At 31.7% G+C, this 115,343-nt stretch carries 82 protein-coding genes (1 of these 82 cut by a window edge); 53 read left to right on the top strand and 29 right to left on the bottom strand.

All coding sequences use genetic code 11. From position 1 onward, the window contains the following. Nucleotides 1-1,232 carry the beginning of a SusC/RagA family TonB-linked outer membrane protein gene (locus tag BWR22_RS13990; protein WP_076734267.1) on the bottom strand. It extends 1,678 nt beyond the left edge of the window, so only the first 1,232 of its 2,910 coding nucleotides appear in the window; it begins with the start codon at nt 1,230-1,232; its stop codon lies beyond the left edge, outside the window. 270 nt (nt 1,233-1,502) lie between these two features. Between BWR22_RS13990 and BWR22_RS13985 the strand changes: the two genes are divergently transcribed. From BWR22_RS13985 to BWR22_RS13950, 8 genes are all read left to right on the top strand, one after another. Then, nucleotides 1,503-2,543 carry a LacI family DNA-binding transcriptional regulator gene (locus tag BWR22_RS13985; RefSeq protein ID WP_076734266.1) on the top strand — a complete coding sequence of 347 codons (1,041 nt, stop codon included), beginning with the start codon at nt 1,503-1,505 and terminating at the stop codon, nt 2,541-2,543. A 131-nt stretch (nt 2,544-2,674) separates the two neighbouring features. Further along, on the top strand, nt 2,675-4,048 hold the full coding sequence (locus BWR22_RS13980; RefSeq protein ID WP_076734265.1) for an MFS transporter: 1,374 nt from the start codon (nt 2,675-2,677) through the stop codon (nt 4,046-4,048). 3 nt (nt 4,049-4,051) lie between these two features. Next, nucleotides 4,052-4,708, top strand: a complete 657-nt coding sequence (gene pgmB / locus BWR22_RS13975) for a beta-phosphoglucomutase (RefSeq protein WP_076734264.1) — start codon at nt 4,052-4,054, stop codon at nt 4,706-4,708. Between the two features lie 60 nt (nt 4,709-4,768). Then, nucleotides 4,769-7,075: a glycoside hydrolase family 65 protein gene (locus BWR22_RS13970; protein ID WP_076734263.1), complete on the top strand. Its 2,307-nt coding sequence runs from the start codon at nt 4,769-4,771 to the stop codon at nt 7,073-7,075. A gap of 19 nt (nt 7,076-7,094) precedes the next feature. Continuing rightward, nucleotides 7,095-9,014 carry a glycoside hydrolase family 13 protein gene (locus tag BWR22_RS13965; protein ID WP_076734262.1) on the top strand — a complete coding sequence of 640 codons (1,920 nt, stop codon included), beginning with the start codon at nt 7,095-7,097 and terminating at the stop codon, nt 9,012-9,014. Between the two features lie 72 nt (nt 9,015-9,086). After that, complete coding sequence (locus tag BWR22_RS13960; protein WP_076734261.1) at nt 9,087-12,563, top strand: TIM-barrel domain-containing protein; 3,477 nt, start codon at nt 9,087-9,089, stop codon at nt 12,561-12,563. Nucleotides 12,564-12,570: 7 nt separating this feature from the next. Next, nucleotides 12,571-14,244, top strand: coding sequence for an alpha-amylase family glycosyl hydrolase (locus BWR22_RS13955; protein ID WP_076734453.1), 1,674 nt, complete (start codon nt 12,571-12,573; stop codon nt 14,242-14,244). 8 nt (nt 14,245-14,252) lie between these two features. After that, a complete protein-coding gene (locus BWR22_RS13950) occupies nt 14,253-15,674 on the top strand; it encodes an alpha-amylase family glycosyl hydrolase (RefSeq protein WP_076734260.1) in 1,422 nt (473 codons plus the stop codon). Nucleotides 15,675-15,753: 79 nt separating this feature from the next. On the opposite strand, the gene BWR22_RS13945 is transcribed toward BWR22_RS13950, so the two are convergent. Then, the gene (locus BWR22_RS13945; RefSeq protein ID WP_076734259.1) at nt 15,754-17,235 is read right to left on the bottom strand and encodes a sulfatase family protein; all 1,482 of its coding nucleotides are present in this window, start codon (nt 17,233-17,235) and stop codon (nt 15,754-15,756) included. A gap of 21 nt (nt 17,236-17,256) precedes the next feature. Next, nucleotides 17,257-18,012, bottom strand: coding sequence for a DeoR/GlpR family DNA-binding transcription regulator (locus BWR22_RS13940; protein WP_076734258.1), 756 nt, complete (start codon nt 18,010-18,012; stop codon nt 17,257-17,259). 144 nt (nt 18,013-18,156) lie between these two features. Between BWR22_RS13940 and BWR22_RS13935 the strand changes: the two genes are divergently transcribed. From BWR22_RS13935 to BWR22_RS13890, 10 genes are all read left to right on the top strand, one after another. After that, on the top strand, nt 18,157-19,722 hold the full coding sequence (locus BWR22_RS13935) for a glycerol-3-phosphate dehydrogenase/oxidase (RefSeq protein ID WP_241828211.1): 1,566 nt from the start codon (nt 18,157-18,159) through the stop codon (nt 19,720-19,722). A 115-nt stretch (nt 19,723-19,837) separates the two neighbouring features. Further along, entirely contained in the window at nt 19,838-21,340 is a 1,503-nt protein-coding gene (gene glpK, locus BWR22_RS13930) for a glycerol kinase GlpK (RefSeq protein WP_076734256.1), read from the top strand. Nucleotides 21,341-21,346: 6 nt separating this feature from the next. Continuing rightward, nucleotides 21,347-22,075 carry an MIP/aquaporin family protein gene (locus BWR22_RS13925; RefSeq protein ID WP_076734255.1) on the top strand — a complete coding sequence of 243 codons (729 nt, stop codon included), beginning with the start codon at nt 21,347-21,349 and terminating at the stop codon, nt 22,073-22,075. Between the two features lie 93 nt (nt 22,076-22,168). Next, nucleotides 22,169-24,946 carry a helix-turn-helix and ligand-binding sensor domain-containing protein gene (locus BWR22_RS13920; RefSeq protein WP_076734254.1) on the top strand — a complete coding sequence of 926 codons (2,778 nt, stop codon included), beginning with the start codon at nt 22,169-22,171 and terminating at the stop codon, nt 24,944-24,946. Between the two features lie 302 nt (nt 24,947-25,248). Continuing rightward, nucleotides 25,249-28,287, top strand: coding sequence for a SusC/RagA family TonB-linked outer membrane protein (locus tag BWR22_RS13915; protein ID WP_156875601.1), 3,039 nt, complete (start codon nt 25,249-25,251; stop codon nt 28,285-28,287). Nucleotides 28,288-28,305: 18 nt separating this feature from the next. Next, nucleotides 28,306-29,907, top strand: a complete 1,602-nt coding sequence (locus BWR22_RS13910; RefSeq protein WP_076734253.1) for a RagB/SusD family nutrient uptake outer membrane protein — start codon at nt 28,306-28,308, stop codon at nt 29,905-29,907. Nucleotides 29,908-30,054: 147 nt separating this feature from the next. Then, on the top strand, nt 30,055-31,638 hold the full coding sequence (locus tag BWR22_RS13905; protein WP_076734252.1) for a glycerophosphodiester phosphodiesterase family protein: 1,584 nt from the start codon (nt 30,055-30,057) through the stop codon (nt 31,636-31,638). Continuing rightward, the gene (locus BWR22_RS13900; RefSeq protein WP_083678315.1) at nt 31,635-32,522 is read left to right on the top strand and encodes an endonuclease/exonuclease/phosphatase family protein; all 888 of its coding nucleotides are present in this window, start codon (nt 31,635-31,637) and stop codon (nt 32,520-32,522) included. Before BWR22_RS13905 ends, BWR22_RS13900 begins: the two co-directional genes overlap by 4 nt. Nucleotides 32,523-32,535: 13 nt before the next feature. After that, the gene (gene bglX, locus BWR22_RS13895) at nt 32,536-34,857 is read left to right on the top strand and encodes a beta-glucosidase BglX (protein ID WP_076734251.1); all 2,322 of its coding nucleotides are present in this window, start codon (nt 32,536-32,538) and stop codon (nt 34,855-34,857) included. Nucleotides 34,858-34,933: 76 nt separating this feature from the next. Then, nucleotides 34,934-37,318, top strand: coding sequence for a GAF domain-containing protein (locus BWR22_RS13890; RefSeq protein ID WP_076734250.1), 2,385 nt, complete (start codon nt 34,934-34,936; stop codon nt 37,316-37,318). Here the strand turns inward: BWR22_RS13890 and BWR22_RS13885 are convergent. After that, nucleotides 37,315-38,568 (bottom strand): Pycsar system effector family protein, encoded by a 1,254-nt coding sequence (locus BWR22_RS13885; protein ID WP_076734249.1) that lies wholly within the window; start codon nt 38,566-38,568, stop codon nt 37,315-37,317. The genes BWR22_RS13890 and BWR22_RS13885 overlap by 4 nt on opposite strands. Nucleotides 38,569-38,627: 59 nt before the next feature. Here BWR22_RS13885 and BWR22_RS13880 point away from each other — a divergent pair, with 59 nt between their 5' ends. The 4 genes from BWR22_RS13880 (at nt 38,628) to BWR22_RS13865 (ending at nt 44,835) form a co-directional block, all read left to right on the top strand. Next, complete coding sequence (locus BWR22_RS13880) at nt 38,628-42,335, top strand: metallophosphoesterase (protein ID WP_076734450.1); 3,708 nt, start codon at nt 38,628-38,630, stop codon at nt 42,333-42,335. A gap of 72 nt (nt 42,336-42,407) precedes the next feature. Continuing rightward, a complete protein-coding gene (locus BWR22_RS13875) occupies nt 42,408-43,100 on the top strand; it encodes a glycerophosphodiester phosphodiesterase (RefSeq protein ID WP_076734248.1) in 693 nt (230 codons plus the stop codon). Further along, nucleotides 43,097-44,308, top strand: coding sequence for a BaiN/RdsA family NAD(P)/FAD-dependent oxidoreductase (locus tag BWR22_RS13870; protein ID WP_076734247.1), 1,212 nt, complete (start codon nt 43,097-43,099; stop codon nt 44,306-44,308). The genes BWR22_RS13875 and BWR22_RS13870 overlap by 4 nt, the downstream gene beginning before the upstream one ends. Beyond that, nucleotides 44,308-44,835 (top strand): DUF1697 domain-containing protein, encoded by a 528-nt coding sequence (locus tag BWR22_RS13865; protein ID WP_076734246.1) that lies wholly within the window; start codon nt 44,308-44,310, stop codon nt 44,833-44,835. The genes BWR22_RS13870 and BWR22_RS13865 overlap by 1 nt, the downstream gene beginning before the upstream one ends. Here BWR22_RS13865 and BWR22_RS13860 read toward each other — a convergent pair. Then, a complete protein-coding gene (locus tag BWR22_RS13860) occupies nt 44,832-45,398 on the bottom strand; it encodes a TetR/AcrR family transcriptional regulator (RefSeq protein WP_076734245.1) in 567 nt (188 codons plus the stop codon). The two genes, BWR22_RS13865 and BWR22_RS13860, sit on opposite strands and share 4 nt — an antisense overlap. 244 nt (nt 45,399-45,642) lie before the next feature. On the opposite strand from BWR22_RS13860, the gene BWR22_RS13855 reads away from it, so the two are divergent. The 10 genes from BWR22_RS13855 (at nt 45,643) to BWR22_RS13810 (ending at nt 55,724) form a co-directional block, all read left to right on the top strand. After that, the gene (locus BWR22_RS13855; RefSeq protein WP_076734244.1) at nt 45,643-46,725 is read left to right on the top strand and encodes a diphosphomevalonate/mevalonate 3,5-bisphosphate decarboxylase family protein; all 1,083 of its coding nucleotides are present in this window, start codon (nt 45,643-45,645) and stop codon (nt 46,723-46,725) included. 48 nt (nt 46,726-46,773) lie between these two features. Further along, complete coding sequence (locus BWR22_RS13850) at nt 46,774-47,703, top strand: mevalonate kinase family protein (RefSeq protein ID WP_076734243.1); 930 nt, start codon at nt 46,774-46,776, stop codon at nt 47,701-47,703. 58 nt (nt 47,704-47,761) lie between these two features. Further along, nucleotides 47,762-48,667, top strand: a complete 906-nt coding sequence (locus tag BWR22_RS13845; RefSeq protein WP_076734242.1) for a geranylgeranylglycerol-phosphate geranylgeranyltransferase — start codon at nt 47,762-47,764, stop codon at nt 48,665-48,667. 80 nt (nt 48,668-48,747) lie between these two features. Continuing rightward, complete coding sequence (locus tag BWR22_RS13840; RefSeq protein ID WP_076734241.1) at nt 48,748-49,599, top strand: pseudouridine synthase; 852 nt, start codon at nt 48,748-48,750, stop codon at nt 49,597-49,599. A gap of 432 nt (nt 49,600-50,031) precedes the next feature. Further along, nucleotides 50,032-51,429 carry an arginine decarboxylase gene (locus BWR22_RS13835; RefSeq protein ID WP_076734240.1) on the top strand — a complete coding sequence of 466 codons (1,398 nt, stop codon included), beginning with the start codon at nt 50,032-50,034 and terminating at the stop codon, nt 51,427-51,429. After that, nucleotides 51,419-52,357, top strand: coding sequence for an agmatinase (gene speB, locus BWR22_RS13830; protein WP_076734239.1), 939 nt, complete (start codon nt 51,419-51,421; stop codon nt 52,355-52,357). The genes BWR22_RS13835 and speB overlap by 11 nt, the downstream gene beginning before the upstream one ends. Then, a complete protein-coding gene (locus BWR22_RS13825; RefSeq protein ID WP_076734238.1) occupies nt 52,347-53,321 on the top strand; it encodes a deoxyhypusine synthase family protein in 975 nt (324 codons plus the stop codon). Before speB ends, BWR22_RS13825 begins: the two co-directional genes overlap by 11 nt. Continuing rightward, entirely contained in the window at nt 53,321-54,859 is a 1,539-nt protein-coding gene (locus tag BWR22_RS13820; protein WP_076734237.1) for a bifunctional GNAT family N-acetyltransferase/carbon-nitrogen hydrolase family protein, read from the top strand. The genes BWR22_RS13825 and BWR22_RS13820 overlap by 1 nt, the downstream gene beginning before the upstream one ends. 56 nt (nt 54,860-54,915) lie before the next feature. Further along, nucleotides 54,916-55,233, top strand: coding sequence for a hypothetical protein (locus BWR22_RS13815; protein ID WP_076734236.1), 318 nt, complete (start codon nt 54,916-54,918; stop codon nt 55,231-55,233). 143 nt (nt 55,234-55,376) lie between these two features. Beyond that, a complete protein-coding gene (locus tag BWR22_RS13810; protein ID WP_076734235.1) occupies nt 55,377-55,724 on the top strand; it encodes a hypothetical protein in 348 nt (115 codons plus the stop codon). 37 nt (nt 55,725-55,761) lie between these two features. Here BWR22_RS13810 and BWR22_RS13805 read toward each other — a convergent pair whose 3' ends face one another. From BWR22_RS13805 to BWR22_RS13780, 6 genes are all read right to left on the bottom strand, one after another. Then, complete coding sequence (locus tag BWR22_RS13805) at nt 55,762-57,123, bottom strand: mannosyltransferase (RefSeq protein WP_076734234.1); 1,362 nt, start codon at nt 57,121-57,123, stop codon at nt 55,762-55,764. A gap of 110 nt (nt 57,124-57,233) precedes the next feature. Then, the gene (locus tag BWR22_RS13800; protein WP_076734233.1) at nt 57,234-58,667 is read right to left on the bottom strand and encodes a cellulose synthase family protein; all 1,434 of its coding nucleotides are present in this window, start codon (nt 58,665-58,667) and stop codon (nt 57,234-57,236) included. A 56-nt stretch (nt 58,668-58,723) separates the two neighbouring features. Further along, the gene (locus BWR22_RS13795; protein WP_076734232.1) at nt 58,724-59,416 is read right to left on the bottom strand and encodes a glycosyltransferase family 2 protein; all 693 of its coding nucleotides are present in this window, start codon (nt 59,414-59,416) and stop codon (nt 58,724-58,726) included. Further along, entirely contained in the window at nt 59,413-59,889 is a 477-nt protein-coding gene (locus tag BWR22_RS13790) for a toxin-antitoxin system YwqK family antitoxin (protein WP_076734231.1), read from the bottom strand. Before BWR22_RS13790 ends, BWR22_RS13795 begins: the two co-directional genes overlap by 4 nt. A gap of 24 nt (nt 59,890-59,913) precedes the next feature. Further along, nucleotides 59,914-61,506 (bottom strand): 4Fe-4S binding protein, encoded by a 1,593-nt coding sequence (locus BWR22_RS13785; protein WP_076734230.1) that lies wholly within the window; start codon nt 61,504-61,506, stop codon nt 59,914-59,916. Nucleotides 61,507-61,516: 10 nt separating this feature from the next. Continuing rightward, nucleotides 61,517-62,821, bottom strand: coding sequence for an NAD(P)/FAD-dependent oxidoreductase (locus BWR22_RS13780; RefSeq protein WP_076734229.1), 1,305 nt, complete (start codon nt 62,819-62,821; stop codon nt 61,517-61,519). A 181-nt stretch (nt 62,822-63,002) separates the two neighbouring features. Between BWR22_RS13780 and BWR22_RS13775 the strand changes: the two genes are divergently transcribed. From BWR22_RS13775 to BWR22_RS13755, 5 genes are all read left to right on the top strand, one after another. Continuing rightward, nucleotides 63,003-63,719: a DUF547 domain-containing protein gene (locus BWR22_RS13775; RefSeq protein WP_076734228.1), complete on the top strand. Its 717-nt coding sequence runs from the start codon at nt 63,003-63,005 to the stop codon at nt 63,717-63,719. A 56-nt stretch (nt 63,720-63,775) separates the two neighbouring features. Next, complete coding sequence (locus BWR22_RS13770) at nt 63,776-64,687, top strand: hypothetical protein (protein WP_076734227.1); 912 nt, start codon at nt 63,776-63,778, stop codon at nt 64,685-64,687. Between the two features lie 47 nt (nt 64,688-64,734). Next, on the top strand, nt 64,735-65,739 hold the full coding sequence (locus BWR22_RS13765) for a glycoside hydrolase family 113 (protein WP_076734226.1): 1,005 nt from the start codon (nt 64,735-64,737) through the stop codon (nt 65,737-65,739). Next, the gene (locus BWR22_RS13760) at nt 65,736-66,995 is read left to right on the top strand and encodes a BamA/TamA family outer membrane protein (protein ID WP_076734225.1); all 1,260 of its coding nucleotides are present in this window, start codon (nt 65,736-65,738) and stop codon (nt 66,993-66,995) included. The genes BWR22_RS13765 and BWR22_RS13760 overlap by 4 nt, the downstream gene beginning before the upstream one ends. Before the next feature lie 89 nt (nt 66,996-67,084). Next, nucleotides 67,085-67,843: a metallophosphoesterase family protein gene (locus tag BWR22_RS13755; RefSeq protein WP_076734224.1), complete on the top strand. Its 759-nt coding sequence runs from the start codon at nt 67,085-67,087 to the stop codon at nt 67,841-67,843. Between the two features lie 14 nt (nt 67,844-67,857). Here the strand turns inward: BWR22_RS13755 and BWR22_RS13750 are convergent, their stop codons facing one another. The 16 genes from BWR22_RS13750 to BWR22_RS13675 all read right to left on the bottom strand — a co-directional run bounded on the left by BWR22_RS13750 (nt 67,858) and on the right by BWR22_RS13675 (nt 89,216). Continuing rightward, nucleotides 67,858-68,547, bottom strand: coding sequence for a TIGR04283 family arsenosugar biosynthesis glycosyltransferase (locus BWR22_RS13750; RefSeq protein ID WP_076734223.1), 690 nt, complete (start codon nt 68,545-68,547; stop codon nt 67,858-67,860). A gap of 27 nt (nt 68,548-68,574) precedes the next feature. Then, complete coding sequence (locus BWR22_RS13745; RefSeq protein WP_076734222.1) at nt 68,575-69,354, bottom strand: DUF547 domain-containing protein; 780 nt, start codon at nt 69,352-69,354, stop codon at nt 68,575-68,577. Nucleotides 69,355-69,362: 8 nt separating this feature from the next. Beyond that, nucleotides 69,363-70,250, bottom strand: a complete 888-nt coding sequence (locus BWR22_RS13740) for a sterol desaturase family protein (protein ID WP_076734221.1) — start codon at nt 70,248-70,250, stop codon at nt 69,363-69,365. Nucleotides 70,251-70,313: 63 nt separating this feature from the next. Next, complete coding sequence (locus BWR22_RS13735; RefSeq protein WP_076734220.1) at nt 70,314-71,126, bottom strand: purine-nucleoside phosphorylase; 813 nt, start codon at nt 71,124-71,126, stop codon at nt 70,314-70,316. Continuing rightward, the gene (locus BWR22_RS13730; RefSeq protein ID WP_076734219.1) at nt 71,119-71,730 is read right to left on the bottom strand and encodes a TIGR04282 family arsenosugar biosynthesis glycosyltransferase; all 612 of its coding nucleotides are present in this window, start codon (nt 71,728-71,730) and stop codon (nt 71,119-71,121) included. Before BWR22_RS13730 ends, BWR22_RS13735 begins: the two co-directional genes overlap by 8 nt. Nucleotides 71,731-71,742: 12 nt before the next feature. Next, a complete protein-coding gene (locus tag BWR22_RS13725; RefSeq protein WP_076734218.1) occupies nt 71,743-72,270 on the bottom strand; it encodes a rhodanese-like domain-containing protein in 528 nt (175 codons plus the stop codon). Nucleotides 72,271-72,285: 15 nt separating this feature from the next. Then, nucleotides 72,286-73,113 carry a metallophosphoesterase family protein gene (locus BWR22_RS13720; RefSeq protein ID WP_076734217.1) on the bottom strand — a complete coding sequence of 276 codons (828 nt, stop codon included), beginning with the start codon at nt 73,111-73,113 and terminating at the stop codon, nt 72,286-72,288. A 27-nt stretch (nt 73,114-73,140) separates the two neighbouring features. Beyond that, a complete protein-coding gene (locus BWR22_RS13715) occupies nt 73,141-74,478 on the bottom strand; it encodes a sodium:solute symporter family transporter (RefSeq protein ID WP_076734216.1) in 1,338 nt (445 codons plus the stop codon). A 3-nt stretch (nt 74,479-74,481) separates the two neighbouring features. Beyond that, a complete protein-coding gene (locus BWR22_RS13710) occupies nt 74,482-75,927 on the bottom strand; it encodes a SusD/RagB family nutrient-binding outer membrane lipoprotein (protein WP_076734215.1) in 1,446 nt (481 codons plus the stop codon). Nucleotides 75,928-75,967: 40 nt separating this feature from the next. Continuing rightward, on the bottom strand, nt 75,968-79,156 hold the full coding sequence (locus BWR22_RS13705) for a SusC/RagA family TonB-linked outer membrane protein (protein ID WP_076734214.1): 3,189 nt from the start codon (nt 79,154-79,156) through the stop codon (nt 75,968-75,970). Between the two features lie 64 nt (nt 79,157-79,220). Further along, entirely contained in the window at nt 79,221-79,904 is a 684-nt protein-coding gene (locus tag BWR22_RS13700; RefSeq protein WP_076734213.1) for a TIGR04282 family arsenosugar biosynthesis glycosyltransferase, read from the bottom strand. A gap of 2 nt (nt 79,905-79,906) precedes the next feature. Then, a complete protein-coding gene (arsS, locus tag BWR22_RS13695) occupies nt 79,907-80,962 on the bottom strand; it encodes an arsenosugar biosynthesis radical SAM (seleno)protein ArsS (RefSeq protein WP_076734212.1) in 1,056 nt (351 codons plus the stop codon). Nucleotides 80,963-81,014: 52 nt separating this feature from the next. Next, complete coding sequence (locus BWR22_RS13690; protein ID WP_076734211.1) at nt 81,015-81,350, bottom strand: arsenosugar biosynthesis-associated peroxidase-like protein; 336 nt, start codon at nt 81,348-81,350, stop codon at nt 81,015-81,017. Between the two features lie 109 nt (nt 81,351-81,459). After that, on the bottom strand, nt 81,460-81,684 hold the full coding sequence (locus tag BWR22_RS13685; protein WP_076734449.1) for a hypothetical protein: 225 nt from the start codon (nt 81,682-81,684) through the stop codon (nt 81,460-81,462). A gap of 129 nt (nt 81,685-81,813) precedes the next feature. After that, nucleotides 81,814-84,087 carry a translocation and assembly module lipoprotein TamL gene (gene tamL / locus BWR22_RS13680; RefSeq protein ID WP_241828210.1) on the bottom strand — a complete coding sequence of 758 codons (2,274 nt, stop codon included), beginning with the start codon at nt 84,085-84,087 and terminating at the stop codon, nt 81,814-81,816. 35 nt (nt 84,088-84,122) lie between these two features. Further along, nucleotides 84,123-89,216, bottom strand: a complete 5,094-nt coding sequence (locus BWR22_RS13675) for a translocation/assembly module TamB domain-containing protein (protein WP_083678313.1) — start codon at nt 89,214-89,216, stop codon at nt 84,123-84,125. A gap of 141 nt (nt 89,217-89,357) precedes the next feature. Here BWR22_RS13675 and BWR22_RS13670 point away from each other — a divergent pair, with 141 nt between their 5' ends. From BWR22_RS13670 to argH, 16 genes are all read left to right on the top strand, one after another. Further along, nucleotides 89,358-90,515, top strand: coding sequence for a DUF3095 family protein (locus tag BWR22_RS13670; protein WP_076734210.1), 1,158 nt, complete (start codon nt 89,358-89,360; stop codon nt 90,513-90,515). 163 nt (nt 90,516-90,678) lie between these two features. Next, nucleotides 90,679-92,358, top strand: a complete 1,680-nt coding sequence (gene ilvD, locus BWR22_RS13665) for a dihydroxy-acid dehydratase (RefSeq protein ID WP_076734209.1) — start codon at nt 90,679-90,681, stop codon at nt 92,356-92,358. A gap of 146 nt (nt 92,359-92,504) precedes the next feature. Then, entirely contained in the window at nt 92,505-94,238 is a 1,734-nt protein-coding gene (ilvB, locus tag BWR22_RS13660; RefSeq protein ID WP_076734208.1) for a biosynthetic-type acetolactate synthase large subunit, read from the top strand. Nucleotide 94,239: 1 nt separating this feature from the next. Then, on the top strand, nt 94,240-94,770 hold the full coding sequence (ilvN, locus tag BWR22_RS13655) for an acetolactate synthase small subunit (protein ID WP_028288914.1): 531 nt from the start codon (nt 94,240-94,242) through the stop codon (nt 94,768-94,770). Nucleotides 94,771-94,793: 23 nt separating this feature from the next. After that, entirely contained in the window at nt 94,794-96,296 is a 1,503-nt protein-coding gene (gene ilvC / locus BWR22_RS13650; RefSeq protein ID WP_076734207.1) for a ketol-acid reductoisomerase, read from the top strand. A 41-nt stretch (nt 96,297-96,337) separates the two neighbouring features. Next, entirely contained in the window at nt 96,338-97,603 is a 1,266-nt protein-coding gene (gene ilvA / locus BWR22_RS13645) for a threonine ammonia-lyase IlvA (RefSeq protein WP_076734206.1), read from the top strand. Between the two features lie 79 nt (nt 97,604-97,682). Continuing rightward, the gene (locus tag BWR22_RS13640; protein WP_076734205.1) at nt 97,683-99,275 is read left to right on the top strand and encodes an NADP-dependent glyceraldehyde-3-phosphate dehydrogenase; all 1,593 of its coding nucleotides are present in this window, start codon (nt 97,683-97,685) and stop codon (nt 99,273-99,275) included. A gap of 434 nt (nt 99,276-99,709) precedes the next feature. Then, nucleotides 99,710-100,333, top strand: a complete 624-nt coding sequence (locus BWR22_RS13635; protein WP_076734204.1) for a GNAT family N-acetyltransferase — start codon at nt 99,710-99,712, stop codon at nt 100,331-100,333. Further along, nucleotides 100,326-101,507: an argininosuccinate synthase gene (locus tag BWR22_RS13630; protein WP_076734203.1), complete on the top strand. Its 1,182-nt coding sequence runs from the start codon at nt 100,326-100,328 to the stop codon at nt 101,505-101,507. Before BWR22_RS13635 ends, BWR22_RS13630 begins: the two co-directional genes overlap by 8 nt. A 2-nt stretch (nt 101,508-101,509) precedes the next feature. Then, the gene (argC, locus tag BWR22_RS13625) at nt 101,510-102,487 is read left to right on the top strand and encodes an N-acetyl-gamma-glutamyl-phosphate reductase (protein ID WP_076734202.1); all 978 of its coding nucleotides are present in this window, start codon (nt 101,510-101,512) and stop codon (nt 102,485-102,487) included. An 86-nt stretch (nt 102,488-102,573) separates the two neighbouring features. Beyond that, nucleotides 102,574-103,374, top strand: a complete 801-nt coding sequence (gene proC, locus BWR22_RS13620; protein WP_076734201.1) for a pyrroline-5-carboxylate reductase — start codon at nt 102,574-102,576, stop codon at nt 103,372-103,374. 96 nt (nt 103,375-103,470) lie between these two features. Continuing rightward, on the top strand, nt 103,471-104,598 hold the full coding sequence (locus BWR22_RS13615) for an aspartate aminotransferase family protein (RefSeq protein WP_076734200.1): 1,128 nt from the start codon (nt 103,471-103,473) through the stop codon (nt 104,596-104,598). 34 nt (nt 104,599-104,632) lie between these two features. Then, nucleotides 104,633-105,568 (top strand): N-acetylornithine carbamoyltransferase, encoded by a 936-nt coding sequence (locus BWR22_RS13610; RefSeq protein ID WP_076734446.1) that lies wholly within the window; start codon nt 104,633-104,635, stop codon nt 105,566-105,568. 104 nt (nt 105,569-105,672) lie between these two features. Next, nucleotides 105,673-106,449 carry an acetylglutamate kinase gene (gene argB / locus BWR22_RS13605; RefSeq protein ID WP_076734199.1) on the top strand — a complete coding sequence of 259 codons (777 nt, stop codon included), beginning with the start codon at nt 105,673-105,675 and terminating at the stop codon, nt 106,447-106,449. Then, entirely contained in the window at nt 106,446-107,507 is a 1,062-nt protein-coding gene (locus BWR22_RS13600; RefSeq protein ID WP_076734198.1) for a M20 family metallo-hydrolase, read from the top strand. The genes argB and BWR22_RS13600 overlap by 4 nt, the downstream gene beginning before the upstream one ends. Before the next feature lie 86 nt (nt 107,508-107,593). Beyond that, nucleotides 107,594-108,868, top strand: a complete 1,275-nt coding sequence (gene argH / locus BWR22_RS13595; RefSeq protein ID WP_076734445.1) for an argininosuccinate lyase — start codon at nt 107,594-107,596, stop codon at nt 108,866-108,868. Nucleotides 108,869-108,951: 83 nt separating this feature from the next. On the opposite strand, the gene BWR22_RS13590 is transcribed toward argH, so the two are convergent. Next, entirely contained in the window at nt 108,952-110,418 is a 1,467-nt protein-coding gene (locus BWR22_RS13590; protein WP_076734197.1) for a glutamate synthase subunit beta, read from the bottom strand. A 3-nt stretch (nt 110,419-110,421) separates the two neighbouring features. Then, nucleotides 110,422-114,918, bottom strand: a complete 4,497-nt coding sequence (gene gltB / locus BWR22_RS13585) for a glutamate synthase large subunit (RefSeq protein WP_076734196.1) — start codon at nt 114,916-114,918, stop codon at nt 110,422-110,424. Between the last annotated feature and the right edge of the window lie 425 nt (nt 114,919-115,343).

Raw genomic sequence — 115,343 nt, 5'->3', positions numbered from 1 at the left:
GGTGCTAAGCTGTTTTGGTTACCTGTTCCAGCATCTAACCAAGCAAAATATCCTGCATATTGCGAGCTAGAATCGAAGATTGATTGTGTTGGGTCAAAACTTATAGCACTACCAATAGCTCCTCTATCTGCAAAAGTATTTTCGGTATACATTGCTCTTGCATTTAACTCAATATTTAAGTGGTCATCTAATAAGCTAGGTGTTAAGTTTAAAGAAGCAGTAGTACGTTGTAAATTATCAGTTTTTAATATTCCTTCATGTTCAGAATAACCAATTGAAGCTCTCATAGGTATACCAAAAGCGCTACCTAATGCACTAAAATTATGATCTTGACCAAATGCTGTTCTATATATTTCGTCTTGCCAGTTTGTATCTGCATTTCCTAATAATGCAATTTCCGATGGTGATCCTATGTCATTTATTAACGTTCTAAATTGGTTAGAAGATAATACATCAATATCGTCTACAGGACTATAAACTGTAGTTTGAGAACTAATATTAAATTTAAAATCGTTGTTTTTTCCTTTTTTGGTTGTAATTAAAATTACACCGTTTGCTCCTCTAGACCCATAAATAGCTGTAGAAGATGCGTCTTTTAAAACTACAAACGTTTCAATATCGTTTGGATTAATAAAGTTTAATGGGTTTCTAGATCCGCCAACACCTCCATTATCTAATGGGATTCCATCGACTACAAATAGTGGTTGAGTAGTTAAAGATAAAGAACCGGCTCCACGAATATTAATGCTTTGCCCATCTCCAGGAGCTCCACTACCAGTTGTTACATTTACACCTGCCACTTTACCACTAATAAGAGCTTGAGCAGATACTATAGGTCCTTTGTTAAAATCTTCACTGGTTAACAAATCTGTTGTTCCAGTTAAGTCTTCTTTTTTTACACCTCCATATCCAATTAAAACGACTTCGTCTAGCTGAGAAGCGTCTTCAGCTAAAGCAACGTTTAAATTAGTTTGGCCAGAATATGTAATTTCTTGAGCGGTATAGCCTACGTAAGAGAATTCTAAAACATCTCCATTTTTAACAGATATTTCATATTTACCATCAAAATCTGTTGACGTACCACTATTTGTACCTTTAACAATTACATTCACGCCAGGTAGAGGAAGTGATGATGATTGTTCTGTAACTGTTCCCGTTATTGTAGTTTGTGCTAATGCGATTGCAGGTAACACACATAAAATGAACAGTATACTTTTAAAAATTGTTTTCATACAATATTATTAAGTTAGTTATTTTAAATTTTAACTTATATTTTTACTTCTCGAGGTTAAATCTATGTAAATATTATGTTAATATTACGAGAGCCTTATATTTTATGGGCTACGCAAACGTTTTCGTGTTGACAACTTTTTTTTTAAGATGATAAATTGGCAAAAAAACAGCCCTTTTTTCTTTTTTTTGTGTATTTATCCAAACAATTTTAATAAATGAACAATTAATCCTCGTATTTTTGAGATTATTGAAATGACTTAACTATAATTATGAAACGAAAAGTAACCTTAAAACAAATAGCAAAGGAATTAGATGTGTCTATTTCTACAGTATCTAAAGCACTTAGAAATAGTGTGGAAATTAGTGAAGATACACGCTTAAAAGTTCAGGCTTTTGCTAAGCTATATAATTATAGACCTAATAATATTGCACTGAGTTTAAAAAATAGAAAGACAAAAACTATTGGAATTATTATTCCAGAAATTGTACACCATTTTTTCTCTAAAGTAATTAGTGGTATAGAATCTGTAGCTAATAAAAGAGGTTACAATGTTATTGTAGGATTATCAAACGAGTCTTTTGCAAAAGAGGTTATAAATATGGAAATGCTTGCAAATGGAAGTATCGACGGATTTATTTTATCTATAGCTAAAGAAACATTACAGCAACAAGATTATCATCATTTTACAGAGACTATAAATCAAGGTATGCCTATTGTTATGTTTGATCGTGTTGTTAATGATATAAAATGTGATAAAGTAATAGTTGATGATTCTCAAGGTGCAAAACTTGCGGTTAATAAGCTAATTGAAAACGGCTGTAAAAACATAGCAATTGTAACAACCAAGGATTATGTAAGTGTTGGTAAATTAAGAACACAAGGCTATTTAGAAGCGTTAGAAGATCATAAAATTGATCCAAAAGCTAGTTTAATTTTAAAGGTGCATGACCAATTATTATCTGAAGATCATCTCGATTCTTTAGAAATAGAAATTGATAATTTGTTTAAAAATAATAAAAATATTGATGGCGTTTTTGCTGTAAACGAGCTGTATGCAATTACTGCAATGAAGGTTGCTAGAAAGCTTGGGTTAAAAATTCCTGAAGACTTACAAATTGTTGGTTTTACAGATGGAGTATTGTCTAAACATGCTGTTCCTGCTTTAACTACAGTAAGTCAGCATGGTAAGAAAATAGGCGAAAAAGCAGCCGAATTATTAATAAATAATTTAGAAAGGGAAGATGAAGAAGACTATGCAGAAACTGTTGTAATTGAAACAGAATTAATAGAACGTAAGTCGACAAAATAAAAAAAAATCTTTGCTCAATTAAAATCTTTTATATCTTTACAGCATTCAAAACATATATTTTTACTTCTCAGGTAATATAGTTTTGATGAGTAAATGCTTGTCAAAATAGTAATAATTTAAACTTACTATTTATGAAAAAGCGTACCCTTGGTTTTTGGGAAATCTGGAACATGAGTTTTGGTTTCTTAGGAATTCAATTTGGTTTTGCACTGCAAGGAGGCTTCATGTCTCGAATATTTCAAACATTAGGAGCAAGTAAAGACGAAATCCCATTACTATGGATTGCAGCACCTTTAACAGGTTTGCTAGTTCAACCCATTATTGGTTACATGAGTGATCGTACTTGGAGTAACAAATGGGGAAGACGACGTCCTTATTTTTTAATAGGAGCTATCTTAAGTTCCTTAGCACTATTTTTTGTGCCTTATTCTCCAGCACTTTGGGTTGCAGCTGGTTTTTTATGGATTTTAGATGCTTCCATTAATGTGTCAATGGAGCCGTTTAGAGCACTTGTTGCAGATAAACTTCCCGAATCTCAACGCTCATATGGCTTTGTAGTTCAAACGTTAATTATTGGTATTGGTACTTGGGTTGCAAGTAATTTACCTTGGATGGTATCAAAATTTGGAGTTAGTGATGCAGCAGATTTAGGTGTTATTCCAGACTCTGTAAAAATTGCATTCGCAATTGGTGCATTCGTGTTTTTGCTAAGTATTCTCTACACTGTGTTTACTACAACAGAATATCCTCCAGAAGACATGGAAGAGTTCGAACGTGAAAAAGCTAAAAAGAATAACTTCATTCCAGACATTTTAAATAATATTGGTAACATGCCATTAACCATGAAAAAATTAGGAGTCATCCAATTCTTTTCTTGGTTTGCATTTTTTACTATGTGGAGTATGGCTAATCCAGCACTAACTGAGCATGTATTTAATACACCAGCTCCAATAGAAAGTGCTTTTGATATGGCAGATACAGTACAAAAAGCAGCGTTTGATACGCAAAACACAGCGTTTCAAAAATCATCAAATTTAGTAGGTTCTGCAATGGGAATTTACGGTTTATCATCAATGGCTTTTGCATTACTATTAGTAGTATATACTTCAAAAAGGCGCATCAACCGTAAGCTAGTGCATATGGGATCTCTAATTTTAGGAGGTATTGGTTTCCTTGCTATGTATTACGCTTCGCCAGAACAACTAAAATATTGCTTTGTGTTAATAGGTTTTGCTTGGGGAAGTATTTTATCTATGCCTTACGCCATGCTATCAAGTTCTGTAGACCCTAAAAAAATGGGAGTGATTATGGGAATTTTCAACATGTTTATAGTAATCCCACAAATTATTGCTGCCTTAGGTGGAATCAACTTTGTCTCTAGTTTATTAGGAGAAGAAGCTATTAATGCAATGACAGTTGCAGGAATAAGTTTAATAATTGCAGGACTTTGCAACTTATTAATCACAAACAAAAACGCAATTACGTATCAAGCTGAAGAAATATAAATAATGAATAAAAAAGGATTCATATTCGATTTAGATGGTGTTATTGTAGACACTGCAAAATATCACTTTTTAGCATGGCAAAACCTTGCAAAGAGTATTGATATAGATTTTACACACGAGCAAAACGAACAACTTAAAGGTGTTAGCCGAGTAAAATCATTAGAAAAAATACTGAATTGGGGAAATAAAACCATTTCAGAAGAACTGTTTACATCATTAATGGGTAAAAAAAATGAAGAGTATCTAAGCTTCATTGCAAAAATGACTGATGAAGAAATTTTACCAGATGTACCAAGAGTATTAGATTATTTAATAGAAAAGGCACAGCCAATATCTTTAGGTTCTGCTAGTAAAAATGCACGACCAATTTTAGAAAAAGTCAACTTGCTTTCAAAGTTTGATGCTATTGTTGATGGTAACGATGTTAGTAAAGCAAAACCAGATCCAGAAGTGTTTTTAATTGCAGCAAAGCATTTAAACATGAAACCAGAAGATTGTATTGTTTTTGAAGATTCTGTAGCTGGTGTTCAAGCTGCAAATACTGCAAATATGATTTCTATTGGTATAGGCGAAAAAGACGTATTACATGAAGCAGATTACATTTTTTCAGATTTTACTGAAATTGAAAATAGCTTTATAGAAGAATTAATAAATAGATAAAAAATGTTGAAAGTCACGCTTATTTTATCCGAAGTGATTTTCATCAAAAAAATATAAAAAATGAATCAAGATTATATACAACCAGACAATTGGTCTATAATTGAAGAAGGCTTTGATAAAGAAAGAGTAAAGTCGTCAGAAAGTTTATTTAGCATCGGAAATGGTGCAATGGGTCAACGTGCTAATTTTGAAGAACAATACACAGGTCCAACCTTTCAAGGAAGCTACATTGCTGGTGTTTACTATCCAGATAAAACCAGAGTTGGTTGGTGGAAAAATGGCTATCCAGAGTATTTTGCTAAGGTATTAAATGCACCAAATTGGATAGGTATTAATATTGAAATTAATGGCGAACAATTAGATTTAAACACCTGCGTTTCTGTATCTAATTTTAGACGAGAACTTAACATGCAAGAAGGTTGGTTGTCAAGGTCGTTTACTGCAACGCTTCAAAATAAATTAGAAATTGAAGTGAAAGTCCTTCGTTTTTTAAGTTTAGATTTAGATGAGGTTGGAGCTATAAATTACCAAGTAAAACCTTTAAATGGAGAAGCGACTATTAAGTTTCAGCCATATTTAGATTCAGGTATTACCAATGAAGATACCAATTGGGACGACCAATTCTGGGATACTTTAAATGTAAGTACAGAAAACGAGCAAGCGTTTATTGAAGCAAGAACCATGAAAACAGCTTTTCATACTTGCACTTTTATGCAGTCTTCGGTTTTTGTAAATAATACAAAACAAGAACAAACACCAGAAATAGATAAACAAGAACACACTGTTTCATTTACGTATACAGTTTCTGTAAATGCAGGAGAAACAGCAAGCATTCAAAAGTTTGGTGGTTACACAGTAGATAGAAATCACGATAAGAATCAGTTAGTTTCAGCAGCTAAAAAAGCATTAGATACTGCTTCCAATTTAGGATTCAATGCACTTTTAAATAATCAAAAAGAAGCTTGGTCAAAAATCTGGGAAATGTCAGACATTACAATCGATGGAGACGTAAAAGCACAACAAGGTATTCGTTTTAATATTTTCCAATTAAATCAAACCTATTCAGGAAAAGATTCTACATTAAACATTGGACCAAAAGGATTTACAGGTGAAAAGTATGGTGGAAGTACCTATTGGGATACCGAAGCCTATTGCATTCCTTTTTATATGGCTACCAAAGATCAAAAAGTAGCACGAAACTTATTGCAATACCGTTATAATCACTTAGAAAAAGCGATTGAAAATGCCGGAAAATTAGGCTTTAATAATGGAGCAGCATTGTATCCAATGGTAACCATGAATGGTGAAGAATGCCATAACGAATGGGAAATTACCTTTGAAGAAATCCACAGAAATGGAGCCATCGCATTTGCCATTTTTAACTACTATCGTTATACAGGAGATTATAGCTATATTCCAGAAATGGGATTAGAAGTGCTTATTGGTATTGCTAGATTCTGGCAACAACGTGCTACTTTTTCTACAGATAAAAATAAGTATGTTATTTTAGGTGTTACTGGTCCTAATGAGTACGAAAACAACATCAATAATAACTGGTATACCAACTATTTAGCTAAATGGTGTATTGATTATGCTTTAGAGCAAATCGAAAAAGTAAAAGAAGGTTATAACGACGATTATTTACGTATTGCTGGAAAAACAAAAATTACAGATAACGAATTAGAAGCTTGGAAAAAAGTAGCAGATAATATGTTTTTTCCTTATTCTGAAAAACACCAAGTTTACTTACAACAAGATGGCTTTTTAGATAAAGAATTAATTACGGTTTCAGATTTACCAAACGAAGATAGACCAATAAACCAAAAGTGGAGTTGGGACAGAATCTTACGTTCGCCTTATATCAAACAAGCAGATACTTTACAAGGTTTTTACTTCTTTGAAGATCAATTTTCAACCGAAGAATTAAAACGTCATTTCGATTTTTACGAACCTTTTACAGTACATGAAAGCTCGCTTTCACCATGTGTACACAGTATTCAAGCTGCTAAATTAGACCAAATGGAGCAAGCGTATACGTTCTATTTACGTACCTCTCGTTTAGATTTAGACGATTATAATAAAGAGGTAGAAGAAGGCTTGCACATTACCAGTATGGCTGGAACTTGGATGAGTATTGTAGAAGGTTTTGGAGGTATGCGTGTTAAAAACGATACGCTACATTTTGAACCTCGTATTCCTAAAGAATGGGAAGCATATTCGTTTAAAGTAAACTTTAGAGATCAAATTTTAAAAGTGAATGTATCGCAAGCGGAAACAACTTTCGAGTTAGAAGGAAATACAGATTTAAACATAATAATAAATAGTAATCCCTTAACTATTTCACCAAATAACTTGGTGAAAGTTTAAACTAAATACACTAATTAAAATGAAAAAATTAATACACCTAGCATTAATAATTTTAATTAGTGTTAGTTTTTCTTGTCAGAAGGAAACTGAAAAAACTCAAACTTCTGAAGTTGTAACCAAAGTTAAAAATGACATTGAGCGTATTGAACCTCCACACTGGTGGACTGGTTTTAAAAATACTCAAGTGCAATTATTGGTGAAACATCCAAACATTATGGAAGCAACACCTAGTATAAATTATGCAGGAGTTTCTATTGAAAAAGTGCATAAAGCAGATAGTCCTAATTATCTGTTTTTAGATTTAAATATTTCAGAAAGTACAAAAGCAGGACTATTTAATATTCATTTTAAATTTAATGAAGAAAAAGAACTCGTTCAAACTTATGAAATTAAAAATCGATTAAAAGATGCTTCCGATTATCAAGGATTTGATAGTAAAGATGCTATTTATTTAATCACTCCAGATCGTTTTGCAAATGGAGATACTTCTAATGATATAAATGAAAGTTTAAAGGAAAAAACCATCGATAGAAAAAATGATTATGCACGTCATGGTGGTGATTTACGAGGTATTATTCAGCATTTAGATTATATAGAGGAGATGGGTTTTACCCAAATTTGGTCGTGTCCTTTATTAACCAATGACATGGAAAGGTCTTCGTATCATGGCTATGCAATGACCGATTTTTACCAAGTAGATCCACGTTACGGAAACTTAGAAGAATACCAAGAATTAGCTACAAAAGCGAAAGAAAAAGGTATCGGTTTAATCATGGACCAAGTGGCTAATCATTGCGGAAGTGCACATTGGTGGATGCAAGATTTACCGTTTAAAGATTGGGTAAACCAACAAGAGAGCTTTGAGAATAATAAACCATTAAATAACTCCAATCACAGACGTACGAGTAACCAAGATTCGTACGCTTCTAAACGCGATAAAAAAGAAATGGCCGAAGGTTGGTTTGTACCAACAATGCCAGATTTAAATCAGCGTAATCCGTTTATGGCAAACTATATTATTCAGAATAGTATTTGGTGGGTAGAAACCTTAAATCTTAGCGGAATTCGTCAAGATACCTATCCATATCCTGATAAAACATTTATGTCTAATTGGGCAGGAGCAATCATGAATGAGTATCCTAACTTTAGTATTGTTGGTGAAGAATGGAGTACCAATCCGTTATTAATTGCCTATTGGCAAGAAGGTCATGACAATAAAGATGGTTACGATTCTAATTTAAGATCGACTATGGATTTTGCTATGCAAAAAAATATGGTCGATGCTTTAAATGAAGACGAAAAATGGGATACTGGATTAGTGAAAATATATGAAGGGTTGGCTAACGATTTTGCGTATGCATCACCAAAAGATATTATGGTATTTCCAGACAATCATGATATGAGTCGCATTTTTACACAGCTAAAAGGAGATGTGCCAAATACCAAAATGGCATTGAGTTATTTACTGACTTTACCTAGAATTCCGCAAATATATTATGGTACAGAAATACTAATGCATGACTTTGAAAAACCTGGCGATCATGGTTTAATTCGTACCGATTTTCCAGGAGGTTGGCAAGGTGATATTGTAAATGCATTCTCAGGTGAAGGCTTAACAGATGCACAAAAAGACATGCAGTTATTCCTTAAAAAAGTATTGAATTATAGAAAATCTAGTGATGCCATCCACAATGGACAAACCATCCATTTTGCTCCATTTATGGGAACATATTTCTTGTTTAGAGTGATTGAAGGTGAAACGTTTGTTCATATCATAAATAAAAATGAAGAACCAATTACTATCGATTTAAATCGTTACGAAGAAGTTGGTCTAAACGGAAAAACATTAATAAATATCATAACTGGTGAAACTTTCAAGTGGCAAGATAAAATTATCTTAAGCGAAAGAGGAAGTCTATTATTAACCACAAAAATATAATTGGTTGTCATTCCGCACTTGATGCGAAAATCAAAGATTCAGTATATGCTAATCTGCTCTTAAAGATTAAATATGAAAAAAATATTATACATATTATCCTTTTTACTATTTCAAGTAACAGTTGCACAAGTCACAATAATTATTGATGAACTTCCAAAAGACACACCAAAAGACGCATCCCTATTTATTTCAGGAGATTTTGAAGGTTGGTCTGGTGGACATAAAGATTACCAATTGCAGCAAGTAAATGGACAGTACCAAATCACACTTCCTAAAACAGAACAACGCATTTTATATAAGTTTACCTTAGGGAATTGGGAGGCTTCAGAGAGCACCAATACAGGTGAAAAAATAGATAATCGTATCTATAAGTTTACAGAGCCTAACGACACAATACATGTAAAAATCGAAGGTTGGAGTCATTTGTTTGATGCTAAGGAAGCATCAACAGCTTCAAAAAATGTTTCCATTATTTCAGAAACTTTCAATATACCACAACTTAACAGAAAACGTCGTGTTTGGATCTATTTACCTCCAGATTATAACACATCAAAACAAGATTATCCTGTAGTGTATATGCATGATGGTCAAAATATTTTTGATGCTAAAACCTCTGGTTATGGTGAGTGGAATGTAGACGAAACTTTAGATAAATTATTTAAAGACAACCTAAAACTTATTGTGGTTGGTGTAGATAATGGTACTTCTAAACGTTTAGATGAATATTCTCCATGGGTAAACAACAAATATGGTGGAGGCGAAGGTGAAGCCTATGTCAATTTTATTGTAAACACATTAAAACCTTACATTGATACTAATTATAACACCAAAAAGGATAGAACTAATACAGCTATTTTTGGAAGTTCTATGGGAGGTTTAATTTCGCATTATGCTGCTTTAAAACACCCAACAGTTTTTGGTAAAGTTGGAGTGTATTCTCCTGCATTTTGGTTTGCTCCAGAAGTACATCCTTTTACAAAATCTCATGCTAATCTTCAAAATACAAAAATGTACTTTTTAGCAGGAGGAAAAGAAGGTGAAAAAGCGGGCTATGACGAGATTAGTCAAACCGTTACAGACATGAATAGTATTACTTCTATTTTAAAAAATAATGGTTTTCCTGAAAAAAATATACAATCTAAAGTCGTTCCGGAAGGAAAGCATAATGAAGCACTTTGGAGTACTAATTTTGCTGAAGCTATTACTTGGTTGTTTGAAGATGCAATGCAAAAAAGAGAGTTCAAGACAGCAAGCTTTCAAGACAATCAATTACATATTCAGGTTTCAGATGGAAATTATAAAATGCATTTTTACCATCCTGAAATTATCGAAACTACATTTTTACCAACAGGAGAAACATTTAATGAAAAGTCACACGCAGTTACTTTAGACAAAGTGTTTTCTGATGTAAAATTTAATGAAACAGAAAATGAAATTACTTTTCAATCTGAAAAATTAACAGTAAAAATCACAAAAACACCTTTTCATATTTCGTATTGGAAAGATGGAGAAGAATTGACTTCGGTAAAAAATGGCTATCAAAAAACAGACGAGTTTGAAACCATTAGTTTCAATTTAAAACCAGAGGAAGTATTGTATGGTGGAGGCGCAAGAGCGTTAGGCATGAACCGAAGAGGAAACCGTTTAGAGTTATACAACAAAGCACATTATGGTTATGAAGATAGAAGTGAATTAATGAATTACACGATGCCAGTGGTAGTATCTTCTAACAAGTATTTAATTCATTTTGATAATGCACCAATTGGCTTTTTAGATTTAGATAGCAAAGCAGAGAACACACTAACTTACGAAACTATTTCAGGTAGAAAAACCTATCAAGTAGTAGTTGGTGACTCTTGGTTAGATCTTACTAAAAACTATGCTAAACTTACAGGAACACAACCTATGCCACCACGTTGGGCTTTAGGTAATTTTTCTAGCCGATTTGGTTACCATTCACAAAAAGAAGTAGAAGCAACAGTTCAAAAATTTAGAGATGAGGAAATTCCGTTAGATGCCATAATTATTGATATTTTTTGGTTCGGAAAAACCATTCAAGGTACCATGGGAAATCTAGCGTTTGATCGCGATTCTTTTCCAAATCCAAAACAAATGATTAAAGGGTTAAAAGACAATAATGTCAAAACCGTTTTGGTAACAGAACCGTTTGTATTAACCACGTCTAATCGTTGGGACGAAGCGGTAAAAGCAGATGTTTTAGCTAAAGATTCTATTGGAAACCCGTTTACTTTCGATTTCTATTTTGGTAATACAGGTTTGATTGATATTTATAATCCGAAAGGAAAAAAATGGTTTCAAAATATTTACAAAGACTTAGCCAATTTAGGAGTCTCAGGTGTTTGGGGAGATTTAGGAGAACCAGAAGTACATCCTAAAGGATTACTGCACGCAACAGGAACAGCAGACGAAGTACATAATATTTATGGTCATAATTGGGCAGAATCTGTACAAGAGATGTACTCACAAAACTTTCCAAACACAAGACCGTTTATTTTAATGCGTGCAGGTAGTTCTGGATCGCAACGTTTTGGTATGATTCCTTGGTCTGGTGATGTCAATAGAACTTGGGGAGGATTACAATCTCAGCCAGAAATTGCACTGCAAATGGGACTACAAGGCTTGGCTTTTATGCACAGTGATTTGGGTGGTTTTGCTGGTAATAATTTAGACGATGAGTTGTATGCACGATGGTTGCAATATGGCGTTTTTCAACCTATTTATAGACCACATGCACAAGAAGAAGTGCCTGCAGAACCTGTTTTTAGAAGCGCTAAAGCAAAAGGCTTAGCAAAACAAGCAATCGAATTACGTTACCAATTACTACCATATAACTACAATTTAGTTTTCGAGAATAACCAAACAGGAGCACCTTTAATGCGAGCCTTATTTTTTGAAGAAGAAGACAATGCGAAGTTGCAAACTATGGCTTCAACATACCTTTGGGGAAATGACTTTTTAGTGACACCAATTGTAAATCCAGAACAAAAAGAAGCTGAGGTTTACTTTCCGAAAAACAGTAATTGGTTTGATTTTTATACAGATGAAAAAGTGAAAGGTGGACAATCACTTTTAGTTAAAACGGAAGAAAATCAGATTCCAACGTACGTTCGTGGTGGTGCATTTATTCCAACTGCAAAAGCCATGCAAAGTACTGCAGAATATAACGGAAACACTTTCGACTTACATTTTTATTTTGATGCATCAGTTATTGAAAGCGAGCGAACTCTTTATAATGACGATGGTGAAACCAAAAATGCTTTTGAAAAAAGAAACTATGAAATTCTTCAATTTAAATCAGAAACAACAAATACATCTTTAGAATTCGATTTTCAAGCTGAAATAGGTGTAAATTTTACAGCTTCAACCAAAACAATAGATGTGATAATTCACAATTTTCCAAAAGCACCAAAAAGCATAAAATTCAATAGAAAAAAAATAGAATTTAACTATAATGAAGTTTCAAAAACATTGACTTTTCATGTGAATTGGAATACTTCAAAAGAGGTTGAAGCACAAATTAAATATTAAGTATAACATGAAAAAGAGCATACTTTTAATCGCATTATCTATTCTTGTTTTCAGTTGTAAAACGGATAAAAAAGCAAATCAAGATATCGCAGATAATCAACAAAAAGAAGTAGTCAAAACACCTTTTGTTTGGGAAGCTGCAAACGTCTATTTTTTATTAACCGATCGTTTTAATAATGGTGACAAAACTAACGATGTTAATTATAACCGAACCAAAGAAACTGCTGTGTTACGTGGTTTTGAAGGTGGCGATTTACAAGGAATTACGCAAAAAATAGAATCTGGTTATTTCACCAATTTAGGTATCAATGCCATTTGGATGTCGCCAATTGTCGAGCAAATTCATGGCGCAACCGATGAAGGTACTGGGAACACCTATGGTTTTCATGGCTATTGGACTAAAGATTGGACCAATATTGACGCCAATTTAGGAACCAAAAAAGATTTACAAAACCTGGTGGATGCTGCACATAAAAAAGGCATTCGTGTGTTGCTAGATGCAGTAATTAATCACACAGGTCCTGTTACAGATCAAGATCCTGTTTGGCCAAGTGATTGGGTGAGAACAGAGCCACAATGTAAATACGATAATTATGAAAACACGGTTACTTGTACTTTAGTTGAAAACCTTCCAGACATTAAAACCGAAAGCAACGAAGCTGTAGAATTACCACCACAATTAGTAGAAAAATGGAAAGCCGAAGGTCGTTATGATGAAGAAATAGCAGAATTAGATGCCTTTTTTAAAGCTACAGGTCATCCTCGTGCACCTCGTTTTTATATTATGAAGTGGTTGAGCGACTACATTACAGATTTTGGTATTGATGGTTACAGAGTAGACACTGTTAAACACACCGAAGCTTTTGTTTGGCAAGAGTTTAAAGACGTTTGTGATAACGCTTTCGCGGAATTTAAGCAGCAAAACCCAAACAAGGTTTTAGACGATAATGCATTTTACTTGGTTGGAGAAGTGTATAACTACGGAATTTCAGCAGGAAAAGCTTTCGATTTTGGCGATAAAAAAGTCAACTATTTTGAAGATGCTTTTAATAGCTTAATCAATTTTGAATTTAAATGGAATGCAGCACAACAAACCTACGAAGAGCAATTCAAAAAATACGATAGTCTATTACACACTAGCCTTAAAGGTTATGGAGTGTTAAACTATTTAACCTCGCATGATGACGGACAACCTTTTGATAAAAAAAGAGAGAAAACCTACGAAACTGCAACACGATTATTACTATCTCCTGGAGCGTCACAAGTATATTATGGAGACGAATCTGCAAGAGATTTAACTATAGAAGGTACGGTTGGAGATGCTACTTTAAGAAGCTTTATGAATTGGAATGAAATAGCACAGCAACAAGATTTGCTAATCCACTGGCAAAAATTAGGACAATTTAGACGTAATCATCCTTCAGTTGGAGCAGGAAAACATACCATGCTAAGTAATTCACCTTACCTTTTTAGTAGAAGGTATACCAAAGGCGATTTTAAAGATGACATCATTATTGGTATCAATGTTCCTAAAGGAAAACATACTATTGATGTGTCTTCAGTATTTAACGAAGCCTCTCAAATTAAAGACTTCTATTCTGGAGAAATTCTAGAAGTTACAAACGGAAACATTACAATAGAAACAGAATCTAACATCCTATTATTAGAAAATATTAAATAAAAATTCACATGAAAAAACTAATCTTATCCCTTGCACTACTTGCTGTTTTTGCTTGTAAAGAAGAAAAGAAACAAGAAGAAACTAAAGTTGTTACTGAGGAAAAAGTAGCAATACAACCTATTTCGGCTTCCGATTTAGAAACTGCTGTTATCTATGAAGCAAACATCAGACAATATTCACCAGAAGGAACATTTGAAGCTTTCACCAAAGACATTCCGCAGTTAAAACAATTAGGTGTAAAAGTTATTTGGTTAATGCCTGTGTTTCCTATTTCAGAAACCAAACGTAAAGCTACAGGAGGAGAAGATAGTAAGTTTGCAACCGATTTTCCAGAAGCAGAACAAGACAAGTACTTAGGAAGTTATTATGCGGTGTCCGATTTTACTAAAATCAATCCAGAATTTGGTACAATTGAAAATTTTAGAGACCTAGTAAATACAGCGCATGACAACGGAATTTATGTAATTTTAGATTGGGTACCAAATCATACAGGTTGGGATCATACTTGGTTAAAAACCAATCCAGAATATTACACACAAAACGATAAAGGCGAAGTTGTACATCCTGAAGGTACCGATTGGACAGATGTTGCCGATTTAAATTACGACAACCAAGAGATGCGTAAAGCAATGATTGCAGACATGACGTATTGGTTAACAAAGGAAGGTGTTGATGGTTTTAGATGTGATGTTGCAGGATCTGTACCTACTAACTTTTGGGAACAAGCCATACCAGAATTACGTGCTAAAAAAGACATTTTTATGTTAGCTGAAGCTTGGGAACCAGAATTATTAAAAGACGGTTTATTTGATATGGCTTATGCTTGGGATAGACATCATGCTATGAATCATATTGCAAAAGGCGAAAAAGATGCAGCGGAATTTACAACAGCTTTACAAACCGATTTTGAGCGTTACGAAGCAGACGATATTTTAATGAATTTTGTAACCAATCATGATGAAAACTCTTGGAATGGTACTATTAAAGAACGTATGGGTGAAGCTGGTGAAATGATGACTGCTTTAGCTTATATAACTCCTGGAATGCCATTAATTTATTCTGGTCAAGAATACGATTTAGACCATAGGTTATTGTTTTTTGAAAAAGATAGTTTCCCGCATACTAAAGGAAAAACATGGAAAGTATTAGAAAAATTAGCAACATTAAAACAGAATAATGCTGCTTTGCATGGTGGAAAAGCTTCAGCTAAATACAATGCAATTGATAATGGAAAAGATGTGATTTCTTTTTCAAGATCAAAAGGAAATGACGAAGTTGTATTTGTTGCAAACGTTTCAGATGAAAACGTAAAAGCTAATGTACCTCAAAAAGGAAATTATTTAGATTTTATGACTAATGAAACTATGGAATTAAAAGGAGATGCAATTCCTTTAGCTAAAAATGAATATAAGATTTTAGTTAAAAAATAATTGTTATTTTTTTGATGAAAAGCCCTTATTTCAATAGAAAATAAGGGCTTTTTTATGTTAAAATTGTTAAAAACAAAATTTATTTTTTAATGTTTTTTTCACACCAATTTTTATAATCAGTTTCCAATTCTTTAACTTTTTCAGGATACTCACTTGCTAAATCTATTCTTTCTCCTGGATCTTTTTCAATATTAAATAATTTTAAAGTTAAATCATTTCTAATGGGAGCAATGTATTGTGCAGATGGCTCACTTTTCCAGTGGTTTTCTTTTGCATTGGTTATTTTCCAGTTTCCTTTTCGTGCGGCCCAAGTTTTCTGCCATTTCCATACTAAAAGCCTGTCTTTTTTTGTGTTTTCAAGTAAGTTTAAACCATCAATTTCATTATCTGTAATAGTTACTCCTCCAGCTTTAGCTAAGGTTGGAAGTATATCGGTAGCCGATACATATTGAGTTTCTATTTTTCCAGCATCTACTTTATTTGGCCAACTAATTGCCATTGGAACTCTAATACCACCTTCCCATAATGAATATTTGCCACCTGTTAAAGGTGAGTTGTTAGAGCCAGTTAATGGAGAGCCTCCATTGTCTGATATAAATACAATTAATGTGTTTTTGTCTAATTTTTCATCTTTTAAGGTATTTAAAACACGTCCAATATTATCGTCTAAACAGTTTAAGTTTGCTAAATAATATTTTCTAAGGTCTTCATGCTGTATGGCACCAACTCTAGAGTATTTATCGTAATAAGCAGAATAGGTTCCGGCTTTATGTTTGCCATAAGCCAATAGGCTATCTGGGTCATAATTTGGAATTTCTTTTACGTTATATTTATCTAAATACTTTTTAGGAACCTCATGTATTAAATGGTGTACAGCATTGTAGGATAGTGTTAAAAAGAAAGGTTTATTATGTTTGCGCTTTAAAAATGCAATTGATTCATCTGTAAAAATATCTGTTAAGTAACCTTCATCATAACTTTTTTCGCCCATATTATGCATTAATGGTCCTAATAAAGCACTAGTTCCATAAGGATCGGGAGTTCTGTCTTTAATATTTTGTGAGTTTAACCAATAATCATGAGCGTGAGCTGAAAAACCTAAAAACTCATCATATCCGTGATTTAATGGGTATTCTCTAACATTGTTTTTATGAAAATTTCTACCCAAATCATTCTTTCCTATTCTGGCTGTTGTATAGCCAGCTTCTTTAAGGTATTCGGCAATGGTTTTTACGCTGTCTGGTAATCCTGGTCCCCAACTAGCAGGTTTGTCCCAACGAAATTGATTTTTACCAGTAATTATTCCAGCTCTAGAAGGACTACAAACAGGTGCGGTTACATAGGCTTGAGTATATACGGTTCCTGTTTGGCCTAGTCGTGTAATATTTGGAGTAGAAACAGTTGTGTCATGAGCTTTAAACGGTGAAAAATCCGCATAACCTTGATCGTCAACAACAATTAAAAGGATATTAGGTTTTTCTATGGTTTGGGTAATTTCTTTTTTCTTAGAATTGCAAGCTAGTATTGTAATTAAAAGAATTAATAGCAAATTTTTATTCATTTTAAAATTTTGTTTATGATGTTAGTTTACTATGGTTACTTTAATGTCTTTTTCTTCAAGTTTTTTTCTAACAGAGCTCGAAATACCTTTGTCTGTAATAATTTCATTAACTTGAGATAAGTTGCAAATTCTTGCAAAGCTTTTTTTTCCAAATTTTGATGAATCAGCTAGAATAATTACTTTTTGAGCAGCACTTAACATTTTTTTATTAAGTTCTGCTTCTTCTAAATTTGTTGTTGATAAACCGTAATCTAAATCAATACCATCTACACCTAGAAATAACTTACTGCACGATACGTTTTTTAAAATATATTCTGCGTAATTACCAATAACAGATGCCGAACTGTGTCTTATATAGCCACCTAATTGTAAAATTTCAATATTTTTATCGTTAATTAAGTTTAATACAACATTTAAAGATGATGTAATTACTGTGAGTTTATTTTTGGGTTTAATAAATTTTGAAAGTGCTTGAACTGTGGTTCCGGAAGCAATCATTATAGTATCGTTTTCTACAATTTTTGAAGCTGCTAATTGCGCAATTCCATTTTTTTCTTCTACCGAAATTTTTTCTTTATCAAGAACGGTACGTTCATTAATGTAAGGATTTTCTAAAGATGCTCCTCCATGAGTTCTATATAATAATCCTTTTTGTTCTAGAAATTTTAAGTCTTTTCTAATAGTTACAGCAGAGACATCAAGGATTTCACATAATTCTAAAACCTCTAAGTGCTTCTCTTTTGCTAGTCTTTCTAAAATGTCTTTATGTCTTTTCATATAAAACAAATATAATAAAACGAAATAAAACGAAAATTTTATTACTATTAATTATTACAATTTAGTTAAATAAAGTTTCGTTTTGTTTCGTTTTAAATTTAATTTAATATATTTGAAGCTAAATGTAACAAAATAAAAAAAAGCGTGTTTAAAAGAGAAACCTTAATAAATCAGTTAAAAGCTACTAAAAATTGGGATGTTATTGTCATTGGAGGTGGAGCTACAGGATTAGGTGTTGCCTTAGATTGTACAACAAGAGGATATAAAACATTGCTTTTGGAGCAAGTGGATTTTGCAAAAGGAACTTCTAGTAGAAGTACTAAATTAGTACATGGAGGTGTTAGGTATTTGGCTCAAGGTAATATAGACTTGGTTAGAGAGGCTTTGTACGAAAGAGGTTTAATGTTAAAAAATGCTTCACATTTAGTAAATGATCAATCGTTTATTATACCAAATTATAGTTATTGGGATAATTTATTTTATACTATTGGTTTAAAAGTTTACGATTTTCTTTCCGGAAAATTAAGCTTTGGAAAATCTTTAAGAATAAAAAAATCTGAAACTATTTCTAGGTTATCAACATTAAAAATAGATAATTTAAAGGGAGGAGTAGTTTATCATGATGGGCAATTTGACGATTCTAGATTGGCAGTAAACATTGCGCAAACTTGTATTGAGAATGGTGCCACAGTAATTAACCATTGTAAAGTTAAAAACCTTTTAAAAAATGAGAAAGGTATAGTTAATGGTGTTGTGGCGGTTGATGTAGAAACAAATGAAGAATATGCTTTAAATGCTAAAACTGTAATTAACGCAACTGGAGTATTTACAGATGAGGTTTTAAAAATGGATGATGCTGCATTAAAAAATACAATTCGTCCAAGTCAAGGTATTCATCTGGTTTTTGATAAATCGTTTCTACCAGGAAATGATGCGATTATGATTCCAAAAACAGATGACGGTCGTGTACTGTTTTTAGTTCCATGGCATGATAAAGTTGTAGTTGGTACAACAGATACTTTATTAGATAGCCATAGTTTAGAGCCAAAACCATTAGATAAAGAGATTGATTTTATTTTAAATACTGCAAATAGATATTTAAACAAGAATGTTACTAAAGATGATGTATTAAGCATATTTGCGGGTTTAAGACCTTTAGCTGCACCTAAGGATAAGTCTGAAAAAACAAAGGAGATTTCAAGAAGCCATAAAATTATAGTTTCGGAGTCCGAGTTGGTTACCATAACTGGAGGTAAATGGACTACTTATAGGCGCATGGCTCAAGACACAGTTAATAAAATAATAGAATTAAATAAATTACCAGATGCTAAGTGTAAAACAAAACAATTATTAATTCATGGAGCAAATGGTACTGTAGATCGATCAAATCACATGTATATATATGGAACAGATAAAGTAAAAGTAGAGCAGCTAATAGAGGAGGATGCTACTTTATCTGAAAGGTTGCATCCAGATTTGCAATTTACTAAAGCAGAAGTTGTTTTTGCAGTAAGACACGAAATGGCTAGAACTATTGAAGATGTTTTAGCAAGAAGAGTACGAATTCTGTTTTTAAATGCTAAAGCAGCAATAGAAATAGCTCCAATTGTTGGAGAATTAATTAGAAAAGAATTAGACCAAACAACAGATTGGAGAAGTCAACAAATTTCAAATTTTATAAAAGTTGCAGACCAATATGTCTTAAAATAATATAAACTAACTAATATTAAGTGTAGTTAAACTCTAATAATTTTATTCTACTTGATATACACTATTCTTAAGTTAATATCTTCTGATGAAGTTTAACTAATATAAACTAACAATTATGGGAAAATATATTCTGTCATTAGACCAAGGTACAACAAGCTCAAGAGCTATTGTATTTGATAAAAAAGGAAATGTAGTGTCTTTGGCACAAAAAGAATTTACTCAATATTTTCCCAAACCAGGTTGGGTAGAACATGATCCTACAGAGATTTGGTCAACTCAAGCAGGTGTTGCTACAGAAGCAATAGCAAACAAAAATTTAAATGCAGAAAACATTGCAGCTATTGGTATTACAAACCAAAGAGAAACTGTTGTTGTCTGGGATAAAAACACAGGTAAACCTGTTTATAACGCTATAGTTTGGCAAGATAAAAGAACTTCTAATTATTGCGATGAATTAAAAAAAGCTGGTAAAAATGATTTAATTCGACAAAAAACAGGATTGGTTATAGATTCTTATTTTTCAGGAACAAAAGTAAAATGGATTTTAGATAACGTTGAAGGAGCGAGGTCAAAAGCAGAGGCTGGCGATTTAATTTTAGGAACCATAGACACATGGTTAATTTGGAATTTTACAAAAGGAGCGCAGCACATTACAGATGTTACAAACGCTTCAAGAACCATGATGTTTAATATAAACACAATGGAATGGGATGACGAGTTGTTAGAGCTTTTAACCATTCCAAAAACCATGCTTCCAAAAGTAAAACAATCGAGTGAAGTTTATGGGCAAACAACATCAAGTTTTTTTGATACTAAAATACCAATTTCAGGTATTGCAGGAGATCAACAAGCAGCATTGTTTGGACAAATGTGTACTAAGCCAGGAATGGTAAAAAACACATATGGAACAGGTTGTTTTATGTTAATGAATATTGGCGAAAAACCTATTGTGTCTGAAAATAATCTTTTAACTACAGTTGCTTGGAAAGTAGGAGGAAAAACTACTTATGCGCTTGAAGGAAGTATATTTATAGCAGGAGCTGTAGTGCAATGGTTAAGAGATGGTTTAAAAATTATTAGAAACTCTTCAGAAATAGAAAAACTAGCGGGCTCCGTAGAAAGTTCCGATGGAGTTTATTTTGTGCCAGCCTTTGCTGGTCTTGGAGCTCCACATTGGAATCAACATGCAAAAGGGACTATATTTGGTTTAACAAGAGGAACAACAGATGCGCACATAGCTAGAGCTGCTTTAGATTCTATTGCTTTTCAAACTATGGATATTTTAAAAGCTATGGAGGCCGATGCAGATATTTCTATAAAAGAACTACGAGTAGATGGTGGAGCTACAATAAATAATATGTTAATGCAATTTCAGTCAGATGTTTTAAATACAATAACTGTAAGGCCAAAAATTGTAGAAACAACAGCAATGGGAGCAGCTTTTTTAGCAGGTTTAGCTGTTGGTTATTGGGAAAATGCTGAAGAAATTCAAGATATATGGCAAACAGATAAAACTTTTAATCCAATAGAGGATAGAACAGAAACTGAAGAAAATATTAAAGGATGGTATAAAGCTATTGAGGCATTAGAATATTGGACAAAAAATAACTTAAAATAAGAAAAGATGACACCATTTATAGCAGAAATAATAGGTACAGCAATTTTAATTTTATTAGGTGGAGGTGTTGTGGCTAATGTTGCACTCAATAAAACAATTGGTAATAGTAGTGGTTGGATAGTAATTACAACAGGATGGGCTTTAGCTGTTTACGTTGCAGTAGTTGTTGCGGGACCACATAGTGGAGCACATATTAATCCGGCAGTTACTGTAGCCTTAGCAGTTGCTGGTAAATTTCCTTGGGCAAATGTACCTTTATTTGTTTTTGCGCAATTTATTGGTGCAATGTTAGGATCTTTAACTGTTTGGTTAATGTATAAAAGTCATTTTGAAGCAACAGAAGATGCAGGTGCAAAAAAAGCAGTCTTTTGTACATCTCCAGCAATTAGAAATACGTTTACAAATTTTTTTAGTGAGGCAGTAGGTACATTTGTTTTACTTTTTACCATATTCTATTTTACAGATGCAACTATTAGCGAAACAGAAACAGTTGTAGGTTTAGGTTCTTTAGGAGCTGTTCCTGTTGCGTTTTTGGTTTGGTCAATTGGTTTGTCTCTTGGAGGTACAACAGGATATGCTATTAATCCTGCAAGAGATTTAGGACCTAGAATAATGCATGCTATTTTGCCTATTAAAAATAAAGCAAAAAGCGATTGGTCTTATGCTTGGATTCCTGTAGTGGCACCTTTAATTGGCGGTACATTGGCGGCTTTATTAATGATTGCGCTGTCATAAAATTTTATTTTTATAAAAAAAAATTAGAAATGCCAATTCAATTAGAATTGGCATTTTGTTTGTTCGCTATCTAAAAGTATCTTTACAACACAGATGAAACATATTTTTATTACATTTTTATTGTTAATTATCTTGCCATTATATGCGCAAGAGTTGCCTCCAATAGAGAATTATACGCCTTCAAATTATGGTGGAGACAACCAAAACTGGATGATATCTCAGTCTAAAAATAAATTTATTTATGTTGCTAACAACAAAGGGCTTTTAGAGTTTAATGGCTCCATATGGACTAGTTATCCTTCTCCTAATAACTCTGTAATGCGAGCTGTTAAAGTTATTGGCGATAGAATTTACACAGGCTGTTACGAGGAGTTTGGCTATTGGGAGAAAGACACTTTAGGAGAGTTAATATATAAATCTTTAAGCAAAAATTTAGAAAAAAATAGTTTTATAGATAATCAAATTTGGAATATTATAGACTATAATGAGTGGGTGTTGTTTCAATCTGGGCATGCACTTTATTTCTATAATAAAACGAATGAAACCTTTAAAATTATTAGTTCAAAAAGTATAATTTATAAAGTGTTTTTAGTTGGCAATCATATATACTATCATGTTGCAAATAAAGGTATTTATAGAATTGTAGATGGTGTTCCAAAATTAATATGTAATGATGCTGTAGTCTTAAATGATCGTGTTATTAATATTTTCGAGCATGAAAATCGTCTTTTATTATTAACAAGAAGTTCAGGTTTTTATTTTTTAGACAATGAAAAATTAATGTCTTGGGATATAAAAAACCAAAATGTATTAAAGAGTTATAACGTGTTTAGTAGTATTCAATTAAAAGACGGAAGTTTTTTAATTGGCACCATTTCTAATGGTGTTTTTAAAATGGATACTAAAGGTGAAATTGAATATTCAATAAATCAAAAAAAAGGACTTGGTAATAATACCGTTTTAACGCTTTTTGAAGATAATAATTATAATGTTTGGGCTGGCTTAGATAATGGAATTAATTGTATTAATATTACTTCGCCTATAAAAACATTTATTGATTATGAAGGTGTTTTAGGAACTGTTTATAGTACAGTTATTTTTAATAATCATCTATATGTTGGTACAAATCAAGGTCTTTTTTATAAAAAATTAACATCTAAAAATGAGACTTTTACTTTTATTAATGGCACCGCAGGACAAGTTTGGAGTCTTTATAACCACAATAATAAAAATTTAATTTGCGGTCATCATTTAGGGACTTTTTTAATAAAAGATAATAATGCAATTAAAATAAGCTCTGTTTTAGGAGCTTGGAATTTTAAAAAAATTCCTAATCAAGATAATGTTTTATTGCAAGGTAATTACAGTGGTTTGTATCTTTTGAAAAAAGAAAACAATACTTGGAAACTAAGCCATAAAATTTCAGGTTTTAGTAACTCAGCTCGTTTTTTTGAAATAAATCAAAGTAATCAAATTTTTGTAAATCATGAATATAAAGGTTTGTATAGTATGGATCTTAACAACTTGCATGATAAAGTTACTAACGTGAAATTGCATGAAGAAGTTCCGGCAGGCAAGAGTACTAGCTTAATATCTTATAGAAGCAAAATTTTGTATGAAGCTAATGAAGGTGTCTATAGTTTTAATAAAAACAGCAACCTTTTTACAAAGGATACTTTAATTAGTAATTTATTAATTCCTTCAGATTATTCATCTGGAAAAATGGAAATAGATAATACAGGTAAGCTTTGGTTGTTTTCAAAAAGCAATATTAGTTTTATTAAAAATAACGATTTAACAAATACACCAGAAATAACCAACATTCCTATTCCTTCTCATTTAAGAGCTGGTGTTTTAGGTTTCGAAAATATTCAACATATTCAAAACGATATTTATGTTTTAGGTACATCGAATGGTTACTTAACGCTAGACTTACCAGAGTTTGAAACAGAAAAAAACAAGAAATATTATATTTATTTTAATACTATTTCAATTAAAAACTTAGATGAATCTTTCGAGTTTTTATCTCCGTCAAAAAATGGTGTTTTTGAACATAAAAACAGCACATTATCTTTTAATTATGCTGTACCACAATATGATAAATATTTAGATGTAAAATATCAATATCGTTTAAATGGGCAAGTAGATAAGTGGAGTAAATGGACCGATAAAAGCTCAATGCAGTTTGAAAATTTATCTTTTGGTGATTATGTTTTTGAAGTAAAGGCTAAAGTAGGTAATCAAGAAACTCAAAATATAATTTCTTATGCTTTTAAAATAAACAGGCCTTGGTATATTTCTAATCTTGCAATTTTAAGTTATTTAATATTATTAATCTTTATTGGTTTTTTAGTACATAAAGCCTATAAATTTTATTATGCTAAAATATTAAAGCATGAGCAAATAAATAATGAAAAAACAATTATACAAATTCAAAACGAAAAATTAAACCAAGATATAGAAAGTAAGAACAGAGAATTAGTAATCTCTACAATGAGTATAATTAAAAAGAATGAGCTGTTAAGTAAAATAAAGAAGGAATTAAAGAAAAGTAAAACAAAAAAAGATTTAGGTGACGCTATAAATTTAATAGACGATAATTTAAATAATAATAAAGACTGGAAATTTTTTAAGCAAGCATTTAATAATGCAGATAAAGATTTCCTTGATAAAATTAAAGCATCACATCCAGACTTAACACCAAACGATTTAAAATTTTGTGCATACTTAAGGCTTAACTTATCTTCTAAAGAGATTGCTCCACTACTTAATATCTCTACTAAAAGTGTCGAAACAAAACGTTATAGATTGCGTAAAAGATTAAATTTAAGCCATAATGAGAGCTTAGTTAATTATATCTTAAAATTTTAATACCACGACAGCCCTGTTTTTTACCACTACTTTACCACTACAAAGCAATTATTAAGCACTACATTTTCATTATTAATGCTAATTTAACATAGGCAAAGAATGCGTAGTGTTTATAGTTAGTTTAAGCTGCCCAAAAATTCAATTTTCACGCAAAAAAGTGTCATGTTCGTTTTTTATCGAGGTATAAATTATCATTTTAACAAAACTTAGCCCTTAAATTTACAAATGCATAATTTGATGATTAGAATCAGGTATTGCTAAAAAATAATTTTGATATAAATTTTAACAAACCTAACAACCAAATGAATTTAAAATTACGACAATCAAAAATTAAAACGCTGTTTAGCTTTTTGCTATTATTCAGTTCTTTTACTGTAATGGCACAAACTATTGTTACAGGAAAAGTATTCTCTGCAGAAGATAATATGCCTTTAGTAGGAGCTTCAGTTATAGAGAAAGGTACAAATAATGGAGTTTCTGTTGATTTTGATGGAAACTTTACTTTACAATTACAAAACGATGAGGCACAATTAGAAGTTTCTTATTTAGGATTTAAAACTAAAGAGGTAACAACTACAGGTGGAGAAATAACTATTCTTTTAGAAGAAGACGCAAACTCTTTAGACGAAGTAGTAGTTGTAGGTTATGGTACACAACGTAAAAGCGACTTAGTAAATGCAGTAGCAACTACAGATTTAGAAAAAGCAACATTATCACCAACATCCGATGTTAACGAAATGCTTAGAGGTAGAATTGCTGGTTTACAAGTAAACGTAGGTGGTGGTACATTAAGACCAGGTGGAACATCAGATATTATTTTTAGAGGACAAGGTTCTATTGAAGGTAATTTAAGCGCTATTTATGTAGTAGATGGTATTATTAGAGATGGTGGTATCGAGGATATAGACCAAGACGATATTAAATCTATCGAGTTCTTAAAAGATGCATCTGCACAAGCAATTTATGGATCTCGTGGAGCTAACGGTGTAGTTTTAATTACAACAAAACGTGGTAAAAATAAGAAGATGCAAGTAAGCTACCATGGATTTTTAACGTCTAAAACGCTTGAAAAAAACTTCGATGTTTATAGTGGTCAAGAATTTGCACAATTAAAAAGAGAGGCAGTTAGAGCTACTAATGCCGATGATTCATATTCAGATGATGAGGTTGTATTCTCTGAAATTGAATTAGAATCTATTGCAAATAACGATTTTGTAGATTGGGAAGAAGAATTAGTTAAAAGTGGTATTGTTAATAGCCAAGCTATTAGTATTAGTGGTGGTACAGAGAATACTAAAGTTTTTGGTAGTATAAACTATTTTAAAGAAGAAGGAATAATACCAACTTCTAATTATACTCGAAAAACATTACGTTTAAATGTAGATCAAAAAATAAGCGATAAAGTATCTGTAAATTTCGATTTAAACTTATTAAACGACGATACAGAAAGAGCAGCAAATGTAAATGTAATTACATTTTCTCCTTTAGGTAGAGCTTATGATGAGTTTGGTAATTTAACACAATTCCCAAGTGGAGAAGAGCTTTCTGCTGTTAATCCATTATGGAATCTTAGAGAACAAAATAATGAAGAAAAAGGAAACGACTTCGTTATAAATGTTACACCTCAATGGCAAATAACAGATAATTTAAAATACCAATTAAAAACAAACTTTACTAGAAGAACTTCAGAAAGAGGACAATATCAGTCATCTTTAAGTTCAGCAGGAGATGACGATAGAGGTATTGCTAGAATAGACAATAATTTAAGAGAAGCGTATTTAGTAGAAAACATTTTAACTTATAATAAAAGAATAAACCAAAATAATAAGTTTGATGTTACTTTAGTGCAATCTGTTCAAGAAGACGAGTTAACTAGAACATTAACAGAAGGAAAAGGTTATGCTTTCGACGATTTAGGGTATAACGGTATTAGTGATGCTATTGGAAGTGTAAATGTGTTTAGAGAAAACAACACTATTAGATATGTTGGTTTTTTAGCTAGAGCAAGATATAATTTAATGGATAAATATTTATTTGAATTTGCAGCAAGAAGAGATGGTGCATCTTTAAATTCAGAAGATAATAAATGGAGTAATAACTTCGGTGGTTCTTTAGCTTGGAAGTTAAATAATGAAAGCTTCTTAAAAAATGTAGAGTCTATAAGAGAATTAAAACTTAGAGCAAGTTATGGTTCTTTAGTTAACGATTTAGGTCTTGCAGGAAAGTCTCTATTTACTGTAGATGCCCAGCCATATGTTTTTGATGGCGACACAGGAGCAGGTTATTCACCATCACAAGTATTACCAAATAACAACCTTAAATTTGAAACGATAACAACTTTAAATTTAGGGCTTGATTTCGCTGTATTCAATAATATCTTAACAGGTAATTTTAACTATTACGACCAGAGAACTAAAGATTTATTATTAAGAAGAGGTGTACCACCAGTAACAGGTTATTCTTTTACATATTTTAACGCAGGAGAATTACAAAATACAGGTGTAGAATTAGCTTTAACAGCTAATATCATTAATAAAGAAGATTTAAAATGGTCTGTATCTACAAACTGGTCTAACAATAAAAATAAATTATTAAAACTTTATAACGATGGAGATGGTACACCACTTACAGAAGATACTACATATGGATATTACGAAGGTCATCCGGTAGGCGTAATTAGACAGTATCAATTTCAAGGTATCTGGCAAGAAGGTGAAGATTTTGCAAATTCGCCACAAGCAAATGAGGAGTCTTCTTTTCCACAACCAGATTTAAGAGCGGGAGATATAAAAGTTGCCGATATAAACGGAGATGGGAAAATAACAGAAGACGATCGTGTGTTTACAGATCCTAATCCAGATTGGTTTGGTTCTTTCTCAACAAATTTAGAGTATAAAGGTTTCGATTTATTTGTAGACTTTTATGTAGTAGAAGGAGCTACAAAAGTAAATCCATTTTTATCAGATTTTAATAACGGAGGAACATTACAAGGAAAAGTAAATGGTGTAAAAGTAGATTATTACACGCCAGAAAATCCTTCAAACTCGTACCCAAGACCTAATTTTGATGCAACACCATTATACTTAAATGCTTTAGCTGTTAAAGATGCGTCTTATGTAAGATTAAGAACAGTAAGTTTAGGATATACGCTAAACGAGGTTGCAACATCTCAAATAGGTTTAGATCAAGTTCGTTTCTATGTTACAGGAACAAACTTATTTACAGATACAGATTATATTGGGTATAGTCCAGAAGTGAACATTAGAAGCACATTCTCTAATGCAGACACAGGATATCCAGACGCAACAAGTTTCACTTTTGGAGTACGTTTAAAATTTTAATTAAAAAAAAAGAATATTATGAAAACAACACTTTTTTATAAGAATACAAAGTATAGTTTATTGTCAATATTAGCACTACTATTAACTTTTTCTTCATGCGAAAAATATCTTGAAGAGCAGCCTACTACTGTAATCGATGCAGATTTTGTTTACACTACAGAAGCAGGATTAAAAACAGGAGTAATAAGTTTATATAAATTTGAAAGAGATCGTTACGATAATAGTACAGAAGATTTTATGGGTTCTGTTTTAATGTCTTCTAGAAGCGATTTAGCTTTTAGTAGAAGTGGTTATACAGGACTTATGGGAAGATACCAACGTGCTATTTCTCCTGTAGATTTAGGAGCAACTTTTGCATCTACATTATTTTGGAGACATTATTATAACATTGCTAATAAGGCAACTGCAATTATTAATGCAGCAGAAGTTATTGAGGATATCGACGAAGATGTTAGAAAACAAGTAATTGCTGAAGCTAGTTTTTTTAGAGCACACTCTTATTTCTATTTATATAGAATGTATAATAATATATATGTAACAACAGAAACTATAACAGTAGATAATGCTTTTAATGTAATTAACGATAGATCTACTGATGAAGAAATATTCGCAATAATAAATAACGATTTAACTTACGCTATAGAAAATTTAGACTGGACAGGTACTTTTGGTCGTATTACAAAAGGTACAGCTAAACATGTTAAAGCAAAAGTGGCAATGTGGCAAGGCGACTGGGAAGAAGCAAAAACTCAAGCTTTAGATGTTATTGAGGGCCCAGATACTCCACATAGTTTAGTAAGTTCTACTGCCGATGTTTTTACAGGAGATAGAAATACTTCAGAATCTTTATTTGTTATCCAATCTCCTATAGACGAAGTACTTGGAGGAGGAAATGAAACAATGATGAATGCAAACTACGTAACACAATATTTTCAAATTTCTGGAATAGAGTCTAATAACGAGCAAGGTGGTAGAGGTTTTTCTCGTATTTTACCAAACAATTATCTTTTAGATCTTATAGCAGAAGATCCTAACGACACAAGAGACGATAATACATATTTTAGATTAAAATGGTATTACACTTCTGGAGATAATATAGGGCAAGAAGTAAATGACTATGCACCTTTTCCATCAAGTAACTATACTCAATATTACCAAAGAATGCATCCATCTTGTATAAAGTTTGCTCAAGAAGATGGTAATGAGGATTCTTACACTATAAGAGGTAATGTTTTGGTATATAGATTAGCCGAAACTTACTTAATAGCAGCAGAAGCAATTATGAGATCTTCGGGAGATCCACTTCCATACATTAATGCAATTAGAGAAAGAGCAAATGCTTCATTATTAACAAGTGTAGATGAGCAAGCTATATTAGACGAAAGAGCAAGAGAATTAGCTTTCGAAGGTCAGCGTTGGTTTACTTTAAAACGTATGGGACAAAATGTAATAGATACTCAAATTACTAGTTTTGCTGGAGATGGAGAAGATTTTCCTGCAAATTTAGGAGTAAAAGACCCAAGAACAAACTGGATGTCTCATTATATAAATTGGCCTATTGCCCAAAGAGATTTAGATTTGTTAGGGCCAGATTATCCTCAAAACGATGGATATAACTAATATTCAAAATTGAATTTTTTTAAAAAAAATAACAAGCTCACCATCAACTATTATTAAGTAATAGTTAGTGGTGAGTTTTTATAATTATTTAATAGCAGCTATAATTTCTGCATTACAAAATCATCATTAGTTTAAAAAGTCAAAATTATGCGTCTAGTTTTTATTGTTTTAGTTTTCATTTGTTTCCATTCTTGCGACTCTGCCTCAGCTAAAAAAGATTTTGTTCCTGCAAAAAACCAAATTATAGCACATCGTGGTGCATGGAAGACTCAAGGACTTCCAGAAAACTCTATTGCTTCCCTTGAACATGCAATAGAGTTAGGCTGCGTTGGTTCAGAATTTGATGTAAGAATGACTGCAGATAATGTACTTGTTGTATATCACGATGCTGTAAATAATAATTTAAATATTGAAGAGTCTACATATGCACAATTAGCAAAATTTAAATTGTCTAATGGTGAAGAGTTACCAACATTAAGATCTTACTTATTGGCTGGTATGCAAAACAATAATGGCACAGGTTTAATTTGCGAAATTAAACCTTCAAAAATAGAAGGGAGAAATATAAAAATAGCCAATCAGGTTTTAGAATTAGTAAAAGAGCTTAAAGCAGAATCTTATATTTCATATTACATTAGTTTTAGTGCAACAATTCTAAAGCATATTAAAAAAGTAAATCCTAATTCAAAAACAATGTATTTGGATGGTTCTAAATCTCCAGAAGCATTAAAAGAAACAAATATAGATGGATTAGATTATTTAGTTTATAAATTAAAAAAGCGTCCTCAATGGATTAAAGAAGCTAAAGAAAAAGGACTAGTACTAAATGCATGGACAGCAAACAAAGTAGAAGATATAGATTGGTTATTAGCAAATAATTTTAATTATATAACTACAGATGAACCAGAATTGGCTTTAGAAAGAGCAAAATTAAGTCCTGCAAATAATGATTACGAATTAGTATGGAGTGACGAATTTAACTATTCTGGAAAGCCAGATCCTACAAAATGGACATACGATTATGGTTTTTTAGCAAATCAAGAAAAGCAATATTATGTAGACAGTTTAAAAAATGCTAGAGTAGAAGGTGGTCGTTTAATAATTGAGGCTCATAAAGAGAAGGTAAATAATAAAGATTTTAAAAACCCAGAAATTAAAGGATGGGCTAAATATAAAACAGAAATAGATTCTGCAAATTATAGCTCGGCAAGAATAAAAACCGAAGGTATTGCATCTTGGCAATATGGGCGTTTTGAAATAAGTGCAAAATTACCAAAAGGTAAAGGTATGTGGCCTGCAATATGGATGTTAAGTGAAGATAGAAAAGCTATTGGCTGGCCAGAAAGCGGAGAGATAGACATTATGGAACATGTTGGGTACGATAATGATACAATACATGGAACAATACATACTAAGGCATATAACCACTTAAAAGGAACTCAAAAAGGAAAAACAATTTTTATTGAAAATCCAAACGATACATTTCATGTTTTTGCGTTAGAATGGACTCCAGAAAAAATGGATTTTATATTAGATGGTGTTGTTTACAATCATATAGAGAATGAACATAAAACAACTGCCGAGTGGCCTTTCGATAAAGACTTTTATCTTATATTAAATGTCGCAGTAGGCGGTATGTGGGGAGGTAGACAAGGTATAGATAATTCTATTTTTCCTCAAAAAATGGAGGTGGATTATGTTAGAGTTTTTCAAAAAAAAATAATTAAATGAAACGTTTTTTAATAATAATATTTGTTTTAGCTACAATTGTTTTAGCGTGTAAAACCGAAACAGAAACTAAAGTTGAAAAAAATAAAGAATTAGCAGCTAAACAAACAAACGAGAATTTAAAAGTAATGACGTATAACATCCGTTTGGATGTTGCTGTAGATGGCGAAAATGCATGGCCAAATAGAAAAAACTTTTTAAACTCTCAAGTCTTATTTCATGCACCAGATATTTTAGGTGTTCAAGAAGCAAGACCTAATCAAATGGCAGATTTAAAATCAGCTTTAAAAGGTTATAAATCTTCTGGAACAGGAAGAGATGGAGAGAATAAAGGAGAGTTTTCTGCATTGTTTTATAATACGAGTAAATTAAAAGTAGAACAGGAAAATACGTTTTGGTTGTCAGAAACTCCAACAGAAATTTCTAAAGGTTGGGATGCTGCTTATCCAAGAATCTGCTCGTATGCATTATTTACTGTTTTAAATACCAATAAAAAAATGTGGGTTGTTAATACACATTTAGACCATGTTGGTAAAGAAGCTCAATTAAATGGAATGGATTTAATACAGAGTAAAATAGCAGAAATTAATACTAATAATTATCCTGTAATTATTATGGGAGATTTTAATGTAGAGCCAGATAGCCAGTTAATTACCAATCTTACTAAAACCATGAACGATTCTAAGGCAATTGCTTCAATAAAATTTGGGCCTAATGGTACATTTAATGGCTTTAAATACAATGAGCCTGTAAGTAGAAGAATAGATTATATTATGCTCTCTAAAAACATTATTGATGTTAAAAAATATGGAGTATTGTCAAGCACAATCGACTTTAAATTTCCTTCCGATCACTTTCCAGTTTTAGTAGAATTAAAACTGAATTAAACTAACTATAATTATGAAATTTCTAACCATCTCAATTAAATATATTATTCCTTTATGCATAGCTGTAGCGCTATTTAATTATCAAAATAAAGAATCGGTTGTCAACAATTCGCCTAAAAAAGAAAAAAACATCGAAGCTAAAGTAGATTCTGTTTTAGCTTTAATGAGGGTTAATGAAAAAATAGGGCAATTAGTACAATATAGCGGAGGTTGGGATGCAACAGGACCATCATCATCAAAAGGCGATCAACACAAATTAGATAAATTAAAAAAAGGAGAAGTTGGTTCTATGTTAAACGTTTCGTCTGTAGCCACAATAAAAGAAACGCAACGTTTGGTTATGGAGCATTCTAGATTAAAAATTCCTTTAATTTTTGCTTTCGATGTTATACATGGTTATAAAACAATTTTTCCAATTCCATTAGGTGAAAGCGCAAGTTGGGATTTAGATATTATAAAACAATCTGCAGCAGTAGCAGCAAAAGAATCTGCTGCATCCGGATTAAATTGGACGTTTGCTCCAATGATAGATGTTTCTAGAGACGCACGTTGGGGAAGAGTAATGGAAGGTGCTGGAGAAGACACATATTTAAATGCTCAAATTGGAGTGGCTAGAATTAAAGGTTTTCAAGGAGAAGATTTGTCTAGTGTTAATACCATTGCTGCTTGTGCTAAGCATTTTGCAGGTTATGGTTTTGGTGAAGCTGGAAGAGATTATAATACGGTAAGTATTGGAGAATACGAATTACATAATACTATATTGCCACCATTTAAAGCAGCAGCAGATGCAGGTGTTGCAACATTTATGAATTCTTTTAACGATGTCGATGGAATTCCTGCAACAGGACATAAAGGTTTGCAAAGAGACCTTTTAAAAGAGCAATGGAACTGGAATGGTTTTGTAGTTTCAGATTGGGGAAGTATAGGAGAGATGATTGCTCATGGTTATGCTAAAGATAAAAAACATGCTGCTCAAATTGCATTAAATGCGGGTAGCGATATGGATATGGAATCTTATGCTTACGAAGCTTATTTAGAAGATTTGCTAAATGAAGGTAAAGTTACAATGTCTCAATTAGATGATGCTGTAAAGCGCATTTTACGTATTAAATTTGAATTAGGATTGTTTGATGATCCTTATAAATACTGTAATGAAGATCGCGAGAAAACAGAAGTATACTCAAAAGAAAATTTAGATATAGCGCGTGATGTAGCTAAAAAATCTATTGTGCTTCTTAAAAACAATAATAACGTTCTGCCTTTATCTAAAAATATAAAAAGTATTGCTGTTATTGGTCCAATGGCAGACGATAAAAATTCACCTTTAGGCAATTGGAGAGGAAAAGGAGAATATAATAGTGCAGTCTCTTTGTTAGAAGGTATAAAAGCTGCGGCAAATAAAAACACTAAAATATATTACGAAAAAGGTATTGATTTAACAATACCAACAGTTGAAGCTGGAAAAAACCAGTTTTTGCATCCTTTAAAATTTAATACCGAAGATAATGCCGGAATTAAAAAAGCTGTAGAAGCAGCAAAAAAGGCAGAGGTTGTTTTATTAGCAATTGGAGAAGATGCATACCAAACAGGAGAAGGTAGAAGCCAAACAAATATTGGTTTCTTTGGACTTCAAAATGAACTGTTAGATGCAATTTATAAAGTAAATAAAAACATTGTTATAGTATTGTCTAATGGGCGTCCAATGGATTTAAGCCGTGTGTCTAAAATGGTACCTTCGATATTAGAGTGTTGGCATTTAGGATCTCAATCTGGAAACGCTATAGCAGATGTTGTTTTTGGAGATTATAACCCATCTGGTAAATTACCTATTTCTTTTCCTCACAGCGTAGGTCAAGAGCCATTATATTATAATCAAAAAAATACAGGAAGACCTTGGAACGACAAACATGTAACATATTCAGGTTATCAAGATGCGCCTAAAACAGCTTTGTACCCATTTGGTTTTGGGTTAAGTTATACTAATTTTTCTTATTCAAATTTAAAACTTAGCGCTTCAGAAATTAATTTAAACCAAGAAATACAAGCATCTGTAACAGTCACAAACACAGGAAAAGTAGTTGGGGAAGAGGTTGTGCAACTTTATATTAGAGACCTTGTTGCTAGTATAGTTAGACCAATAAAAGAACTTAAAGGTTTCAAAAAAGTTGTATTAGAGCCTGGAGAGTCTAAAACCATTAGTTTTACTATAAATAATAAAACACTTCAGTTTTATAGTGTTAATAAAAAATGGGAAGTAGAACCAGGAGATTTTAACCTTTGGATTGGTGGAGATTCTACAACTAAATTAAAAAAGTCATTTAAAGTTGTGGAATAGTATGTGTTAAAATGTCATTTTGTTAAATAAAGTACGACTAAACGTTAAATTTCGTATTTTTGCATTATTTAACACAATGATTTTAGACCTAAACGACAATATTAATTTACCCTTTACGTTAGAGATAAGTTTCAACAAGCTTATTGAGCGTTACGAGGAGTTGGCAAACAGCGATGATGAGTTTATTGCTGCTAAAGCACGTCGTATACTTAAAACTCAAGAACCATATCCTATCCTAAGGGATGGTTTTAGTAAAACTTCTGTGTTAAAAAAGCATGAGAAGGAAATTCAAATTTTATTACAAGATTCTTTTAGCGAAGTATTAAGTTTAAACGAAATTAAAACAGCAAGTGTTCCTTATCATAATTTCATTTTTAATGCATCAAAACGTTTTAAAAAAATAATTAAAACAGCTGGTCCAGATTTTGAGTTAGTAATTAAAAATATGCCAGAAGACGACTGGTATATTTTAAGTTGCACAATTATAATGGCTTTCTATTATAAATATGAAATTAATTTTAAGCGTCCACTGTATTACGAAATTCCAGATGAAAACGGTATAATTAGAATTTATAAAATACTTTACAATGCCGATTTTATGGAGGTTTTACCAACAGAAAATGCTCCAAAATTAACACAAGACGATTTTGATGAACTGTTAGATAATTTTGAAAATATAGAGCTTTGGAAAGAAAAGTTTCCGCCGCAGAGTTATATTACTAAAGGATTTGTAATCTCTAATATTTTTGATGTTACAGATGATCAATCTATTTCAAACATAAAAACTACTTTAATAGGAAGTAACAAGCGTAAAACAGAAGGTTTTATGGTTGACTTTCAAAAGATTTTTAGATCGCTTCTAGGAATTCAAGATTTAGAAGTTGGTTTTTCTGTGTTTAATAAAGAAGAAAACACCTTAATGAAGTTGCACGACTCTAGTGTAAGTAGTTTTCTATTAAGAGCAAAAGAGGAGTTTAAATGCGAAAATTTATTTTGTCATTATAGTTATGATAAGATTTTAAAAAACAAAACTAATTTCACAATCTCTAATGTTGATAAAAGTTTTGAAAATGCAAAAAACAAATCGCCTCAAGTAAAAGTTTTAAAAGATCAAGGTTTTAAAAGTGCCATTTTTGCTCCAATTGCAGAAAATGGAGAGCTTTTAGCAGTGTTAGAATTAGTATCTAAAACTCCAAGAGCTTTAAATAGTATTAACTCTAACAAGCTTGCAGATGTAATGCCCTTTTTATTATCTGCTATAAAGCGTTCTAAATTAGACGAGGAAAACCTTATTCAAGCAATAATACAACGCGAATGCACATCTATACATCCAAGTGTAAAATGGAAATTTGAAAGTGCAGCTAGACAGTTTATTAAAGAGGAGTATAATGGAAATGAAAATCCGGCTTTTAAAAGAATAAGTTTTGATAATGTTTACCCATTATTTGGGCAAATAGATGTTAAAGGCTCGTCGGAGGCAAGAAATAATGCTACTAAAAAAGATTTAGCGCTTCAATTAAAAATGGTAGAAAAAATAATTAAAACCATTTTTGAGAAAGAGCGTTTACCAATTTTCGAACAGTTAATATTTCAAATTAAAACCTTTGAGAAAGATTTAAAAAGTAATTTTAAAGTAGATAGCGAGCAAAAGATAACTCAGTTTTTTTTATATGAAATAGCTCCTCTATTTAAATATCAACTTAAAACAAAGCCATATTTAAAAGAAGATATAGAAGATTATTTTAGTAAAATAGATTCTAGCTTAAATGTAATTTATTACTACCGTAAAAATTATGATGACACCATTAGTTTAATTAATAAAAACATGTCATCGTTATTAGATAGAAAGCAGGTGGAAGCACAGGCAATGTATCCACATTTTTTCGAACGTTTTAAAACAGATGGTGTAGAGCATAATATGTACATAGGCGAAGCAATAACTAAAGAAGATTCATTTAATGAACTCTATCTTTATAACTTACGCTTATGGCAAATGCAGGTTATGATTGAGATGGAAACAGCCTTTTATAATAGGCAATTTAAATATCCAATTGCATTAGATGTCGCATCTATGATTTTGGTTTTTAACCAGCCATTATCTATAAGATTTAGAACAGACGAAAAGCATTTTGATGTAGATGGAACTTACAATGCAAGATACGAAGTAGTAAAAAAACGTGTCGATAAGGCAAATATAAAAGGAACAGACGAGCGTATTACATCAAAAGGGAAACTAACTATTGTTTACTCGCAGCAAGAGGATGAGTTCGAATATTTAAAATATGTAAATTTCTTACAGTCTAAAAACAAATTAGGAAAAGACGTAGAAATTTTAGAGTTAGAAGATTTACAAGGTGTAACGGGCTTAAAAGCTATTAGAGTAAATATTCTATATCAAAAACAAGCAGATAAAAAAGAGTTTTATACTTATGATGATTTAATGAAAACAATTAAATCTTAACTCAATAAGGAGTTTTTAGTATAATTTTTTGTTGTGTTTTCTACATTAATAACATCATTAAAGTCTGCATTAGGGTTATTTTTAATGGCTATGGCAAATGATATTACAGAAACTATAATTCCAACCATAAAAACGGTATAAGTAATTCTTAGAATTCGGTATTTACGTTCTAATACTTTTCCTAAATAATATAAATCTTTAGTTAAAGAAGAATACACATAGTTTTTATCTTTTAAAAGTTCATTAATTGCCCAATCAAATTCCTTTAATTCCATTTTATGAAAATTCCCAAAAAATGTTAAGTTAACATTTTTGTTTATAACATCTTCCTTAGTAAACTCTCCACTTGTTACGTTTGGTCTAGTTGCTATTATAGACATAACCATAGAAATAACACAAAAAAGAGTAAAAATTACAGTTGGGTAAATAAGGTATGCGTTATTGTCTAGTTTAGAAATTAAATTAGCCAAAACTACAGATATAATAATTGCGTTTACAGATAATAAAATATTGGCTTTAGTATCGGCAATATCACTTAACTTAATATGGTTTCTTAAGGCAACTCTATAAAAGGTTTGAATACCTCTTTCTGGGCTTTCGTTTTTATATTGTGCTTTGTATTTAGCCTTTATTTTTTCTTTATCAATTTTAGCTTTACTTTTTTTCTTTTTTTTCATCAACTTAACCAGATTCTTGTCTTTTTCTGGTTGCCAATTTTTTATAGCGTAAGGCGAATAATATCTATGGTTTTCACTTAAAACCTTAATGTTTTCTTTTCGCCATTCTTTAGCTGTGTAGGTTTTAATGCCTTGTAGTTCGTATTCTTTTCTTAAGAACTCGCTTGCTTCATTAAAATATTTTTTTGCAAAATGAGAAGAGTCTGCATCACGAATAATTTCTTCTAATTTACCATTTGGGGAATCTTTAAATTTTGTCGCCATAATACATTTGTTAACTGCTTCTATGGTCTCTTTGTCAACATCATTATCATTTAAAAATTTTGTTGCAATTTTTACACTTTCTTCCTCGTGTCCTTCTCTTGTTTTAATATAGCCAGTATCGTGAAATAAGGCTGCTAACAATAATATTTTTTCTTCATTAACATTTATTTCGGAGTTTTCAATTAATTCTTTTGTACTTTTAAACACACGCTTGGTGTGCGTAAAATCATGATATATAAAAGTATTTGGAAGATGTTCTTTAAAGAGTTCTAGAACATAATTTTCCGAAATTTCAACAATTGAAGACATATTTTATAAATGGTTTTAAGAAATCTAAATTACTAAAAATTAAACCAGAAAGTTACTTTATGAATAAAAATAACATTATTCTAACAGTTTTATTATTAACCTTATCAAGTTGCGCTACTTATAAAGTACAGTATAAAAATAAAGAAGAGAGTGTTAATAAACTACCAGAAAAAGAGATAGATAGAACTTTTTTTCTAATTGGTGATGCTGGAAAATCTCCCATTGGCGGTATGTCTTTAGGCTTACAAGCTTTTAATAAACACATTCTTAATAAAGATACAAATAAAGATTACGCAATATTTTTGGGCGATAATATTTATCCAGATGGTTTAATTAAAGAAGGAGAAGAAGGCCATGAAAATGCTATAAACGCATTAGATGCCCAAATAAAGTCTGTTGAAACTTTTAAAGGTAGCTCTATAATGATACCTGGAAACCACGATTGGTATGCAGATGGAGTTCCGGGTGTAAAAAGAGAAGAAAAGTATATTGAAAAAGCTTTAGGGAAAAATACATATCAACCAGAAAATGGTTGCCCATTAGAAAGTATAAATGTAAGCGATGAGATAGAGTTAATTGTTATAGATACACAGTGGTATCTTGAAGATTGGAATAAAAATCCTACTATAAACGATAATTGCGAAATAAAAACACGTAATCGATTTTTAGAAGAATTAGAAGGAGATTTAAAAAAAGCACAAAATAAACGTGTAATCTTAGCAATGCATCATCCAATGTATACAAATGGTACACATGGAGGTTTTTTTAGCGCAAATAAGCATCTATATCCAACACAAAGTAAATTACCATTACCAATTTTAGCTTCACTAGTAGCACAGGTAAGAACACAAGGAGGTGTTTCTATTCAAGATAGATTTAACGAAAGATATAATGAGTTAATGAAACGAATAGAAACTTTAACTTTAGAGTATGATAATATAGTAATTGCATCTGGTCACGAACACTCTTTACAATACATAGAAAACAATGGTATTAAACAAATAGTTTCTGGTGCTGGAGCTAAAACATCTGCAGCAGCCTTAAGTAAAGACGGCTTATTTTCCATAGGGCAACAAGGTTTTGCAGAATTAACAGTGTTTAAAGATGGAAGTACATGGGTAAGTATATACGTGTCAGAAAATGGAGAGCCAAAATTAATGTTTACAAAAGAAGTACTGCCAAAAACAAGAGATGTATTTGATGTAGAAATATTACCAGATACTTTTCCGCAAACCGTACAAGCGTCAGTTTACACTAAAGAAGAAACCGAAAAATCTGGAACTCACGAACTGTTGTTAGGCGAAAGATATCGTGATTTATATAGTACTAAAATTACTGCAAAAGTTGCTACTCTAGATACGCTTCATGGCGGATTAGAAATAGTAAGAGCTGGTGGTGGGCACCAAACAAAATCATTAAGATTAAGAACAAAAGATGGGAGAGAATTAAATATGAGAGCGCTTAGAAAAAGTGCTACACAATACTTGCAAACAGTATTATTTAAAGAAACTTATATCGAAGATGAATTTGATAAAACTCAAGTAGAAAGTTTTGTACTAGATTTTTATACAGCTGCACATCCATATGCCTTTTTTGTTGTGCCAGATTTAGCAGATGCAGGAGAAGTTTATCATACCAATCCAGAATTATATTTTATTCCAAAACACAAATATCTTGGTGATTACAATACAGATTATGGTGGAGAATTATATATGATTGAAGAACGACCGGAAGAAAATTATTCTAACGAGAGAAATTTTGGATATGCAGACGATATAGAAAGCACTCACGATATTATTGAGAAAATTCGTGAAGACGAAAAATATAAAATCGATGAGAACTCATTTATTAGAGCTAGACTTTTCGATATGTTAATTGGCGATTGGGATAGGCACCAAGACCAATGGCGTTGGGCACAATTTGACCAAGAAAACGGAGACAAATTATTTAAACCAATCCCAAGAGATAGAGACCAAGTATTTTCAAATTTTGATGGAGCTGTATTAGATGTCTTAAAAGTATTATCTGGTTCAACAAAACAGCTTCAAGTTTATGATGCCGAATTAAAAGATATAAAGTGGATGAATAGTGCAGGAATAAAACTTGATAAAGTTTTAATCCAGAATTCAGGAAAAGAAGCATGGCTTAAACAAGCCAAATTTTTAATGGATAATATTACCGATGAGGTAATTGCCAAAGCGTTTTCAAAAGTTCCAGAAGAAACTAAAAACGAATCTCTTATAGAAATACAAGAGTTACTTAAAGGAAGACGAGCTAATATGCTTGATATAGCAGAGCGTTATTATAATTATTTAAACGAATTGGTAATTGTAACAGGAACAGATAAAGACGATTATTTCGAAATTAACCGAATTGGAGATAATGAAACTAATGTTAAAATATCAAGAATTATAGATGGTGAAAAAGGAGAGGTTATAGTAGATAGAACTTTCAATAAAGATATTACAAAAGAGCTTTGGATATACGGTTTAGATGATGACGATGTTTTTGAAGTAACAGGAAAAGCTAACAATTTAATTTTTACAAGAATTATTGGTGGTCAAAATAATGATACTTACATTATAAAAAACGGTAGACGTGTTCGTGTTTACGATCACAAATCAAAACCCAATACAATTAAAGAAAATAATGGAGCAAAAATTAATTTTACAGATATCTACAATAACAATCTTTTCGATTTTAATAAAAATATAAAACGATTATCTACCATTACGCCTGCAATAGCATATAATCCAGACGATGGCTTTAGTTTAGGTCTTTCTTTTATAAAAACTACTAAAGGATTTCAGCGTAATCCATATTCTCAACAACACCGTTTTAAAGGAGGTTATTTTTTTGCAACCGATGGATTTAGTATTGAATACGATGGAGAATTTGCAAATTTATTTGGAGATTGGAACTTACATGTTGCAGGTAAATTAACAAGTGAAAACTTCTCTAATAACTTTTTTGGTTACGGAAACGAAACAATAAATAATGACGACGTTTTAGACTTAAATTACAATAGAGTTAAAACAAGTATTTATATGGCTAGTGTTGGAATTCTTAAAAAAGGAAACTTTGGTAGTGATTATGGTTTTAAATTACTTGCAGAAGGCATAGAAATAGGTAAAACACCAAACCGTTATATAGAAAATTTCGCACCTTCAACATTAAACACCGAGTTTTATTCTAGAAGGTATTTTACAGCCTTAGAAGCTAATTATAACTACGCCAGTTTCGATAATAAAATTGTACCAACAAGAGGGATGACTTTTAATATTGAAACAGGAATTAAAACAGAACCAGAAGAAACAAAAAATACTTATGGTTACCTTAACTCCAGTTTAGGATTCTACAATGCTTTAATAACAAATAGAAGACTAGTATTAAAAACAGATTTAAGAGGACAGGTTAGAGTAGGAGACGATTTGCTTTTTTATCAAGCAGCAAGTATTGGAGGAATAAATGGGTTAAGAGGTTATAGAAACGAAAGATTTACAGGAAAAAACTCTTTAGTTGGTAGTGCAGACATACGTTATAGTTTTAAATCTTTTAAAACAGCAATATTACCACTTCAAATAGGTGTTTTTGCAGGAGGAGATGTGGGTAGAGTATGGCTGAAAAACGATTTTTCAGAAAAATGGCATAACGATTATGGTGGTGGTTTTTGGGTATCTGCTGCAGATTCTGTTCAAGGAACATTTAATTTCTTTAATAGCGAAGAGGGTTTAAGGTTTACTTTTGGATTTGGAATCGCATTCTAAATAAAATCACCATATTAAAACCATCAATTTTATTACATTGCTAATATTATTGGTGGTTTTCTAATTTTTAAAATGAAACAAAACAAAATACTAAAATTCGGGCATAGAGGTGCTAAAGCATATGTTGCCGAAAACACATTAGAATCTGTCTTAAAAGCATTAGAGCTAGGTGTTGATGGTGTAGAGATAGATGTGCATAAGTGTAAATCTGAAGAGTTAGTGGTTTTTCATGATTTTACTTTAGATAGATTAACAAATGCAGAAGGAGAAATATCAAACTTCAATTTAACAGATTTAAAACAATTACAAATATCTAATACTTATAAAATTCCTACTTTAATCCAAGTGTTAGATTTAGTTAATAATAGCTGCATTGTAAATATAGAACTAAAAGGAAAAAACACTGCTTTTAAAACTGTTACTATAATAGAAGATTATATAAAAAATAAAAATTGGAATTATAATAACATTATTATATCAAGTTTTAATTTTGAAGAGTTGTTATCAGTTTATAAAATTAATAAAAAAATACCTTTAGGTGTCTTAATAGAATCTAACTTAGAGTCTGCCATAACTTTTGCAAAATCTATAAATGCAGTTGCAATACATCCAGATTATAATATGCTAACAAAATCTAATGTAAAAAAAATACAAAACAATGGTTTTAAAGTAAATACTTGGACGGTTAATACTGTTAAAGACATAGAGAAAATAAAATCTTATAATGTAAACGCTATAATTAGCGATTTTCCAGATAGATTATGATAGAAAAAGATGTAATAATAGTTGGAGGAGGTGCTTCTGGTTTCTTTGCAGCAATAAATATAGCTCAACAAAATCCACATATAAAAGTCACAATTTTAGAACGTGGTAAAGATGTTTTAACAAAAGTAAAAGTTTCTGGCGGAGGTAGATGTAATGTAACACATGCAGAATTTATTCCGCAAGAATTAGTGCTTAATTATCCACGAGGAGAAAAAGAACTTTTAGGTCCATTTCATACTTTTATGACAGGAGATACTATTGCTTGGTTCGAAGAACGAGGAGTAGAATTAAAAATTGAAGAAGATGGACGCATGTTTCCTATATCTAATAGCTCTCAAACTATTATAGATTGTTTTTTAGAAGAAGCAAAAAAATATAATGTAGAGGTCTTAAAAAATCAACCAGTAATTAATTTAGAAAATCAAGATAACAATTGGATTGTTAATACTAAAACAAATAAATTAACTTGTAAAAAGTTAATAATTGCTACAGGAAGTAACCCTAAAATATGGAAAGTGATAGAAAATTTAGGGCATTCAGTAACTTCACCTGTTCCATCTTTATTTACCTTTAATATAAAAGATAAGCGTATAGAAGATATTCCGGGCGTAGTTGCAAAAAACGTAACAATAAAAGTAATCGATTCAGATTTAGAATCCTACGGTCCATTATTAATTACGCATTGGGGAATGAGTGCGCCTTCAATATTAAAATTATCTGCTTTTGGAGCATTAGAATTAGCTAAAAGAGATTATAAGTTTAAAATAGAAGTTAATTTTATAAACTTAAATTTTGATATTGCAATATCACGATTAAAGTCTATTAAAAAAGAATTTAATAAGAAAAAGGTAATTAATTATTCACAGTTTAATTTACCAAAAAGGCTATGGTATCAATTAGTAATAGCATCTAAAATTAATAAAGAAACTAATTGGGCAGATTGTACAAAAGTTCAAATAGAAAATTTAGCAAATCAATTAACAAAAGCTGTATTTAATGTAGATGGTAAAAGTACTTTTAAAGAAGAATTTGTTACGGCAGGAGGAGTAGATTTAAAAGAAGTAAATTTTAAAAATTTTGAAAGTAAACTACACAAAAACCTTTATTTTGTTGGAGAAGTCTTAAATATAGATGCAATTACAGGCGGATTTAATTTTCAAAACGCTTGGACAGGAGCTTATATACTATCGCAAAGTATTTTTAAATAATGAATACATATATCACGTTATTAAGAGGAATAAATGTTGGTGGACATAAAAAAGTTCCAATGGCTATATTAAGGGAATTGTTAAGTAAAGCTGGGTTTATTAACGTAAAAACATACATTCAAAGTGGAAATATTGTTTTTCAATCATTAGAAAATCAAACAAAAAAAATAGAAAAAGAAATCCAGCAACTTATAGACGTTCATTTTGGTTTTAGTGTTTCAATAATAGTTAAAACAAAACTAGAGTTGCAAACTATTTTTGATAACTGTGTTTTTTCAAACGAAAAAAAAATAAAAAGCTATTTCATTTTATTAGATAGTATTCCTAATGCAGAATATGTTAAAGAAGTGGAGGCTATTAGTTTTGAAAACGAAGAATTTTCTATAATAAATAACTGCCTTTATTTTTATTCATCAACTGGATATGGGCGAACAAAATTTAATATGGCTACGTTCGAAAAAAAATTAAAAGTAAATGCTACTTCAAGAAACTATAATACAATAAATAAATTACTACAGTTAGCTTAATGCTTTTTAGGGTTTTTAATACAATCCCAAGACATGTTTATAGCATCACTTAATTCTTTACTATTCATTTCTAATTCATTCTTAAATTTTAATCTTGCAGCAGAAATTACATTACCAAAACTTACTTGCATAATAAGTCTTAAGTGTACATCTCTAAGGTCTTTACTTAAAATTGCGTTTAAAAAGAAATCTCTAATATTTATAAAGTGAGGAATGCTTTTAGATCTTATTTCCGAATTAATAATTGGAGGAACACCTACAAACTCTATAAACTTAAAAGCTAAAGGGTTGCCAATAAAATAATTGTACAAATTTAGCCACATAATTTCAAACTGTTTCTTTACATTTTTTTCAGGTACATTAGCCATCATTACAACTCCAAAATCTTGACAAATCATTATATATATTTCTTCAATAATTTGTTCTTTGTTTTTAAAGTAATGGTATATTGTACCAACAGCAACACCTGCTTCCTTGGCAACTTGAGACATTGGAGTAGCGTGCACTCCTTGTTCTACCACAAGCTCTAGCATGGTAAGAATAATTCTCTTTTTTTTGTCCATTTTATATTGTGTCTAAAATAGGTATAGACTTTTAATATTCTGAAGAAGAGGGATTTATGGGGTCTTCGTATAAAAGCTAAAGTTAGTTTTGTTTTATTAATAGTTAATATTAAAGCGCTTTAAGAGTATTGTAAATAAACTCTGGCGGTAAACATCATTAAACGAAATATACGTTTTAATATTTGACGAAAATAGAAATATTTAAATAGAATTAAAAACTATATTTGTGTAAATTAATTTTTTGATGCTTGAAAATAAGTTTATTCCTACAAATATATTAGAGAAAAATATTAGCGGTAAAATTACTTGGTCATCACCAAGCAATATTGCTTTAGTAAAATATTGGGGAAAAAAAGAAAATCAAATCCCAGAGAATCAGTCTATTAGTTTTACGCTAGAAGCATGTAAAACAATAACTAATTTATATTATTCTAAAAACGAATCTTCAAGTAAAGATTTTTCGTTTAAAGTATTTTTAGATAATGTTCCTAAGCCAGATTTCGAACCTAAAATCGAAACATTTTTTAAACGCATTGAAGTTTACATGCCTTTTTTAAAAGATTTTCATTTTAAAATTGAAACAGAAAACACATTCCCACATAGTTCTGGTATTGCTTCTTCAGCTTCAGGTATGAGTGCTTTAGCACTGTGTTTAATGAGTGTTGAAAAAGAATTAAATCCTGAAATTAGTGAAGAGTATTTTAATAAAAAAGCTTCCTTTTTAGCAAGACTAGGATCAGGAAGTGCATGCAGAAGTATTGAAGGAGATTTAGTGGTTTGGGGAAAACACAATAATATTGATGGAAGCAGCGATTTGTTTGGTATTAAATACCCATACCAAGTACATGATAATTTTAAAAACTATCAAGATACTATATTGCTAGTAGATAAAGGTGAAAAGCAAGTAAGCAGTACAGTTGGACATAACTTAATGCATGGTCATCCATTTGCGCAAGAACGTTTTAAACAAGCAGAAGAAAATATTACTAAAATTAAAGGTATTTTAGAATCTGGAGATTTAAAAGCATTTATAGCACTTGTGGAAAGCGAAGCATTAACATTGCATGCTATGATGATGACAAGTATGCCATACTTTATTTTAATGAAACCTAATACATTAGAGATTATAAATAAAATATGGAATTTTAGAAAACAAACAGGATTACATATTTGCTTTACTTTAGATGCAGGAGCTAATGTTCATATTCTATATCCTGAGAAAGAAGCTAAAACAATTCTAGAATTCATTAAGACAGAGTTAGTTGCATATTGCCAAAATGGTCACTATATTTGTGATAGAATTGGATTTGGTGCAAAAAAACTCTAATTTCATTAAGTAATTATAAATAGCGCTAAATACTCAACACTGTAATAAATGAAAGGTCCACTCTTCTATTCAAAAATCCTACTTTTCGGAGAATATGGAATTATTAAAGATTCTAAAGGATTATCTATTCCATATAATTTTTATAATGGAGCATTAAAAACAGATAAAAACCTTTCTGAAGAAGCTAAAAAATCTAATGCAAGTTTAGTAAAATATGCATCATACTTAAGTAACATAAGCGAAGATTTAGTAGTTTTTGAAATTAATAAACTAAAAGCAGATGTAGCCAATGGGATGTATTTTGATTCGTCTATACCACAAGGCTATGGAGTAGGAAGTAGTGGAGCATTAGTTGCTGCTATTTATGATAAATACGCACTAAATAAAATTACTGTTTTAGAGAACTTAACAAGAGAAAAATTACTTCAGCTTAAAGCTATTTTTGCTGAGATGGAATCTTTTTTTCATGGTAAATCTTCAGGTTTAGACCCACTTAATAGCTATTTAAGTTTACCAATCCTTATTAACTCTAAAGATAATATTGAAGCAACGGGAATACCAACTCAAAGCACTTCTGGAAAAGGAGCAGTATTTTTGTTAGATAGTGGCGTTACCGGTGAAACAGCACCAATGGTTAGTATCTTTATGGAGAGTATGAAACAGGAAGGGTTTCGTAAAATGTTAAAAAATCAATTTATAAAACACACAGATGCTTGTGTAGAAGATTTTTTAAAAGGAGATATAAAATCATTATTTAGCAATACAAAACAATTATCTAAAGTTGTACTTAATAACTTTAAACCAATGATACCTAAGCAGTTTCATGAACTTTGGAAAAAAGGAATAGAAACTAACGAATATTACCTAAAGCTTTGTGGTTCTGGAGGTGGTGGTTATATTTTAGGCTTTACACAAGACATCGCTAAAGCAGAAAAATCTCTTAAAGACTTTAAATTAGAAATAGTTTATAATTTCTAGATTGGCAACACTCTTATAATATTATTTTCAAGCTCTCAATAAAAATGTAACAATCTTTATGTTTACCAGAAAACAGAAACACATTCTAATTAAATTTTTTAGTTTGTTCTCTGTTGTTCGAGGTTACAACATTCTTATAATTGTATTGGCTCAATATTTAACCTCGGTTTATATTTTTGCGCACGATATGCCAGCAAAAAAAGTATTGTTAGATATTAACTTATTAATGTTGGTAATGGCATCGGCAGCTGTTATTGCTGCTGGTTATATAATAAACAACTTTTACGACTCTGAGAAAGATTTAATTAATAGGCCAAATAAATCTATGCTAGATAAGTTGGTAAGCCAAAACACAAAACTATCATTTTATTTTGTGTTAAATTTCTCGGCAATTATAATGGCAAGTTATGTGTCTTTTAATCCTGTTTTATTTTTTTCGGCTTATATTTTTGCTATTTGGTTTTATTCTCACAAATTAAAAAAGCTACCAATAATAGGAAATATAGTGTCAGCTCTATTAACAATAGCACCTTTTTTCGCAATATTTATTTATTATAAAAATTTTGATAGTGTAATTTTTGCACATGCATCATTTTTATTTTTAATAATAGCAATTCGAGAACTCACTAAAGATTTAGAGAACATGAAAGGAGATTTAGCTTTAAATTATAGAACAATTCCTGTAGTTTATGGAGACAAAACTTCAAAAAAAATGATTACATTATTAATCCTTTTAACTAGTATTCCTCTGTATCTTTTAATTTATAAGTTTGAAATTGGTTACATGACTTATTACTTTTTTCTAGCCATATTTCTTTTAATAACGTTTTTAATATTTCTATGGAAATCCTCAACAAAAATACATTATGTAATTTTGCATAACATATTAAAAGTTATAATAGTAGCAGGAATTTTTAGTATCTTATTAATAGATATAGACTTAGTGTTAAATAGAATTTTATAATATAGTAATTCATTTAAACAAAAAAATGAAAGTAAATTTTCTAATCGAAATTATACTATATCTTTGCAAAAAAATATACCATGAGTAAACAAAGCGGAAAAAGACAAGGAAAATCTGCTCCAGATGGAGGCAGAAAAGCTTACAAAAACAATGTTGTAAAGAGTAATGGTGGAGGAAAAAACTCAGGTTCTAAAGCAAAAGGAACAAAACCTAAGAAATCAACCAATTCAAGCGAAATACGTTTAAATAAATATATAGCAAATTCTGGAGTATGTTCTCGTAGAGATGCAGATGTACATATTGCAACAGGTTTAGTAAGTGTAAACGGAAAAATAGTTACAGAAATGGGCTATAAAGTTAAACTAGAAGACGAAGTACGTTACGACGGTGCACGAATAAATCCAGAAAAGAAAGCATACGTATTATTAAACAAACCTAAAGGTTTTGCAACAACTACTAGCGAGCACAAAGGTAAAACTGTAATGGATTTGGTAGCTAATGCAACATCGTCACGTATAAAACCAATTGGTCGTTTAGGTCGTAACTCTACAGGTTTATTACTATTTACCAACGATGAAAAAATTGTATCTCGTTTTACAAGTTCTAATAAAGGAGTAGAACGTTTATTTCATTTAGAATTAGATAGAAATCTAAAAATAGAAGACTTAAGGAAAATTAGAGAAGGTTTACGTATTGAAGGTAAACAAATTAACGTTGAAGAAATAGATTACGTAAACGATAAAAAGAACGAAGTAGGAATAAAAATTAAAAATACAGGTAACACTATTTTACACACTATTTTCGATTATTTTAAGCACGAGTTAATAAAAATAGATTGTGTGCAAATAGCACATTTAACTAAAAAAGACATTCCAAGAGGAAATTGGAAAATATTAACAGAACAAGAAGTGCAAACATTAATGATGATGTAATTTAAAACAAAATATAGATTAAAAAATCGAGCAAACGCTCGATTTTTTTTGTTTAAAACACTGAGGTTTAAAATTTTAAAAAAAATAACACAAAATATATTTGCAATTCAAAAAAAAGTATTTCATTTGCAGCATTATAATATTATTACTTTTATAAGTACATAATATAGCTGAACAAATTGAACCGTGTTTATACGTTCGGGCTTTTGGACATCAGGAAGTCATTTTCAAAAGCAGCTTTTAGATTAAGCAACCGAATTTTAGAGCTAACTTCCGCTTTTACTACAATCTATGCAAGCCAGCATCAATATGGCTTTGTGCCTACATGTGAGTTGAAAATTCAAATCTGAATATCTTTACAATTTCTTAAACTGAATTAAATTTCAGTCCTATTTTATTGTTTTAATTTTCAAATTCACTATTTTCAAATAAATGAATACAAAATATATTGATTTAATAAATCAAACTTTCGATTTTCCACAAGATGAATTCAAACTGGAAAAAAACCAATTACAGTTTCATGGTATAGATTTAATGAAACTAAAAGAAGAATATGGTGCACCTTTAAAGTTTACCTATTTGCCACAAATTTCTAACAATATACAGCGTGCAAAACAATGGTTTGCAAACGCTATAGAAAAACACGACTATAAAGGAAAATATAACTATTGTTATTGTACTAAAAGCTCACACTTTAAACATGTTTTAAACGAAGCTTTAAAAAATGATATACATATAGAAACATCTTCTGCTTTCGATATTGATATTGTAGAAAGTTTAAAAGCCGAAGGTAAAATAACAAACGAAACTTATGTAATTAGCAACGGTTTTAAACGTGCGCAATACATTACCAACATTGCTCGATTAATTAATAACGGCCAAAAAAACGCCATTCCAATTATTGATAATTATGAGGAAATAGATTTACTATCTCAAGAAGTAAAAGGTAAATTTAATATTGGTATTCGTATCGCTTCAGAAGAAGAACCAAAATTTGAGTTTTATACCTCTCGACTAGGTATTGGTTACAAGAATATTGTTCCTTTTTATAAAAATCAAATACAAGGCAATAAAAAAGTGAACCTTAAAATGTTACACTTCTTTATAAATACGGGTATTCGTGATAATGCATATTATTGGAACGAGTTACAAAAATGTTTAAAAGTATATACTAGTTTAAAAAAAATATGTCCAAGCTTAGACAGCTTGAATATTGGTGGCGGATTTCCTATTAAAAACTCATTAGCATTCGATTTCGATTATGAGTATTTGGTAGACGAGATTGTAAACCAAATTAAACTTACTTGTGAAGAAGAAGGTGTAGATGTGCCAAACATTTTTACAGAATTTGGAAGCTTTACAGTAGGAGAAAGTGGTGGAGCTATTTACGAGATCTTATACCAAAAACAACAAAACGATCGTGAGAAATGGAATATGATTAATTCATCATTTATCACAACATTACCAGATACTTGGGCAATTAACAAGCGTTTTATAATGTTGCCACTTAACCGTTGGGAGTCTACTTACGAGCGTGTTTTACTAGGAGGTTTAACATGCGATAGTGACGATTACTATAACAGTGAGCAACACATGAATGCTATTTATTTACCAAAATATAATAAAGATAAACCTTTATATATAGGGTTTTTTAACACAGGTGCATACCAAGAAACTATAGGTGGTTTTGGAGGTCTGCAACACTGCTTAATACCGTCTCCAAAACACGTTTTAATTAATAAAGATGAAGACGGAAACATAACAACAAAACTATTTAGTGAACAACAAAAAAGTGAAGACTTACTTAAAATTTTAGGCTATGCAAACTAAAACTTATGCAGGTATTGGAGAAGAATTCTCTAAACTTGAAACATCAAAAATTGTATTAATTCCTGTACCTTACGATGGTACAAGTACTTGGCAAAAAGGAGCAGATAAAGGTCCAGAAGCATTTTTAAATGCTTCAGAAAATATGGAGCTTTACGATATTGAAACAGAAACCGAAGTTTACAGACAAGGTGTTTATTTAGCAGATCCTGTAACCGAAAATAGCTCGCCAGAAGCAATGGTAGATGCTGTACATAAAGAAACTAAAAAGTATATTAAAAAAAATAAGTTTGTTACAATATTTGGAGGCGAACACTCAATCTCTATAGGTACTATTCGTGCCTTTAACGAAATGTATCCAAGCTTAACAGTTTTACAACTTGATGCGCATGCAGATTTGCGTAAAGAATACGAAGGCTCAACTTGTAACCATGCTTGTGCAGTGTACGAAGCTAGCCAAACAACAAATTTAATTCAAGTTGGTATTCGCTCTATGGACGTTATAGAAACTACAGTAATGGACAAAGACAAAACATACTTTGCTCATGAAATGGCTTTAGATGATACTTGGATGGATAGCGCTGTAGATCAAATGACAGAAAATGTATTTATTACAATAGATTTAGACGCTTTCGATCCTTCAATAATGCCAAGTACAGGAACTCCAGAACCTGGCGGATTATTATGGTACGAAACACTAGAATTCCTAAAGCAAGTATTTGCAGAGAAAAACGTGGTAGGTTTTGATATAGTAGAATTATGCCCAAATAAAATTGATAAATCTTCAGATTTTTTAGCAGCAAAATTATACTACAAAATGCTAAGCTATAAATTTGAAAATGATGATGTAGAGGCAGATTACGACAATGCTTACGAGAATGTAAAACAAAAAAACAACAGTGCTAAATACAACGAAGACGATGAATACTAAAGGACCAATTTCTCAATTTATAGAAAAACACTATCTGCATTTTAATGCAGCAGCCTTAGTTGATGCAGCAAAAGGTTACGAAGCACAATTAGAAAGTGGCGCTAAAATGTTAGTGTCATTAGCAGGAGCAATGAGTACTGCAGAACTTGGAAAAAGTTTTGCCGAAATGATAAGACAAGACAAAGTTCAAATAATTTCTTGTACAGGTGCAAACCTTGAAGAAGATATCATGAATTTAGTAGCACATTCTCATTATAAACGTGTGCCTAACTATCGCGATTTAACACCGCAAGACGAGTGGGATTTACTAGAAAAAGGTTTAAACCGTGTTACAGATACTTGTATTCCAGAAGAAGAAGCCTTTAGAAGATTACAACAACACATTGTAAAAATCTGGAAAGATGCCGAAGCAAAAGGAGAACGTTATTTACCGCATGAATACATGTATAAAATGTTATTATCTGGAGTTTTAGAGCAATATTACGAAATAGATTTAAAAGACTCTTGGATGTATGCAGCTGCCGAAAAAAACCTGCCAATAGTTTGCCCAGGTTGGGAAGACAGTACAATGGGAAACATTTTTGCAAGCTACGTGCTTAAAGGAGAACTTAAAGCAAGCACAATGAAATCTGGTATCGAGTACATGACCTTTTTAGCAGATTGGTACACAGATAATTCTGAAAATGGAATAGGCTTTTTTCAAATTGGAGGTGGAATAGCAGGAGATTTTCCTATATGCGTAGTACCGATGTTATATCAAGATATGGAAAGACCAGAAACACCGTTTTGGAGTTATTTCTGTCAAATTAGTGACTCGACAACAAGTTATGGATCGTATTCTGGTGCCGTACCAAACGAGAAAATTACTTGGGGAAAACTAGATATAGATACACCAAAATTTATTATAGAAAGCGATGCTACAATTGTAGCTCCATTAATTTTTGCTTATCTGTTAGACCAATAATGGACGACAAGAAAATTGAAAATATCGAATTAAAATACTTAACCGTAGAAGATTATGCAGAATTAAAATCTGCAACATTAGAATCTTACGGCGGTGTGTTAGATTCGTATTGGAAAAAAAGCCACATACAACAATTAACAACCATTTTTCCTAAAGGTCAAGTGGTTATTAAAATTGATGGCAATATTGCTGGTTGTGCATTATCTCTTGTTGTAGATTACGATAAAATTGAAGATAATCACACCTATGCAGATATTATTAAAGGCGATAAGTTTAAAAATCACGATCCAAATGGAGATGTATTATACGGTATCGATGTTTTTATAAAACCAGAATATCGAGGCTTGCGTTTAGGAAGACGTTTATACGACTATCGTAAAGAATTATGCGAAGAGCTTAATTTAAAAGGAATTGTTTTTGGAGGTAGAATGCCAAATTATCATAAGCATCAAAGCGATTTAACACCAAAAGAGTATATTGAAAAAGTAAAACGAAAAGAGATTCATGATCCTGTTTTAAATTTTCAAATCTCTAACGATTTTCATCCACTTAGAATAATAAAAGGCTATTTAGAAGGTGATACCGCATCAAACGAGTATGCAGTATTAATGGAATGGGATAATATTTATTATACCAAAAAAAGCCGAAAAGCAAGTTCTGTAAAAACAGTTGTTAGGTTAGGATTAATACAATGGCAAATGCGTACTTATAACTCTTTAGAAGAGTTAATGCAGCAAGTAGAATATTTTGTAGATAGCGTTGCAGCATATAGGTCGGATTTTGCTTTGTTTCCAGAGTTTTTTAATGCACCATTAATGGCTAAATACAATCATTTGCATGAGCCAGATGCTATTAGGGAATTAGCAAAATACACTAAAGTAATTGTAGATAAAATGAAACAATTATCTATTTCTTACAACATTAATATTATAACTGGAAGTATGCCAGAATTAATAGAAGACAAGTTGTATAATGTAGGTTACTTGTGTAGAAGAGATGGAAGTATAGAGCGTTACGAAAAAATACACGTTACACCAGATGAAGCTAAAGTTTGGGGTATGCAGTGTGGTAATAAATTACAAACGTTTGAAACCGATGCAGGAAAAATAGGAATTTTAATTTGTTACGATTCAGAGTTTCCAGAATTATCAAGATTATTGTCTGATGAAGGAATGGATATATTATTTGTACCTTTTTTAACAGATACTCAAAATGGATATTCTCGAGTGCGCTTATGTGCACAAGCAAGAGCAATAGAAAATGAATGTTATGTTGCAATTGCTGGATCTGTTGGAAATTTACCAAATGTTAATAACATGGACATCCAATATGCACAATCTGCCGTATTTACACCATGCGACTTTTCATTTCCTAGTAATGGTATTAAAGCTGAAGCAACCACTAATACAGAGATGATTTTAGTTGCAGATGTAGATTTAAGTTTACTTAGAGAACTACATTCTTTTGGAGCTGTCAAAAATTTAAAAGACAGACGAAAAGATTTTTACGATGTTATAAGAATTAATAATACAAAATAGTATTTTTGAACTAACAAGGTGTCCATAATGCATCTTCAGAAATAAAATATAATGCAATGAAAAATAGGCAAGACAACTTAAAAAGAGTAATTGTTGACTTCAAAAAATTAACACCAGAAATACTGGCAATGTTAGTCGAAAAATTTCCTGATGGATACGATGATCGTAATATCGTTTCTTTTAAGAATGCAAAAAACGAATTAATTGAAGCAGTAGAGCTTATTACTGAAGATACTAAGTATTTAGTAAAAGTAAGTACAAAGCTAGAGGTTACAATGGAAAATTACGACGAAGACGATTACGAAGATTTCGATAGTGATGATCCAGATGCAATACAAGCTCCAGAACTGGATGAAAATGATGATGATTTTTAATTAAATTTTTCTAACTTAAAACTTACATAAAGCAAGCATATTATAACTATTATTTTCGGCAAGAGATTGTTGTGTTTTATTTAGAATAAAATATAGCCTTCGAACATTTTCTAAAATAAATTCACATTAATAAATTATTCAAAATGAAGTCAAAAAATATAATACAAATAGTAATGGTAGCTTTTTTTATGTTAACGCTATCAAGTTTTAAAAATATCCAAAATGCTAAAACAATCACTGCCGTTTTTGATGGTGCAGAAGATTATGGGTATAATTTTATTTTTACAAACGATGATGAAGATGAAAGAACAATAACGTTTCAAAATATAAATAATGACGTTTTAAAATCTTTCGATTTAAATTCTGATGCGTTAATTGGAACAAAAATGAAAGTAACTTATACAACAGAAATTTTAGTAGAAGAAGACGAAGATGGTTTTGAAATTGAAACAGAAGCGTCTACTATTACAAAGTTAGAAAAGGTTAAATAAGATTTTTTTACAATATTTTAAAAAAAAATCACATGTCTTAAGCATGTGATTTTTTTGTTTTTTGAAGGATAGTTTCCCAAATAAACACGCCAAACACAAATAAATATTCTAAAGCAATTACCCAAAGGTTTTCGGTATTATCTGCATTTGCATACGCGAGATAACTTATTATTATAATAAAACTCCATACTAACGGAAATTTATAATTTGTAAAAATACTTAGCATAAGTATGGTTGCTATATACCAAGGATGCACCGTTGTACTTAAAAACAAATAGATTGTAAAACTAAAAAGCATAGCGGTTATTAGTTTTTGTAAACTAGTGTTTTTCTTTAAAAAAGATAAATAGAGAATAAATAGTATTGTAATAATTGGAAGAATTTTACCAATTACAGCAATTTCATTATAGCCTCTAAACCAATAGCCAATAGCTCTTGCTATATAGTAAATGCTTGCATTAAACTCAAAATTGCTAAACCAGAGTCCAACAGTTTTGGCATAATTATCTATAAATTGTGATGAAAAAAATGGAGCAAATAGTAATAGTATTGTAACTAAAACAATAGCATAAAATGAAATGAGTTTTATAAAATTTTTGGTTGTTTGTTCTTTTAAAAACCACCAGAAAAACAGTGGTAAAAACATTAATGGTACTAATTTAGTGGCTATAGATAAGGCAAAAACAACTGCTGCCCATTTCCATTTTCCAGAATGCAAAAGGTATAAACTCCAAATTAAAAAGAAAATCATTACGCCTTCAAAATGAAGGTTTCCTGTAAGTTCAATTATTATAAACGGATTGAGTATGTACCAAAATATATTATGTGCTGGTAGTTTTAATTGTATTAAAAGCTTTTTACCATAATATAGAATTCCAAAATCTGCAGCAATAATTAATAGTCTTAAAACCATAGCAGAACCAACAATACTTTTACCTGCAAATACGCCTGCTATTATAAAGCACAATTGATTTATTGGTGGATAGTTTGTAAAATGACTAGCATTAAGTTGCCTCATACCATTATACAATTCTTGTGCTTGTGCTACTGGATATTGTGCTTGCGAGATATAAGATTCTGGTGTGTGTAAATATGGATTTATACCTTGTAGTATTAAGCGTCCGTCCCAAATAAAACGATAAAAATCTTGCGATAAATTAGGTATAGATAGTATAAATATTGCTCGAAATAAAAAGGCTATTGCGGTAAGAAAATTGATGTTTTCTTTATTGTTTTTTATTAAAAAGTAAAAGCTTGTAAATAATAAAACATAGATAGAAACAAGTTTAAAATGTGCTGTTCTCTCTAAGTTATAGGCAAATGTAAAATATAAAACAGCACTAATAATAGTAAGTAAAATAGGAAGTTTATTAGCTTTAAAAACTGCAGAATTAAACATGGCTATGCGTTAGCGATTGAACGGTTTGTTTAAGCTCCTTTTTGTTGTTTTTACAAAAAGAGCGAGTAGTGAAAGCGCGACCTTTAGGTAACGCCCAAAATATTTTTATACTATGCTTTTGAGGTTAACGATTTAAAAAATACAAAACCAAAACCTAAAAATAACATTAAGTGAAACGGAAACAACCCAAAATCACCACCTTGATCTCCCACTATAAATGCGCTGTACATACCAAAGGCAAAATATAGCATTAATAGACCTTCGAATATTACGTTTGTAGAGATGTTTTTCTTTAAATATTTGTTGCCTTTCCAGCTGTCTTTTATACTACTTATATTAAATTTTGGTGTGCGTACAAATTCGCTTCGCTTTCCAAAATGACCTTCTAAAACGGCTATAGAATTGTGTAAACTAAAGCCCATTGCTATTGAGAAAAAGGTAAAAAACATACCTATGTAGCGAATAAAGTTTTTAAGTCCGCCGCCATAAGATTTTTTATACATAAACCAATAGCATACAAAGAATATAATGGTACTTAACACAAAAAAGCTCATAACATAAAAGTATGGTTTTAGGTGTGCATATTCGTTTTTAATATACAGCATCGGTATGCTTAAAATACCTACAACTAATACGTTTAAAAACATAGTACTATTAAGTAAATGTAATAAGCCGTGCAGTTTTGTTTTTGGCGAGATGTTTTTGCTTTTTAAAACTCTAGTCATCATTTTTCTAAAGTTTTCTGCGCCACCTTTATTCCAACGAAATTGTTGTGAGCGTGCTGCACTAATTACAACTGGTAATTCGGCTGGAGTTACCACATCTTCAAGGTACTCGAATTTCCAGTTTTTTAATTGGGCACGGTAACTTAAGTCTAAATCTTCGGTTAATGTATCGCCTTCCCAATTTCCAGCGTCTATAATACATTGTCTTCGCCAAACGCCTGCGGTACCATTAAAATTAATAAAATGTCCTTTAGAGTTTCGGCCTACTTGCTCTAATGTAAAATGCGCATCTAGAGCGAATGCTTGTATTTTTGTAAGGGTAGAATAGTTTCTGTTTATGTGTCCCCAACGTGTTTGTACTACGCCTATGTTACGGTCGATAAAATGGGGGATGGTTTTTTTTAGCCAGTCTTTTTTGGGTAGAAAATCGGCATCAAAAATGGCAATAAATTCTCCTTTTGCAACTTTTAAACCTTCTTTTAATGCACCTGCTTTAAAACCTTCGCGATTTGTACGACAAATATGTACAATGTCTAAACCTTGGTCTTTTAGCATTTGTATTCTTATGGCTGTAGATGCTACAGTCTCGTCTGTAGAGTCGTCTAGTACCTGAATTTCTAATTTGTTTTTTGGGTAGTCTATTAAAGCAATATTTTTTAATAAACGTTCCATGACATACTGTTCATTAAAAACAGGAAGTTGTATGGTTACGTATGGTACTTGCTCTGGATTATTAAAATCTAAATAAGGTGTTTTTACTTTTTTCTTTTGTGCAGAAATGTAGTTGAACAATAAATTTAATTGAGCCAGTGCGTACATAAAAATAAGCACCAATGCTATAGAGTAAATAATTATAATAAATGTATTTAAATAAATCACTTTTTTAAACTGTATTTAAAAATCCAACCTAATATCTTAAAACCTGCAAATATAGTACCTTTTACGGTTCCAGACACTTTAGACACGCCTATTCTTTGTTTGTAACGTACAGGAACTTCTACATAAGTTAGTTTCTGCTTTAAAGCTTTTAATTGCATTTCTACAGTCCAGCCATAGGTTTTATCTTCCATATTTAATGCTACAAGCTTGTTATATTTTATAGCTCTAAATGGACCTAAATCGGTAAATTTAGCGCCAAAAAACAAGCGCATTAAAAAGGTTGCTAACCAATTGCCAAATACTTGTTGTGGCGTCATAGAGTTACCTTCTCTAAGTCGTTTAACTCTTGATCCTATTACAAAATCGATGTTATCATTTAGTATTGGTGCAACAACTTTGGTTAACTCTTCTGGGTAATCGCTATAATCACCATCTAGAAATACTATAATATCTGGCTTAACTTGAAGTTTTGCTATATAATGCATGCCTTTTAAACAGGCATAACCATAACCACGATTATTCTCTGTAAGTACTGTTGCTCCTGCTTTTTTTGCATTTGCTGCTGTTTGGTCTGTAGAATTATTGTTTACAACAATAACTTCATTTACTGTATTTGGGATGTCGTTTATTACGTTTGTAATAGAATCTTGCTCATTATAAGCAGGAATGATGACTTTTATATTGGTCATTTAAGATCGCTCAATTTATTTTCTTTTTTAAAGGATGAAAAATCTCTCCATTCTTTTATTTTTTTTCCTTCGGAAAACTTTGCAGCAGCAATAAGTTTATTGTTTTTATACATTAAACAATAGCCGTTTTTTACATTGTTTTTTAATTGGCATTTATGGTTAATGTTTTCGTTTTTATCGTAAAACAACCACCAATTAACTTTTATGCCTTTTAAATAATGTCCTTCGCTTTTTTTCTTTCCGTTAAAAGTGTAAAAGTACCAATATTTAACGGGTTTATTGTTTTTAAAATGACCTTCGCTTTCTACGTTACCATTACTGTGGTAAAATTTCCAGTAATCTACTTTTAAATTTTTTTCTATCCAACCTTCTGCCTTAATGTTTCCGTTATCGTAAAAGGTTTTGCTGTATATTTTTTCTGCGGAAGCATTAAAACTTAATAAAAAAACAAAGATGTAAAAAGGGAGTTTCATTTTATAAAGTCATTTTTAGAAATACTATTTATTGTTTAATAAATCCATTAAATTAACATCGTTCCCTAATAGTATTTCTTTAGGGTTTATTCTACCATCCATGCTATCATTTTCTAATTTTAATACACCACGTGGACAAACAGCGCTACAAACACCACAGCCTACACAGCTAGAACGTACAATGTTTTCGCCTTTTTGTGCGTATGCACGAACATCTATTCCCATTTCGCAATAGGTAGAGCAGTTACCGCAAGAGATACATTGTCCGCCATTGGTAGTAATTCTAAACTTTGAAAATAAACGTTGCTGAAATCCTAAAATTGCTGCCATTGGACATCCAAAACGACACCACACACGATTTCCAAAAATAGGGTAGAAGCCTGTGCCAATTACTCCAGAAAATATAGCGCCAATTAAAAAGCCGTATGTACTACGAAGCGTTTCGGCTTCAAATAAAAATACATTACCATTACCACTAAAAAAGTGCATGCCAATTAATGCCATAATTATTGCAAAGTAACCTATCGCTCCAAGTTTTGCATCTTTACCAAGTTCTTGACGTTTAAAAATCATGGTTAATGCAAATACTAAAGTTAGTATTCCTGCAACACTAAATAAAAACACGTTTTTTGTAAGCCAATATTTGCTAGAATCGTCACCTAAATAAGAGTAAACAACAGCTGTAGTCATTAAAACGACAAATACTAAAACACTATGTATTACCCAACGTTCTACTTTCCAAGCATACTGTTTTTTGTTACTTAGCTGCCTAAAAGCATCTCCAGCTGTTTCGGCTAAACCACCACAACCACAAACCCATGAACAGTACCAACGTTTACCATATTTAAAGGTTAAAATAGGAGTGATAACAAATATAGAAACCAAACCAAAAATTAATAATGCGGTACCAATAGTTCCTGCGCTAATAAACTCGTCTACTCGATATTGCTCAAAATTATAGTAATTAAGTGGCCAAATATTTTTAAGGTCGTAGTAAGGCAATTTAAAGCTATCTGAATTTAATCTCGCCATAAATTCTGGAATTAAAAAAGCGAATGCAAGCTGAAAAAACATTACAGATCCTGTTCTAATTTGCTCGTAACGGTTGTGGCGGTATTTCATTATAAATTTATACCCAAATACTAAAATGGCAACCGTATAAAGTGTACCATAAACAAACCATTGGCTCGCAGGATTACCACTTAATATTTTACTTAAAGGATCGAAAAGTGCAACCAAACCAGTATTTGGAGCGCCATCTGTACCAAGACCTAGCCAGGTAGCTTTAAAATAAAGTACAATGTAAAAAGCCGTCATTACTACACCTGTAATCCAACCTATAATGCCTCGAGATGATATAGATTTAAACCAAACACCATCATTTTTTATACCTTTACTTTTACCTAAATAAGCAAGGTTTGTAAACCAAATAGTACCAGCAGTTATAAGTCCAAGAGCCAATGTAAGCCATAGTACTTTGTTTGTAAAACCTACATTAAAAAGGGCTAAAGCCAATATAAAAAGACCAATAATGCCTATTCCAGAAGCTAATTTTTGTTTTGTAGATAAGTCTTTTGCATTTGCTAAAGACATATTATGATTTAATTTATTACTCATTTTGTTTCGTTTAGGCAGTTTGTAATTGTTGGTTGTAGGCTTGAATGATGTCTTTTTCGAAATGACTAAAAAACTCTGGATCGAAATTAGCAGTTGCTAGATTTTTAATCACATAGTCCACATCTCTTTCTTCGGTGAGCCAACGGTTAAAAACTTCATGGCGCATTCTAATTCCAAAAGTATTTATACCTAAAAAAGTATTAGTGGTATTATTATAAGCTACAGTAATACATTTTGTGTCGTCTTCGTGTTTCCAATGGAAATGAGACTCGTTTTCTTTTTTGTTTCTTTCGCTAAAAACCCAACCGTAAGTTTGGTATTCTATATCTAAAAACTTTGCAGAATTAAACCAGTGTCCTGGATTATACATCATTTTATTACCACAAATTGTTTGTGCTAAAACTTCACCCATCATGCGTCCTGTGTACCAAACGGCTTCAATTGGTCTACGTTGGCCAATACCTTCGTGCTGTTGTGCGCAATCGCCAATAGCATAAACATCTGGCACATTGGTTTCTAAATATCTATTAACTAAAATACCTCTATCGGTTTCAATATTAGAAGCTTTTAAAAAATCTATATTTGGTGTTACACCTGCTGTTAAACCAACAACATTGCAGGCTATTTCTTCGCCAGTTTCTTCTATAATTATAGACTTTACACGACCATTTTCGTCGGCTTTAATTTCTTTTAAATTTGTAGATAAACGTAAATCTATGTGGTGACTTTTAATATGTCTATTAATCATAGCGCTTTCACCTTTAGGTAAAACACCGTTCCAGAAACTGCTTTCACGAACTAAAAACGTAACAGGAATATTTCTAGTCATTAGCATTTCGGCTAACTCAATACCAATTAATCCACCACCAACAATTACAGCTCTTTTACATACTTGATTATTTGGCGCGTTTGCTTCTAAAGTTTCTAAATCTTGTTTGCTGTATAAACCTTGTACGCCATCTAAATCTTGTCCTGGCCAACCAAACTTATTAGGTTTACTTCCGGTAGCAAGAACCAATTTGTCATATTGTAAGGTGTCACCATTATTAAAATGGAGCGTTTTAGCAGCAGTATCTACATTTTTAACATAGCCATTTTTAAGTTCGATTCTGTTTTTTTTCCAAAACCAATCTTCGTAAGGCTTAGTATTCTCGTAAGTCATGTGGCCCATATAAATATACATTAGTGCAGTACGAGAGAAAAAATAATCGGACTCTGCAGAAACAATTGTAATTTTTTTATCAGAGTTTTTTCGAATATGTCTTGCAGTAGTGACGCCAGAAATTCCGTTGCCAATTATAACAATATGCTCCATGTTTTAAGTTTTGTTTTTTGTTAGGTCGTGACTAAAGATAAAAACTTAATCGCGAAGTGGTATTTAGAATAAATATAAATTGTGAGTAGTGTTTAAAAAGAATTTTTTTTTCAGTTTTTGAAAGTTTTTAAAAATGTTTCAGACTTAGTTTTCAACTGTAAACATTTTAACATTTCGTTTTATGAAAAAAATAATAGTAATAATATTAGTGTGTTTGGGAGGTTTTTCTGCGGAAGCGCAAACGCTAGAAACCTTTTTTACACAAGCAGATTCCTTTTTTAAAACCTACGTAAAAAATGGAAGAGTTGCTTATTCTGAAATTAAAAAAGAACCTTCTACATTAAATGAAGTTTTAAAAACAGCTGAAGGAATTTCGGTTTCTAAAACCGATGCTAAAAACTATAAAGCCTTTTGGATTAATGCTTACAATCTTTCGGTTATTAAAGGTTTAGTAGATAATTACCCAACAAATTCGCCTTTAAATGATAAGGGTTTTTTTGATAAAACAAAATACAATCTAGCAGGTAAAAAAATAACCTTAAATAGCATAGAGAACGATTTGTTAAGAGCCCAGTTTAAAGATGCGCGCTTTCATTTTGTATTAGTATGTGGTGCAGTTGGTTGTCCGCCATTAATTAATAAAGCTTACTTGCCAAGTACATTAGAAGCACAGTTGCAAAAGCAAGCCACATTAGCCATAAATGGAGACTATTTTATTAAAGTAAACAACAAAAAGAAACAAGTAAAAGGCTCTAAAATTTTAGAATGGTATAAAGAAGATTTTGTTGCAAACGGCCAAACAGAAATAGACTATTTAAACAGGTTTAGAACCATTAAAATTCCAACAGATTTTAAGCTGTCTTATTTTGAATATAACTGGAATATTAATAAGCAATAACAGCATATTGCTAGTACATAAATACATTTCCTAACTAATTAAAAAATTAAATTTAAATGAAAAAAACTGCCTTACTATTTATAGCTTTAGCTATAGGATTTTTGAGCTTTTCTCAAGAAACAGAAGAACAAACAGAAAGTAATATACAAACGTATACACCATCAAAATTATTAAATAAAGGACAATGGGATATTAAGTTTTTTAATAGCCTATACACGCAAACCAAGCAAACAGATGCTGGGAGTAGCTCTCAAGATATTCTTAGAGAAAACTTTTTTACAAACACGACCGAGATTTATACAGGAGTAAGTAAAAATTCAAGAATAAATGTGGGTTTAATATTTCAAGTTAGAGCTAATACCTTTAACGGTCAAGATGCGTTTAGTGTATTTAGTTTCGAGAATAATGGTGTAGATTCTAGAAGTGGTTTAACTACAATTGCACCATCAATTAGAGTGCAGCCTTTTGCAAATGTTCCTAATTTTTCGTTTACAAGTTCTGTGTATTTACCAGTTTTTAAAGACGAGCCTGGTGCTAGATATTTAGATAAGCGTAGTGTGTTTTGGGAAACAAAGTTTTTTTACGATAAAACCTTTGGTGGTGGCGACTGGCAAATATTTACAGAAGCCGATTTTGGTTTTAATTTTGGTGAAAAAGCAAGTGAAGCCAATGCAGACGAAGTGAATATTGGAGAGCGTTTTGCTAATAACAGTATGTTTTTACCTGTAAGTGCTTTTTTAAGTTACTTCCCGTCGGGAAAATCTACAGTATTTGTAAATGCACAACAGGCTTTTTTAATAGATTTAGGCAACGATTTTTCTCAAAACTACACGCAATTAGGTTTTGGTGGTAAATACCAACTTACACAAACATTAAACATTGAAGCGTCTTACGGTAAAATTGTAAGAGGTCATAGTTTTCAAGGTTTAGGTAATACTTACAGTTTAGGTTTAAGAGCATTATTTTAAAATTAATTAATAGTAGTAAATTAGGAGTTTAATTGTAAGTATAAATAATGAAATATATTAAACTCCTTTTTTTATCATTAATCGTACTGTTACAATCATGTAACGGTCAAGAGAAAATTAATGGTGTAAGTTTTGTAGCCTCAGGTATACCGGTAACAGACGAGCATACCAATCCTGTTGTAGCCGTACATGCAAATTATGCGGCAATTATGCCATTTGGTTTTACACAAAGTTTAGACAATCCAGAATTAAGGCACAATTCTAGCAGGCAATGGTTTGGAGAAACTAGAGCTGGTGTTAAGCAATATGCTGAAAGTCTTCAGGCTAAAGGCATAAAAATTATGGTAAAACCGCAGATTTGGATTAGAAATGGTGAGTTTACCGGCTATTTAAAAATGAAAACTGAAGCTGATTGGAAAACACTTGAAACCTCTTATTCTAATTTTATTTTAGAATACGCTGAAGCTGCCCAAGAAATTAATGCCGAAATACTATGTATTGGTACAGAATTAGAACAATTTGTAGCTAATAGACCAGAGTATTGGAGCAACTTAATTATTGAAATTAAAAAAGTATATAAAGGCAAATTAACCTATGCTGCAAATTGGGATGAGTATAAACGTACACCGTTTTGGAAACAATTAGACTATATTGGTATTGATGCTTATTTTCCTGTAAGCGACAGTAAAACACCAACAGTAGAAGAATGTTTAGAAGGCTGGAAAGCACATAAAAAAACAATAAAAACGTTTTCAGACACTTATAAAAAACAAATTCTATTTACAGAATATGGTTATAGAAGTGTAGATTATGCAGGTAAAGAACCTTGGGTGTCAGACCGTAGTATGACCAACGTAAACCTAGAAGCACAAAACAATACCACTAAAGCTTTGTTTGAAACCTTTTGGAAAGAAAATTGGTTCGCAGGTGGTTTTATATGGAAATGGTTTCATGCACATAATGAGGTTGGAGGAGAAAATGACAGCCAATTTACACCACAAAATAAACCTGTAGAAGCAATAATAAAAAATCACTTTAAATCACACAAATGAAAACCTTTGCACTAACATTATCTATTATATTATTTAGTTTGACATTTGTACAAAGTCAAACCATTTTAGACCTTAAAGTGCAAGGCAATAAAAAAATAAAAAGCACATTTGTTGTAAAAATTTCTAGAGCCAAAGCAGGAACAGTTTTAGACTCAACAGTACTTGAAGAAGATATTAAACGCTTAAAAAGGCTCCCAGCAGTAGCGCACGCTTATTACCAAGTATTTAAAAGTCATGATGAAAAGTATAATGTGTTTTATAATATTGAAGAAAATTTTACAATAATACCATCGGTAAATTTTTATACAACTAATGATGATGAGTTTGCTTACAGAGCAGGTTTATACGAATTTAATTTATTAGGCAGAAACATGATATTTGGTGGTTTTTATCAAAAAGATATTTATAGTTCTTATGGTATAAATTTTAGAGCACCATATTTATTTAGTAGGCAATTAGGACTAGCAATAAATCATCAAGATTTAACCACTCAAGAACCTGTTTTTTTCGATAATACTACAGCCGATTATAAATACCGTAATAAAGCTTTTGAAATTTTAGGATTATATGAGATTAATTTTAATAACAGAATAGAGCTTGGTATAAATTATTTTACCGAAGATTATGAGTATAAATTTGGTGCAACAAATCCTGATGTGCCATTAAATTTAAATGTAAAAAAGTTACTTTATAAAGCTATTTACGAGTTTAATAATTTAGACTATGACTATCAATATGTAGAAGGTTTTAAAAGCATATTAAACCTTCAATATGTAACTTCAAGAAGTGAAGATTTACCAGAATTTGTAATAGGCTGGAACGATTTTAATTACTACAAAAAAGTGCTAAATAAAGGTAATTGGGCAACGCGTTTACGTATAGGTTTTGCAACTAATAGCGAGACACCATTTGCGCCATTTTCTGTAGATAATAATATTAATATTCGTGGTGTTGGTAATACTATAGATAGAGGTACAGGAGCAATAGTTTTAAATACCGAATATCGACATACTTTATACGAGAAAAACTGGTTTGCCTTACAAGGTAATGCTTTTTTTGATGCTGGTTCTTGGCGAAATCCTGGAGGTGATTTAGGCGATTTTGGACAAGCAGATAATATTAGAGTATATCCAGGAATAGGTTTACGATTTATACATAAACGTATTTTTAATGCCATTTTTAGAATAGATTACGGTTATGGCGTAACTAAAGGCGATACACAAGGTCTCGTTTTTGGTATTGGGCAATATTTTTAATTAAACATTTCTACAACTTTTCTTAACCTTTCATTTTTTATTTTTAGGAATAGATTCATAATATTTATAACTTGTTTCAAATTATAAATATGGCAGTAAATAGAACATTTGCAGTAGGAGATATTCATGGAGGTTTAAAAGCTTTAAAACAAGTATTAGAGCGTATTGAAAAACAAGACAACGATTGCTTTATTTTTCTTGGCGATTATGTAGATGGTTGGAGCGAATCGGCTCAAGTCATTCAATATTTAATTCATTTTTCAGAAAAGTATGATTGTGTATTTATAAAAGGAAATCATGATGTATGGTGTGAAAAGTGGTTAGAGTCCGAAACAACTAACGAAGCTTGGTTAATACACGGCGGAAAAGAAACCGTTGAGAGTTACAATGCTTTTTCAGAAGAAGAAAAACAGAAGCATCTTAAGTTTTTTCAAAATATGAAGCTTTATTATTTAGATGACGACAACCGCTTATTTCTTCATGCTGGTTTTACATCTATGCATGGTGTAGAAAAAGAAGTTTTTAAAAAAAGTTTTTACACAGATCGTACACTTTGGGAAATGTCATTAGCTATGGATAAACGTATAAAGGAAGATTCTGAGTTATATCCAAACCGTTTAAAACATTACAACGAAATTTATATTGGCCATACACCAACAACACGATTTAGTTCTACTTTACCAATGCAAGCTATAAATGTATGGAATGTAGATACAGGCGCTGCGTTTACAGGAAAAATATCTGCCATAGATTTAGATACAAAAGCAGTAGTGCAAAGTGATGAGGTACAACAATTGTATGCTAACGAAAAAGGAAGAAACCCAAAATCGTATAACGAAACAAAGTAGCGTCAACTATTAATTTAAGCAATATGCTTTTTATAATATGCGCATAATTCTTCAGCACTAGCGCCAAACCATTTTTTTACATAAATAGCCCAAAAATGGTATTGTAATTTCCAAATGCCGTGACGTTTGTATAGCCTATCCGAAGTTGTAATTTTCTTATTAATAACAACAAACTCATTACGTTTATAGAGTTCGTTAATTAAGATATTATCTTCATAAATAACATAGTTTTCATCAAAACCACCGATATTTTCAAATAAAGCTTTGGTGATAAATTGGCTTTGGTCACCACCACGACAAGCACGCCATTTAAATTGCGTAAGCCAACTTGCCAAACGCAACCACCAATGGTTGTTGTTAAACGTTAAACGAAAACAACCAGCTTGGTTATTCTGTTTTACTTCTTCTATAATATATTTATCGTAATGTGTTGGCGGAAAAGAATCGGCATGCAAAAAGTATAAAATCTCACCAGAAGCTATTTTTGCTCCAGTATTCATTTGTTTGGCTCTTCCTTTTTCAGAATTTATAAGCTTTACCTTTAAATCAAGGTTTCTTACAATATCTTGAGAGCCATCTGTACTGCCGCCATCAACAACAATTATTTCTCGAATGTTTTGTAATGAAGCATTATCTATTAAATGAAAAAGTAAATTTTCAATATTCTCGGCTTCGTTTAAAATGGGAATTATTATGCTAATCATAAAAGCATTTACGAAATAATTAGCAATTTAGTTTTGTTCATTTAAACTCCAATCGTAATCTAAATAATCTAGGTTAGTATTGGCGTTTATTTGGGTATCACTGTATTTATTGATATAGTCTATAACAGAACCATTTGTAGTAAAATCTCCTTTGTACCATTTAAAAATTTCAGAAATTTTAATTTTATCTGAAGCTATTTCGTTTTTAGAATTGTTGTTTATAAATTCTTTTGTGGCACGCTCCATTAATTGCATAACATTAGCTTCAGTATAAGCAACATCTAATAATTTTGGGCATGAAGCCGAGGCACAATTAATAGCAAAATGTATTCTAGGTTCATTCATTTTGCGTAAAATACCATTTTCTAAACCAGCTAAAGAAAAGTCTTTGTCTCCAATTTTAAATCTATTTTTTAACCAAGGACTATCTAAATCCTTGATGCTTTTTGTAGGGTAATTGTCTATTATAAGTTTAATGGTATTAGCATTGTAAACATTAATAAAATAAGCCAATTGCGTTTCTACACTCCAATTTTTAGAAGGCGTTTGCTGTTCTAAATAACTAACGTAGCTATTTAGTTTTTCGCTATCGTTTTTAAAACCTTTATAATCTACATCTCCATTTTTAGCTACATATTTTTTTAGCAAAGCATCAAACTGACTGTGATCTATAGTTTCTGTAGTAGTTGTGTTTTCTGTTTGAGTCGTTTTGGCAGTATTATCAACTGTTTTTACAGGTAAACCTTTAGCCGAAAAACAACTGTTTAAGGTTAAAGCAACACAGGCTAAAAAAAGTAACTTTTTCATAAATAGATTTATTTTTTAAGTTTTATAGGATAGATTTCTTGACCTACAAAATCTTTTGGGAAGTTTTCATCACCATGAAATCCTAGTTCAATATCCTTACCATTATAAGGTACATAATCTGTTTTAAATAAGTAGTCCCAAATACTTAAAGTTAAGCCAAAGTTTACACCGTAACTTCCTTTTTTAGGCAGTTCTCTTGCGTGATGCCAAATGTGCATTTTTGGGTTGTTAAATATGTATTTTAAAACGCCATAATCCCAGCCTAAATTGGCATGATTTAAATGGCCAATGGTGATACTAAAAAAGTGAACAATGGCAACATGTTTAGCATCAAAACCACCAATTATTGCAATAGGTATATATAGTAACGATTTGTAAACTATGGGCTCCATCCAGTGGTAGCGTAAATGTGCGGCAAAGCCCATTTCTTTTACGCTATGGTGAACTTTATGAAAGTTCCATAAAAACGGAATACGATGTAATAATCTATGCGTGTTCCATTGTGTGAAATCGCTAACTATAAAAAAGATGAGTAAGCCTAACCATAATGGCAATTCGTCTACATCAAACAATTGAAAGTTAGCAATAGAGAGTCCAACTAAGCCTAGAATATCATCAAAAAAAATAGCAGCGGTATCTGTTAATGCGATAAGTACTATTAAATTTAAAAGGAAAAAATTAAAGAACATATAAAACGTATCTAACCAAAAATCTTTTCTAAAAATAGATTGGTCTTTACGCCAAGGAAATGCAATTTCTAGTATCCAAACTAAAATTGAAATGACAATTAGCCCATAAAAAAAGTTATCCCAATGGTTAATGGTTATAATCTCGTTTTTAAGATAATTCCAATATCCAGAATAGGCGTTTTTTATAATGTCTAAATATTTCCCCATAAATTCTTAAATAAAATCAGAATGTTAAATCATATTTATTTCGACGCAATTAAAATGCTGTACTTACAGGTTCTTAATTAATTCTTTAAATAAAGTTATCATATTAGGTTCTGCTTTAGTTGCCATAGCAATAATCTCTTCAATATCTACTGGTTTTAAATTATCTGGATCGCACTCATCTGTTAAAACAGAAACGGCTGCAACTTTTAAATTTAAATGGTTGGCAACAATAATTTCTGGAACAGTACTCATACCAACAGCGTCTGCACCAATTATTTTAAGCATTCTATATTCTGCTCTTGTTTCAAGTTGAGGTCCAACAACACTTGCGTAAACACCTTTGTGGAGTTTTATGTTATTGGCTTTTGCAATAGCTTCAAATTTTGAATTTATTTCTGCATCGTAAGGCGCGCTCATATCTGCAAAACGTTCTCCTAATTTTCCAACACCTTTAAATGCTAAAGGCGAACTGCCTTGCAAATTAATATGGTCGTCAATTAACATTAATTCGCCTTTTTTAAAGTCTAAATTTATGGCGCCAGATGCGTTTGAAACTAATAGCGTTTTTATACCTAGTTTTTCCATTATACGCACAGGATATGTTACATCTTGTAGCGTGTAGCCTTCGTATAAATGAAAACGGCCTTGCATAACAATTACCGTTTTACCTTCTAATTTACCGTAAATAAGTTTTCCTTTATGAAACTCTACAGTCGCAGTTGGAAAATGTGGTATGTGGTTGTAGCTTACTTCTTCTATAATTTCAAGTTCTTCAGTAATTTTACCTAAACCAGTACCTAAAATAATACCAACTTCAGGATTTTTAAAACCTTTTTCTTTTAAGTATTCTACTGTTTTTTTTATGTATTTAATCATTGTTTTTTATAATGTTTTGTAGTGGTTGAATGTGTTCTAAATCTTCGTATAAATCGATGTCATTTAAGGTTTCTAATAAATGCGTTTTTTGGTCTGTTAAGTTAGAAATTGTATCGGTAAAAACCGTTTCGGTTCCCCAATTTTTATTTTTAAAAACAGAATCGTGCATTGTTTTCATGCCTAATAAATAATAACCGCCATCTTCTGCAGGACCAATAACAACATCGTTATTATCTAACGCTTTAAAAGCATCTTCAATATGTTGAGGATGTAAATGAAATAAATCGCTACCAACAATTACTATTTTTTGGTAGTTGTTATCAAAACCATTTTTAAATGCATTTTGCATTCTTATACCTAAATCGGCTCCAATTTGTTGGTGTTTTTGAAAAACGGAAGCATCCCACAAATCATTTTCTCTAATTTTTACAGAATAATATACTGCTTTATCTGCATCAACTTGTTTAATAACTTGTTCTGTATGTTTTAAAAGGTATTTGTACACTCGTAAAGCAGCTTCGTCTCCAATAGTTTTTGCTAAACGTGTTTTACATTTTCCTAATTCAGGATTACGAGTAAAGGTTATAATAAGATTGTTGTGCATTTTTATACTGAATTACTTTTTGGTTTTTTTTGAAAGTTTTTCTTCTTTTTCATATACTTTTTCACCTTTTTTTAGCCATTTACTCCATGTTTTATTGAAAGTATGGATTTTTTCGGTTTCATTGTTCTGAATATCTACAACGCTAAAATCTTTGTTTTTCCATTCAAAAATACCACCGTATAAATTATAAACATTTGTATATCCTGCTTTTTTTAGTTTTTCGCCAATAGTTTCAGAGCGTATACCAAGTGAGCAATAAACCACAATTTTTTCGTTTTTATTCGGGTAATTTTTTTCAATTGAAGCTAAATCAAAATCATCGTAACCAACGCAAACGGCATTTTTTAAATGGCTAACTTTATATTCTTTAGGTTCGCGCGTATCAAAAATAATAGCTTTTGTTTTAGGCATGGCTAATTCTTCAACACTAATATAAGGCACACCTTTATCGTTATACTGTTTTAATAAATCGTCTATAGTTTTTTGTGCAGATAATTCTACAGAAAATAAGGCAATTAGTATAAGTATAAAGTGTTTCATGATAGTGTAATTTAATTAAAGCGTGATTCCAAAACCTTGCAAGCCACTTTCTACTGCTGGTAAAATTTCGGTGTTATCCCAAATTCCTGTAACAATAGTTCGGGCATATTCTTCTGGTAATAAACCATTTTGCATAAGCTTATTAGTAAGCTTGTAATTATAGTCGAGGTTATGGTGTTTAAATTTCAAATCTTCGTTAGTATCATCTAAAATAGCATACCAAACTTGAGGCGAACCATCGTTAGCAGGCATACCAATAACACCAGGATTTAGCCATAATTTGTTGTTTTTTTGATGATAAAAAGGAAGGCCGCAGTGTCCTGCAACTATCACATCGCTTTGCGTTGCATTAAAGGTTTCTTCTTTTTTTTGCCAATTTGTAGATTTAAATATAAACTCCGACACATTAAAATAATCACCATGTATAACAGTAACTTTTTTACCGGCATACTCAAAAACAATATGATCTGGTAATGTTTCAAGGTGGTTTATAGAACTTTTAGAAAGTAAACTTTGTGCGTAAGGATACCATAACTTTGAAAAACCATCGCATCGGGAACCTTCGGTAAAATCGCAACCGCAATCTTCGGCATTATCAATTAATTGTATTTCTACATTACCTAGAATACTTTTTGCTTTCCAAAGTTTAAATAGTTGCACGGTTTCTTCAGGTTGTGCACAATAGCCAACAATATCTCCTGTACAAATACAATTTTCTGCAGGAATACTTTCTTTTTCGGCAATAGCTTTTAAGGCTTCAAGTGCTTGAAGATTACTGTAAACACCACCAAAGAGCAATACTTTGCCTTTTAGTGTTCCTATATTATTTATTTTTTTATTCATATTTAATTCTGCTATAGTACAGAAAATTTAATTTTTTAAAAGTGCTTTTGGCAAAAAGTATAATGCGATACAAGTTAAAATACCCCAAATATTTACCCACAATAACTGTGCATACTTACCTGTAGTAAAAACTAAATTCTCTGGAAATACATTAAAAACTAATAAAAAGCCAAAAACGAGACCGCAAACTACACTTAAATAGAAGCTTAGTTTTGGGACTTTTACATTCCAAAACAGGAATATTGGCGTTAAACCAATAACCATTGTTCCAGATATTGTAGTTGCTGAAAGTATTTCGGCGTTAAAAAATATTGGAATAGTACCTAAAATTGCAATTACAACCATGGCTAATCTTCCAAAAGAAATATTTTTTCCGAAGCCTAAATCTACTGCTAATAATTTTGAAAAGGATGAAAATGTAGAGTCTAATGTTGATGCAGCAGAAGTTATCATTATAAAATTAATAACTAATAAAATAACAACACCAAACGCTTTGCCAACTTCTACAGCAGCTTGACCTTTAAAACCTTGTGTTTGTGCATAAATACCAATGATGCTAAATAACACTATGCATAAACCGCCTAAAACACTTGCCCAAAGAAAACTTTTTAATGTCACTTTTGGCGTGCTTATAAAGGCACGATCTGTTAAAACAGGATCATGAAAAGGATAGCTAAACGATTGGATAATTGCTGCAAAAAAGAGATTTAAACCTAACTCAAAACTCCAAGTTCCTGATGATACTACTTGATTTGCAGAAAAATTTTCTACCGAAAATATACTATACAATATGATAATTAGTAAAATTGAAAATAGCACCATTTGTATAACATCTGTAAAAATAGAACTGCTTAAACCACCTTTTATAGCGTAAGCTAATGTTAGTAAAGTAAACACTATAATTGCTGCGAAGTAAGGTGTTGAACCTTGCGCACCAAAGTATGAGCCAATAACCATAGTATTACTCCAAACCTCATTAAACAAACGAATGATTATTAATATTGAAAATAATGCTACTGCAGGACGACCATATTTACTGGTTAAAAACTGGTGAATACTATTAAAACCACCTTTAGTTCTTAGCTTATAAATTAAAACGCCAGCCACAGCAAAACTTAAATAATAACCAGCGTAGGCAACACCACCAACTAAGCCAAAATCTAGTCCTAAATTTGCAGCATTAGTAATACTTTTGGCAAAAATCCATGAGATAATTAAACTTCCAGTAAGTACTAAAACATTTGGTGATTTTTTATTGTGGTTTGCTTTAAAAAAAGAGTCACTAGTTTTTGCCAATGGCGAAAGTAGGAACAAGATTAAACTTGAACCTACTACTAAAATCCATTGCCATAATTCTGTACTCATATTTTAATTTTCGTCCCACCAAACTGGTGAATTAATACTGTTGCCATTTGTTGCACTAGCTGCGGCTTGATAATTTTCTGCATTTAAAGCTTCTTCCTCTGCAGGATAAGGCATTCTAACAGGAATTAAATTGTTATTTAAACTTGCCGAAATAGGATTAAGTTCTGGAAATCCTGTACGGCGGTATTCTATCCAACCTTCATACCCATTTATTAAATTAGCAATCCATTTTTGAGTAATAATTTGTTGCAATGGTGTTGTGCCTGGCGCATTAAAAGCGGCATTTCCTGTTAGGTAATCTGTTGGCATTGTAGTTTGCCAATACTCAAAAGCTAAGGTTACTCCGTTATTATATAATTCTTCTGCGTTGGCAGTAATTAATCCTTTTTGGGCAGCTTCGGCAAGCGCAAACTGTACTTCCCAAGCGGTAATAAAATTGGCGTCTAAAACCGAAGTGTCTTCTCTAAAAGCAGTTCCTGCTAAAGAATAATCTGCTAAAGCAATAGATGTTGAAGAGGCATCAATACCGTTAATTAAGCCATTAAATTCTTGTGAATTTGAATTTGCAAATGGTCTAAAAAACACTTCAATTCTAGAATCGCTATAATCTAAAAGAATGTTTTCCATGGTTTCAGATAGTACAAAATTGTTAAAATCTCCAATTCGTAATTGCGCTAAACGGAAACTATTAGGATCTGAATTTGTAAAGTTAAATACAGCATTTTCGGCATTAGTTGTAATATAATCTCCTTGCGATACAATGGTTTGTAATTGTGTAGCAACATCTATTTTATCTGAAATTCTAAGTAAAGCTTTAATTTTTAATGCATTTGCAAATTTTATCCATGCATTTAAATCGCCATTAAACAATATATCACCTTCTAGAGCAATATTTTGCGAGTAGCTTTGTATTGCTTCAATGCCTTTGTCTAAGTTTTCTAAAATGCCATTTTCACCTGTGTAAATAGATTCTTGACTATCGTAAACCGGTGTTACTGTGCCATTAATACCGTTAAATGCTTCAAAATATGGTACATCTCCAAACAAATCTGTTAAACCGGCAGTCATGTATGCTTTTAAAATTAAGGCAGGACCTTCGTAAACTTGAAATGTAGAAATGCTTCTAGATTGGTTTATAATAATCTCATTATCTCTTAAATTAGTGTAAAAAATTGGCCAAGGATTACCACCTAATTGAGGTGATTTTAAGGCATGACGATCAAATAAATTAAAATCTAAAGCAGTTCTATGTTGTGATAATAAATCTCCAGCTACGAAGCCTTCATAACTCATTTCATCTCCAAAATTATAAATTACTTGGCGCAATAATAAGCTAGGTTGTACTGTGTTTGGAGCGTTGGGATTGGTATTTATGTCTTCGAAATCTTTTGTGCAGCTTGTTGTAAAAGCAAGCATAATAAGACTGATTATATATAATGTATTTTTCATTATTATGAATTTTAGTTTTTCGTTTTACCCGAAAATTATTTTAAAAATTTAAACTTGCTTTTAATCCAAAACTACGTGAAGTTGCATAGCTCATATCTTCAACACCGCTTACAAAACCAGTGCCTTGTACTGCAAGTTGTTCTGGGTCAAAATGTGGGTTTTCTGTAATTACAAAAAGGTTTCTTCCTATTAGAGATAAATCGATAGTGCCGCCTTCCTTTAAACCCAAAAAGCCATCTTTTAATTTAAAACCATAACCAATTGAGAATTGACGCAGTTTTAAATAAGAAGCATCGTAAACGTTGTTTTCTTCGTGGTTTCTATCGTAAAATTGTCTATAATAACTTTCGGCAGAAATGGCTACAGTATTAGGTGCTCCAGTTTGTGTAACACCTTGTGCAATAATACCTTCTTCGGGTCTGTATTCCGTTTCTGCTAATTGGCCACCAACATTACCTAAAGCACTTGTTCTAGATACTAATTCGCCGCCTTGTCTCCAATCAAATAAAAAGCTAGCAGTCCAGTTTTTATATTTAAAATCGTTATTCCATCCTAAGGTAAAATCTGGATTATAATTGCCTAGTTTTTGTAAGTTGTTATCTGCGATATAGTTTCCGTTATCATCTATTATAAAATCACCATTTTCATTTTTTAAATAACCTGTACCATAAAAATCACCAATGCGTCCGCCTTCTTCAACTTGAAACCAAACGGTTTGGTTTTGAGAGTCGTAAATACGGCTATAAGCTAAAGTTAAACGACCATCTGCTTGAGGTAACTGTGTAATAGTAGCTGTATTTGTTGCGAAATTAAAGGTCGTATTCCAAGTAAAATTACTATTAGTAATTGGCGTTAAACCAGCAATAATTTCTAAACCTTTAGAGGTTACTTTGCCACCATTAACCACTTGTTGACTATAGCCAGAAGAAATAGGAATTGGTAATGAAATAATTTGGTCTTTAGTAATAGCATTATAGTAAGTGAAATCTAGTCTAAACCTATCGTTTAAAAAGCGTAAGTCTGCACCAAACTCGTATGATGTTGTACTTTCTGGTTTTAAATTGTTATTAGGTATAAAATTTTGATCGCTAAATGTAGGTTCGCTATTAAATGGTGTTTGAGATACAAAAGCACCAGAGGTTTGGTAGGCTCCAGTATCGTTACCAACTTGTGCAACACTAGCTCTTATTTTTGCAAATGAAACACTTTCTGGTAACGCAATAACATTTGAAAGAATGAAACTAGCTGAAGCTGATGGATAGAAAAATGATGTGCCATCTACAGAAAAAGGTGTTGCTAGTGCACTAGACCAATCGTTACGGCCAGTAACATCTAAAAATAAATAGTCTTTGTAGCCAAATTTAGCAATACCGTAAAACGAATTTATACGTTTTTTAGATTTGTATTGAAACGCTTCTATTGGTGATGCTGCATTATTTAAACTAAAAATACCAGGTTGTGCTAAATTAACTGTTTGCACTTGTTTGGTAGATGCTGTTTGGTCTAAACGATTACCACCTAAAGATACATCAACTTTAAAATCACCAAAAAGCGTATTGTAGTTTAGTAAAAAATCGGTGTTTATTTCTCTATAAGTAACATCATGCTCTGCGTAAGCACCATTTTTAAAGCGGTTACTAGAAAAAGCACGATGTAGTTCTCTGGTTTCGCTAGAGTAATCCATACCAGTTCTAACTTGTAAACTTAAATTGCTGGTAAAATTATGTTTTAAAGCTAAGTTGCCAAATACACGATCGCGTTCAAAAGCGTTTCTGTTTTCGTATAAAATAAAATATGGGTTATCGAAAAAAGTATAATTAAAGGAGTATTGTTGAACATTTTCTAGTCCAGGTTGCCAATAATTTTTTAAATTATTAATGTTTAAACTTCTTGGTCCCCAAGCAACAAGTGAGTAGTTTACGTTTTCACTACCATAACCGTTTGATGGTCTATTATCACTACTTGAATTTGTGTAAGCAATAGATGAAGAAAATGTTGTTTTTTCTGTAGGTTCAAAATTTAATTTTACAGCAACAGTTTGTTTGTCTAAATTTACGCCAGGAATTATAGATTCGCTTCTTAAATCTGTAAACGATAATCTATAATCACCATTATCAAAACCATTTGAAATTGCAATATTATTTATGGTAGTTATACCAGTTTCGTAAAAATCTTTAAGATTATCCGGATTAGATTTTAATTCTGTTGGTGTAATTGTATTTCCAGAGTAAAGAGAAGTATCACCACCGCGAACAATGCTGCCGTTTTCTAAAAACACAGGACTATCAAACTGAGGAGCAAAAATTCCTGCATCTAATCTTGGTCCCCAAGAATAACTAATATTATCATTTGTACCACCACCAAGACCGTCTACAAAATCAAACATTCCCGAATTTCCTTGACCGTATGAATTTTGAAAATCTGGTAACCTAAATGCTGTGTCTATAAATAGAGAAGAATTTATGCTTATGCCTAAACCTTTTGTTCTTTTTCCATCTTTAGTTGTTATAACAATTACACCGTTAGAAGCTCTTGTACCATAAAGTGCCGCGGCACTTGGTCCTTTTAATACAGAAACTTCCTTAATATCATCTGCATTAACTTCCATGGCTCCGTTTCCAAAATCTATTTCTTGAAAACCTGCAGCCGCTTCGTTAGTGAAATTAAAAACAGTATTGTTGTTTATTGGTATTCCATCTACAACAAATAATGGATTGTTGTTAGAAAATGAGGCTTCACCACGAATTGTAATTTTAGAAGAAGAACCAACACCTGTTGCTCCTTGAGATACAGTTACACCAGCTAATTTGCCGGATAAATTATCTAAAAAATTTACAGATTTTACTTCGCTTAAACCTTTAGATTTTAAAGATTGTACAACGTAGCCTAATTCTTTTCTTTCGCGCTCTAGACCTAATGCTGTAATAACAACTTCGTCTAAAGTTGAGGTGTCTTCGGTTAATTCAATATTAATAATTGTTTTGTTTCCAACGGTTATTGTTTGTGTTTTGTAACCTAAAAAAGAGAATTGTAATTGGTTGTCTTTAGACGGTATTTCAATAAGATATTCTCCATTTTGGTTAGTAGTAGTTCCATTCTTTCCTGATGTAATATTTACAAATGGTAGTGTTTCGCCATCTGTAGCATTAGTAACAGTTCCTGTAATTGTAATTTGTGCAAAGCTAAAACTTGATACAAGTAGCATTACACATAAGTAAATGTGTTTCATTTAAGAAAATATTTTCAAAAAAGTTAGTTAGGGTTTTGATGTGCAATAGCACATCTCTTTGGCTTTATATTGAAAATACAATTGGGGAACCTTTATTGCGGCTTGTGGAGACTGTATTCAGCTTTAAAAACTGTAATATATGTTTACTTTTCGCTTTCGCTGAAGTGATAATTTTTAATAATATCTTTCTAATATTTATTGAAAGATTTTTAAAACTATTTATAACCTTTTTAATGTCTAAAACATTGTCTATGTCTATAAGTGTTTCTAAACAAGCAATGTCAACTTTTTTAAGTGAAAAAAGATTAAAAATATGTTGATTTAAAATAGAAGATTGCCATGGTAAATTAACAAATAGCTTTGCGTTAAAGACAGATTTGTTGATTCCCATAAGATAAAAACCACCATCTTGTGAAGGACCTAAAACTAAAGAATTGGTTTCAAGTTTTTTTTGAGCTTCTAATATGTGGCTAGTGTTTAAATGTGGAGTATCGTTACCAACAGTTATAATATTGTCGAAACCTTTTTTGAAAATTGATTCAATGGCATTTGTAAAGCGTTCACCAAAAGTATTACCAAATTGTTGGGTTTCTGAAATTATATAATAAGGGAGATTTGTTTTTTTTGTTTTTTCTTGAATTCCGGTATTTAGAGCTTTAAATAAATGAGCAGATTGTGAGAAAGGTTTGTTTAAACCTTCTCTTTCTGCAGAATTTGCAAAAATTAATATTGCTGTGCTTTTTTTCATATTTATGCTACAACACCTTGACAGCTACTTCCTGCGCCTGCAGTACAGCCATAGCAATGTTGAGATATAACAATATTTCTACCTTCTAATAACTCTTCTTTGTATTCGCTAATGTGTTTCGACTTACTGTTTACTGGTAATTCTAACATTTGGTTAAAATCACAATCAAATAAATAACCATCCCAACTTACAGATAGTGTGTTGGTACACATAACGTTTTCTACAGCTGCAGGATTATAAGCTTCTACTAAAGCATACATATAATCTTCGTAGTTTTCACTAGCAATTAGATAATCTAAAAAACGAGCAATAGGTAGGTTGGTAATAGCAAATAAATTGTGAAAACTAATGCCAAAATCTTCCATTAAAGCTTTTTTAAAATCTTTTTCCATTGTAGCTTGATCTCCTGGTAAAAAAGCTCCACTTGGATTGTAAACTAAATCTAATTTTAAATTGCTTTCTGGCATGCCATAACCACGATCGTTTAACTCTTGTAAGGCTTTTATAGACATGTCAAAAACACCTTCACCACGTTGTTTGTCGGTTTTTCCTCTAGTCCAATGTGGCATAGAAGAAACAACATGTATGTTGTGTTTTTTAAAGAAGTCTGGTAAATCGTAATATTTTTTATTGGCTCTAATTATGGTTAAATTGGAGCGTACAATAAAATCTTTAATACCTACTTTTGAAGCTTCTTCAACAAACCATCTAAAATTAGGGTTCATTTCTGGTGCACCACCAGTTAAGTCTAGTGTATGAGCGCCGGTAGTTTTAATAACATCAATTATTTGCTGCATGGTTTCACGCGTCATTATTTCTTTTCTATCTGGACCGGCATCTACATGGCAATGTTCGCAAACTTGATTACACATGTAACCTACATTTACTTGTAAAATTTCTAGTTTTTTTGCTTTTAAGGGAAATTGGTTAGTTTCAGAAATTTTATTTTTAAAAGTTGGTAATTCTCCACTTTTAAAAATTCCGTTAGATAAGATTTCTAGTTGTCTATTACTATTAGCTATTTCTTTACCTTGTTTTTTAAGGGACTTTGTTGCCATTAATGTTTTTCTGTTTATAAATTCTTACGTAGTAAATTATAAAGTGGTTTTATTAGCCATCTAATTTATTTACTTTATTCATCATTTGAACACCATGTACTAATGTTGCTCCACTTTTTATGGCAGCTCCAACATGTAATGCTTCCATCATTTCTTCTTTGGTAATACCACGTTGTAAACCATCTTTAGTATAGGCGTCTATGCAATATGGACACTGTTCTGTATGCGCTACAGCTAAAGCTATAAGTGATTTTTCACGGGCAGATAAATGTCCTTCTTCAAAAACTTTACCATAGTAATCAAAAAATTTATCGCCTAATTCTTGATTCCATTCGCTAATTTTTCCAAATTTTTTTAAGTCTGCTGGGTCGTAGTATGTTTTATTCATTTTTGATATATTAATTTATATTGTCGAAGTTAAGTAAAGTTCCTAACAAAAAAAATGGATTCTACTTTGTTTCAAAATAGAATCCATTATTATGATTTTAAAAGTTTTATTAAGCAGATGGTCTTCCTTTAAGACGCTTTTCAATTTTTTGTTTTTTTTCTGTTATTCTTTTCATAACATCCATGATTTTAACGTCTTTACTTTCTTTATAAAATTCGTTTAAACCTAAGATTATAGCTTTTGCTTTTCTAGAAGCTTCAACACGATCACTAGTAGACATATTGCTCATTTTCATATCTTCAAATTCCTGAGCTTCAATCAGTAGGGTTTCCATATTATTCATTCATTTTGTATTAATCGGTCTAAAATATAAAAATGTTATTAATTAATTCCTAAAGAAATCATAAAAAATATTGATTGTACTATTAACTTCTTAAATTTAGAGGTTAAAAATTAGAAATAATTAAAAAGGATAACCGATTGCAAAATTTAAAATAGGTTCGTCTAATTTAAAATCTAAACGTTCTCCTTTTTCTTCTCCAGGATCATGAAAAGGTGCAGCTAAATCTAAACGAATTACAAAACCTTGTACATCTACACGTAAACCAAATCCTGCACCCATTCCTAATTCGCTTAAAAAATCGCTTGAGAATTCTCCTCCTGGTAATGATGGGTTTTCTTTTGAGTTCCATACGTTTCCTGCATCGGCAAAAACGGCTCCTTTAAAGAAACCAAATATTGGAAAACGATATTCTATATTTGCTTCTAATCTAATATTACCAGTTTGGTCAAAAAAAGTTTCGTCTTCTGTCCCAGAGTTGGAATATGTACCTGGACCAAGTGAGCGAATTCTAAAGGCTCGAACACTATATGGTCCACCAGAAAAGTACTGTTTTGTGTATGGTAATATTTCTGAATTCCCGTAGGCTAGACCATAACCGGCAAAAAGACGAGTTGCTATTTTTTGATCTTTACCAAAATTAAAATGATAATGTAAATCTATATCTGCTTTTGCATATTGTGCGTATTCAAGTCCAAAAATTTGTTTTGGTTCTCCAGCCTCCTTTTCTTTACCTAATAGGCTAATTGTATTTCCTGCGACATCAAAATTAAAATTTGCGTAAAATTGATGCGTTTTACTAGAGTTAGCTAATTCGTTGTATGTAAAAGAGTAGGTTAGCCCAGAAATAAATTCTTGATCGAAACTGCTTTTTAAAAATGGATTGTCGTCTAAAATGGCTTGAAACTCTTCTGTTGTATTGGATAATCTTGTGTAATTTGTAGAAATAGGATTTATAGTATGTGTTACATAACGACTTGCATCCCAAACATAACCAAACCTTGCATTTGCAGATAGCAATGTGTAAAGTTCACTTCTGTTTAAATAATCGAAACCTATAGATGTTTTTGTTTTTGGAATGGCATATTTAAAATAATTATCACTTATTTTAATTGGAAATAATACACGTGGGAAAATAAGTTCTGCTTCTGCTCCTAACTCTAAACTACTTAAACCTGCTTGGTTTTTTCCTGCAATTTGAGTTTCGTATGCCGCTTTTGTACTTATGTTTAATGTTTCTCCGCCTTTAAATAAATTACGGTTACTGTAGGTTAATACTAATGCAGGACCTGCAAAATTATTAGACTTTGTAACTGCTTGTATTTCTGCTCTAACAGCGCGTTTGTTTAATGGAGATAAATAAATATTAGTATCTAAAAGTCCTAAGCCATCATTTGCAATAGAATCTGTCTCTTTATATTGAATATTAACAAATTTATAGGCTCCAATTGTAGATAAACGTCTTGCGGTGTTTTTTGAGTTTAAAGGGTTGTATAATTCTCCTTCATTTAAAGTAATAAAAGGATCTAAGCGATCTGGACGGAAAAATTTAGGGTCTTGAACATATGTTTTTTCGTTGTAGCGCTCGCTATCAAAAACTTTAGAATCTTTAGGTAGCTCGTAATCAGGATAGATATTTACTTTTCCTAAACGATATGGGACAATTGCTTTTTCGGGAACTTCACTTTTTAATTTTAAATATAAATCTACGCTTTTGTTATCGTATTGGTTACTGTCTGCTTCAAAAATTAAAAAGTCTGAATTAAAATTATAATAGCCTTTGTTTTTTAAATGTGCATCAATACGCTGGCGCTCGGTTTTCATTCCTTCTAAATCAAATCGAGTTCCTTTTTTAAAATTTAATTTTTCTACTGCATATTTAATATCCTCATAAATAGGAGAAGGTAAAGAGTCTACTTGATAGGTCTCAATTTTATACGGTGTAGGAACTGTAATTGAATATACTACAGATGCTTCTTTTGTGTTTTTGTTTTCAATAAAATCTGAAGTGGCGCGACTGTAAAAGAACCCATTGTTTTCTAATTTATTAACTAAAACATCTTCTACTTCGTAGGCTTCAACATCGCTTTGGTAAACAGGTTCTTCTCCAAATTGTTTAAATAACCATCTGTTTATAAATCCAGGTTTTTCTTTTTGAACTTTGTAGTAAAAATGTAAACCTGGTCGCATACCTAAAAACTTAGAGTTTGGCTCTGGAGTTATTACAGCTTCTAAAATAGGTTCTAAGCTTTTAGGGTTTTCTACAAGACTGTCTGCTTTTATTTCTATTTCTGCACCAGTATATAATAACTCTCCTTCTGGAATGTATTTTTTTACAGCACATGATTGTGTTATTACAATAATAATGCTTAGAATTATTTGTGTTTTTGTTTTCAAATTTAAGATAGTTGTATGTGCTATTTTTTTTACCACTAATTCTCTTTTAAGCTTTCTTTTTCAGGATCAATTTTTTCTTCGTCTTTAAGCTCTTGTTCTTTTTCTAAACGATCTCTTTCCTGCTTTTCTGCTTTAGTTTCGTTGTAGAGTATAGCGTCCCAAAGTTCACTAAATTTATTAAATTCTTGAGTGAAAATAAGTCCTATACCGCTAACTATGGTTTGTCCATCTATAATATTTTCGAATTCATTTCTTCTAAATCCTTTAAGTTTATAACGCCCATTTTTAGTTAATAAGTATTCTAGGCTTACATTACCAATTAATGGTGAGGATTCGCCTGTAGAACTACTTCCTTGTAAATCCACTTCGCTACCAACTCTTACTACTAAACGGTCATCAAACAATCTTTTTTGTGCTGCCACATTTAATTGTGTTCTGTCTTGTGGTGCCGTACCTTGATAATCCGTATAACTGTCTAAACCAAAATCGAGTTCGAAACCAGAATTGCCTAATAGTTTATTTGAAAATACATTTAATTGATCTGAAACAGCATCGTTAAGGTTGTCTCTAGCAACCGTTGCAAAACCACCTGTACTACCATCGCTGCCAGATTCTGGATAAAAACGGTTTAAAACTAGTAATGAAAATACCTGCCTGTTTAATTCGCCTTCTTGTTGGTTTACCTGTTGTACGCGGCCATAAACTTGACCGCTAATAGCGCCTTGCTCGTCTTCTGGCATATCTAATTTAAAAGATATTTTAGGTTGAAGCAATTCGCCATCAATATTTAAATAAACATAAAAAGGAAGAACTTGTCTATACTTACTTTTTACTGCAGGATCTGCTCCAGAAAGTTGTGATGCCATTAATGGTGACGCCGATGCTTTTAAATCGTAAATAGCACGAACGTCTAACTTAGCATCAAAAGGATCTCCAGACCAAGAGACTTTACTGCCAGAAGCTAGTTCGAATTTTCGATTAACAATGTTGTATAAATTCATTTCGTATAAACCGGTATCTACATTGTATGTTCCTACCAAATTCATACGTCCGTTTGGTTTCATTGTAAAATCAAAATCACCATGACCAGACACTTTAAAATAATCTCCTGTATCTTCATCTATAATTATTGTAACTGTTGCTTTGTCTCCAACTTTTAAAAAGGTTTTAATATCGAATCCTTTTATAGTTGCAGTTTGTTCTTCGCTTTGCGTTAAAATAGCATCTGGATTTTCTCGATTAACAAATACTACAACACCATCGCGTTGCTCTATATTTACGGTTGCGGAAGGCATGACATATGTTACATCTGTGCTAGAACCAATAGTTGCATTAGCATTAAGTTTTGGAATTTGTAAATCTCCAGTTAATTTTCCATTGGCATCAAAACTTGCTTTTCCGTAGAGGAAATCGTTATCCTCTTTTGTGGCATTTAAAAACTGAAAATCTTTTGCTTTTAAATTTAAATTAAAAGTAGGATTGATAAAGGATTTTGTACCAATGTCTCCAGAAACGACAAGGCTATTACTGTCTTTATCTTTTATAGTAAAATTAGATAAGTTTAAACCTTCGTTATTAACACTTATTGCTTCGTTTTCTAATGTAAATGCTGCATTAAACATGGCGATATTAAAATCGGCATTATTAAAATTTAATTTTCCTTGGTATTTAGGTTCTGCTGTTGTGCCACTTAATTTAAATGTCCCAGAAAAGTTTCCATCTGTTTCTTTTAAGTAGCCTTGAGAGAATTTTTCTAGAGCTATCATTTTAAACTCATTAATATCTAAATCCAAATCTAAATTTGCGCCAGTTTCATTTGCAGTATAATCACCCACTAAATCTAAGTCTACATCACCTCCTTTTAGTGTTGAGTTAAAAGCGTAGCTGTTTCCGCCAAGTGATCTTCCTGTTATGGCTAGTTTGCCTAGATTAGCTTTTAAAACTTCAAGTTTGTTAACCTCTAAATCTGCAAGAATACCTGTGTCTTTAAAAGGTTCTTCTAAAATAAAATCTCCATTTATTATACCAGAAGCTAAGGTTTTTTCGGTATTAAAATAACTTAAAAAATCTGCTAGATTAAAATTTTTAAAATCTATCGCAACGTGTTCTTTTGCTATATTTTGTAAGTTATCTGTAATCTCTACAGCTTGGTTGCCGTTACTAATTTTAAAGTTGTTAAATTCTAAATGATTTTCGGTATAAATCATTTCATTATTTAATGGAATATTCCAAGGTTCTTGATTAAACGTTAAATTGTCTTGAAGTACTTTTAGTGTTAATTTTTCTTGATGTCCTGTAATTTGAGAAATTACATTTATTAATTTTTCTTCCTCATTAAATGCTGTGATTGTTAACAGCATTTCGTTGTTTTTTTGATCGGCAGAAATTTTAGTTTTTTGAATATCTATTGCTCCTGCTTTGAGTGCTTTAAAACCAAAATCAAAATTTAAATCGGTTTTATTGGTATTCATTTTAAACGCTAAGCTATCTAATTCGTAACCGGCATAATTTATATGTGGTGCAGTAATATCTGCTATTAATTTTCGCTCTTCTTGTTCAAAATCTACAGCTATAGAAATAGTGTCTAAGTCTTTAACATTAACTAAAAGCACATCGTTTAATAATGGAGATTGTGTAATGTATCCATTTAATTTTAAACGAACAGGTTTTGCTACAGAATCGGAAATTTTTACATCGCGATAGAAATAACTGTTTACATGTTTTTGTAAAGCCGTAGCAAAAGATTGTGGATCTGTATTAGATTGTAAGTTTAAATCGATTAATTTATTTTTAAATGTAACGGAGGTTGTATCACTTTTTACAAAACCAGTAGCGTCTATATTGCCCAATAGGTAAGTTTTATTATCGTAAACTATTACACCGTCTTCAATATTTGCTTCAAAATTATAAGTTTCAGCATTTCCTTTAAAATCACCTTTTAATTTAAGGCCTGTTCTTATGTCTCGGTTCATTAAACCTAATCCTTGTAGGTTTGCACCAATAATATTTAAATTAATTTTAGCTTCTGGAGCGATAGAGTCTAAGGTTACTAATGCGTCTAAATCTAAATTAAGATTATCATCTTTATAATTAGATAATATTTTTCCTTTTCCGTCTTTAATATTTCCGTTTAAATTAAGGTCTTTAATTACATATTGATTATAACCAAAATTTGAAATTACCGCATTTACTTTAGCATCTAAAGTGTTTATAGTTTTTCCGCTACCATTAGCCTTTAGTGTTAAACTTAAATTGCCTAAAGTTTCGTTTTGAAGTAGCTCGCTTAATTTATAATCATTAATTTTTACATTAGCATCAAAAGCAATAGTCTCCGCGTTTTTAAACGAACCGTCTATAGTTGCTATGCCTTGTGATGTTGTAATTTTAGAATTTGTAGAAATGTTATTTAGTCCACCTTTTAAATTTCCGGTAATTTTAATGTTTTCTGGTAACGCAACACCAAGTTCCGTTTCGTTTACAAATTTGGCTAAATCTGTTTTAGTAGTTTCTGCAGAAAAATTAGGAATATTTAAATTTAACTCATCTGGATTTGTAGCATTTAAAATGTTTCCATTAGCAGAAACTCTTGTAGTATTTCCCCAATTAATAAAAGCATTTTGTAAGTTAATATTTGCTAAATAGCCATTAGCTTTAATTGTGCCTTTTAAAGGTTTCTTGCTAAGTGTGTTTAAATAATTATTAGATTTTAAATCAGGTTGAAATTTAATAATTTCATTTAAATCTACATTAAAATTGGGTAAGTTTAGATTGATTTTAGAATCTTCTGGTTTTTCGATTAATGATGCTAATGTGTTGTAATTTAGTATTAGGTTTCCATTAATGGTATTATTGTTTAACTTGAAATTTAAATTGTCAATCATTAATTTTTCATCAGAAACATTAAACTCAAGTGCTAAATCTTTTAAGTTTAATCCAGAGGTCTCATTAAAATTAAACGTCTCAATGGTTAAGCCTCCTTTTTTATTTTCTAAAAAGATGGTGTGTCCTATTAAATTTAAGTTGTTAAAAACTAATGCGTTTGGATTAAATGTAGTTTTGCTGGCTTTAGCATTGCCAATGAAATAGCTAATATTATCATTTTCTAAATTTAAATTATCGACCGAAACTCTTAAATCTGGCCACTGAAAATTCTTAATATCTTGTTTTATATCTTCACTAACTTCTTCAACTTTTTGAGTAATTGCATTGTCTTCCGTTTCGGTATAAATAGCAATTGTAGAATCCTTTAAATCGAGAGTATTAATGTTGATAGCGTTATTTGCTAAATCGGCATTTGGTATTTCTGCATAAAAATCTGTAATATCTACATTGGCAGCTATTCTATCGGCTTGCGATTTATAATTTGCTGTAACGTTTTTTAGTGTTATTTCGTCTGTAGAAAGCTTAGGTAATGGTGTTGGTTCTGCGTTTGGATTAGCAGGAACGTAAGTTTGGAAGAATTTTATATTAGCTTGATCTAGTTCAATACTTGACGCGTTAAACTCCATAGAATCCACATTTACTTCATCCATATTTATATTAAGTTTGCTAATATCGAATCGGCTTTCTATTCCAGAGATAGCATCGTTGTAAACAACATCAATATCTCTAAAATTAAGATTTCCTAATATAATATTTAGAGGCTGCGCTGTTGTTGTAGTATCAACAGGAGTTGTGGTTTGTGTAGCGAAAGCATCAATTAGAAACTGAAAATTAAAACCGTTTATAGAATCTTTTCTTATAATATTAGCACGTAATCCTTCCCAGTCTAATGCTTCGACACCTACACTTTCTCCACGAATCATAGACCATAAAGGAACATTTGCTTCTAAAGATTTAGAATATACTAACGTATCGCCTGTTTTGTCTTCAAGGTAAAGGCCATCAAGCTGAATATCTCCATCAAAAGTTATAAATAGCTTTTCAATAGCAACTTTAGTATTTGTTTTATTAGAAACATAAGAAGTGGCTTTGTTTACAATAATGTCTTGGCCAAAAGGACTTCTTATAAATAATATAATTAACAGGGATAATATTAAAAAGAACAGAATTGTTTTACCGATAATTTTTAAGAATCGGTATTTCTTCTTTTTAGCTTTAAATTCTTTATTATTTGTTTCTTCTTTCAATGTGAGATTGAATTAATATACAATATTATAATATTATAATTATAGATGTGTGCTTTAAAAGAATATTTAAGATAAAGTTATATAAATTAGTGATACTTTAGTGTTTAATTAACTAAATCATGTTAATTTATAATGCATAATATGAAAGTTAATAATGCTTTTTACCATAAGTTAATTAAGCACAATATAACACTTCAACGTTTATTAGAAGACGAAAGACTGTTTACTCAAGTGCCAGAAAATTGGTATGTTGTAGTTGCAGATGTGGAAAATTCTACTATTGCTGTAGAAAACGGTCTTCATAACGAAGTTAATTTAGCAGCAACAGGAAGTATTGTAGCTGTGTTAAACGAGTTTAAACTTAAGGAAAGATATTTTAAAATCCCTTATTTTTTTGGAGGTGATGGAGCAACATTTATTGTTCCTGCTACTGTGCGAAAAAATGTTATGGATATTTTAGAAGTCCATCGTGTCCATGTGCAAAACAATTTATCTCTTAATTTAAGAATAGGAACAATGTCTGTAAAAGACATTCTAAGCGCAGGTTTTAAATTAAAAATAGCTAAACTTAAATTAAATCCTTTATTAACAATACCTGTAATTCTTGGTAACGGATTAAAATATGCTGAAGACGAAATAAAAGCCTCATGGTTGCCAAGTAAAAAAAGCTTCCCTAAAAAAGAAGTGAATTTAGAAGGCATGGAATGTCGATGGGACGAAATTGTTCCAGAGAATGAAGGTAAAAAAGTAGTTTGCCTTTTGGTATTTTGTGAAAACGAAATACAACAAGCTAAGGTTTATGCAGAAGTAATTACCAAAATCAATTCTATTTTTGGGAACTTAGATAAAAGGCAACCAATTTCTACAATTAGCTTAAAATTAAACTCTAGTATAGCAAAAATAAGAAAAGAAATGTACGCCAAAATAGGTAAGTATAGTATCGGTTATTTAGCAAAGAATTGGTTTCTTACAGTTTTAGGGAAAGTATATTTTAAATTTTTTAAAAAAGGCAAAAAATATCTTGAAGAACTTAGTCAACTCTCAGATACAATTATGATGGATGGAACTATAAATACAGTTATGGTTGGAAAGGAAAAAGATATTGACAAATTAAAAACTTATTTAACGCATCGAGAAAATAAAGGAGAATTAACTTTTGGCATACATACAACTTATGCTTCGGTAATGTCTTGTTATGTTCAAGATCGAAAAGAAAAACATATTCATTTTGTTGATGCAACCGAAGGAGGTTATACTACAGCAGCAATTTCATTTAAGAAAAAATTAAATAATAAATAATTTAAAAAAAATAAAAGCTTTTGAACATCATATCGTTTGATGTTTAAAATGCTGATTTACAACACTATACATATTTGTTAATTGCATTGAGTTTAGCTTAATTTTAATTATAGTAATACTCAAAATAAACGAAACAATTAATTTAGTTTCAGCAAAAATAAATATGAGTCAATTAAATAAATACAGTAAAACAGTTACGCAAGACCCAACACAACCAGCAGCACAAGCCATGTTGCATGCTATTGGTTTAACTAAAGAAGATTTTTTAAAACCCATTATCGGTATTGCAAGTACAGGATACGAAGGTAACCCATGTAATATGCATCTTAATGATTTAGCTAAATTGGCTAAAAAAGGTACTAAAAATGAAGATGTTGTAGGTCTTATTTTCAATACAATAGGTGTTAGTGATGGTATTTCTATGGGAACGCCAGGAATGCGTTACTCACTACCATCTCGAGATATTATTGCAGATTCTATGGAAACCGTAGTGCAAGCCATGAGTTACGATGGTCTAATAACAGTGGTAGGTTGCGATAAAAATATGCCAGGAGCCTTAATGGCAATGATTAGGTTAAATCGTCCATCCATTTTGGTGTATGGAGGTACCATTGATTCTGGTTGCCATAACGGAAAAAAACTAGACGTGGTTTCTGCTTTTGAAGCTTGGGGAAGCAAAGTTGCTGGAACCATGGAAGAAACAGAATATCAAAATATAGTTGAAAAAGCATGTCCAGGAGCAGGAGCTTGTGGTGGTATGTATACAGCAAATACTATGGCTTCAGCTATTGAAGCTTTAGGGATGACTTTACCTTTTAACTCATCAAATCCAGCATTAAGTGATGCTAAAAAAGAAGAGTCTGTTAAAGCTGGTGAAGCCATGCGTGTTTTATTAGAAAAAGATATTAAACCTTCAGATATTATTACGCGTAAATCTCTAGAAAACGCTGTAAGATTAGTTACTATTTTAGGTGGTTCTACAAATGCAGTACTTCACTTTTTAGCAATTGCAAGAGCAGCAGATATCGATTTTACTTTAAAAGATTTTCAAGATATAAGCGATAACACACCATTTTTAGCCGACTTAAAACCTAGCGGAAAATACCTAATGGAAGATGTTCACGCTGTTGGCGGAATTCCTGCGGTTCTAAAATATCTATTGAAAAAAGGATTAATTCATGGCGATTGTTTAACCGTTACAGGAAAAACAATTGCAGAGAATTTATTGGATGTTGAAGATTTAACTGAAGGTCAAGATGTAATAAAGCCAATTGAAGAGCCAATAAAAATATCAGGTCATTTAAGAATGCTTTATGGTAATCTCGCTACCGAAGGTTCTGTTGCTAAAATTACAGGAAAAGAAGGTTTAAAGTTTATTGGTAAAGCAAAAGTCTTTGAAGGCGAATATGCTGCCAATGATGGTATTCGTGATGGATTAGTAGAAAAAGGAGATGTTGTCGTAATTCGTTACGAAGGACCAAAAGGTGGACCAGGAATGCCAGAAATGCTAAAGCCAACTGCTGCAATTATGGGAGCAGGTTTAGGTAAAGATGTAGCATTAATTACAGATGGACGTTTCTCTGGAGGAACGCATGGTTTTGTAGTTGGGCACATTACTCCAGAAGCTCAAGAAGGTGGTAATATAGCGTTAGTGAAAGATGGAGATATAATAACCATTGATGCAGAAACAAACTCCATTGTTTTAGAGGTTTCAGAAGAAGAATTGCAAAAAAGAAGACAAGACTGGAAAGCACCAGATTTAAAATTTAAACGAGGTGTGTTGTACAAATATGCTAAAACCGTATCGTCTGCCTCAAAAGGATGTGTAACGGACGAGTTTTAAAAATTCCTTTGTAAAAAAGGAATCTCATAATCGTAGCAGTAATAGCTATGAATTTTAAATAAAAGAAAAAGAATCTCAAGCAAAGCGCGAGAACAATATGTAAAATATATAAAGGTAGGATGAGATTCCTGCCTGCGCAGGAATTTATGGATACAAAAACTATAAAAAAAGAAACAAACACAACGCAAACTACAGAGCGTATTTCTGGTAGCGAAGCTATAATAAAATGTTTGTTAGCAGAAGGTGTAGATACACTTTATGGTTATCCTGGTGGAGCAATCATGCCAGTGTATGATGAGCTTTATAAATACCAAGATAAAATTCATCACGTGTTAACACGTCATGAGCAAGGCGCAACCCATTCTGCTCAAGGATATGCACGTATTTCGGGTAAAGTTGGTGTTGCAATTGCAACCTCTGGACCAGGAGCAACTAACTTGATTACAGGTATTGCAGATGCGCAAATAGATAGCACACCAATGGTTTGTATTACTGGTCAAGTAGCGTCGCATTTATTGGGTAGTGATGCTTTTCAGGAAACAGATATTGTAGGTATTTCTACACCAGTTACAAAATGGAATTGCCAAATTACTAAAGCTTCAGATATTCCTGAAGTTATAGCTAAAGCTTTTTATATTGCTAAAAGTGGTCGTCCAGGTCCTGTTTTAATTGATATAACAAAAGATGCTCAGTTTGAAGAATTCGATTTTAATTACGAAAAATGTAAAGGTGTAAGAAGTTATATTCCGATTCCAAAATTAAATCATAATCAGGTTGAAGCTGCTGCAAAACTTATTAATTCAGCAAAAAAACCAATGATTGTTTGGGGACAAGGTGTGGCGTTAGGTCAGGCTGAAGCCGAATTTAAAGCGGTTGTTGAAAAAGCTGGAATTCCATCTGCTTGGACTATTTTAGGTGCAGGAGCAATTCCAACATCTCATCCTTTAAATATTGGTATGGTTGGTATGCATGGTAATTATGCGCCAAATGTTTTAACTAATGAGTGCGACCTTTTAATTGCAATTGGTATGCGTTTCGACGATCGTGTTACTGGTAATCTAGCAACGTATGCTAAGCAAGCAAAAGTGATTCATTTTGAAATTGATCCAGCCGAAATAGATAAAAATGTAAAAACAGATGTGGCAGTTTTAGGTGATGCAAAACAAAGTTTAGCTGCCTTACTTCCGCTTTTAGAAGAAAAAACACATCCAGAATGGTATCAAAAGTTTAAAGATTTATATGCTATTGAATATGAAAAAGTAATAAAAAACGACATCCATCCTACAAAAGAAGGTTTAACAATGGGTGAAGTTTTACAAGAAATTAACTCACAAACTAAAGGTGATGCAGCAATTGTAACAGATGTTGGCCAGCATCAAATGATAGCTTGTCGTTATGCCAATTTCAACAAAACAAGAAGCAATATTACTTCTGGTGGATTAGGTACTATGGGCTTTGGTTTACCTGCTGCAATAGGAGCAAAAATGGCAGCTCCAGAACGTGAAGTAATTTCAATTTCTGGAGATGGTGGTTACCAAATGACTATTCAAGAATTGGGTACCATTTTTCAGCAAAAAGTACCTGTAAAAATTGTGGTTTTAAATAATGAATTTTTAGGTATGGTTCGCCAATGGCAACAGTTGTTTTTCGATAAACGTTATGCGTCTACAGAAATGACAAATCCAGATTTTGTAGCTATTGCTAAAGGTTATTTTATTGAAGCTGAAAAAGTAACAAAGCGTGAAGATTTAAAGGATGCAGTGGCTAAAATGATAAATACAGATGGACCATACTTTTTAGAAGTTTGTGTAGAAAAGGAAGACAATGTTTTTCCAATGATACCTACAGGAGCATCAGTTTCAGACGTAAGATTAGAATAATATGGAAGCAGAAAACAACATATATACTGTTTCGGTTTACACCGAAAATAATATAGGATTATTAAATCGTATTTCGGCAATATTTCAGCGCAGACATATAAATATTGAAAGCATAAACTCTTCGGTTTCAGAAATTGAAGGTGTTTCAAAATTTACCATTGTTGTAAATATTACCGAAGACCAAATGAAAAAAATAATTGGTCAAATTGAAAAACAAGTCGAAGTTATTAAGGCTTATTTTCATACAGATGAAGACACCATCTATCAAGAATCTTGCATCTTTAAAATGAAGTCTGATTTATTGTTTGAAGAGCGACAAATTCAGAATATAATTAAAGAAAGCAACGCTAGAATTGTAACTGTAAATCGTGATTTTTTTGTTATTGAAAAATCAGGACGTAAAGAAGAAATAGAATTATTATATAGAGAATTAAGTGCTTTTGGAATCATGCAATTTACACGTTCAGGACGTATTGCTGTTACAAAAGACGAAATGAAAATATCAACAATGCTGGAAGCTTTTCAAGCATAACCAATAATTAAAATAAAAAGACAATGTCAAATTATTTCAACACATTATCATTAAGAAACCAATTAGATCAATTAGGTAAATGTAGATTCATGGATGCTTCAGAGTTTGAAGATGGTGTTAACGCATTAAAAGGAAAAAAAATTGTAATTATTGGTTGTGGCGCACAAGGTTTAAATCAAGGATTAAATATGCGTGATTCAGGTTTAGATATTTCGTATGCATTAAGGCAACAAGCTATTGATGAGAAGCGTGCTTCTTATAAAAATGCTACCGACAACGAATTTAATGTTGGGACTTATGAGGAGCTAATTCCTACTGCAGATTTAGTATTAAACTTAACACCAGACAAACAACACACAAATGTTGTAGAAGCAGTAATGCCTTTAATGAAAAAAGGCGCTACGCTAAGTTATTCTCACGGATTTAATATTGTAGAAGAAGGCACTAAAGTGAGAGAAGATATAACTGTAATTATGGTTGCTCCAAAATGTCCAGGAACCGAAGTTAGAGAAGAATATAAACGAGGTTTTGGTGTGCCAACACTAATTGCTGTGCACCCAGAGAACGATCCAGAAAATAAAGGTTGGGCTCAAGCAAAAGCTTATGCAGCTGCAACTGGAGGTCATCGTGCTGGTGTTTTAGAATCGTCTTTTGTGGCTGAGGTAAAAAGTGATTTAATGGGTGAGCAAACCATTTTATGTGGTTTGTTACAAACAGGAGCAATTTTATCGTTCGATAAAATGGTCGCAGAAGGTATTGAGCCTGGTTATGCAGCAAAATTAATTCAGTTTGGTTGGGAAACCATTACTGAAGCTTTAAAACATGGTGGAATTACAAACATGATGGACCGTTTATCGAATCCTGCAAAAATTAAAGCATACCAATTGTCTGAAGAATTAAAAGACATCATGCGTCCTTTATTCGAAAAACATATGGACGATATTATTTCGGGTCATTTTTCAAAAACCATGATGGAAGATTGGGCAAATGATGATGTAAATCTTTTAAAATGGAGAGCAGAAACAGGTGAAACGGCTTTTGAAAAAACGACGTTAACAACAGAGCATATTTCTGAACAAGAATATTTTGACCATGGAACGTTATTAGTAGCATTTGTTAAATCTGGTGTTGAATTAGCTTACGAAACTATGGTAAGTGCAGGAATAATTGAAGACTCAGCATACTACGAATCACTTCACGAATTACCATTAATTGCCAATACAATCGCTAGAAAGAAATTATTTGAAATGAATAGAGTCATTTCAGATACTGCAGAATATGGTTGCTATTTATTTGATCATGCTTGCAAACCATTATTAACAGATTTCATGAAAACAGTGGAAACAGATATTATTGGTAAAGCATTTGCAACTACAAATGGAGTTGATAATGTGGAATTAATAGCTGTAAACGATGCGATTAGAAATCACCCAATAGAAACAGTTGGTAAGCGATTAAGAGCAGCAATGACTGCAATGAAAATTATAAAATCTGATGTTAAAACTGAAGATTCAGTATTAGCTTAAATCAATTGTCATCCTGAATTAATTTCAGGATCTCATAAAACATGGAAAACACCACAACAATATACAAGCCTACATTAGCATCTGTTGAAGCTGCTGCAGAAAAATTAAAAGGAGTTGCATCTGTAACTCCTTTAATTTCTAACAGAAATTATTCTAAGCAATTCGATGCTAATATCATGTTTAAACGTGAAGATTTGCAGCAAGTTCGCTCCTATAAAATAAGAGGAGCTTACAACAAAATGTCGTCTTTAAGTCAAACAGAAATCGAGAACGGAATTGTATGTGCAAGTGCAGGAAATCACGCGCAAGGTGTAGCTATTTCATGTAAATTGTTAAAAATAAAAGGCACTATTTTCATGCCTTCTCCAACACCAAATCAAAAGGTAGAACAGGTAAAAATGTTTGGCGAAGAGTATATTGACGTTGTATTAGTTGGTGACACTTTTGATGATGCTTATCATGCCGCAATGCAGCAAAGTGAAGCGTTAAACAAAACATTTATTCATCCTTTTAATGATGAAAAAGTTATTGAAGGTCAAGCAACCGTTGGACTAGAAATTATAGATCAAGCACAACATCCAATCCATTATGTATTTGTTCCTGTTGGAGGTGGAGGATTATCTGCAGGATTATCTTCCGTGTTTAAACTATTATCTCCAAATACAAAAATAATTGGAGTGGAGCCTACAGGAGCGCCTTCAATGTCAACGTCTTTAAGACGAAAACAAAACACCGAATTAAAAAATATCGAAAACTTTGTTGATGGAGCAGCAGTAAAACGTGTTGGTGATTTAAACTTTGCAATTTGTCAGCAAAATTTAAGTGATATGATTACGGTAGACGAAGGTAAAGTTTGTCAAACCATATTAGAATTATACAATAAAGATGCTGTAGTTGTAGAACCAGCTGGAGCATTAAGCATAGCAGCTTTAGAGCAATATAAAGAAGAAATAAAAGGTAAAAATGTTGTGTGTGTTGTTAGCGGAAGCAATAACGACATCACACGTACTCCAGAGATTAAAGAGCGTGCATTGTTACATGCTAATTTAAAACATTATTTTATTGTCAAGTTTCCGCAACGCGCTGGTGCTTTGCGCGAATTTGTGGTAGATATTTTAGGTCCAACAGATGATATTACACACTTTGAATATACTAAAAAAGTAAACCGCGAAAATGATGTTGCTGTGGTCGGTTTAGAATTAAAATCTCCAAGCGATTTAGAACCTTTAATAACTAAAATGAAGTTGAACAATTTTTTTGGAGATTATCTAAATGATAAACCGGATTTATTTCAATTTTTGGTTTAACAATAACAGTTACTTAACAATAATCTGTTTAAGTAATGTTATTTTTAATAATTGAAAATTTTAGTATAAAATATTAATTATGAAAGTATCTTTTTCTAACATTCCTGAAGCATTTAAAATAACAAAACCTATAAACCAAGATTCTTATTTGGTTGGTGGAGAATTAAAATCTTGGAAAGGAGAAACATCGCAAGTGTTTTCTACTATTTCTTCGACAGAAGATTACAAACCTACTTTATTAGGGAGTATCCCAACTTTAGGAGAAAAGGAAGCTTTAGAGGCTTTAGACGCGGCATGTTCAGCATATAATAAAGGGCAAGGTTTATGGCCTACCATGAAAGTAATAGATCGTATTGCTTGCATGGAAAGATTTGTTGCACAAATGAAAACTAAACGAGATGAAATCGTTAAGCTTTTAATGTGGGAAATTGGTAAAAATCTTCCAGATTCTGAAAAAGAATTTGATAGAACAGTTGAATATATTTACGATACAATTGAGGATTATAAACAAATGGATCGTGATAGTGCTAAATTTGAAAAGCATGCAGGTGTAAATGCGCATATTCGTCGTGGACCTTTAGGTGTTGTTCTTTGTTTAGGTCCTTATAATTATCCTCTAAACGAAACATTTGCGCTTTTAATTCCTGCTTTAATTATGGGAAACACAGCTGTTTTTAAACCAGCTAAACATGGTGTTTTATTAATTTCACCTTTGTTAGAAGCATTTCAAACTAGCTTTCCTAAAGGTGTTGTAAATATTATTTATGGAAGAGGAAGAACAGTAGCTGCACCAATTATGCAATCTGGTAAAGTAGATGTTTTGGCGTTAATAGGAAATAGTAAATCTGCAAATGCTTTACAAAATCAACATCCAAAAAGTAATAGATTGCGTTTGGTATTAGGTTTAGAAGCTAAAAATCCAGCAATAGTTTTAAAAGATGCCGATTTAGATTTAGCAATAGAAGAATGTATTGCAGGTACAACGTCCTTTAATGGGCAACGTTGTACAGCATTAAAAATTTTATATGTACACGAGGATATTATAAAAGAATTCAATAAGCGTTTTACAGCAAAAGTAGATGCGCTTAAATTTGGTAATCCTTGGGAAGATGGTGTAAAATTAACACCGCTGCCAGAACCAGATAAGCCAGCATATATTCAAGGATTAATTGACGATGCTACGGCAAAAGGAGCAAAAATTATTAATAGTAAAGGAGGAGAAACTACTAATAATTATATTTTTCCTGCCGTATTGTATCCAGTTTCAAAAGAGATGCGTGTATTTCAAGAAGAGCAATTCGGGCCAGTGATTCCCGTAGTTCCTTTTAATGATATTGAAGAGCCTTTAGACGATATGGCTGCTTCTAATTACGGACAACAAGTAAGTTTGTTTGGTCAAGATATAAAAACATTGGCGCCATTAATAGATACCTTAGTAAACTTAGTTTGTAGAGTGAATTTAAATAGCTCATGTCAACGTGGACCAGACGTATATCCTTTTACAGGACGTAAAGATTCTGCAGTTGCAACCTTAAGTGTACATGATGCGTTGCGTTCTTTTTCAATTAGAACGTTTGTTGCTTCAAAAGATAACGATTATAATAATGCTATTTTAAAGGAATTGTTAGATTCTAAGGCTTCAAATTTTGTGAGTACAGATTATATTTTATAGTTTTTTTAAAAACTAAAAAGCCTAATAATGAGATTTATATAATTATTAAGCTTTAAAATCAATATTCCATAAAAATTTATTCGATTTCATAGTTTTATTAGTTTATATCAAATTAATTTATAATTTTACAACATGTTAAAATCACAAAACAAAAACGAAAGACCCACAAGTTTGCCAGCGCGCAGACGACGTCGCTAATGCTAATACTTCAAAAGCACTTTAGTTAACCGTTTTTTTATTTTTTAACATTGAATCACACATCACAAATATTTACTTTTTTAAATACAGTTATTATAAATAATAACAGAATTGTTGTGCGTCCAATTTTACGTCGACGCCCTTAAGGGTGTGCTTCTATTTTAGAACTTAGGTGAGTCCGGTTCTGCTTAAAAAAAAACAAAATCAATATTTTCTAATTATATAAATCAATTACAATGGAAATTGTTATTGCTAATAAATCACATAGTATTTACGCAGATATTATTTGCCAAACCATTGCAGATGCTGCTCAAGTTAGAGGCACAGGTATTGCAAAACGTAAACCAGAATACATTATTACCAAAATGGAAAATGGTAATGCTGTTATCGCTTTAGAAGGCGATAAGTTTGCAGGATTTTGCTATATCGAACAATGGAGTCATGGTAAATTTGTGGCTAATTCTGGTTTAATTGTGCATCCAGATTTTAGAAACTTAGGACTTGCTAAAAAGATTAAGAAGGTCATCTTCGACCATTCTAGAACCAAGTATCCAAATGCTAAAGTATTTAGTATTACTACAGGATTGGCTGTTATGAAAATGAATAGCGAATTAGGTTATAAACCAGTAACATTTTCCGAATTAACTAAAGATCAAACGTTCTGGAACGGTTGTCAAACTTGTAAAAATTACGATGTTTTACAACGTACAGAGCAAGTAATGTGTCTTTGTACAGGTATGTTATACGACCCTGATAAAGAAGTGAAACCAGTTGAAAAACATAAATACGATAAAAAAGTTTGGACCAGATTAAAAAGCATTAAGCAAACAAGATTTCTAAAAAAAGATAAAAATGAATAATAAAAAATTAGTTATAGCATATAGTGGTGGATTAGATACATCATATTGCGCAGTAAGTTTATCTAAAACGTACGATGTACACGCAGTTAGTGTAAATACAGGAGGTTTTACCAAAGAAGAGATTAATCAGATAGAAAGTAATGCTTATAAAATGGGAGTTTCTACTTATAAAAACATTGATGCAGTTGCTACTTTTTATAATAAAGTAGTTAAGTATTTAATCTTCGGGAATGTATTAAAAAATAGCACGTATCCTTTATCAGTAAGTGCAGAACGTATTATTCAGGCTATCGAAATTATTGAGTACGCTAAAAGTATTGATGCAGAATATATTGCACATGGAAGTACTGGTGCTGGAAATGATCAAGTGCGTTTTGATATGATTTTTCAAACCTTGGCTCCTAATATTAAAATTATAACACCCATTAGAGATCAAAAATTAACAAGAGAAGAAGAAATAGCATATTTAAAATCGGAAGGCGTAGATATGTCTTGGGAAAAATCTAAATATTCCGTAAACAAAGGACTTTGGGGAACTAGTGTTGGTGGTGTGGAGACTTTAAAATCAGAAAAGCCTTTACCTAGTGAAGCCTATCCGTCACAATTAGAAAAAGAAGGCGAAGAAAAAGTAACATTAACCTTTAAAAATGGCGAGTTTGTTGCTTTAAATGGAAAAGAAAATGCGCCAGAAATAAATATTGAAAACTTAAATACTATAGCTTCTGGCTATGCAATTGGTAGAGATATTCATGTTGGAGATACTATTGTAGGTGCCAAAGGACGTGTAGGTTTTGAAGCTGCTGCTGCTTTAATTACTATAAAAGCGCACCATTTATTAGAGAAACATACCCTTACAAAATGGCAGTTACAGCATAAAGAATATTTATCTAGTTTTTACGGCATGCATTTACATGAAGGGCAATACCTAGATCCTGTAATGCGTGATACAGAAGCTTTTTTACAAAGCTCACAAAAAATGGTGTCTGGAGATGTTGTAGTAACTTTAAAACCGTATCATTTTTCTTTAGATGGAATTGTTTCTAATCACGATTTAATGTCTAGTGCATTTAGTACTTATGGTGAAGAAAATAAGGCATGGACAGCAGAGGACGCGAAAGGGTTTATTAAGATTATTGGAAATCAGAACAAAATCTATCAACAAGTAAATTCTTAATTATGTTAGAAATAGGAATCATTGGAGGTGCAGGATATACTGCAGGAGAGTTAATTAGACTGTTGTTAAATCATCCTAAAGCCAAGCTTAATTTTGTATACAGCACATCTAACGCTGGAAATAAAATTTATAAAGTACACCAAGATGTAATAGGAAGTACTGAAATGACATTTTCTGGCAAAATAAATGCTAATGTAGATGTGGTGTTTTTATGTCTAGGTCACGGAAATTCTAAAGCATTTTTAGAGAAAAATACTTTTTCAGATGCAACTAAAATTATTGATTTAAGTAACGATTTTAGATTACTAGCTAATAAGAATTTTGAAGGAAAAGAATTTGTTTACGGTTTACCAGAACTAAATATAGAAGCCATAAAAAAAGCAAAATACATTGCAAATCCTGGTTGTTTTGCTACAGCATTACAATTAGCTATTTTGCCTTTAGCTGCAAATGGTTTGCTAACTAATGATGTGCATATAAATGCAGTTACTGGAGCAACAGGAGCAGGAACTTCTTTATCTGCAACAACACATTTTACTTGGAGAGATAATAATTTTTCGCATTACAAAGCATTTAACCATCAGCATTTAGGTGAAATTAACCAATCGGTAAAATTATTGCAATCTAATTTTAATGCTGAAATCAATTTTATGCCCAATAGAGGCGATTTTTCTAGAGGAATTTTTGCTACAACATACACAAAGTTTGAAGGTTCTTTAGAAGCTGCAAAAGCGCTTTACAAAACCTATTATAAAGACGCAGCATTTACTATGGTTTCAGACGAAAGTATTTTTTTAAAGCAAGTAGTAAATACCAACAAATGTATTATTAGTCTAGAAAAACATGGCGATAAATTACTAATAACGAGTACCATTGATAATTTATTAAAAGGTGCTTCTGGCGCAGCAGTACAAAACATGAATTTAATGTATGGTTTTGAAGAAACCGAAGGATTACAATTGAAAGCAAATTATTTTTAACACACTGTCATTGCGAGGAACGAAGCAATCTGTTTAATAAGATTACTTCAGTCATTCTTCCTTCGTAATGACAAAAAAGATAGAACATGAAAATAGCAATAATAGGAACAGGAAACTTAGGAAAATCCATCGCAAAAGGATTGATAACCAACAACGCCATTACTAGTCTGTATTTAACCAAAAGAAATTTAGATGGAATTCAGGAATTTGATGGTTATAAAAATGTGTTTTTAACTACAGATAATACCGAAGCTGTAAAGCAATCGGATATTATAATTTTTGCTGTACAACCAGCACATTTTGAGCAAATATTGAATGATATTATGCCAGAATTAACAGAAAAACACGTGTTAATTTCAACCATAACTGGTTTTCTAATTCCTAAGATTGAAGACATAGTTGGAGCAGATAAATTTATCATTCGCGCCATGCCAAATACAGCGATTGCAGTTGGTAAATCAATGACTTGTTTGTGTAGTAATGAGCAAGGTGCAAAACGTATTAAAATTGCTGAGGCTATTTTTAACCGTTTAGGACATTCGTTGAGTATTCCAGAAAGTCAAATGCAAGCAGCAACTGTGGTTTGTGCAAGTGGTGTTGCCTTTTGGATGCGTTTAATTAGAGCGACCACGCAAGCAGCAATTCAGTTAGGTTTTGATGCCAAAGAAGCACAAGAATTAGCCATGTACACGAGTGAAGGAGCTGCGAGTTTATTGATTACTAATGGAAATCATCCAGAAGAAGAAATCGACAGAGTGACTACGCCAAAAGGTTGTACGATTGAAGGTTTAAATGAAATGGAACACAAAGGGTTAAGCTCTTCTTTGATACAAGGTATGATTGCTTCGTTTAATAAAATTAGCAACATTAAAAAAGAGCAGATATAAAGTAAAATGTCATTCAGAAGGAAGCATGACTGAAGAATCTGTTTAAATGAAGAGATTCTTCGCTTCGCTCTGAAAGACAAAAAAAAAGTAACAAATATGAGTTTATTTAACGTCTATCCATTATTCGATATCACTCCTGTAAAAGCAGAAGATGTTTTTGTTTACGATGAAAACAACACCAAATATTTAGATTTATATGGTGGTCATGCTGTGATTTCTATTGGGCATTCGCATCCAAAATATGTGAAAAACATTAGTGAGCAAGTTGCCAAATTAGGGTTTTATAGTAACTCGATTCAGAATCCGTTGCAAGCACAATTAGCAGACCAATTAGAACGATTATCTGGTTGTAAAGATTATGAATTGTTTTTATGTAATTCTGGTGCAGAAGCCAATGAGAATGCTTTAAAATTAGCATCTTTTCATAACGGAAAGAAAAAGCTGGTTGCTTTTAAAAATGGCTTTCATGGTCGCACATCAGCAGCTGTTGCAGCAACAGATAATGCGAAGATAATTGCGCCAATAAATGCTCAACAAGAGGTAGAGATTTTAGCTTTAGGAGATTTAGAGTCGTTAGAAAAAGCCTTAGCAAAAAACGATGTTTGCGCAGTAATTATTGAGTGTATTCAAGGTGTTGGTGGATTGGACGAAAGTACTGCTGTATTCTACGAAGGTGTAGATGCATTATGTAAAAAATACAATACGTGTTTTATAGCAGATGAGGTTCAATCTGGTTTTGGAAGAACTGGTGATTTCTTCGCATTTCAAAAATATAATGTGACTCCAGATATTATTTCTATTGCTAAAGGAATGGGAAATGGTTTTCCAATTGGTGGTATTTTAATTCACCCAAATATTAAAGCCTCTTTTGGTTTGTTGGGAACCACTTTTGGTGGAAATCACTTGGCATGTGTTGCTTCACTAGCAGTTTTAGAAGTCATTGAAGAAGAGAATTTGATGCAAAATGCAAAAGACATCTCAGCTTATTTTATTGAGAAAGCAAAAGAAATTTCAGCAATTAAAAACATTAAAGGACGTGGTTTAATGCTCGGATTAGAATTTGATTTTCCAATTACAGAGCTACGTAAAAAGCTAATTTTTGAGCATAAGATATTTACGGGAAGCGCAAAGAATCCTAATTTATTACGAATTCTTCCGCCTTTAACCATCAAAAAAGAACATGTCGATTTATTTTTTAAGGCTTTGAAAAAGGAATTAGATTAATTAAAAGAGATTCCCACTTCTGTGGGAAATGAATATGAAAAAATACACAAACATAAAAGACATTTCTAATCTTCAGGAAACGATAAAGGAAGCCATTTTATTAAAAATGAATCCTTTTGAATTTTCAGATTTAGGAAAGCACAAAACCCTAGTCATGTTGTTTTTTAATGCTAGTTTGCGTACACGATTAAGTACTGAAAAAGCAGCAAAAAACCTAGGTATGAATGTTATGATTTTAAACGTAAATGATGCGTGGAATTTAGAGTTTGAAGACGGAACCATCATGAATGCAAACACGTCTGAACATATTAAAGAAGCAGCACAAGTAATTTCGCAATATGCCGATGTAATTGCTGTAAGAGCATTCCCAAGTTTAACTGATAAGCAAAAAGACGAAAGTGAATTTGTAATGAACAGCTTTGTGAAACACGCAACAGTTCCAATAATAAATATGGAAAGCGCAACAGCGCATCCTTTACAAGCATTGGCAGATGCAATTACCATTACCGAATTAACAGAAAAGCCAAAGCCTAAAGTCGTATTGTCTTGGGCACCTCATCCCAAAGCGTTGCCACAAGCAGTTGCAAATTCGTTTGTAGAAATGATGCAAAATATGGATGTAGATTTAACCATTACACATCCTGAAGGTTATGAGTTAAGCGAAGCAATCACCAAAAACACAACAATAAATCACAATCAAGAAGACGCTTTAAAAGATGCCGATTTTGTCTATGTGAAAAACTGGAGTAATTATAAAGACTACGGAAAAGTTTTAAATCAGGATGAAAATTGGATGATGACCAAATCTAAATTAGGAAAGGCAAAATTTATGCATTGTTTACCAGTTAGAAGAAACGTTGTTGTAGAAGATGCGGTTTTAGATAGCGAACAATCTGTTGTAATGCAGCAAGCAAATAATAGAACATTTTCAGCGCAGATTGTGTTGAAGCAGATTTTGGAGGATTTATAACTCTGTCTGGTCGAGCGCAGTCGAGACCTATTAAAATTAAAGACCTCTCGACTGCGCTCGAGGTGACGGTAAAACTAAAAGATACTCGCTTTCGCGAGCGCAAGATGAAAACACTAAAAATCATAAAAATTGGAGGAAACATCATCGATGATGATAACGCTTTACAGCAATTTCTAAAAGCATTCGCGACTATAGATGCACCTAAAATCCTAGTGCATGGTGGCGGAAAATTAGCAACCAAAATGGCTGAGCAAATGCAGGTGGAAGTTAAAATGATTGATGGAAGACGAGTTACAGATTTAGAGACTTTAGATATTATTACTATGGTCTATGCAGGTAAAATAAACAAAAATATAGTCGCGCAATTACAAGCAAATCATTGTAATGCTATTGGTTTTTCTGGAGCAGATGGTAATACAATAGTATCTAATAAACGACCTGTAAATGCTATAGATTATGGTTTTGTTGGTGATGTTAAACAGGTCAATACCGAAACGTTAGAGATTCTTTTAAATAATAATATTACTCCTGTTTTTTGTGCCATTTCTCATGATAAAAACGGACAATTATTAAATACAAATGCAGATACGATTGCTTCAGAATTAGCAATAGGTTTTGCAACAAAATGGAATACAGAATTATATTATTGTTTTGAAAAAAATGGGGTTTTAGAACATGTAGATGATGACAATTCTGTTATTGAAAACATTAACACAGCAACCTATAAAACATTAGTAGATAATAAAGTAATTTTTGAAGGCATGCTTCCTAAATTAAATAACTGTTTTCATGCCATAAATCATAACGTACAAAAAGTTTGTATAGGTAAAGCACAAATGCTTTTTCAAAAAGACAATAAACACACAACCATTACAAAATGATAGAAAAACTAACTACTAGGGCAATTGCATTGTTAAAGCAATTAATAGAAACGCAGTCGTTTTCTTCAGAAGAAGGGCCTACTGCAGCGCATATTGAGCAATGGTTTAAGCAACAAGATATTCCGTTTCATCGTACACAACATAATGTTTGGTCTACTAACAAGCATTTTGATGAAAGTAAACCAACCTTATTATTAAATTCACATCACGACACGGTAAAACCAAATAATGGTTATACCAAAGATCCTTTTAAAGCCATTGTAGAAGATGGTAAATTATATGGTTTAGGTAGTAATGATGCAGGAGGTTGTTTGGTGAGTTTATTAGCAACCTACGCGTATTTTTACAATAGAGAAGATTTAAATTTTAATTTGGTTATTGTCGCTTCCGCGGAAGAAGAGAGTAGTGGTCCAAACGGATTGAATAGTATGTTACCTGTTATTCCAAAAGTAGACGTCGCTATTGTTGGAGAGCCAACTTTAATGAATTTGGCTGTTGCCGAAAAAGGCTTAGTCGTGTTTGATGCAATTGTAAAAGGAATGCCAAGTCATGCTGCGCATCCAAACCTTGATAATGCTATTTATAATACCATTCCAGTTTTAGAATGGTTTAAAAATTACACGTTTAGTAAAACATCGGAAGCTTTAGGTGAAGTAAAATTAACCGTTACACAAATCAACGCAGGAAAGCAGCATAATGCGGTTCCTGCAGATGTAAAGTTAGTGGTTGATGTTAGAGTAAACGATAAATATTCCAATCAAGATATTGTGGATATTTTACAAAAGGAAGCACCTTGTGATAGTATTATTCCAAGAAGTATAAAATTAAATTCGTCTTCTATTCCAATCGATCATCCTTTGGTAATTGCAGGAATAGAAATTGGTAGAAGCACTTATGGTTCGCCAACTTTATCAGATCAAGCAGTATTAAGTTGTCCTTCGTTAAAACTAGGACCAGGAGATAGTACACGATCGCATTCCGCTGACGAGTTTATTTACGTGAATGAGATTGAAGAAGGGATTAAAATATATATTGAATTATTAGAAAAAGTATTGTAGCAAACGTCATAACGAGGAAGAATGACGAAGTTATCTCATCATGAGATTGCTTCATTTCATTCGCAATGACAATAAAAAATCAAATTATGAAACTCTGGGATAAAGGAATTAGTATCGATAAAAAAATAGAACAATTTACCGTTGGAAACGACAGAGAAATTGATTTGCATATTGCAAAATACGATGTGCAAGCATCTGTAGCTCATGCAATAATGTTGGAGTCTATTGGAATTATTTCTTCGGAAGAATTAGAACAATTAAAAAGCGGATTACAAGCTATTGCTGAAACCATTGAAAACGGAACGTTTGTTATTGAGGATTCCTTTGAAGATGTACATTCTAAAATTGAATACGAACTAACAAAAACTTTAGGCGATGTTGGAAAAAAAATTCACACAGCACGTTCAAGAAACGATCAAGTATTAGTTGCTCTTCAGTTATATTATAAAGAAAATTTAAAAGAAATTAACGAAAAAACAAATACGCTTTTTGAAACGCTTTTAGGCTTAGCCGAAACACATAAAGATGCTTTGCTTCCTGGTTATACACATTTACAAGTGGCTATGCCTTCATCGTTTGGATTATGGTTTTCTGCTTATGCAGAGGTTTTAATTGATGATGTATACTTGCTAAATGCTGCATTAAAAACTGTAGATCAAAACCCTTTAGGTTCTGCAGCTGGTTACGGAAGTTCTTTTCCTATTGATAGAGATTTAACTACTAAAGAATTAAAGTTTTCTACTTTAAAATATAACGTCGTTGCTGCACAAATGAGTAGAGGGAAAAGTGAACGCACCATTGCTTTAGCTTTAGGAAGTGTGTGTAATACCTTAGCGCGTTTTGCCATGGATATTTGTGTGTATAATAGTCAGAATTTTGGCTTTATTGCCTTTCCAGATGCATTAACTACAGGAAGTAGCATTATGCCACATAAAAAGAATCCGGATGTGTTTGAATTGATTAGAGGGAAAGCAAATAAAATTCAAGCCTTACATCATGAAATGGTGTTAATTACCAATAATTTACCAAGTGGTTATCATAGAGATTATCAGTTGTTAAAAGAAAATATAATTGCAGCCATTGAAGATGTAAAGGATTTATTAGATATTTTTAATTATGCTATTCAGCAAGTTATTGTAAAAGAAATAGATTTGAATGATACAAAATACCAATACTTATTTACAGTAGATAATATTAATACTTTAGTAGTAGAAGGTATGCCTTTTAGAGAAGCATATCAGAAAATTGGAGGTGAAGTAGAAAACGGAACTTACAAACCTGACACTTCAAAGAAGCATTCGCATGTTGGTAGTATTGGTAATTTGTGTTTGGAAGAAATACGAGCTAAGTTTCCAAAATAAACATTTAGTTTAGAAATATAAAAAAAGCACCTTTCTCAAGGTGCTTTTTTATTTTATAAGATGCCTGCTTGCACAGGAATTTGTTATACTCTAGGTAAATCGCTATCATCTTTTAGTGGCAAGCAAGATTCTCCCATTAAATAAGTGTCAATGTGATAAGCAGCTTGTCTTCCTTCAGAAATTGCCCAAACAATTAAAGATTGTCCTCTTCGCATATCTCCAGCAGCAAAAACACCAGGAATGTTCGTTTTGTAATCTTTGGTAGAGGCTTCAATATTGGTTCTAAAATCCATGTTTAATCCAAATTGTTCTGCTAGCGTTTTTTCAGCTCCTGTAAAACCAAGTGCTAATAATGCTAAGTTACACTCCCAAGTTTTTTCTGTATTTGGTAATTCATTTAATTGAGGTCTTTCACCTGGTTTAAAAATCCATTCAACTTCAACCGTTTTTAGGCCAATTAAATTTCCGTCCTTGTCTCCTAAAAACTCTTTTGTAGAAATACTAAAAAAACGTTCTACACCTTCTTGGTGTGATGAGGTTGTTTTTAGCTTCATTGGCCAATATGGCCAAGGTTGATGAGCAGGACGACCTTCAGTAGGTTTGTTTAAAATTTCAAAATTTGTAACCGAAGTTGCGCCATGACGGTTAGAAGTACCAATACAATCGCTTCCAGTATCTCCACCTCCAATAACAATGACGTCTTTTCCTTTTGCAGAAATAATGTCTTTAAAGTCTACTAAACCATCTACATATTGATTGTTTAGCTTTAAGAAATCCATTGCTTGAGTAACGCCTTTTAGGTCTGCTCCAGGAATTGGAATGTTTCGTCTAACTGTTGCACCACCACATAAAACTACAGCGTCAAAATCGTTTTTAAGTTGATTTGCATCTACATTTACACCAACATGTGCATTGGTTTTAAAGGTGATTCCTTCCTCTTCTAAAATGGCAACACGTCTATCTATTACATTTTTTTCCATTTTAAAATCTGGAATACCGTAGCGTAATAAACCACCAACTTTTGCATCGCGTTCAAAAACAGTAACGGTATGTCCTGCGCGATTTAATTGTTGTGCAGCAGCTAATCCAGCAGGTCCAGAACCAATAACAGCAACCGTTTTGTCGGTTCTAACTTTTGGAGGTTGTGCCGTAATCCAGCCTTCGTTAAAAGCGGTTTCTACTATGTTTTTTTCAATGTTTTCAATAGTTACTGGATCTTCGTTTATACCTAAAACACATGCTTCTTCGCAAGGAGCAGGACATAAACGACCAGTGAACTCTGGAAAGTTATTTGTTTTGTGTAAAATTTCGGCAGCTTCTTTCCATTTTCCTTTGTAGACTTTGTCATTAAAATCTGGAATTAAATTACCTAGTGGACAACCACTATGGCAAAACGGAATTCCGCAATCCATACAACGTGCACCTTGGTCTTTTAACTTATCCTCTTTAAGTGGAACTGTAAATTCTTTATAGTTTTCAATTCGTTTTTTTGGCTCAATATAACTTTCGTTTTGGCGCTTAAACTCTAAAAATCCTGTTGTCTTTCCCATAATCTACGCTAATTCTAATTGTTCTTGTTCTAATCTTAATAAGGCCTGTCTATATTCTTCTGGTAATACTTTTTTAAATTTAGGAAGGTAATTATTCCAATCTTTTAAAATACGTTCGGCTAATGGGCTTTCTGTAGTTTCTAGATGATTTTCAATTAATTGTTTTAATTGTAGTTTGTCGTCTACACTTTCAATAGGATCGATGTTTAAATCAGTTGAATTACAGTTTTGCTTAAACGTTCCGTCTTCGTCTAAAACATAAGCAACACCACCACTCATTCCTGCTCCAAAGTTTCTACCAACAGCACCAAGGATTACAGCAACACCACCTGTCATGTATTCACAACCGTGATCTCCAATACCTTCTACAACCGCTTTTGCACCTGAGTTTCTAACGCAAAAACGTTCTCCAGCTTTTCCGTTAATATAAACTTCACCAGACGTTGCGCCATATAGTGTTACATTTCCTGTAATAATATTGTCTTCTGGAGTGATAGTACATTTTTCTGGCACTTTTATAATTAGTTTAGCTCCAGATAGTCCTTTTCCTAAGTAATCGTTTGTATTTCCATGAACAGTAAATTTTAAACCTTTGGTCGCAAAAGCACCAAAACTTTGTCCTGCAGAACCATGAAAATCTATGTCAATGGTGTCTTCTGGTAAACCATCTGCACCATAAATTTTAGAAATCTCGTTACTAACAATAGCACCAACTGCACGATCTATATTTGTTATAGGAGACTCGAAGTGTGTTTTTTGTCTTCTAAATAAGGCTTGGTGAGCTTGTTTTATAATTTTAAAATCTAAATGCACATTTAAATTGTGATCTTGACAATAGGTATTAAATAATTGTACGTCTTCATTAACTTCTACTTTGTGCAGAATTGGTGTTAAGTCAATTCCTGAAGATTTATAATGATCTATAGCTTTATTTCTATTTAGTTTTTGAGATTGGCCAACCATTTCATTGATGGTTCTAAATCCCAATTTAGCCATAATTTCACGTAATTCTTGTGCTACAAAATACATGTAGTTTACTACGTGTTCTGGTTTACCTTTAAACTTTTTACGTAGTTCTGGATTTTGAGTTGCAATTCCAACAGGACAGGTGTTTAAATGACAAACACGCATCATGATACAGCCAGAAGCGACTAAAGGTGCAGTAGCAAAACCAAATTCTTCTGCTCCTAATAAACAAGCAATAGCGACATCACGACCTGTTTTTAGTTGTCCATCACATTCTAAAACGACACGATTTCTAAGGTCGTTCATTACTAAGGTTTGTTGCGCTTCAGCAATACCAAGTTCCCAAGGTAATCCTGCATGACGTAAGGATGTTAAAGGTGATGCACCTGTACCACCATCAAAACCAGACACTAAAATTACATCTGCTTTAGCTTTGGCTACACCAGCAGCAACAGTACCAACACCAACCTCAGATACTAGTTTTACATTAATTCTAGCTTCTCGATTTGCGCATTTTACATCGTAGATTAATTGCGATAAATCTTCAATGGAATAAATATCGTGATGTGGTGGAGGTGAAATTAATCCTACATAAGGAGTAGAGTTTCTAGTTTTTGCAATTTCAGGATTAACTTTTGGACCAGGTAATTGTCCTCCTTCTCCAGGTTTAGCACCTTGTGCTATTTTTATTTGAATTTCGTTCGCGCTTGTTAGGTAGTTAGATGTAACTCCAAAACGTCCAGAAGCAACCTGTTTAATTGCTGAGTTTTTCCAATCACCTTGAGAGGTTTTGTAAAAACGTTCTTGATCTTCACCACCTTCACCAGAATTAGATTTTCCTCCAATTCTATTCATGGCAACTGCTAAATTTTCATGAGCTTCTTTACTAATAGAACCATAAGACATTGCTCCGGTTTTAAATCGCTTAACAATTTCTGTCCAAGGTTCTACTTCTTCTAAAGGAATTGGGTCAAATTGATCGAATTCAAATAAACCTCTAATAGTCATTAAACTTTTAGATTGGTTATTAACTAGTTCTGAATATTCTTTAAAAGTAGAGGCTTTATTGGTTCTTACCGATTCTTGAAGTTTAGCAACTGTTAGCGGATTAAACATGTGCTTTTCTTGTCCACGTCTCCATCTATAATCTCCTCCAACTTCAATGGTAGGTTCTGTGTTTTTATGAAATGCTTTCTTGTGTCTTTTTACAATTTCTTGTTCTATTTCTCTTAAACCAATTCCTTGAATACGTGTGGTTGTGTTTGGGAAGTATTTTTCGACTGTGGTCGAATTAATTCCAATACATTCAAACAATTGAGAACCTCTGTAAGAATTTAATGTTGAGATGCCAATTTTATTCATGACCTTAAGAATACCTTTTCCTACTGCTTTGTTGTAGTTTTTAATAGCGGTTAGGTATTCTAAATCTGTAACATCTTGATTTTCTATTTGTTTATGAACAATTTCATTAACAATATAAGGGTTTACAGCACTTGCTCCATAACCAAAAAGTAAAGCGAAATGATGTACTTCTCGTGGTTCTGCAGATTCAATAATTAAACTGATTTTTGAGCGTTTTTTTAATTTATGAAGCGCATGATTAACATAAGAGCACGCTAATAAAGCTGGTATTGGCGCATGATTTTCGTCTACAAATCTGTCAGAAAGAATTATAATATTTGCGCCATCATCTATTGCTTTTGAAGCTTTGTTTACTAGGTTTTCAAGTGCTACTTCGAGTTCGTTTAATCCTCTGTTTACTTCATACAACATAGAAATAGATTCTACTTTAAAATCTGGATTAGAGTCGTAATCTCTAATTTTGTCTAAATCGTGTTTTGAAATGACGGGATTTTGGATTTTTAACTTCTTGCAATGATCTGCATTAATTTCGAAAATATTAACATCTCTTCCTAAAGTTAAACTTATATCTGTAATTAGTTCCTCACGAATTCCATCTAAAGGAGGATTTGTAACTTGAGCAAAAATTTGCTTAAAATAGTTGTAAATTAATTGCGGTTTTTCTGATAAGATAGCAATAGGAGTGTCACTTCCCATGGATCCAATTGGCTCTTTTGCTAATTGTGCCATAGGACGAATAATAGTATTGAAATCTTCTTGTGTGTATCCAAAAATAACTTCACGTTTTTTTAGTTCTATTTCATCGTATTTAATAGGTCCTTTTTTAGCTTCAATATCTTTTAAATGAATCATGTTTTCATTTAGCCATTTTCTATAAGGATGTTTTGCAGCAATTTCTTCTTTTATTTCTTCATCGTTAATAATTCTGCCCTCGTTCATGTTTACCAAAAACATTTTTCCAGGTTCTAAACGACCATGATACTCTACGTTTTCAGGTTTTATGTCTACAACTCCAGTTTCTGAAGACATAATAACATTTCCTAATTTGGTTACCGTATAACGCGATGGGCGTAAACCGTTTCTATCTAAAACGGCACCAATAAAATTACCATCTGTAAACGGTATAGAAGCTGGTCCATCCCACGGTTCCATTAGGCAAGAATTGTATTCGTAAAAGGCGCGTTTTGCATCAGACATGTTTGGGTTTTTTTCCCAAGCTTCAGGCACTAACATCATCATGGCTTCTGGTAGTGAGCGACCAGTCATTAATAACAATTCAACAACCATATCTAATGTAGCAGAATCCGATTTTCCTTTTAATACAGTTGGAATAATTTTTTTGATATCGTCTCCAAACAATGGACTTTTCATGATTTCTTCACGAGAAAACATTCTGGATACATTACCTCTTACTGTGTTTATTTCACCATTATGACAAATGTATCTAAATGGTTGTGCTAAATCCCAAGTTGGAAATGTGTTGGTTGAAAAACGTTGGTGTACTAAAGCTAAACGTGTATCTAAAGCTGAATTGAATAAATCTAGATAGTATTCGTTTATATGTTCGGGCATTAGTAAGCCTTTAAAAATGATGATTTTTGTAGATAAACTAGGAAGGTAAAAATATTTAGATTCTGATAATTTAGAATCGTATATAGTGTGTTCTGCAATTTTGCGAGCAGCATATAATTTTATATTAAATTCTCTTTCGGTTTGTTCGTTATTCGCTTTGCCAATAAATATTTGCTTAACAAAAGGCTCGGTAACTTTGGCTACTTTTCCTAACACATCACTGTTAACAGGTACGTCTCTCCATCCTATTAATTTAAGGCCTTGATTTTGTATTTCTTTCTCAAAAATATCAATACAAAATTGACGTTGATTTTCCTTTCTAGGAAGAAATACATTACTTACTGCATAATCTCCAGGTTCAGGTAGCTCAAATTCGCAAAAAATCTTGAAAAATTTATGTGGAATATCTATTAAAATACCCGCTCCATCACCAGTAACTCCATCTGAACTTACAGCGCCGCGATGTTCTAATTTTACTAATATTTCAAGCGCTTTATGGATGATATCGTTAGATCGTTTTCCGGTTAAGCTACATATAAATCCTGCACCACAATTATCGTGTTCAAATTCTGGTAAATAGAGTCCTTGTTTTTTAAGCATAATAAGTAAAATTTAAAGGCATTTTACACCTTGTTATTTACCTAAGATATGCGCTATATTTTTATAAAAAAAAAGTTGGAAACACTTTTTCGATATTAATAGTTATAGTGCTTGAAATTGAAAAATAAGTAATTATTATAAAAAAAATTGAAAAAAACACAATAAGAATAATTTATTAATAAAATGTTAAAAGCTACGAAAACGTTTTAGAAAAACATGTTTTAATAAAAATAATGTATTTAAATAGTTAAAAAAATGACAATTGCTCATTTTGTAATTTGTGAAATTATTAAAAAATGAGTGTATTTTTTTTTAACCCTAAAAATTATAGGGTATAAATATTGAATATGATAAAAGTTTAATTTTTATCCCTATTTTTTATAGGGTTAAAATTAAAATTATATAGATTTGGTTTATTGTTAATA

Source organism: Lacinutrix venerupis, from assembly GCF_001971745.1.
Classification (GTDB): domain Bacteria; phylum Bacteroidota; class Bacteroidia; order Flavobacteriales; family Flavobacteriaceae; genus Lacinutrix; species Lacinutrix venerupis.
The sequence above is the reverse complement of the archived record's forward strand: the minus strand, read 5'-3'. Positions and strand labels throughout refer to the sequence as shown.

Coding starts and splice junctions, on each gene's coding strand:
- BWR22_RS13985 (WP_076734266.1), top strand. CDS start 1,503: ATGAAACGAAAAGTAACCTTAAAACAAATAGCAAAGGAATTAGATGTG.
- BWR22_RS13980 (WP_076734265.1), top strand. CDS start 2,675: ATGAAAAAGCGTACCCTTGGTTTTTGGGAAATCTGGAACATGAGTTTT.
- pgmB (WP_076734264.1), top strand. CDS start 4,052: ATGAATAAAAAAGGATTCATATTCGATTTAGATGGTGTTATTGTAGAC.
- BWR22_RS13970 (WP_076734263.1), top strand. CDS start 4,769: ATGAATCAAGATTATATACAACCAGACAATTGGTCTATAATTGAAGAA.
- BWR22_RS13965 (WP_076734262.1), top strand. CDS start 7,095: ATGAAAAAATTAATACACCTAGCATTAATAATTTTAATTAGTGTTAGT.
- BWR22_RS13960 (WP_076734261.1), top strand. CDS start 9,087: ATGAAAAAAATATTATACATATTATCCTTTTTACTATTTCAAGTAACA.
- BWR22_RS13955 (WP_076734453.1), top strand. CDS start 12,571: ATGAAAAAGAGCATACTTTTAATCGCATTATCTATTCTTGTTTTCAGT.
- BWR22_RS13950 (WP_076734260.1), top strand. CDS start 14,253: ATGAAAAAACTAATCTTATCCCTTGCACTACTTGCTGTTTTTGCTTGT.
- BWR22_RS13945 (WP_076734259.1), bottom strand. CDS start 17,235: ATGAATAAAAATTTGCTATTAATTCTTTTAATTACAATACTAGCTTGC.
- BWR22_RS13940 (WP_076734258.1), bottom strand. CDS start 18,012: ATGAAAAGACATAAAGACATTTTAGAAAGACTAGCAAAAGAGAAGCAC.
- glpK (WP_076734256.1), top strand. CDS start 19,838: ATGGGAAAATATATTCTGTCATTAGACCAAGGTACAACAAGCTCAAGA.
- BWR22_RS13925 (WP_076734255.1), top strand. CDS start 21,347: ATGACACCATTTATAGCAGAAATAATAGGTACAGCAATTTTAATTTTA.
- BWR22_RS13920 (WP_076734254.1), top strand. CDS start 22,169: ATGAAACATATTTTTATTACATTTTTATTGTTAATTATCTTGCCATTA.
- BWR22_RS13915 (WP_156875601.1), top strand. CDS start 25,249: ATGAATTTAAAATTACGACAATCAAAAATTAAAACGCTGTTTAGCTTT.
- BWR22_RS13910 (WP_076734253.1), top strand. CDS start 28,306: ATGAAAACAACACTTTTTTATAAGAATACAAAGTATAGTTTATTGTCA.
- BWR22_RS13905 (WP_076734252.1), top strand. CDS start 30,055: ATGCGTCTAGTTTTTATTGTTTTAGTTTTCATTTGTTTCCATTCTTGC.
- BWR22_RS13900 (WP_083678315.1), top strand. CDS start 31,635: ATGAAACGTTTTTTAATAATAATATTTGTTTTAGCTACAATTGTTTTA.
- bglX (WP_076734251.1), top strand. CDS start 32,536: ATGAAATTTCTAACCATCTCAATTAAATATATTATTCCTTTATGCATA.
- BWR22_RS13890 (WP_076734250.1), top strand. CDS start 34,934: ATGATTTTAGACCTAAACGACAATATTAATTTACCCTTTACGTTAGAG.
- BWR22_RS13885 (WP_076734249.1), bottom strand. CDS start 38,568: ATGTCTTCAATTGTTGAAATTTCGGAAAATTATGTTCTAGAACTCTTT.
- BWR22_RS13880 (WP_076734450.1), top strand. CDS start 38,628: ATGAATAAAAATAACATTATTCTAACAGTTTTATTATTAACCTTATCA.
- BWR22_RS13875 (WP_076734248.1), top strand. CDS start 42,408: ATGAAACAAAACAAAATACTAAAATTCGGGCATAGAGGTGCTAAAGCA.
- BWR22_RS13870 (WP_076734247.1), top strand. CDS start 43,097: ATGATAGAAAAAGATGTAATAATAGTTGGAGGAGGTGCTTCTGGTTTC.
- BWR22_RS13865 (WP_076734246.1), top strand. CDS start 44,308: ATGAATACATATATCACGTTATTAAGAGGAATAAATGTTGGTGGACAT.
- BWR22_RS13860 (WP_076734245.1), bottom strand. CDS start 45,398: ATGGACAAAAAAAAGAGAATTATTCTTACCATGCTAGAGCTTGTGGTA.
- BWR22_RS13855 (WP_076734244.1), top strand. CDS start 45,643: ATGCTTGAAAATAAGTTTATTCCTACAAATATATTAGAGAAAAATATT.
- BWR22_RS13850 (WP_076734243.1), top strand. CDS start 46,774: ATGAAAGGTCCACTCTTCTATTCAAAAATCCTACTTTTCGGAGAATAT.
- BWR22_RS13845 (WP_076734242.1), top strand. CDS start 47,762: ATGTTTACCAGAAAACAGAAACACATTCTAATTAAATTTTTTAGTTTG.
- BWR22_RS13840 (WP_076734241.1), top strand. CDS start 48,748: ATGAGTAAACAAAGCGGAAAAAGACAAGGAAAATCTGCTCCAGATGGA.
- BWR22_RS13835 (WP_076734240.1), top strand. CDS start 50,032: ATGAATACAAAATATATTGATTTAATAAATCAAACTTTCGATTTTCCA.
- speB (WP_076734239.1), top strand. CDS start 51,419: ATGCAAACTAAAACTTATGCAGGTATTGGAGAAGAATTCTCTAAACTT.
- BWR22_RS13825 (WP_076734238.1), top strand. CDS start 52,347: ATGAATACTAAAGGACCAATTTCTCAATTTATAGAAAAACACTATCTG.
- BWR22_RS13820 (WP_076734237.1), top strand. CDS start 53,321: ATGGACGACAAGAAAATTGAAAATATCGAATTAAAATACTTAACCGTA.
- BWR22_RS13815 (WP_076734236.1), top strand. CDS start 54,916: ATGAAAAATAGGCAAGACAACTTAAAAAGAGTAATTGTTGACTTCAAA.
- BWR22_RS13810 (WP_076734235.1), top strand. CDS start 55,377: ATGAAGTCAAAAAATATAATACAAATAGTAATGGTAGCTTTTTTTATG.
- BWR22_RS13805 (WP_076734234.1), bottom strand. CDS start 57,123: ATGTTTAATTCTGCAGTTTTTAAAGCTAATAAACTTCCTATTTTACTT.
- BWR22_RS13800 (WP_076734233.1), bottom strand. CDS start 58,667: ATGTACGCACTGGCTCAATTAAATTTATTGTTCAACTACATTTCTGCA.
- BWR22_RS13795 (WP_076734232.1), bottom strand. CDS start 59,416: ATGACCAATATAAAAGTCATCATTCCTGCTTATAATGAGCAAGATTCT.
- BWR22_RS13790 (WP_076734231.1), bottom strand. CDS start 59,889: ATGAAACTCCCTTTTTACATCTTTGTTTTTTTATTAAGTTTTAATGCT.
- BWR22_RS13785 (WP_076734230.1), bottom strand. CDS start 61,506: ATGAGTAATAAATTAAATCATAATATGTCTTTAGCAAATGCAAAAGAC.
- BWR22_RS13780 (WP_076734229.1), bottom strand. CDS start 62,821: ATGGAGCATATTGTTATAATTGGCAACGGAATTTCTGGCGTCACTACT.
- BWR22_RS13775 (WP_076734228.1), top strand. CDS start 63,003: ATGAAAAAAATAATAGTAATAATATTAGTGTGTTTGGGAGGTTTTTCT.
- BWR22_RS13770 (WP_076734227.1), top strand. CDS start 63,776: ATGAAAAAAACTGCCTTACTATTTATAGCTTTAGCTATAGGATTTTTG.
- BWR22_RS13765 (WP_076734226.1), top strand. CDS start 64,735: ATGAAATATATTAAACTCCTTTTTTTATCATTAATCGTACTGTTACAA.
- BWR22_RS13760 (WP_076734225.1), top strand. CDS start 65,736: ATGAAAACCTTTGCACTAACATTATCTATTATATTATTTAGTTTGACA.
- BWR22_RS13755 (WP_076734224.1), top strand. CDS start 67,085: ATGGCAGTAAATAGAACATTTGCAGTAGGAGATATTCATGGAGGTTTA.
- BWR22_RS13750 (WP_076734223.1), bottom strand. CDS start 68,547: ATGATTAGCATAATAATTCCCATTTTAAACGAAGCCGAGAATATTGAA.
- BWR22_RS13745 (WP_076734222.1), bottom strand. CDS start 69,354: ATGAAAAAGTTACTTTTTTTAGCCTGTGTTGCTTTAACCTTAAACAGT.
- BWR22_RS13740 (WP_076734221.1), bottom strand. CDS start 70,250: ATGGGGAAATATTTAGACATTATAAAAAACGCCTATTCTGGATATTGG.
- BWR22_RS13735 (WP_076734220.1), bottom strand. CDS start 71,126: ATGATTAAATACATAAAAAAAACAGTAGAATACTTAAAAGAAAAAGGT.
- BWR22_RS13730 (WP_076734219.1), bottom strand. CDS start 71,730: ATGCACAACAATCTTATTATAACCTTTACTCGTAATCCTGAATTAGGA.
- BWR22_RS13725 (WP_076734218.1), bottom strand. CDS start 72,270: ATGAAACACTTTATACTTATACTAATTGCCTTATTTTCTGTAGAATTA.
- BWR22_RS13720 (WP_076734217.1), bottom strand. CDS start 73,113: ATGAATAAAAAAATAAATAATATAGGAACACTAAAAGGCAAAGTATTG.
- BWR22_RS13715 (WP_076734216.1), bottom strand. CDS start 74,478: ATGAGTACAGAATTATGGCAATGGATTTTAGTAGTAGGTTCAAGTTTA.
- BWR22_RS13710 (WP_076734215.1), bottom strand. CDS start 75,927: ATGAAAAATACATTATATATAATCAGTCTTATTATGCTTGCTTTTACA.
- BWR22_RS13705 (WP_076734214.1), bottom strand. CDS start 79,156: ATGAAACACATTTACTTATGTGTAATGCTACTTGTATCAAGTTTTAGC.
- BWR22_RS13700 (WP_076734213.1), bottom strand. CDS start 79,904: ATGAAAAAAAGCACAGCAATATTAATTTTTGCAAATTCTGCAGAAAGA.
- arsS (WP_076734212.1), bottom strand. CDS start 80,962: ATGGCAACAAAGTCCCTTAAAAAACAAGGTAAAGAAATAGCTAATAGT.
- BWR22_RS13690 (WP_076734211.1), bottom strand. CDS start 81,350: ATGAATAAAACATACTACGACCCAGCAGACTTAAAAAAATTTGGAAAA.
- BWR22_RS13685 (WP_076734449.1), bottom strand. CDS start 81,684: ATGGAAACCCTACTGATTGAAGCTCAGGAATTTGAAGATATGAAAATG.
- BWR22_RS13670 (WP_076734210.1), top strand. CDS start 89,358: ATGAAAGTTAATAATGCTTTTTACCATAAGTTAATTAAGCACAATATA.
- ilvD (WP_076734209.1), top strand. CDS start 90,679: ATGAGTCAATTAAATAAATACAGTAAAACAGTTACGCAAGACCCAACA.
- ilvB (WP_076734208.1), top strand. CDS start 92,505: ATGGATACAAAAACTATAAAAAAAGAAACAAACACAACGCAAACTACA.
- ilvN (WP_028288914.1), top strand. CDS start 94,240: ATGGAAGCAGAAAACAACATATATACTGTTTCGGTTTACACCGAAAAT.
- ilvC (WP_076734207.1), top strand. CDS start 94,794: ATGTCAAATTATTTCAACACATTATCATTAAGAAACCAATTAGATCAA.
- ilvA (WP_076734206.1), top strand. CDS start 96,338: ATGGAAAACACCACAACAATATACAAGCCTACATTAGCATCTGTTGAA.
- BWR22_RS13640 (WP_076734205.1), top strand. CDS start 97,683: ATGAAAGTATCTTTTTCTAACATTCCTGAAGCATTTAAAATAACAAAA.
- BWR22_RS13635 (WP_076734204.1), top strand. CDS start 99,710: ATGGAAATTGTTATTGCTAATAAATCACATAGTATTTACGCAGATATT.
- BWR22_RS13630 (WP_076734203.1), top strand. CDS start 100,326: ATGAATAATAAAAAATTAGTTATAGCATATAGTGGTGGATTAGATACA.
- argC (WP_076734202.1), top strand. CDS start 101,510: ATGTTAGAAATAGGAATCATTGGAGGTGCAGGATATACTGCAGGAGAG.
- proC (WP_076734201.1), top strand. CDS start 102,574: ATGAAAATAGCAATAATAGGAACAGGAAACTTAGGAAAATCCATCGCA.
- BWR22_RS13615 (WP_076734200.1), top strand. CDS start 103,471: ATGAGTTTATTTAACGTCTATCCATTATTCGATATCACTCCTGTAAAA.
- BWR22_RS13610 (WP_076734446.1), top strand. CDS start 104,633: ATGAAAAAATACACAAACATAAAAGACATTTCTAATCTTCAGGAAACG.
- argB (WP_076734199.1), top strand. CDS start 105,673: ATGAAAACACTAAAAATCATAAAAATTGGAGGAAACATCATCGATGAT.
- BWR22_RS13600 (WP_076734198.1), top strand. CDS start 106,446: ATGATAGAAAAACTAACTACTAGGGCAATTGCATTGTTAAAGCAATTA.
- argH (WP_076734445.1), top strand. CDS start 107,594: ATGAAACTCTGGGATAAAGGAATTAGTATCGATAAAAAAATAGAACAA.
- BWR22_RS13590 (WP_076734197.1), bottom strand. CDS start 110,418: ATGGGAAAGACAACAGGATTTTTAGAGTTTAAGCGCCAAAACGAAAGT.
- gltB (WP_076734196.1), bottom strand. CDS start 114,918: ATGCTTAAAAAACAAGGACTCTATTTACCAGAATTTGAACACGATAAT.